General features: G+C 45.2%; 81 protein-coding genes, 1 tRNA gene, 1 pseudogene, 1 riboswitch and 2 other annotated features (1 of these 86 running past the window's edge). Of the genes and pseudogenes, 14 read left to right on the top strand and 69 right to left on the bottom strand.

Annotated elements, in window-relative coordinates:
• The 7 genes and pseudogenes from LNN34_RS01485 to hemA all read right to left on the bottom strand — a co-directional run.
• Positions 1-614, bottom strand: a pseudogene (locus LNN34_RS01485) (stage VI sporulation protein D); the annotation flags it as partial.
• A gap of 134 nt (positions 615-748) precedes the next feature.
• Positions 749-2041: a glutamate-1-semialdehyde 2,1-aminomutase gene (hemL, locus tag LNN34_RS01480; protein ID WP_059293481.1), complete on the bottom strand. Its 1293-nt coding sequence runs from the start codon at positions 2039-2041 to the stop codon at positions 749-751.
• A gap of 29 nt (positions 2042-2070) precedes the next feature.
• Positions 2071-3045 carry a porphobilinogen synthase gene (gene hemB, locus LNN34_RS01475; RefSeq protein WP_024122369.1) on the bottom strand — a complete coding sequence of 325 codons (975 nt, stop codon included), beginning with the start codon at positions 3043-3045 and terminating at the stop codon, positions 2071-2073.
• Positions 3042-3830: a uroporphyrinogen-III synthase gene (gene hemD, locus LNN34_RS01470; RefSeq protein WP_229042585.1), complete on the bottom strand. Its 789-nt coding sequence runs from the start codon at positions 3828-3830 to the stop codon at positions 3042-3044. The genes hemB and hemD overlap by 4 nt, the downstream gene beginning before the upstream one ends.
• Positions 3820-4761, bottom strand: a complete 942-nt coding sequence (hemC, locus tag LNN34_RS01465) for a hydroxymethylbilane synthase (protein ID WP_044154111.1) — start codon at positions 4759-4761, stop codon at positions 3820-3822. The genes hemD and hemC overlap by 11 nt, the downstream gene beginning before the upstream one ends.
• Before the next feature lie 36 nt (positions 4762-4797).
• The gene (locus LNN34_RS01460; protein WP_010335178.1) at positions 4798-5628 is read right to left on the bottom strand and encodes a cytochrome c biogenesis protein; all 831 of its coding nucleotides are present in this window, start codon (positions 5626-5628) and stop codon (positions 4798-4800) included.
• 7 nt (positions 5629-5635) lie between these two features.
• Positions 5636-7003 (bottom strand): glutamyl-tRNA reductase, encoded by a 1368-nt coding sequence (gene hemA, locus LNN34_RS01455; protein ID WP_229042584.1) that lies wholly within the window; start codon positions 7001-7003, stop codon positions 5636-5638.
• Positions 7004-7233: 230 nt separating this feature from the next.
• On the opposite strand from hemA, the gene LNN34_RS01450 reads away from it, so the two are divergent.
• On the top strand, positions 7234-7731 hold the full coding sequence (locus LNN34_RS01450) for a hypothetical protein (protein WP_229042583.1): 498 nt from the start codon (positions 7234-7236) through the stop codon (positions 7729-7731).
• Between the two features lie 23 nt (positions 7732-7754).
• Here the strand turns inward: LNN34_RS01450 and yihA are convergent, their stop codons facing one another.
• From yihA to ilvB, 13 genes are all read right to left on the bottom strand, one after another.
• Positions 7755-8342, bottom strand: a complete 588-nt coding sequence (gene yihA / locus LNN34_RS01445) for a ribosome biogenesis GTP-binding protein YihA/YsxC (RefSeq protein WP_024122374.1) — start codon at positions 8340-8342, stop codon at positions 7755-7757.
• On the bottom strand, positions 8339-10663 hold the full coding sequence (gene lon, locus LNN34_RS01440) for an endopeptidase La (RefSeq protein WP_024122375.1): 2325 nt from the start codon (positions 10661-10663) through the stop codon (positions 8339-8341). Before lon ends, yihA begins: the two co-directional genes overlap by 4 nt.
• Positions 10664-10842: 179 nt before the next feature.
• Positions 10843-12501 carry an ATP-dependent protease LonB gene (gene lonB, locus LNN34_RS01435; protein WP_229042582.1) on the bottom strand — a complete coding sequence of 553 codons (1659 nt, stop codon included), beginning with the start codon at positions 12499-12501 and terminating at the stop codon, positions 10843-10845.
• Between the two features lie 152 nt (positions 12502-12653).
• Complete coding sequence (clpX, locus tag LNN34_RS01430) at positions 12654-13916, bottom strand: ATP-dependent protease ATP-binding subunit ClpX (RefSeq protein ID WP_044154108.1); 1263 nt, start codon at positions 13914-13916, stop codon at positions 12654-12656.
• Positions 13917-14187: 271 nt separating this feature from the next.
• Positions 14188-15462, bottom strand: a complete 1275-nt coding sequence (gene tig / locus LNN34_RS01425; protein ID WP_044154100.1) for a trigger factor — start codon at positions 15460-15462, stop codon at positions 14188-14190.
• Positions 15463-15689: 227 nt separating this feature from the next.
• Positions 15690-16694, bottom strand: a complete 1005-nt coding sequence (ddcA, locus tag LNN34_RS01420) for a DNA damage checkpoint antagonist DdcA (protein ID WP_024122379.1) — start codon at positions 16692-16694, stop codon at positions 15690-15692.
• Positions 16695-16813: 119 nt separating this feature from the next.
• The gene (leuD, locus tag LNN34_RS01415) at positions 16814-17413 is read right to left on the bottom strand and encodes a 3-isopropylmalate dehydratase small subunit (protein WP_010335187.1); all 600 of its coding nucleotides are present in this window, start codon (positions 17411-17413) and stop codon (positions 16814-16816) included.
• Positions 17414-17425: 12 nt separating this feature from the next.
• Positions 17426-18844, bottom strand: coding sequence for a 3-isopropylmalate dehydratase large subunit (leuC, locus tag LNN34_RS01410; RefSeq protein WP_229042581.1), 1419 nt, complete (start codon positions 18842-18844; stop codon positions 17426-17428).
• Between the two features lie 51 nt (positions 18845-18895).
• Complete coding sequence (gene leuB, locus LNN34_RS01405) at positions 18896-19993, bottom strand: 3-isopropylmalate dehydrogenase (RefSeq protein WP_059352246.1); 1098 nt, start codon at positions 19991-19993, stop codon at positions 18896-18898.
• 20 nt (positions 19994-20013) lie between these two features.
• On the bottom strand, positions 20014-21570 hold the full coding sequence (locus LNN34_RS01400) for a 2-isopropylmalate synthase (protein ID WP_229042580.1): 1557 nt from the start codon (positions 21568-21570) through the stop codon (positions 20014-20016).
• The gene (gene ilvC, locus LNN34_RS01395) at positions 21557-22585 is read right to left on the bottom strand and encodes a ketol-acid reductoisomerase (RefSeq protein WP_024122384.1); all 1029 of its coding nucleotides are present in this window, start codon (positions 22583-22585) and stop codon (positions 21557-21559) included. The genes LNN34_RS01400 and ilvC overlap by 14 nt, the downstream gene beginning before the upstream one ends.
• A gap of 23 nt (positions 22586-22608) precedes the next feature.
• The gene (ilvN, locus tag LNN34_RS01390) at positions 22609-23127 is read right to left on the bottom strand and encodes an acetolactate synthase small subunit (RefSeq protein ID WP_044154082.1); all 519 of its coding nucleotides are present in this window, start codon (positions 23125-23127) and stop codon (positions 22609-22611) included.
• Positions 23124-24848, bottom strand: coding sequence for an acetolactate synthase large subunit (ilvB, locus tag LNN34_RS01385; protein ID WP_044154080.1), 1725 nt, complete (start codon positions 24846-24848; stop codon positions 23124-23126). Before ilvB ends, ilvN begins: the two co-directional genes overlap by 4 nt.
• Before the next feature lie 121 nt (positions 24849-24969).
• Positions 24970-25219: a binding site (T-box leader), on the bottom strand.
• Positions 25220-25670: 451 nt separating this feature from the next.
• Here ilvB and LNN34_RS01380 point away from each other — a divergent pair.
• From LNN34_RS01380 to LNN34_RS01370, 3 genes are all read left to right on the top strand, one after another.
• A complete protein-coding gene (locus LNN34_RS01380; RefSeq protein WP_069487095.1) occupies positions 25671-25994 on the top strand; it encodes a hypothetical protein in 324 nt (107 codons plus the stop codon).
• A gap of 170 nt (positions 25995-26164) precedes the next feature.
• A complete protein-coding gene (locus LNN34_RS01375; RefSeq protein ID WP_069487094.1) occupies positions 26165-26620 on the top strand; it encodes a GNAT family N-acetyltransferase in 456 nt (151 codons plus the stop codon).
• Between the two features lie 184 nt (positions 26621-26804).
• Positions 26805-27632, top strand: a complete 828-nt coding sequence (locus tag LNN34_RS01370; protein WP_044154068.1) for a YsnF/AvaK domain-containing protein — start codon at positions 26805-26807, stop codon at positions 27630-27632.
• 57 nt (positions 27633-27689) lie between these two features.
• On the opposite strand, the gene LNN34_RS01365 is transcribed toward LNN34_RS01370, so the two are convergent.
• The 12 genes from LNN34_RS01365 to sdhC all read right to left on the bottom strand — a co-directional run bounded on the left by LNN34_RS01365 (position 27690) and on the right by sdhC (position 36605).
• Positions 27690-27763, bottom strand: a tRNA-Arg gene (locus LNN34_RS01365).
• A 130-nt stretch (positions 27764-27893) separates the two neighbouring features.
• Positions 27894-28403, bottom strand: coding sequence for a YfcE family phosphodiesterase (locus LNN34_RS01360; RefSeq protein ID WP_044154061.1), 510 nt, complete (start codon positions 28401-28403; stop codon positions 27894-27896).
• A gap of 14 nt (positions 28404-28417) precedes the next feature.
• A complete protein-coding gene (locus LNN34_RS01355; RefSeq protein WP_101863450.1) occupies positions 28418-29014 on the bottom strand; it encodes an XTP/dITP diphosphatase in 597 nt (198 codons plus the stop codon).
• Positions 29015-29026: 12 nt separating this feature from the next.
• Positions 29027-29764, bottom strand: coding sequence for a ribonuclease PH (gene rph, locus LNN34_RS01350; protein ID WP_044154054.1), 738 nt, complete (start codon positions 29762-29764; stop codon positions 29027-29029).
• Between the two features lie 110 nt (positions 29765-29874).
• Positions 29875-30975 (bottom strand): GerMN domain-containing protein, encoded by a 1101-nt coding sequence (locus tag LNN34_RS01345; protein WP_229042578.1) that lies wholly within the window; start codon positions 30973-30975, stop codon positions 29875-29877.
• Between the two features lie 115 nt (positions 30976-31090).
• On the bottom strand, positions 31091-31909 hold the full coding sequence (gene racE, locus LNN34_RS01340; protein ID WP_217827897.1) for a glutamate racemase: 819 nt from the start codon (positions 31907-31909) through the stop codon (positions 31091-31093).
• Positions 31910-31916: 7 nt separating this feature from the next.
• Entirely contained in the window at positions 31917-32357 is a 441-nt protein-coding gene (locus tag LNN34_RS01335; protein WP_003222521.1) for a MarR family winged helix-turn-helix transcriptional regulator, read from the bottom strand.
• A 239-nt stretch (positions 32358-32596) separates the two neighbouring features.
• Complete coding sequence (gene gerE / locus LNN34_RS01330; protein WP_003184172.1) at positions 32597-32821, bottom strand: spore germination transcription factor GerE; 225 nt, start codon at positions 32819-32821, stop codon at positions 32597-32599.
• A gap of 115 nt (positions 32822-32936) precedes the next feature.
• On the bottom strand, positions 32937-33380 hold the full coding sequence (locus LNN34_RS01325; protein WP_229042576.1) for an acyl-CoA thioesterase: 444 nt from the start codon (positions 33378-33380) through the stop codon (positions 32937-32939).
• Between the two features lie 58 nt (positions 33381-33438).
• Complete coding sequence (gene sdhB / locus LNN34_RS01320) at positions 33439-34200, bottom strand: succinate dehydrogenase iron-sulfur subunit (protein WP_024122397.1); 762 nt, start codon at positions 34198-34200, stop codon at positions 33439-33441.
• A 2-nt stretch (positions 34201-34202) separates the two neighbouring features.
• Positions 34203-35963 (bottom strand): succinate dehydrogenase flavoprotein subunit, encoded by a 1761-nt coding sequence (gene sdhA, locus LNN34_RS01315; protein ID WP_229042574.1) that lies wholly within the window; start codon positions 35961-35963, stop codon positions 34203-34205.
• A gap of 33 nt (positions 35964-35996) precedes the next feature.
• Positions 35997-36605 (bottom strand): succinate dehydrogenase cytochrome B558, encoded by a 609-nt coding sequence (gene sdhC / locus LNN34_RS01310; protein ID WP_003237652.1) that lies wholly within the window; start codon positions 36603-36605, stop codon positions 35997-35999.
• A 292-nt stretch (positions 36606-36897) separates the two neighbouring features.
• Between sdhC and LNN34_RS01305 the strand changes: the two genes are divergently transcribed.
• Positions 36898-37344 (top strand): YslB family protein, encoded by a 447-nt coding sequence (locus tag LNN34_RS01305; protein ID WP_010335208.1) that lies wholly within the window; start codon positions 36898-36900, stop codon positions 37342-37344.
• Positions 37345-37388: 44 nt separating this feature from the next.
• Here LNN34_RS01305 and LNN34_RS01300 read toward each other — a convergent pair whose 3' ends face one another.
• The 14 genes from LNN34_RS01300 to zapA form a co-directional block, all read right to left on the bottom strand.
• Complete coding sequence (locus LNN34_RS01300; RefSeq protein WP_044154028.1) at positions 37389-38618, bottom strand: aspartate kinase; 1230 nt, start codon at positions 38616-38618, stop codon at positions 37389-37391.
• A gap of 125 nt (positions 38619-38743) precedes the next feature.
• Positions 38744-38923, bottom strand: a riboswitch (Lysine riboswitch).
• Positions 38924-38987: 64 nt separating this feature from the next.
• The gene (gene uvrC, locus LNN34_RS01290) at positions 38988-40760 is read right to left on the bottom strand and encodes an excinuclease ABC subunit UvrC (RefSeq protein WP_024122401.1); all 1773 of its coding nucleotides are present in this window, start codon (positions 40758-40760) and stop codon (positions 38988-38990) included.
• A 135-nt stretch (positions 40761-40895) separates the two neighbouring features.
• Positions 40896-41210, bottom strand: a complete 315-nt coding sequence (gene trxA / locus LNN34_RS01285) for a thioredoxin (protein WP_003222500.1) — start codon at positions 41208-41210, stop codon at positions 40896-40898.
• 305 nt (positions 41211-41515) lie between these two features.
• Positions 41516-43003 carry an alpha-N-arabinofuranosidase gene (locus LNN34_RS01280; protein WP_229042570.1) on the bottom strand — a complete coding sequence of 496 codons (1488 nt, stop codon included), beginning with the start codon at positions 43001-43003 and terminating at the stop codon, positions 41516-41518.
• Between the two features lie 204 nt (positions 43004-43207).
• Entirely contained in the window at positions 43208-44185 is a 978-nt protein-coding gene (locus LNN34_RS01275; RefSeq protein ID WP_229042568.1) for an electron transfer flavoprotein subunit alpha/FixB family protein, read from the bottom strand.
• 35 nt (positions 44186-44220) lie between these two features.
• A complete protein-coding gene (etfB, locus tag LNN34_RS01270; RefSeq protein WP_229042566.1) occupies positions 44221-44994 on the bottom strand; it encodes an electron transfer flavoprotein subunit beta/FixA family protein in 774 nt (257 codons plus the stop codon).
• 14 nt (positions 44995-45008) lie between these two features.
• Entirely contained in the window at positions 45009-45785 is a 777-nt protein-coding gene (locus LNN34_RS01265) for an enoyl-CoA hydratase (RefSeq protein WP_229042564.1), read from the bottom strand.
• Between the two features lie 14 nt (positions 45786-45799).
• The gene (gene fadR / locus LNN34_RS01260; RefSeq protein WP_014477593.1) at positions 45800-46384 is read right to left on the bottom strand and encodes a fatty acid metabolism transcriptional regulator FadR; all 585 of its coding nucleotides are present in this window, start codon (positions 46382-46384) and stop codon (positions 45800-45802) included.
• A 130-nt stretch (positions 46385-46514) separates the two neighbouring features.
• Positions 46515-48197: an AMP-binding protein gene (locus tag LNN34_RS01255; protein ID WP_229042562.1), complete on the bottom strand. Its 1683-nt coding sequence runs from the start codon at positions 48195-48197 to the stop codon at positions 46515-46517.
• A 187-nt stretch (positions 48198-48384) separates the two neighbouring features.
• On the bottom strand, positions 48385-48789 hold the full coding sequence (locus LNN34_RS01250) for a DUF350 domain-containing protein (RefSeq protein WP_010335217.1): 405 nt from the start codon (positions 48787-48789) through the stop codon (positions 48385-48387).
• A gap of 14 nt (positions 48790-48803) precedes the next feature.
• Positions 48804-51161 carry an endonuclease MutS2 gene (locus LNN34_RS01245; RefSeq protein ID WP_044154012.1) on the bottom strand — a complete coding sequence of 786 codons (2358 nt, stop codon included), beginning with the start codon at positions 51159-51161 and terminating at the stop codon, positions 48804-48806.
• A 20-nt stretch (positions 51162-51181) separates the two neighbouring features.
• Positions 51182-52894 (bottom strand): DNA polymerase/3'-5' exonuclease PolX, encoded by a 1713-nt coding sequence (gene polX, locus LNN34_RS01240; RefSeq protein WP_229042561.1) that lies wholly within the window; start codon positions 52892-52894, stop codon positions 51182-51184.
• A gap of 72 nt (positions 52895-52966) precedes the next feature.
• Complete coding sequence (locus tag LNN34_RS01235; protein ID WP_024122409.1) at positions 52967-53500, bottom strand: CvpA family protein; 534 nt, start codon at positions 53498-53500, stop codon at positions 52967-52969.
• Positions 53501-53506: 6 nt separating this feature from the next.
• Positions 53507-53764, bottom strand: a complete 258-nt coding sequence (gene zapA, locus LNN34_RS01230; RefSeq protein WP_024122410.1) for a cell division protein ZapA — start codon at positions 53762-53764, stop codon at positions 53507-53509.
• Positions 53765-53897: 133 nt separating this feature from the next.
• Between zapA and rnhC the strand changes: the two genes are divergently transcribed.
• On the top strand, positions 53898-54839 hold the full coding sequence (rnhC, locus tag LNN34_RS01225) for a ribonuclease HIII (protein ID WP_044154008.1): 942 nt from the start codon (positions 53898-53900) through the stop codon (positions 54837-54839).
• Between the two features lie 36 nt (positions 54840-54875).
• Here rnhC and pheT read toward each other — a convergent pair whose 3' ends face one another.
• Positions 54876-57290 carry a phenylalanine--tRNA ligase subunit beta gene (gene pheT, locus LNN34_RS01220; protein ID WP_202657557.1) on the bottom strand — a complete coding sequence of 805 codons (2415 nt, stop codon included), beginning with the start codon at positions 57288-57290 and terminating at the stop codon, positions 54876-54878.
• 15 nt (positions 57291-57305) lie between these two features.
• The gene (gene pheS / locus LNN34_RS01215; protein ID WP_059335559.1) at positions 57306-58340 is read right to left on the bottom strand and encodes a phenylalanine--tRNA ligase subunit alpha; all 1035 of its coding nucleotides are present in this window, start codon (positions 58338-58340) and stop codon (positions 57306-57308) included.
• Positions 58341-58423: 83 nt separating this feature from the next.
• Between pheS and LNN34_RS01210 the strand changes: the two genes are divergently transcribed.
• Entirely contained in the window at positions 58424-58672 is a 249-nt protein-coding gene (locus tag LNN34_RS01210) for a hypothetical protein (RefSeq protein ID WP_081638352.1), read from the top strand.
• Between the two features lie 24 nt (positions 58673-58696).
• On the opposite strand, the gene LNN34_RS01205 is transcribed toward LNN34_RS01210, so the two are convergent.
• A complete protein-coding gene (locus LNN34_RS01205; RefSeq protein WP_101863464.1) occupies positions 58697-59443 on the bottom strand; it encodes a TrmH family RNA methyltransferase in 747 nt (248 codons plus the stop codon).
• A gap of 120 nt (positions 59444-59563) precedes the next feature.
• Here LNN34_RS01205 and sspI point away from each other — a divergent pair, with 120 nt between their 5' ends.
• The 4 genes from sspI to LNN34_RS01185 all read left to right on the top strand — a co-directional run bounded on the left by sspI (position 59564) and on the right by LNN34_RS01185 (position 63801).
• Entirely contained in the window at positions 59564-59779 is a 216-nt protein-coding gene (sspI, locus tag LNN34_RS01200) for a small acid-soluble spore protein SspI (protein ID WP_010335228.1), read from the top strand.
• Positions 59780-59847: 68 nt separating this feature from the next.
• The gene (locus LNN34_RS01195) at positions 59848-60954 is read left to right on the top strand and encodes a CdaR family transcriptional regulator (RefSeq protein WP_229042560.1); all 1107 of its coding nucleotides are present in this window, start codon (positions 59848-59850) and stop codon (positions 60952-60954) included.
• A 103-nt stretch (positions 60955-61057) separates the two neighbouring features.
• Complete coding sequence (glcD, locus tag LNN34_RS01190) at positions 61058-62470, top strand: glycolate oxidase subunit GlcD (protein WP_106294214.1); 1413 nt, start codon at positions 61058-61060, stop codon at positions 62468-62470.
• Positions 62467-63801, top strand: a complete 1335-nt coding sequence (locus LNN34_RS01185; protein ID WP_229042559.1) for a (Fe-S)-binding protein — start codon at positions 62467-62469, stop codon at positions 63799-63801. The genes glcD and LNN34_RS01185 overlap by 4 nt, the downstream gene beginning before the upstream one ends.
• Positions 63802-63838: 37 nt before the next feature.
• Here LNN34_RS01185 and LNN34_RS01180 read toward each other — a convergent pair whose 3' ends face one another.
• The 16 genes from LNN34_RS01180 to LNN34_RS01105 all read right to left on the bottom strand — a co-directional run bounded on the left by LNN34_RS01180 (position 63839) and on the right by LNN34_RS01105 (position 81064).
• On the bottom strand, positions 63839-64222 hold the full coding sequence (locus LNN34_RS01180) for a VOC family protein (RefSeq protein ID WP_059352228.1): 384 nt from the start codon (positions 64220-64222) through the stop codon (positions 63839-63841).
• A gap of 33 nt (positions 64223-64255) precedes the next feature.
• Positions 64256-66052 (bottom strand): carbon starvation protein CstA, encoded by a 1797-nt coding sequence (cstA, locus tag LNN34_RS01175; protein WP_044153985.1) that lies wholly within the window; start codon positions 66050-66052, stop codon positions 64256-64258.
• Positions 66053-66163: 111 nt separating this feature from the next.
• Complete coding sequence (locus tag LNN34_RS01170) at positions 66164-67057, bottom strand: DUF4097 family beta strand repeat-containing protein (RefSeq protein ID WP_229042558.1); 894 nt, start codon at positions 67055-67057, stop codon at positions 66164-66166.
• Positions 67054-67608, bottom strand: coding sequence for an HAAS signaling domain-containing protein (locus LNN34_RS01165; RefSeq protein ID WP_059335565.1), 555 nt, complete (start codon positions 67606-67608; stop codon positions 67054-67056). Before LNN34_RS01165 ends, LNN34_RS01170 begins: the two co-directional genes overlap by 4 nt.
• A complete protein-coding gene (locus tag LNN34_RS01160) occupies positions 67605-67931 on the bottom strand; it encodes a PadR family transcriptional regulator (protein ID WP_044153976.1) in 327 nt (108 codons plus the stop codon). The genes LNN34_RS01165 and LNN34_RS01160 overlap by 4 nt, the downstream gene beginning before the upstream one ends.
• 151 nt (positions 67932-68082) lie before the next feature.
• Entirely contained in the window at positions 68083-69585 is a 1503-nt protein-coding gene (gene abfA / locus LNN34_RS01155) for an alpha-L-arabinofuranosidase AbfA (RefSeq protein ID WP_059352225.1), read from the bottom strand.
• An 18-nt stretch (positions 69586-69603) separates the two neighbouring features.
• Positions 69604-70449, bottom strand: a complete 846-nt coding sequence (araQ, locus tag LNN34_RS01150) for an arabinose ABC transporter permease AraQ (RefSeq protein WP_044153972.1) — start codon at positions 70447-70449, stop codon at positions 69604-69606.
• The gene (locus LNN34_RS01145) at positions 70450-71391 is read right to left on the bottom strand and encodes a carbohydrate ABC transporter permease (RefSeq protein ID WP_010335239.1); all 942 of its coding nucleotides are present in this window, start codon (positions 71389-71391) and stop codon (positions 70450-70452) included. It lies immediately after the preceding gene.
• A 35-nt stretch (positions 71392-71426) separates the two neighbouring features.
• Positions 71427-72728: an ABC transporter substrate-binding protein gene (locus tag LNN34_RS01140; protein ID WP_229042557.1), complete on the bottom strand. Its 1302-nt coding sequence runs from the start codon at positions 72726-72728 to the stop codon at positions 71427-71429.
• A 30-nt stretch (positions 72729-72758) separates the two neighbouring features.
• Positions 72759-73943 (bottom strand): sn-glycerol-1-phosphate dehydrogenase, encoded by a 1185-nt coding sequence (gene egsA / locus LNN34_RS01135; RefSeq protein ID WP_069487083.1) that lies wholly within the window; start codon positions 73941-73943, stop codon positions 72759-72761.
• Positions 73940-74758 carry an HAD-IIA family hydrolase gene (locus tag LNN34_RS01130; RefSeq protein ID WP_083504485.1) on the bottom strand — a complete coding sequence of 273 codons (819 nt, stop codon included), beginning with the start codon at positions 74756-74758 and terminating at the stop codon, positions 73940-73942. Before LNN34_RS01130 ends, egsA begins: the two co-directional genes overlap by 4 nt.
• Entirely contained in the window at positions 74736-75425 is a 690-nt protein-coding gene (gene araD / locus LNN34_RS01125) for an L-ribulose-5-phosphate 4-epimerase (RefSeq protein WP_059293449.1), read from the bottom strand. Before araD ends, LNN34_RS01130 begins: the two co-directional genes overlap by 23 nt.
• A 12-nt stretch (positions 75426-75437) precedes the next feature.
• Positions 75438-77123, bottom strand: a complete 1686-nt coding sequence (gene araB / locus LNN34_RS01120; RefSeq protein ID WP_069487081.1) for a ribulokinase — start codon at positions 77121-77123, stop codon at positions 75438-75440.
• A 15-nt stretch (positions 77124-77138) separates the two neighbouring features.
• Entirely contained in the window at positions 77139-78629 is a 1491-nt protein-coding gene (araA, locus tag LNN34_RS01115) for an L-arabinose isomerase (protein WP_069487080.1), read from the bottom strand.
• 180 nt (positions 78630-78809) lie between these two features.
• A complete protein-coding gene (locus tag LNN34_RS01110) occupies positions 78810-79781 on the bottom strand; it encodes a glycoside hydrolase family 43 protein (protein ID WP_229042556.1) in 972 nt (323 codons plus the stop codon).
• A 197-nt stretch (positions 79782-79978) separates the two neighbouring features.
• Positions 79979-81064, bottom strand: coding sequence for a M42 family metallopeptidase (locus LNN34_RS01105; protein WP_024122431.1), 1086 nt, complete (start codon positions 81062-81064; stop codon positions 79979-79981).
• Between the two features lie 187 nt (positions 81065-81251).
• Between LNN34_RS01105 and ysdB the strand changes: the two genes are divergently transcribed.
• Complete coding sequence (gene ysdB, locus LNN34_RS01100; protein ID WP_024122432.1) at positions 81252-81644, top strand: sigma W pathway protein YsdB; 393 nt, start codon at positions 81252-81254, stop codon at positions 81642-81644.
• Positions 81645-81660: 16 nt separating this feature from the next.
• On the opposite strand, the gene LNN34_RS01095 is transcribed toward ysdB, so the two are convergent.
• Genes LNN34_RS01095 through infC form a run of 4 tightly spaced genes read right to left on the bottom strand, consistent with a single transcriptional unit; the run spans position 81661 to position 83109 of the window.
• The gene (locus tag LNN34_RS01095) at positions 81661-81930 is read right to left on the bottom strand and encodes a DUF1294 domain-containing protein (RefSeq protein ID WP_059293445.1); all 270 of its coding nucleotides are present in this window, start codon (positions 81928-81930) and stop codon (positions 81661-81663) included.
• Between the two features lie 53 nt (positions 81931-81983).
• Positions 81984-82343 carry a 50S ribosomal protein L20 gene (gene rplT, locus LNN34_RS01090; protein ID WP_003222420.1) on the bottom strand — a complete coding sequence of 120 codons (360 nt, stop codon included), beginning with the start codon at positions 82341-82343 and terminating at the stop codon, positions 81984-81986.
• A gap of 31 nt (positions 82344-82374) precedes the next feature.
• A complete protein-coding gene (gene rpmI / locus LNN34_RS01085) occupies positions 82375-82575 on the bottom strand; it encodes a 50S ribosomal protein L35 (protein WP_003222418.1) in 201 nt (66 codons plus the stop codon).
• A gap of 12 nt (positions 82576-82587) precedes the next feature.
• Entirely contained in the window at positions 82588-83109 is a 522-nt protein-coding gene (infC, locus tag LNN34_RS01080) for a translation initiation factor IF-3 (protein ID WP_071543361.1), read from the bottom strand.
• 57 nt (positions 83110-83166) lie between these two features.
• Positions 83167-83297 (bottom strand) — a sequence feature (ribosomal protein L20 leader region).
• A gap of 167 nt (positions 83298-83464) precedes the next feature.
• Between infC and LNN34_RS01075 the strand changes: the two genes are divergently transcribed.
• Positions 83465-83809 (top strand): hypothetical protein, encoded by a 345-nt coding sequence (locus LNN34_RS01075; RefSeq protein WP_069487078.1) that lies wholly within the window; start codon positions 83465-83467, stop codon positions 83807-83809.
• A 218-nt stretch (positions 83810-84027) separates the two neighbouring features.
• Positions 84028-84154, top strand: partial view of a hypothetical protein gene (locus tag LNN34_RS01070; protein WP_069487077.1) — the start only. It continues 530 nt past the right edge of the window; 127 of the gene's 657 nt are visible here — the first part of the coding sequence; the start codon lies at positions 84028-84030; the stop codon falls past the right edge of the window.

The following is an 84154-nucleotide window of genomic DNA, read 5'->3' as shown; positions in this document are numbered from 1 at the left end:
GGCGCTGACCGCTCAGCTTCTTCCTCTTCATTTTCCTGCTCTTCACGAAGCCTCGTTTCCGAGACAACAAGCTCCGGCGGCTCGGCTGGCGCTTCTTCTTCGCTGTTCTCTGCTTCTAAAGCAAATAGCTCTGGCGGCTCAGAAAAACCTTCATCAGGAGCTTCATAGAGAGGAATGTCTTGCTCCCTGTCTGCTGTGTCATCAAGAAGGCCTTCTATTGCTAAATCAGCCTGGATCGTTAGGATGCGCGAGTCTGTTAGTTGATAGTCAAATGCATCAATAAACACAAAAACTTCATGTAGATGACTGACTTTATTTTTCGGGATGGTAATATCGACAGGGAAACAATGAGTCAGTTCCGCAGTTCCATCCTCTCTCGTTCTGACCTCTTCGACAAACCGCTTATCGGTATAAAACTCTTCAGTATTTTTGCTCTGATCTATGTTGTACTCACCTGTAAGTTCAAGCGATCCTCTGATTGAAACGTAATCATTTACTTCCTGAACCCTAATATCAGGATCTAATGAAATGGAAAGCAGTTCAGAAACTTCCTGTCCTTTTTGGAAACAGATCGATTCTTCTACAGAAAATTGCAATCGATGATTTTGCGGCAAGTTCATATCCTCCTTTCATCTAATCCTTAAAATTAGATGTCACTAAAGGTGTATGTATGAAATGGAGAAAATATGAATGGGGAAACATAGAAAAACCGGTACAAGGATGTCCTTGATACCGGTTTTTATCGTACTTATCCGCGGCTGATCTCTGCGAATACGTTCTCAGCTGCCTGAATTGTTTTTTCAATATCTTCATCAGTATGAGCCGTCGAGAGGAAAAGCCCTTCAAATTGAGACGGCGGAAGGAACACACCTTCGTTTGCCATTCCTTTATAATACTTGGCAAACAGCTTCAAATCCGATGCTTTGGCTGTTTCATAATTGATGACAGGTTCATTTGTAAAGAAGAAACCGATCATTGAACCTGCGCGGTTAAAGGTATGCGGAATACCGTGCGCCTCTGCCGCTTTTGAAATGCCTTCTTCCAGCCTGTCGCCTTTTTTCATAAAGGTCTTGTATGATTCAGGCGTGAGCTGCTTTAATGTTTCGAGTCCAGCCGTCATCGCAAGCGGGTTGCCTGACAGCGTACCTGCCTGATAAATCGGACCGCTCGGAGCGATCCGCTCCATAATTTCGGCTTTACCGCCATAAGCGCCGACAGGCAGTCCGCCCCCGATCACTTTTCCTAAGCAAGTCAGATCAGGCGTTACGCCGAAATAGCCTTGAGCGCATTTGTAATCGACCCGGAAGCCAGTCATGACTTCATCAAAAATCAGCAGCGTGCCGTACTGTTCAGTAATATCACGCAATCCTTGCAGGAAGCCTTCTTGCGGCGGAACTACTCCCATGTTTCCGGCAACCGGTTCTACGATGACGCCTGCAATATCTTCACCGAACTGTTGAAATGCAAGCTTTACACTTTCTAAATCATTGTACGGAACGGTGATGGTATTTTTCGCTATTCCTTCAGGTACGCCCGGGCTGTCAGGCAGACCGAGTGTTGCCACTCCTGAACCCGCTTTAATCAGCAGAGAATCTCCGTGTCCATGGTAGCAGCCCTCAAATTTTAAAATCTTATTGCGGCCTGTATATCCTCTTGCCAAACGAAGCGCACTCATGGTCGCCTCGGTTCCCGAGCTGACCATCCGTACAATTTCTACTGACGGCACTCGGTCAATGACGAGCTTCGCCAATTCATTTTCCACCTCAGTCGGAGCCCCGAAGCTTGTCCCGTATTCAGCCACTTTTTTGAGGCTCTCTACAACGCGGTCATTTGTGTGTCCTAAAATTAAAGGCCCCCATGACAAGACGTAATCAATATACTCATTTCCATCAATATCATAGATTTTAGAGCCTTTTCCTCGCTCCATAAAAATCGGGTCCATGTCTACCGATTTAAAGGCGCGAACGGGGCTGTTTACACCGCCCGGCATGAGTTTTTGTGCTTCTTTAAAAGCCGCTTTTGATTTTTCATAGCTTCTCATCTGCCTCAACTCCTGTCAACTGAATAAAATTACTCCGCAAGCCATTTTGCTGCGTCTTTTGCATGATACGTAATAATCAGGTCGGCACCCGCACGCTTCATGCTTGTCAAAATTTCTAAGACAATCTCTTTTTCCTTGATCCAGCCGTTCTGAGCTGCGGCCTTCACCATAGAGTACTCTCCGCTTACATTATAAGCCACCAGCGGCAATGTAAACTCATTTTTTACATCCCGCATGATATCCATATAAGAAAGTGAAGGTTTCACAATCAGGAAGTCCGCGCCTTCTTCAACATCTGATTGGGCTTCACGGAGTGCTTCCAGACGGTTGGCAGGGTCCATTTGATACGTTTTGCGGTCGCCAAATTGAGGCGTGCTGTTTGCTGCATCACGGAACGGACCGTAAAACTCACTTGAATATTTCACGGCGTAAGACATGATCGGAATATTGATGAAGCCTTCTTTATCTAACGCTTCTCTGATAACCGTCACAAATCCGTCCATCATGTTAGAAGGCGCAATGATATCCGCTCCGGCTTTTGCTTGGCTGACAGCTGTCTGTGCCAATAGCTCCAAGGATTCATCATTCAGGATCTGTCCGTCTTTGACCAGACCGCAATGTCCGTGATCTGTATATTCACATAGGCATGTATCAGCGACGACAACCATCTCAGGGAAGTGCTTTTTAATTTCGGCAATTGCTTCTTGCACAATCCCATGGTCATGGTAAGCTTGCGTTCCGCAATCATCTTTTTCTTCAGGTATGCCGAAAACAATGACGGATTGAATTCCGAGACTGACCAGCTCAGCCACTTCATCCTTTAATAGATCTAAAGATACATGATAAACATCAGGCATTGAAGGAACAGCTTTTTTTCCTTCTAAACCTTCAACGACAAAGATCGGATAAATAAAATCAGATGGATGCAGACGAGTTTCTTTCACCATCTCTCTCATTGCTTTTGATGACCGCAAACGGCGGTGTCTGTTAAATGATTGACTCATATTCTATCTTCCTTTCTAGACATGCGGCACATTAAATCAAGCATGCCGTCAATTGTAAATGTATCAGGCATATACGACGTGATTCCGTACGACAGCAGAGCGTCCCTCGTTAGCGGTCCGATGCTGATGCAGGCCGTCTGGTGCGCCGGCCATTTTTTTATTCCTTCTCCCAGAACATGCATAAATGTATGTACGGTTGATGAGCTTGTAAATGTCACATAATCAAATGAATACTGATTCGCGGCATTTTTTAATTCCTCAATGCCGTCTTCATCAGGAACAGTTTCATATACGACCCATTCCTTCACTTCAAAGCCAAGAGGCGTAAGCTCTTTTTTTATCACATCGCGAGATAAATTGCCTTTTATGACTGAAATCCGTTCTGACGGTTCGGCATGCTGCTTAAGAGCGTCCGCCAATTGTTCTGCAATATAGTCATGAGGCATTACATCAACCGATACGTTGTACGATTCTAAACGGCGTGCGGTTTTTTCACCAACAGCTGCAATTTTTTTATGACCGGGAACAATAAGCTGATTTTCTTTCAGATAAGAAAAAAAGAAATCTGCTCCATTTACACTCGTAAACACAAGCCACCCGGGTATGGCAAGATCTATTCGCACCTGTTCTGCCAGATCATTCGGCAGAGCTCGGTGAAACGTGATCAATGAGGCCAATACCGCTTTTCCGCCAAGCTGCTCCACTTTCTGCCAAAACGATTTTGCCTGCGTCTTATTTCGGGTGACAAGCACTGTTTTTCCTTTCAAAGGAAAATCATTTACCATCCTCATCAAGCTCCCGTTTTACGCGATCAATTAAATCTTTAGCGCCTTTATCAGTCATGAGAGCCGCACAGCGCTTACCGACTTCCTCCGGATCGTTTCCGGTGACGGTTTCTTTGAAAATGATTTTTCCATCAGGCGAAGCCACAAGCCCTGTCAGTTCAATTTCATCCTGGCCGTTTATCACCGAGTAGCCGGCGATCGGCACCTGACAGCCGCCCTCCATCGCGTTTAAGTAGGCACGTTCTGCCAGTACAGTCCGTTTTGTATACTCATCCGTAAACTGAGAAAATAACGTTAAAAGCTCTCGATCGGATTCGCGGCACTCAATTGCAAGAGCGCCTTGGCCAACAGCCGGAAGACAGCGCTCAGGCTCAAGAAATTCAGTTACGACTTCCTGCTTCCAGCCCATTCTGGAAAGCCCTGCCGCAGCTAAAATAATTGCGTCATAATCTTCGTTTTCCAGCTTTTGAAGTCTCGTATCTATATTACCTCTAATCCATTTAATTGTAATGTCAGGGCGCTCAATCAAAAGCTGCGCGCTTCTTCTTAAACTGCTTGTGCCGATTACAGCACCTTCCTTCAATTCAGAAAGCTTTACACGATTCTTTGAAATAAGAGCGTCACGAGGATCTTCCCGTTCAGGAATACAGCCGATCACAAGGCCTTCAGGCAAAACGGCAGGCATATCCTTCATGCTGTGAACCGCCATATCAATGTCTTCGTTTAAAAGCGCTTGTTCGATTTCTTTGACAAACAGCCCTTTCCCTCCCACTTTTGACAGGGTAACATCAACAATCCGGTCACCCTTTGTGACGATTTCTTTTATGTCAAAAGCAAAAGAAGGATTGATCTCCTTCAGTTTGCGAATCACCCATTTTGTTTGGGTCATAGCGAGTTTGCTCCGTCTGGAACCTACTTTTATCGTTCTCATTTTTTCTTTCCTCCCGAATCTGCTTGGGCACATTATTTAACTGAACCAATGGAATTGAGACAGGCTTCCGAGCAGGAAATAATTGATCATCAGCACGAGAAAACAAGCCGTATTCCACAGTGCGGCGACCTTCCCCTGAAGCTCTTTAATCAGCCTGATATAGAGATAATAGCTGTACAGAAGCAGGACGACAAACGAACCAAGCACTTTGGCGTCGAACCAATACAGCGTTTCTAGAGACACATACGCCCAAATGACGCCAAGAATCAAACTCAGCAAAAGCATCGGAACTCCGATGACATTCAGAACATACGCCATATAATCAAGCTTAGACAAATCTTCTATTCTCAACAGCCACTTTCCCCATTTTTTCTTTTTTAACAGATGATATTGAAACAAGTAGAGCACAGAGAATACAAAAGAAAGGGAAAAAGCGCCGTAAGAAAGAATCGCCATTGTAATATGAATCACTAACAGCTCCGATACGAGCTGACCCGAAAAAGCCGCTGACTGCTGCTCCGTCGGTGAAAATGTATGAATGGCGATCATAGCAAACCCTATTACATTTGTAAAAAACACAATAAAATCAACACGCAGCAGCTTTGTCAGTACAAGTGACAGTGTGACAAGCACCCAAGCATAAAAATAAAGCGCCTCCGTCACATTTAATACCGGAAACCGCCCCGTCACCCACATAAAGTAGGCTAAATACACGGTTTGCAGAGTCCAGACAATAGAAAGCAACCAGAAGGCCATTTTCCCAGCCTTCCGGTTGTGTTGAAGAAAATCTATAAAATAAAAGAGTACACTTAATGCGTAAATGACGATTGTCCCTTCATTAAGTCTTGCCATTGCAGTATCAATCATTCAGCTTTCACTCACTTACAAGTGGGGCAAACCCCGCTCTTGATTCAGCCTTCTTATAAGAATGGACCTTTTGGCTGCCTTCAACGCTTTTGATCATTTGCCGGCCCGCGGCTTCTTCTATATCAAAAATCTGCTTAAACAAAGCCAGCTTTTCTTCAGAATCAGCCTCTGCCGCTAGTTCTTTCACCTTTAATATCGGGTCGCGGAGCATTTGATTAATGATACTTTTCGTATGTTTATTCAAAAGTTTTTTCTCTCTTGTCGTCAAATGAGGCAGCTTCCGTTCGATGCTGTCCATCGTTTCAGACTGGATTGCCAGCGCCTTTTCACGCAATGCGGAAATGACGGGCACTACACCGAGTGTATTCAGCCATTGTTTAAATTCCACAATAGTTTCTTCGATTAACAGTTCAACCTTCTCAGCGGTTTCTCTCCGCTCTTTCAGGTTCGCTTCTACGATCCCTTCAAGATCGTCTATATCATAAAGGAAGACGCCTTCTAAATCGTTCAAAGCGGGATCCAAGTCTCTTGGCACGGCGATGTCCACCATAAATAAAGGGCGGCCCTTGCGAAGCTTATTCGCGTTTTCCATCATTTCTTTAGACACAACAAAATCACTCGCACCGGTAGAGCTGATTAAAATATCGGCTTCTGCAAGCGCGCTTTCAAGCTGATTTAAGCTTCGCGCTTCACCGGAGAAACGGTCTGCAAGTTCTTTCGCTTTCAAGTATGTTCTGTTAATGACGGTCACTTTTCCGATTCCCTGTCCGTGCAGATTTTCGGCTGCAAGCTCGCCCATCTTTCCTGCACCAAGGATCAATATATGCTTGCTTGAAAGGTTTCCGAAGATTTTTTTCGCAAGCTCAACGGCCGCATAGCTAACAGACACTGCATTAGAGCCAATGTCTGTTTCGGCGTGAGTCCGTTTACCCACTGTAACCGCCTGCTTAAACAACTCATTAAAAATCGTGCCGATCGTTTTTTCTTGCTGAGCTGTTTTGAAGCTGTCGCGCACCTGGCCAAGAATTTGCGTTTCACCGATCACCATAGAATCCAATCCGCAGGCTACACGGAACAAATGCTCAACAGCCGCATCGCTTTCGTAAAATCTTAAAAACGGCGACAGGTCTTCTTTGCTTAAGTGAAACCAGTCAGCTAAAAATTTCTTTATATAATAACGGCCGGTATGGAGCTGGTCCACTACCGCATAAATTTCAGTGCGGTTGCAGGTAGATACGATGATATTTTCGAGAATGCTTTTCTCTGCTTTTAGCTTCACCATCGCTTCTGCAAGCTCATTCGGCTGAAAACTTACTTTTTCACGTATCTCAATAGGGGCGGATTTATAATCTACTCCCACAACAAGTATATGCATCGCTTTAATTACACCCCCAACACCCAATCTTTTATTTATAATCATTCTAACATAGAACTCATTATTTATAATAATTATAACATAGTTTCTTTCACAAAATGTGAACAGATTTTAAAATTCTTATGCTATATTAGAAAAAGCTTCACGGAAAAGAAGCATTCCTATTGACAATACCAAAAACAGCAGAAATTTACTACACATCAGCTCTAAAAAACAAGAAGGTGATATGCATGAAACAAAAATCAATTTTATTCCCTTGTCTGCTGCTCGCTGCATCCGTTTACGCATGGTTTGAAAGCGGCCAAGCCGAACTGTTTTCAGGACAGGATCAATGGCCTGTTCTTCTTATGCTGTTAGGCGCAGCCTTTATATACCAAGGGAAAAAAGAAGCTGTCTCCCCCCATTTCTTTATCGGCTTGCTTCTCTTCGGAATCGGTTTGCACTTTTTCGCTAAGCCAAAGTGGACATGGTGGCCGGATGATTTTGAAACGCTTCTCTTCATGGTCGGCTTCTCACTGCTCGTTTCAACCGTTCAGAAAAAAGAATATGTATATGAAGCTGTTTCGATGATTTGTTTTTCCCTGTTTCTTTACTTTTCCAAACAGATTATGGCATGGCTCGAGTCTGCGCATATTCCCACGTCCCTGCTGAAAGAGTATTGGCCGTTTGTATTTATCGGAATCAGTTTATTGTTATTATTGATAAAACGAAAAAAATCTATACGATAAATAAAACCGGCAGAGAGTATTCTCTACCGGTTTATCATTTTTTTGATCACTCCCCAAGCTTCGTCTTTCCCCTTTTTCGTTTCTGAGGAGAAGAGAATCAGCTCGTCTTCCGGATCAATATTTAATGTCTGTCGGACAACCTTCGCATGTTTGTCCCATTTTCCTTTCGGGATCTTATCCGCTTTTGTAGCGATAATAATAACAGGAATGCCGTAATACTTTAAAAATTCATACATCTGCACATCATCATTAGACGGTGCATGCCGCAAATCAACGATCTGCACCACTGCTTTCAATTCCTCGCGTGTTGTAATGTAGGTTTCAATCATTCTGCCCCAAGCTTCACGCTCGGATTTTGACACTTTGGCAAAACCGTAACCCGGTACATCAACAAAATGCAATTCGTCATTAATAATGTAGAAATTTAATGTTTGTGTTTTTCCCGGTTTTGATGATGTTCTCGCAAGATTTTTACGATTAATCAATGAATTGATAAAAGATGACTTTCCAACGTTCGATCTTCCGGCCAGTGCAATTTCCGGAAGCCCCCCTTCAGGGTACTGTTCAGGTTTAACTGCACTGATTACGATTTCTGACTTTGTGACTTTCATTTCTTCTCTCCTACTAAGGCATGTTCCAAAACTTCGTCTAAGTGGGATGCCAATATAAAGGTGAGCCCCTCTCTGACGCTTTCTGGAATATCCTCTATATCTTTTTCATTATCTTTAGGCGCAATAATGGTCGTCAATCCCGCTCTATGTGCCCCGAGTGCTTTTTCTTTCAGTCCGCCGATCGGAAGCACGCGTCCGCGAAGCGTAATTTCGCCAGTCATTCCGACTTTACGCGATACAGCCCGTCCTGTTAAAGCAGAAACAAGCGCAGTCGCCATTGTGATACCGGCAGACGGACCATCTTTAGGCACCGCACCCTCAGGAACATGTATATGAATATCATACTTCTCATGAAAGTCAGGTTCAATGCCAAGTTCTTCTGTTTTTGAACGCACGTAGCTGAAAGCCGCCTGAGCAGACTCTCTCATGACATCTCCAAGCTTACCCGTCAGGATCAATTTTCCTTTCCCTGGAGAAAGCGATACTTCGATCGACAGCGTATCTCCGCCGACAGTTGTATAAGCCAGCCCCGTGACGACGCCCACCTGATCTTCCGTTTCTGCTTGTCCGTATCTGAAAATTCGTTTTCCGATAAAGTCATGAAGATTTTTCTCCGTAACTGTAATCCGTTTTCTATCTTCAGAAACAATGGCTTTTGCGGCCTTGCGGCAGATGGCAGCAAGCTGACGTTCGAGGTTTCTCACACCTGCTTCTCTCGTATAATAGCGAATAATATCAAGAATGGCCTGATCACGCAGCTGCAGGTTGCTCTTTTTGAGCCCATGCTCCTTGATCTGCTTCGGAAGAAGGTGATCTTTCACAATTTCAAGTTTTTCCACTTCCGTGTAGCCCGCAATATTAATGATTTCCATTCTGTCTCTAAGCGGTCCCGGGATTGTCGCTAAATTGTTAGCCGTAGCGATAAAGAGCACTTTTGACAGATCAAAGGTCTCCTCAATGTAGTGGTCGCTGAAGGTGCTGTTTTGCTCTGGATCAAGCACTTCAAGCATCGCGGATGACGGATCGCCTCTGAAATCAGAAGACATTTTGTCAATTTCGTCTAGTAAGAAGACCGGATTCAGCTTGCCGGCTTTTTTCATGCCTTGAATAATACGTCCCGGCATTGCCCCGACATATGTCCGTCTGTGCCCGCGAATTTCTGATTCGTCGCGCACCCCGCCAAGTGAAATTCTGACAAATTTCCGATCCATACTTTTAGCAATCGATTTGGCCAAGGACGTTTTTCCGACCCCTGGAGGTCCAGCCAAACAGAGAATCGGGCCTTTTAAGGATTTTGTCAGCTTCTGAACAGCCAAATACTCTAAAATACGCTCTTTCACTTTTTCAAGTCCGTGATGTTCTTTGTCCAAAAGATGTTCAGCCTCTTTTAAATCAAGCTTATCTTCTGTCTCATCCGTCCATGGGAGAGCGACCAGCCAGTCAATATAATTGCGGATAACAGAACTTTCGGCAGAACTGGATGGAATTTTTTCATATCTGTTTAATTCCTTAAGAGCCGTTTCCTTCACATGGTCAGGCATGCCCGCTTCTTCGATTTTTTCGGTCAGCGTTTGAACTTCACCTGTTTTGCCTTCTTTATCGCCAAGCTCTTTTTGGATCGCCTTCATCTGTTCGCGCAAATAGTATTCCTTTTGTGTACGCTCCATTGAACGTTTGACGCGCTGGCCGATTTTTTTCTCGATCTCAAGCACTTCTTTTTCATTGTTGATAAAATCAATGACCTTGTTCAGTCTGTCTTTGACATCAGCCGTTTCTAATATATCCTGCTTATCCTTTAGTTTAAGAGGCAGGTGAGAAGCAACAATGTCTGCCATTCTGCCCGGCTCTTCGATATCAGTAACCGCGGCGTACGTTTCGGCTGAGATTTTTTTAGAAATTTTTATGTACTGATCAAAGTGGTCCAACAAAGTCCGCATCAGCGCTTCGTCTTCTGTATCTTTTGAATCATCTTCATGGATCAGCTGAATGTCTACTGATGTATAATCTTCATGCTCATTGTATTCAATAATCTGAGCGCGCTGTATGCCCTCCACCAGCACACGAATCGTACCGTTCGGAAGCTTCAGCATTTGTTTAATTTTCGTATAGGTGCCGACAGTAAAAATTTCGTCTTCACCCGGTTCGTCTATCGAAATATCCTGCTGAGTGGCTAAAAATATCATATGATCATGCATCATTGCCTGTTCAAGGGCCTGAACCGACTTGTCACGTCCTACATCTAAGTGCAAAACCATTGTCGGGTACACTAATAAACCTCTTAAAGGGAGGAGCGGGATGCTGCGTTTTAATTCTTCTGCCATGTGACTGACACCTCCGTGACTTTAGTATGAACCATTATAATACAACTTTTTCATCCTTGTACAATAAACGGCATGGTTTCATTTTCTATAACACAGTCTCCTCGTAGTATACCCTTTCTTTCTGATCTGAAAAAGGAAAAGATGTCCTTCATGAAAAAAACCCTATTTTTAAAATAGGGTCAGACCGATTCTTTATTCATTTGCATGTTAAACGGTTTTTGTTCAGTAGGCGGGTTCACTAAAATTTCATCAAGCACTTCCTGGAACGTTTTCACCGCCACAATTTTGATTCCTTCAATCTGTTTTAAGATCGATTGCTGATTTTCATGCGGGATAATAACTTTTTTGGCACCGGACTGTTTTGCCGCTTTAATTTTCGGAATCACGCCTCCAATCGGTTTTACAAGTCCGTTTAGACTGATCTCGCCTGTCATGGCAACCGTGTTGTCAATCGGAATTTTATGAACGGCTGAAAAAATTCCCGCCGCCATGGTAATACCTGCCGACGGCCCGTCAATCGGAATGCCGCCGGGAAAATTAATGTGGATATCATAGTCTGAAGGCTTCATTCCCATTGTACGCAGTACGGTTAGCACATTCTCAACCGAGCCCTTTGCCATGCTTTTCCGGCGAATTGATTTTGATTGGCTGCCGATGCTTTCTTCTTCTGCTATTCCGGTAATGTTAATTGACCCTTTATCCTGAGCCGGTGTTACGTTCACTTCGATTTCCAGCAGCGAACCGCTGTTAGGGCCATACACTGCGAGCCCGTTTACGATGCCGATTTGCGGTGCAGTGCCAATTTTCTGCTCGTGCTTAGGGGTAAGCTGGCTGGAATGAATCACCCATTCTATATCCTCAATGGTGATGTCCTTCCGATCTTCAGTCACCGCCATTCCCGCCGCGATTTGAATCATATTAACTGCTTCACGGCCGTTCCGCGTATAGCTGGTCAGTAAATCAAGCCCCTCTTCAGAAATATTCTTTTCAATCTTATCCACTGCTGTTTTGGCAACTGATTTCAGCTCATCTTTCTCAAGCTCGCGGAAAAATACCTCTAAACAGCGGGATCGGATTGCAGGAGGGATTTCATTGGGCATTCTTGTTGTCGCACCGATCAGACGAAAATCAGCTGGAAGCCCATTTTGAAAAATATCGTGAATATGGTTCGGTATTTGTGTATTTTCTTCGTTGTAATAAGCGCTGTCTAAAAAGACTTTCCGGTCCTCAAGCACCTTCAGCATTTTATTCATTTGAATAGGATGCAGCTCCCCAATTTCATCAATAAACAATACACCGCCGTGGGCATGCGTGACAGCCCCCTGCTTCGGCTGCGGAATACCCGCCTGTCCCATCGCTCCGGCCCCTTGGTATATCGGATCATGTACAGATCCAATGAGCGGATCGGCAATTCCTCTTTCATCAAATCGAGCCGTTGTCGCATCGAGTTCCACAAAAACAGCCTGCTCTTTAAAAGGTGATTGCGTATGTTTTTTGGCTTCCTCTAACACAAGCCTTGCAGCAGCTGTTTTTCCGACTCCCGGCGGTCCATAGACAATGACGTGCTGGGGATTCGGTCCGCACAACGCCGCTTTTAACGCTTTAATCCCATCTTCCTGACCGACGATATCTTGAAAGCTTTTAGGGCGCACCTTTTCAGATAACGGTTCGGACAGGCTGATAGCCCGCATTTTGCGAAGCTGCTCCATTTCCTTCTTTGATTCCTTATCTATCGTGACTTTTTGTGTCCTTTGATTTTTAAGCAAATTCCAAAAATACAAACCAATGATAATCCCAAAAAACAGCTGAATAAATAAAGCGATCCCTGTCCAACTCATGGTGGTCCCTCCTGAAAAACAATTTATGTAGCCAATTCATTCCTCTGATTGCTAGTATCTCCCACAAAAGAGGGGAATAAACGTTTTCCGGAAGAGTTTACACAACAAAAAAACCTCCTGAATGTTACCACTCAGGAGGTTCATTTTCATTTTTAAGCAGACGTTTTGTCTTGGCTAACCTCAGTACCGTCCTTTAACAAAAGGCGAGGCGGTTCTCCATGCGTTACAGTCGCTCCAGTAATCACACATTTTTCAATGTCATCACGGGAAGGCAGGTCAAACATCACATCAAGCATAATGCCTTCAATGATGGAACGGAGTCCGCGTGCTCCTGTCTTACGCTCAATTGCTTTTTTAGCAATTTCAGACAGCGCTTCTTCTTCAAACTCAAGCTCAACATTATCAAGCTCAAGCATTTTTTTGAATTGCTTCACAAGAGCGTTTTTCGGTTTCGTTAAGATCGCAACCAACGCTTCTTCGTCAAGCTTTTCAAGACTTGCAATAACCGGAAGACGTCCGATAAATTCCGGAATTAATCCGAAACGGAGCAAGTCTTCTGGAAGCACTTTTGAAAGAAGGTCTTCTTTCTCCAGATCTGCAGCCTTATTATCTGAACCGAAGCCAATCACTTTTTGTCCTAAACGGCGTTTGATGATCGATTCGATACCATCGAAGGCACCGCCGCAAATGAACAAAATGTTTGTTGTATCAATTTGAATAAACTCTTGATGAGGGTGCTTACGTCCGCCTTGAGGCGGCACGCTCGCCACAGTTCCTTCAAGAATTTTCAGCAATGCCTGCTGCACGCCTTCACCTGACACATCACGTGTAATAGACGGGTTTTCAGACTTTCTTGCCACTTTATCGATTTCATCAATATAAATAATGCCTTTTTCCGCTTTTTCCACGTCATAGTCAGCAGCTTGGATGAGTTTCAAGAGAATATTCTCTACATCTTCACCTACATATCCAGCTTCTGTCAGGGACGTAGCGTCAGCAATCGCAAACGGCACATTTAAAATACGGGCTAAAGTTTGCGCAAGAAGGGTTTTACCGCTTCCTGTCGGGCCGATTAATGAAATGTTACTTTTCGAAAGCTCGACATCGTCCACTTTGCTGTTGGAGTTGATGCGTTTGTAGTGGTTATATACCGCAACAGCAAGTGATTTCTTCGCCTGATCCTGACCGATTACATATTCATTCAGAATTTCACGAATTTCCTGCGGCTTCGGCACATCTTTAAATTCTACTTCTTCTTCTGTTCCGAGTTCTTCCTCCACAATTTCAGTGCAGAGTTCGATACATTCGTCACATATATATACACCAGGTCCAGCTACAAGCTTACGAACCTGATCTTGTGTTTTTCCACAGAACGAGCATTTTAATTGTCCTTTTTCCTCGTTGAATTTAAACATTCTTTCACCCCTTAATCTTGTCTCACTTTTTCTTTTACCGGCAGAGCAAAAGAAAATGATTCTTGAAACGAAACGAGTATGTATTGCATTTTACCATACTTTCCAAAAAGACGGTAACATTGTGTTTCTGACTTGCACATTCTATATGTATGACAAAAAACAGCCTGCATTAACTATATTGCCCCAAGAAAAAGAGATATATCATAATTGTACAAAACAAGGCACGAATGATTCGCGCCCTGTTTTATTATTACTATTATTATGCACCATATTAACGGTTTTCTACAAGAAAATCAATTGCTTTGCGAACTTTTAAATCTTCTTTCATCGCGTCAGTAGAACCGATGGCTTGTTTGATATTTTCAACAGGCATGTTGTATGCTTCAGCCATTTTAGCAAGCTCAGCATCAACTTCCTCATCTGTTACTTCAAGGTTTTCCGCTTTCGCAATCGCCTCAAGAGTCAGGTTAGATTTTACGCGTTTTGCAGCATCTTCTTTCATTTGCTCTTTTAACGCAGCTTCGTCTTGGCCTGAGAATTGAGTGTAAAGCTCAAGGTTCATGCCTTGCATTTGAAGACGCTGTTCGAATTCTTTCAGCATGCGGTCAAGCTCAGTGTCGATCATCGCTTGTGGAACATCGATTTCAGCGTTTTCAGAAGCTTTCAGAACAAGCTCTTCACGCAATTTAGCGTCAGCTTCGTTTTCTTTTGCTTCTTCTAAACGTTTCTTCGTTTTTTCAGTCAATTCAGCAAGTGTTTCCACTTCTTCATCGATATCTTTTGCGAATTCATCATCAAGCTCAGGAAGCTCTTTCGCTTTGATTTCGTGAATTTTCACTTTGAAGACAGCTGGTTTGCCGGCAAGATCTTCAGCGTGGTACTCCTCAGGGAATGTTACTTCAACATCCTTCTCAGCACCTGCTTCAAGGCCAACTAACTGATCTTCGAAGCCAGGGATGAATGAACCTGAACCCACTTCAAGTGAATAGTTTTCAGCTTTTCCGCCTTCAAATGCTTCGCCGTCAACGAATCCTTCGAAGTCAAGAACAACTGTGTTTCCTTCTTCAACAGCGCCTTCTTCTTTTACAACAAGCTCAGCTTGACGCTCTTGAAGCGCTTTTAGTTCGTTTTGAACATCTTCGTCAGTTACAGCTGTGTCGTCTTTTTCGACGCCTAAGCCTTTGTATTCGCCAAGCTTCACTTCAGGTTTCACTGTTACTTTTGCAGTGAAGATTAAGCTTTCGCCTTTTTCGATTTTTTCAACATCGATTTCAGGACGGTCTACAGGCTCGATTCCAGCTTCTTCAACTGCTTTAGGATATTCTACAGGAAGAAGAATATCCAAAGCATCTTGGTAAAGAGCTTCTACGCCAAAGCGCTGTTCGAATAAACCGCGAGGAATTTTCCCTTTACGGAATCCAGGAATTGAAACTTGCTTAACTACTTTTTTAAATGCATCATCAAGTGCCGTTTTAAATGTTTCAGCATCAACTTCAACCGTTAAAACGCCTTCGTTGCCTTCTTGTTTTTCCCATTTTACAGACATGTGTTTCCCTCCAAAAATCTATTCAGGTTGTGTCGGTCTTCCATTCTAAAGCAATCATTCGGCTTCGTCCATCAAAAACGAAGCTGCCAAAGATCAGAATCATTATGTATCCATTTTAATAATGAACTGCAAAGCCTGTCCAACCGTATTTCTTATAACCCGTTATACACAAATACAACCATTATATTATAACATAACACATAACGCTTTCAACTATATGGCGTGATTTACAAATAAGAAATTTCTTCAATATCTTTAATCATTGTGCACGCTTCATCAAGTTCTCTGTCGGTAAACTCATACATCATATGCAGCTCTTCTCTTTCAATCTCAATCCCATGCATTTCATAACCGACTTTATGCAGGGCCGCCGCCCAAAGATCTGCAGACAGCAATTTTGGCTGAAATGGATATAAAACATACAAATGTCTTCTCCACAGTTCTTCTACCGCTGCATACAGGGTTGGATTTTCATTCCCCAGCGTTTCATCCAGCACACGGAGAACGCGGTGCAAAATCGGGGAGGCGTCAGGCGGGACAGTCTCGCTAGGCTCGATTGTCATGGAGTCGCCGAATTTTGTAATGTGGACCGGTTTGCTGTAGTCGTGTTCCGCCATTAACATCACGATCATCGTCTTGATAATCGGGTGAGCAGCGGGATCTTCAAGAATTGTTTTTAACAGCCCCGTATACTTCGCTACATTGCGGTCTTTCAATGAATGGATTAAATTCATTTGTTCCTCTGGGCTGGCTAACACTTTCTCCGTGTCGATCACATCTTCATACTCTTCGGCCCAAGCCTCGTCTTCTCGCTCTGGATCGGTCATTTTGCGGCTGAAATCAAGCAGCTTATAAAATTGCTCGGCACTTTCCGCAGGCAGCTGATTTTCCTCCAGGACGGCTTCAATCGTGCTTTTTACTTCTTCATATTTCTTAAGCTGAATTAAGATCGTCATGTATACTTGTAAAACCGTAAAATACTGACCGTATCCTTCTTTCAGCATCTTTTCGCATACACGTTTTGCCTCTTCCAATTCGCCCAGCTCCAAAAAGCAAATGGCCATGCCCAAGTGAAGATCTGATTCAGTATCATCATATTTCATTGCTTCTGAAAACAATTCCAGCGCCTCTTGATACTTTTTCTCCTTCAGCGAGGACATTCCTTTTTCCACCAGACGGTCTTTCAGATGAGGAAAAGGAATAATTTTTGCGTTTTTCTTGTCATGCGTCATACCTATATTCCTTTCAGGCATTTATTTTGTTCAAGTGTATCAACACCCGTACACAAAAACAAGAAAGGAAAGGTTCTGCCAGGCAAAAAAGCTGCCGACAAATTGCCGGGCAGCTTTTTTTAAGCTTGAAGCCAAGAGCTTCTCTGCGACTCAAATTGCTTGATTTCATCTTCAAGTAAAAGCGTTAATGAAATTTCATCATAGCCGTTGATCAGCATTTCTTTCCAATGCGGATCGACTTCGAATGAGATCTGATTGCCTTCGCTGTCGTGAATAAGCTGATTTTCAAGATCGACTGTCATTTGCAGTGACTGATTTTCGTATTGTCCGACAAGCTTTTTCCAATTGTCATACGGCATGCGAATCGGCAGCATACCGTTTTTAAAGCAGTTTTGGTGGAAAATATCAGCAAATGACGGTGCGATAATGATTTTAAAGCCGTAATCATCAAGCGCCCACGGAGCGTGTTCACGCGATGACCCGCACCCGAAGTTTTCTCCCGCTATTAAAATGGACGCCCCTTCATAAGCCGGCTGGTTCAGTTCAAATTCCGGGTTCGGTTCACCATTCGCATCGTATCTCCAGTCAAAGAATGCAAAACGGCCGTAGCCCGTTCTTTCAATTCTCTTCAGAAATTGTTTCGGAATGATCTGGTCTGTATCAACATTAATACGATTTAATACGGCCGCTTTCCCCGTATGTGTTTTCAAAGGTTCCATCTCGTGCACTCCTTACACAACTGTTTTTTCCTGATAAAACTTTCTGACATCCACGAAATGGCCGTGAATGGCGGCCATCGCAGCCATCGCAGGGCTGACGAGATGTGTTTTCGCGCCTTTTCCTTGTCTGCCCTCAAAGTTACGGTTAGAGGTTGACGCACAGCGCTCTCCTTCAGGAACAACGTCATTATTCATGCTCAAACACATGCTGCAGCCTGATTCTCTCCATTCAAATCCAGCGTCTAAGAAGATCTGATGAAGCCCTTCCTTTTCAGCCTGAAGTTTTACGCTCTGAGATCCAGGCACGACGATTGCTCTAACACTTTCAGCCACCTTTTTCCCTTTGATCATATCGGCAGCCTGGCGGAGGTCAGTCATGCGTGAATTTGTACAGGAACCGATAAATACGTGCTCCACTTTAATGTCTTCAATTTTCTGATGAGGAGTCAGCCCCATATATTCATAAGCGCGTATCGCTTCTTTTTTGTCGTCTTCCGCTGAAAAGCTTTCCGGCGCCGGAACTTCAGAATCGACAGGAAGAACCATCCCCGGGTTGATACCCCATGTCACCATAGGAGAAATTTCATTGCCGTCAAGCACAATTGATTTATCGTAAACAGCGCCTGGATCAGTGCGCAGCGCTTTCCATTCTGCTACGGCTTTAACAAATTCTTCTCCTTTCGGCGTATACTTGCGGTTTTTGCAATATTCAAATGTCACTTCGTCAGGCGCAATCAAACCTGCTCTTGCTCCGGCTTCAATTGACATGTTGCAAACGGTCATCCGCTCATCCATCGTCATGTTTCTGAATACTTCCCCAGTGTATTCAATAACGTAACCGGTGCCGAATTTCACGCCGTATTTACCGATAACAGCAAGAATGACATCCTTTGCCGTTACCCCTTTTTGCAGTGTCCCGTCTACACGCACCTCAAGCGTTTTCGGACGCTGCTGCCAGAGTGTCTGTGTAGAAAGAACATGCTCAACCTCACTCGTTCCGATTCCGAATGCCAGGGCGCCGAATGCACCGTGAGTTGAAGTATGGCTGTCGCCGCATACGATCGTTTTTCCCGGAAGCGTTAAGCCAAGCTCGGGCCCGACTACATGAACAATCCCCTGATCTACGCTGTGAAGATCGGCAAGGCGTACGCCAAACTCTTCGCAGTTCCGCTCAAGCGCTGTCACTTGGCGTTTCGCAACTTCATCCGTTATCTCAAAGCGATTGACGGTTGGAATGTTGTGATCCATCGTTGCGAATGTATTTTGCGGTCTTCTGACCTTTCTTCCCTTTTGTCTCAACCCTTCAAATGCCTGAGGGGATGTCACCTCATGGATAAGATGCAAATCAATATAGAGAAGATCCGGTTTTCCCTCACCATGTTTTACAATATGCTGATCCCAAATCTTTTCGATGATCGTTCGAGGCATCATCTTTATTTCCTCCCTCTACCTATGAACTAAGACCGCTTACACCATAAGCTGTCACACGTTAGAAATTGTATTTTCACTCATCAATGCCGTCTTTACTTCCTCTGTAATGGCCTGAGTGCTGCTGTATTCTGCGCCTCTTGCCAAGTCTCTTGTTCTTTTTCCGGACGTAAGAACCTGATTGACTGCATCTTCTACAGCCTTCGCTTCTTCTTCAAGCCCGAAAGATGTTCTCAAAAGCATTGCCGCTGATAATATCGCCGCGAATGGATTTGCCATCCCTTTCCCTGCTATGTCAGGTGCTGAGCCGTGTACAGGCTCGAACAGATGGAGTCCTGAGCTTGATAAGCTGGCTGACGGAAGCATTCCGAGAGAACCTGTTAGCATGGACGCTTCGTCACTTAAAATGTCACCAAACATATTTTCAGTCACCACGACATCAAATTGATTCGGTGCATAAATCAGCTGCATAGCCGCGTTATCAACGAGCATATGCTCAAGTTTCACATCAGGATAGTCTTTTGCGACGTCTTCAGCCACTTCCCGCCAGAGCCTGCTTGATTCAAGAACGTTCGCTTTATCAACAGAGGTAACCTTGCCTTTTCTGGCAGCCGCCATTTTAAAGCCCTCTCTAATCACGCGTTCAATTTCTTCCCTCTTATAAAACAGTGTGTCTACCGCTTCTTGCTCACCTTCACTGTTTACATAGCGTTTGCTCGGCTGGCCGAAATACAAACCGCCTGTCAGTTCACGAACGATAACGAAATCAACGTTATCAATATATTCTTTTTTCAAAGGCGAAGCGTCAGAAAGGCTTTCAAACACTTTCACAGGCCGTAAATTCGCAAACAGGTCAAGCTGTTTTCTAATGCTGAGCAGACCTTTTTCGGGTCTAAGCTCCGAAGGGTTTTGATCCCATTTCGGGCCGCCGACAGCACCAAGCAAAATAGCATCAGCCTTTTTACAAATCGCAATGGTTTCCTCTGGGAGAGGGTCGTTGTGTTCGTCAATTGCCGCTCCTCCAATAAGGGCGTATTCAAATTCAAATTCATGGCTGAAGCGTTCGGCAACACTTTTCAGCACGTCTGTCGCTGATTCTAATACTTCAGGGCCGATCCCGTCTCCGGGCAATAGAGCAATCCGTTTCTTCAAATTAACCGTTCTCCTTTCTTTTATGATCCGACAGCTGTATGGTTTTGCAGTCCGTTCATATTAGACTGGAAAACCAATTGACGGTTGACTGCGTTCAGATAGGCTTTCGCCGAAGCTTCTAATACGTCTTGCGCTATGCCCCGCCCTGCTGATTCTTTTCCGTTAACTACTACTCTTACATAAACCTGGGCAAATGCGTCTTCGCCTTTTCTATTGGACTGAATGCGGTAGTCTAAGAGCTCCACATCTTTATCGATACAGCGTTCAAGGGTATTGTATATCGCTTCCACGCTTCCGGCTCCTGTTGCCGCTTCCTGAATAAGCTGGGCGTTTTCTTGATTTTTCAAAGAAACCGTAGCCGTAGGAACCTGAGATGTTCCATAATGGACTTGCAGAGAAAGAAATTCATACCCAATCTTGCGGTCTGTTACTTTTTCTTCTAAAATAAGAGAGACAAGATCCTCATCAGTGATTTCTTTTTTCTTCTCAGTCAACTCTTTAAACATCGTAAAGAACTTATTAATCTCTTCACTATCAAATTGGAATCCCAATGCAATTAGCCGGTCTTTAAATGCATGGCGTCCTGAATGCTTGCCTAGGACAAGTGCATCTGCCGTTACACCGACAAGCTCTGGTGAAATAATTTCGTATGTTGATTTTTCTTTTAAGAAGCCGTCCTGATGGATGCCTGATTCATGAGCAAATGCATTGTCGCCCACTACCGCTTTATTTCGCGGAACAGCCATACCTGTGAACTTGCTTACTACATCACTAGTGCGTTTTATTTCATTTAGCGTAATGCCTGTTTCGACTTGATAGAAATCTTTTCTGGTATGAAGGGCAACTGCAATTTCCTCTAATGCAGCATTTCCGGCTCTTTCACCAATTCCGTTAATCGCACATTCAATTTGATCGGCGCCATTTTCGATCGCTGAGAGAGAATTGGCGACTGCCATTCCCAAATCATCGTGGCAATGGGCTGACAGCTTCGCTTGATGAATGTTTGGAACGTTCTCTTTCATATATTTAAAGATATTCCCGTATTCTGCCGGAGCCAAATAGCCGACTGTATCCGGAAGGTTGATGACACTAGCCCCTGCGTCAATCACTTTTTCTACGATTTCCGCTAAAAACGGCAGTTCAGTTCGGCAGGCATCTTCAGCAGACCATTGAACAATCGGGAAACGCTCTTTTGCGTATTTCACCATTTCAACCGCTCTTTCAATGACCTGTTCACGCGTCATTTTCAGCTTGTGTTTTAAATGAATGTCCGATGTGGCAATGAATACGTGAATTCTTGGCTGAGCACCGTCTTTTAACGCTTCCCATGCAGCATCAATATCACCTTTTACACAGCGGGCAAGACCTGTCACAGAACAATTTTTTATGGTTCTTGCGATTTCCTGCACAGCTAAAAAGTCACCTCGGGACGAAGCGGGAAATCCCGCTTCAATGATATCTGCCCCGAGTCTTTCGAGCTGCTTTGCTATGGCAAGTTTCTCCTGCGTATTTAAGTTTACTCCAGGGGATTGTTCACCATCACGAAGCGTCGTATCGAAAAAATTAATTTTGCGCAACGGAGACCACCGCTTCCTTCTTCTTGCCTTGTTTGACAAACGGCATCATTTCACGAAGCTTTCTTCCCACCACTTCGATTTGATGTTCGTTTTCGCTCGTATTGATTGCGTTGAAGCGAGGACGGTTTACTTGGTTTTCTACGATCCATTCTTTTGCAAATGTTCCGTCTTGGATGTCTTTTAAGACTTCTTTCATTGATTCTTTTACTTTTGCGTCTACAACACGCGGCCCGGATACGAAATCTCCCCATTGCGCAGTATCAGAAATAGAGTATCTCATGCCTTCCAAGCCTTCTTCATACATAAGGTCAACGATCAATTTCAGCTCATGAAGACATTCAAAGTATGCAAGTTCCGGCTGATAACCAGCTTCAGTTAATGTTTCGAATCCAGCTTTTACTAGGGAAGTTAATCCTCCGCAAAGTACAGCTTGCTCACCGAACAGATCCGTTTCTGTTTCTTCTTTAAATGTCGTTTCCAAAACGCCTGCTCTTGCTCCGCCGATTCCTTTTGCGTATGCCAAAGCTTTATCTTTCGCTTCACCTGTCACATCCTGATAGATCGCGAACAGCGCCGGTACGCCTGCTCCTTGCTCATAAGTTCTTCTGACCAAATGTCCAGGACCTTTAGGCGCTACCAAGAATACGTCAACATCTGCTGGTGGAACAATTTGGTGGAAATGAACGTTAAATCCGTGAGCGAAGACCAATGATTTGCCTGCAGTCAGCTCATCTTTGATTTCAGCTTCATATACTTTTTGCTGCTGTTCATCCGGAAGAAGAACCATAATGATCTCAGCTTGAGCCGCAGCTTCTTTTACTGAAAATACTCGATGTCCGTCTTCTTGCGCCTGAGTGAAAGATTTCCCTTGTCTGACACCGACAATCACGTCAATTCCGCTTTCTTTCAGGTTCAGCGCGTGGGCATGCCCTTGTGAGCCATAACCGATAATCGCTACTGTTTTCCCAGCCAATACGTTCTCTTTGATATCACCGTTATAATATACTTTTACCATTTTAATCTCTCCCTTGTTTTGTTTTATACAATAGATATTGTTTTATTGGATGACGTCTTTTGCTGAGTGCCCCTCGCAAAAGCCGTTGTACCTGTTCTCGCAATTTCTTTGATTCCATACGGTTTTAGCAATTCAATCAGCGCTTCAATTTTGTTAGATTCGCCAGTCACCTGTACAACGATGCTGTCTCTGCTGACATCAACGACAGAAGCTCTGAACGGCTCTATCATTCCGTGAATCTCTGTCCTCGTTGACGGTGCGGAAACGACCTTGATTAAGGCCAGCTCCCTTTGGACAATTGATTGATTTGTGATGTCAGTGACTTTCAGCACATCAATTTGTTTGTTAAGCTGTTTTGTCAGCTGTTCAACATCATTTTCTCCTTCAACGTGAACGACAAAGGTAATTCTGGAAACGCCGCTTGTTTCTGTGTGTCCAACTGTAATGCTTTCAATGTTGTAGTGTCTTTTTGTAAATAGACCGGTGATCCGGTTTAACACGCCGGAGCGGTTCACCACAGTCAATGTGATAATTCTTTTCAAGGTTTCACCCCCACCATTTCATGCAGCCCTTTCCCCGGAGCCACCATCGGGAATACTTTTTCTTCGCTGTCGACCCGAACGTCAATGACAACCGGTTCTTTTGATGTCAATGCCTCTTCCAGCTTTTCCTTCGCTTCTGCATCAGAGGAGATTCTGATGCCTTTAATGCCGTATGCTTCTGATAATTTGACAAAGTCCGGCTGTGAAGCGAATTTAGACTCTGAATAACGCTCTTCATAGAAAATTTCCTGCCACTGTCTTACCATTCCAAGACAAGCGTTATTCAAGATCACAACTTTAACCGGCAGATTCAATTCGCGAATAACATCAAGTTCTTGGAGCGTCATTTGAAAACCGCCGTCTCCAAGCACCGCCACCACGGTTGCATCTTTATCGGCCAGCTGTGCGCCGATCGCTGCTGGAAGGCCGAAACCCATTGTTCCAAGACCGCCTGATGTTACCCATTTATCTGCCTTTTGGAACGGATAAAATTGCGCTGACCACATTTGATGCTGGCCGACATCCGTTGCGACAATGGCTTCCCCCTTTGTAAATTGATGAATGTATTCAATCAGTTTTTGAGGTTTAAAGCCTTCTTCTTCATTGTCTACGTACCAGAGCGGATACTCTTCTTTCCACTCGGCAAGCTGTTTTTTCCATTCGCTTGAATCGCCTTGTTTGCCGTTTTGTTTGATCAGCTCTTGCAGGACAACTTTGCTGTCGCCGACAACCGGAATCTGTGTTTTCATGATTTTTCCGATTTCAGCCGGATCAATATCAATGTGGGCAATCTTTGCGTTTCTCGCAAAATGTTTCAGGTTTCCTGTGACGCGGTCATCAAAACGGGCGCCGATACTGATTAAAAGATCACAGTCATGAAGGGCCATGTTCGCTGTATAAGTGCCGTGCATACCCGCCATCCCCAAGAAAAGCGGATGGTCTGCCGGGAAACCCCCAAGTCCTAAAAGCGTGTGTACAACTGGAATTTGCTGCTGCTCGGCATAATTTTTTAATTCTTCTGACGCTTTTCCGTGCAATACGCCCGCACCCGCTAGGATAACCGGTTTCTTTGCGCTGCTTACGGCTTCCACAAGCTTGCGGATCTGCAAATAATTTGGCTCCGTTGTCGGCTGATATCCCGGGAGATTCATCTCGTGATCATAGCTGAATTCCCCTTCAATTGTTGCAACATCTTTCGGAATATCGATTAGTACAGGTCCCGGTCTTCCCGTTGTCGCAATATGGAATGCTTCTTTAATGATGCGCGGCAGATCTTCCGGCTGGCGGACCTGATAGCTGTGTTTTGTAATCGGCATTGTAATTCCTAAAATGTCCGCTTCCTGAAAAGCGTCGCTGCCGATAACGGAGGTTGCCACCTGCCCTGTAAAGACGACTAAAGGCAGTGAATCAATCATGGCATCCGCAAGTCCAGTAACAAGGTTTGTCGCTCCCGGGCCTGATGTCGCAATAACGACCCCTGGTTTTCCAGAAACTCTCGCGTATCCTTCTGCTGCATGAATGGCGCCTTGCTCGTGTCGGGGAAGGATATGTACCATTCCTGAATTGTACAGTTTATCGTAGATCGGAAGTACAGCCCCGCCCGGATAACCGAATATCATTTCTACTTTTTCTTTCTTTAATGATTCAATCAGCATTAACGCTCCGCTCATCGTCTGTGTACATTTGGCAGATGCTGAATCCACCTGTACATTAGTCCCCATTTTTAGTTCCTCCTTTTGGATTTTCATCCTCTAAAGATCATCAATTATTAGCTTTATAGCTGATTATTCAATAAAAAAAGCCCTTCCGCCCACAATCAGCCGCGCAGTGAATGCGATAGCCAAAAGGGGCGAAAAGGCTCTTCTTTCCGCGGTACCACCCTTGTTTACGGCCTTTGATACGGCCGTCTCATGGATATTCCTATCCGTTTTAATAACGAGTAAACATCATCGTTCACCCGGCCAAGTCCTACTGTGATTTCAGACTGGCACTCTGAGGCGAGTTCACCTTGTAAAGCTTCGCCGGTTCTCAGCTAATCCGGTTCTCTGTGGAAAGCTTTTTCAAGGCTACTTATCCTCATCTGCGCTTTTCATATTCAGTCTCTTGAACAGCTTTTCTGCCGTCCAAGAAGATTGGTTGTTTTTCATTTTTTTAGAATCCTATTGCAATCATTTGTGCTTGTGAAACTTGCGTTTATCTTTTGTTGAACTCATATTACGCCGCTTTGGACGCAGTGTCAACAGCCTTTTTTAAAATTATTAGACAATTTAGATTAATCAAACTATACTGTATACGCTTTCATTATTGGTATATAAGGAATTTCAAAAGATAAAAGTTTTTGTAATTTTTTTATTAATCTATCAAGTTTACACTCGAATTTTTCAATTTCATATAAACATGTCACATAATATGACGTGTTTTTGTTTCGATGAGACGTATATATGGAAGATCTTCTGGCAAAAAAACAATTTCAGTTCGGATAGGCTCTTTCATTATTTTTCGTCATACACTGGTGTTATCTTGCAAAGAAAAGGTGATACGAGATGAATAAATCATTAGCAGACATCCAATTCCCCGGGGGTTTTCCAAGCTTTCCCCAGCCATTTTATCCGGCAGCCCCTGGTTTTTATCAGCAAGGCCATCAGCCATTTGGAGGTTTTGGATACGGACAGCCGCACAGCCAGGCATACAGTCCGCTAAGCACCCCCTCTGCTATGTACTCCTCATTTCCATACGCTTCAGGATTTTACGGGCAGCAATTTTCAGGTGCCGGCTATAGCGGCCATGGCGGCGGTTTCAGTATTCCCGCAACGCACGCCGGAGGATTCAGCGGAGCATCTGGAGTACACGGAGGATTTCGATATTAAAATATCATGAGGTGCCGAACATCTATGTTCGGCACTTGTTAATTTATTCAGCTTTAATATAGTTAATAGACTGTGAGGTTTCCTATCTTACTATTTGGAAGCAGAAAGGATATATTTTAAGATAAATGATAAGTCTGTTCAGATTTACGGTTTTTGAGGAGGAATTCATTTTGCATATTAAAGTAGATGATTTGACCGGACATCAAGTGATCGAATTAGTGAGTGAGCATTTACATAGCATGACTCTCATGTCTCCGGCTGAAAGTATTCATGCCCTGGACATAGAAAGGCTGAAAAAACCTGAGATTACATTTTGGAGCGCTTGGGACGGCAATGAATTAGCCGGCTGCGGAGCACTTAAGGAACTGGACAGCCGGCATGGAGAAATTAAGTCGATGCGAACCTCTTCTTCCCATTTAAGAAAGGGCGTTGCCAGCAAGGTTCTTCAGCACATTATAGTAGAAGCCAAGCGGCGCGGCTATCAGCGATTGAGTTTGGAAACGGGGTCAATGACTTCTTTCGAACCGGCAAGAAAACTTTATGAAAGCTTCGGTTTCCGGTATTGCCAGCCGTTTGCAGACTATATGGAAGATCCGAACAGCGTGTTTATGACAAAGGAATTGTGAAATATGAAAGATAGATAAGCGGGACTATGTTTCTGTCTTATCTATCTTTTTTATTTCCTCCTGTCTTTCGCCTGAATGCTGTTGGCAGCACCAAGTGTTTTCGATTTTGTTTATTTTAAAACGTAACGGGAATTAAAGACGACAAGAACGATAAAATTTTATTTTTACAGAGGAGGAGATTAATATGACAAAAAGTGTAGTTGGTGTATACGAAACTCCGCAAGAGACCATTGCAGTAATTGAAGGCTTACTAACAAAGGGGTATGATTCTGACGATATTTCTGTTGTCACAAATCGCCGGGATACCGATTATCTCGAATCCCGTACAGGGACAGAAGTAAATCAAGCCCTCGAAGCAAATGATAGCGATTCTGAATCCTTTTTCGATAAACTGAAAGATTATTTCACAATGGATGATACTGGCGCGCACAGCAAAGCATTATCAGATCTGGATATCTCAAATGACGAAATAGACAAGTACCAAGAGGACCTGGATGACGGAAAGCTTCTCGTAGCCGTTGATACAGACGCAGACTTAGATACGCCTATTGATAACGGCAATACCCTTTCAGGCGGCTTTGCAAATCCAAATGAGACAGTGGATTATACAACAAAAGAAGAAAAGACCCTGCCGCTTCGAGAAGAACAGCTGAAAGTGGATAAAGAAGATATCCAAACCGGTGAAGTGGAAATCGGAAAAGAAGTCAAAACAGAACAAAGAGATATAGACGTTCCGGTAAGACATGATGAAATTTACGTTGAACGCCGTCCGGTGGATGAAAACACGGCAGACGCTTCTCCCGTAAATGACTCAGAAACGGTCAGAGTTCCTATCGTTGAGGAAAAGCTTGAAGTGACCAAAAAACCCGTTGTTACGGATGAAGTGGTTATCGGGAAACGGACTGTCGAAGAAAATGAGCATATTTCTGAAACTGTGAAAAAAGAAGAACCTCGTCTGAATAAAGAAGGAAATGTCCGCGACCTAGATGATGATACGTTAAATAACAAATAATAATTATCATAAACAAAAACCTCAAATCCTTAAAGGATTTGAGGTTTTTTCTTGGTACGTCCCAGGAGAGATTCGAACTCCCGACCGACGGCTTAGAAGGCCGTTGCTCTATCCAGCTGAGCTACTGGGACACGTTTTGTTTTTTTGTTTTTGCTTTAAGTATCAGCGACAAGATTTATTATATATGGGATGCAATGATAAGTCAACGGTTTTTTAGAATTTTTTTCATGAGGAAGAAAATTTTCTTCCTCATGTGATATTTCATAGGGTTACCCGGTGTTGCAAATCAATGATTTCATCGCCTGCTTGGTTATAAAAACGCACTGTTGCTGTATCATTTTCTAAAGACAGTATAGCATAGCTTTCTGTGCTGCGCACTCTTGGAAGGCGGATGCTTCCGGGATTAATCAGCAGTTTTCCGCGCAGCATTTCGCTTCCTGCGATGTGTGAATGCCCGAAGCAAATGATTTCCGCTCCGAGCTCCTCTGCACGATAGTATACGTTTAGTAAGGTCTGTTTAATACCATGAAGGTGTCCGTGCGTAACCAATATTTTTTTGGAACCGGCCGTCAGCAGGAGCTCGTCCTTAAAATCGCCGATAAAATCACAATTGCCTTTTACAACGGAATAAGGCTCTAACGCCGGATGGCCGGTTTCAAGCTCAGAGTCTCCGCAATGAATCATGAGATCAACATCCGCTTCATGACGTTTCGCTATGGTTTGAAGCTCCTCTTCAAGCCCATGGCTGTCACTGATAATCAGCACGTTCATATATAAGCTCCCCCTTATGCCTCCAACAGCTTCGACAGCTTTTTAAGCGCGTCAGCCCTGTGGCTGATTTTATTTTTTTCATCACTTGTCAGCTCGGCCATAGTTTTATCTTTATCTTTGACGATAAAGATCGGGTCATAGCCAAATCCGTATTCTCCTCTCGGCTCTTCGGCAATATACCCTTCAACATGACCTTCGACTGTTTTTGTTTCCTCTCCCGGAATACTTACGGCAAGCGCGCAGCGAAAACGTGCCGTACGCTGCTCTTTTTCAATGCCTCTCAGCTCGCTCAGCACTTTATCGATATTCGCCTGGTCATCTTTCTGTTCCCCTGCATAGCGTGCTGAATAGACGCCGGGGCGGCCTCCTAAATTATCAACGGACAAACCCGAGTCGTCTGCAATGACCATTTTGTTCACTGCTTTCGCCACCGCTTCCGCTTTTAGAATCGCATTTTCTTCAAACGTATGGCCTGTCTCTTCAATTTCATCTGTAAACCCGATTTCAGCCAATGATTTTACCTCGTACCCTTTCGGCTCAAGGATTTCTTTAAATTCCTTCACTTTTCCCGGATTGTGAGTCGCAATAATTGCTTCTTTCATGATGATCAAGCCTTTCTGTCATTATTTCAGTTCTGGAAGAGAATCGCCCAGTACTTCTTTTTGCTTGTCAATCAGTTCCTGAATGCCTTTTTCTGCAAGACCGAGAAGCCCATTCAGATCCTCACGTGAAAAGGTTGCCTCTTCCCCTGTTCCCTGAAGCTCCACAAAGCGGCCGCTGCCTGTCATGATGACATTCATATCAACTTCAGCAGCAGAATCTTCTTCATAATTTAAATCTAACAAAATTCCCTGCTCTTTATCAATTCCGACAGAGATCGCTGCCAGGTAATCAGTGAGCGGGTTTGTTTTAATCGTTCCTGCTTTGAGAAGCTTACCAACCGCAATCGCCATGGCAAGAAATGCTCCGGTAATGGAAGCCGTTCTCGTTCCTCCGTCCGCCTGAATGACGTCACAGTCAATCCAAATCGTCCGTTCGCCCAGTTTCTCTAAATCAACGACTGCCCGAAGCGCGCGGCCGATCAAACGCTGAATTTCCATCGTTCTGCCGGAAATTTTCCCTTTGGAAGATTCTCTGATCGTTCTTTGATTTGTAGCCCGCGGCAGCATGCTGTACTCAGCTGTAATCCAACCTTTGCCTCCGCCCCGCAAAAACGGCGGTACGCGATCCTCTACAGATGCGTTGCAGATTACTTTTGTATTTCCCGCTGTTATTAGAACAGACCCTTCCGGATGGCTGATAAAGTCCAAATCAAATGTAATTGGACGCAGCTCATCGTGTTGTCTTCCGTCATGTCTCATGTTTTACCTCCGATTGTATGTACATAAACCATTTTTGTCCCGGAATTGAATAAAGAAAGAGGCAGCCGGAACGCTAACCTCTTTCTTTCTAGTATATCAAAAATTCCAATTTAAAAACTACCTGTATTCACTTGAGACGGCCTGGATACCGATTCTGAAAGTTTTTCGCCTTTTTCGTTCACAAGCTCGGCTTTTCCGTTGACTTTAACGGATACGCTTTTTACATCCGGCTGCTCTGTTAACGTCAGCACAATGCTGTTGAGCACTTCTGAGGAAATCATTTTCGTCTTTTCATCGGCGCTTCCGAAAATGGATTGATTAAAATCTAACGTTACACGTCCATCTTTGATTTTCGGTTTACTGACCAGCTTCACATCTTCGCTGAAATCCGTTAACAGGCCGCTCGCCTTGCTCGGGCCCTCAGCCAGTTCATTAATAGCCGCTGTAATGTCGTCTGTTTTGGAATTGTCAATTCGTTTCGTTACCGGCACGTAATACTCACTGTCATCGGTTTCCGCCAAATAGTAGACTGTCAGCGGATGTGTAGCAGTGAGATCATTGACGCCTGCTGTTTCCAAATTAATCCCGTCCTTACGGCTTAAATCGTCCGAGATCGGCGTGCCGCCTACAGGCATCTCCTTAAGTTCGTGCCCGTTGATTCTCAGCTTCACTTTGTCTATTGAACTGAATTGAGTCAGCGTCCACGTCACCGATTGAACGATTTTCTGTTCATCTTCCTTCTTATAGTTTTTAAATTCCTTTGAGAAGTCCGCTATAGCAGTGCCATCTTTTTTGATGTCTACGTTAACAGTTGTGTCAGCCGGCAAAACGGCTCTGAAGCCATTCGGCAGAATCTCTGACACAGGCCCGCCCTGCACAAGGTATTCAAGCGCCTGCTTAGCCGTTCCTTCACTTTTCGGAAGAGGCATCGTTTGCGCAACGACATAACCGTTTTTATCAATGAGATAAAGCTCCCTCATCACTGTAGAAGAGTCCTGATTCGCTTTTTCGGTATCACTTTTTCCATTTTTTGTTTTTTCGGCTGCTGTTGTATTTGAATCGGTCCCCGCTTCATCATTTACGTATGTAACGTCTTGAGGCGGATCGATTTCCTCAGCTGTCTTATCGGATTGAAATAAACCGCACCCGGATAAAAGCAAGGCAGAGGTGAGACAAGTGGCACCAATGACTGCAGGTCCTTTTTTCAGCATACTTTTCCCTCCTAAGGCTGTTTGTACTACTATGTATACGAGCCTTTGCGGGAAATAGACCGATGAATTCCATTAAAAACAGAAAAAACCCGCAACACGCCGTTGCGGGGCAAAACTATCTTCTAATTGGTTCTCGCAAAGAGATGCACTCTACCTGACCTACTTCATGGCCAAACCAGTCATCTGCTATTTTCGCAAACTGCTCCCGTTCTCCTGTAGTCAGGAATTGATGATCTGGAGTAAACGGAGATTGATTCAGCAGTCCTTTATACGATAGAATCGTACTCACTTCCCGGGCTGTTTCATCACCTGACGAAATAATATTCACATGCTCTCCCATATATCTTTGAATCGCGTCTTTTAAAATAGGATAATGGGTGCAGCCTAAAATCAGCGAGTCAATCGATGTATCTTTTAACGGAGATAATGATGTTTTGACAATCTCGTCTGCTGTTTTGTCCAGAAACTTTCCGCTTTCCACAAACGGCACAAGCAGCGGACAGGCAAGATTTTCGACCTTCAGTTCGGCATTTAATGCCATAAGGGCTTCTTCATAAGCATTGCTCTTAATGGTGTTTTCTGTGCCGATGACACCGATATGCTGATTTTCCGTCACTTTTATCGCGGCCCGAGCACCTGGCTGGATCACCCCGACCACCGGAATATCAACGTCGCGCTGGATGTCTTCCAGTGCAATTGCTGTCGCGGTGTTGCAGGCGATCACCAGCATCTTAATGTGGTGGTTTTTCAGCAGATAATGTGTCAGCTCCCGCGTGTATTGAAGCACTTCTTCTTCAGGACGCGGCCCGTACGGACACCGTTTTGTATCTCCTACGTAGATTATATTTTCTTTTGGTAGCTGTCTCATGATTTCCTTTGCAACGGTTAACCCGCCAACCCCGGAATCAATGACTCCTATTGGTTGTTCCAACAAAATCGCCTCATTTTCTCTTCATTTCATGCTGCAGTTTCATCAATGATTTTTCGAAGATGGCTATTTCTTCATCTGTAAACGTTTCGAACATATCACGCAGGTATTCCTGCCTTTTTGTAATGACCTCTTGGATAATGCGTTCTCCTTCAGGCAGAAGGTGTATCCTGACGACACGTCTGTCCGCCGGATCCTTTACCCGCTCGACAAGCTCATTTTTTTGCATACGGTCGATGAGATCCGTCGTCGTGCTGCATGCCAGATACATTTTCCCCGATAGTTCGCCGATTGTCATGTCTCCTAATTCATAAAGCCATTGCAGACCGACAAATTGCGGCGGCGTGATCGCGTATTGGTTTAGGATTTCTCTTCCTTTTTGTTTAATGATCGCGGCAATGTGGCGGAGCGACTTTTCAATGTCCGCAACATGCTCCAAAGGTTTTGATGTCATTTGTCCATCCCTCACTCAAGGATCTCTTACGCACAAAAGCGTTCCGTGTCTATTTTCCTTCTTTTTTAAAGAAAATGCAAGACTCGCGGGACGAGAAATAGAGGGACATTAGGCAAATGAAAGCAAATTGAAAATCTCGTTTTATATCGTATCATTAAAGTTTAATATAGGAATTTGGAACTTTTCAAACAAACAGCAATAACCGGCTCCCTCCTGAAAAGAAGGAATACCGGCAAGGATTAAAGCTCTAGCTCACCCATTCTAAGAAGCTCAACAACGGCTTGCGAACGCCCTTTCACACCTAATTTCTGCATGGCATTTGAAATATGGTTTCGAACGGTTTTCTCACTGATAAATAGCTCGCTTGCAATCTCCTTTGTTGTCTTATCTTGAACGAGCAATTCGAACACTTCTCTTTCTCTTTTCGTTAGCAGCGGCTTCGATTGAAATTCTTTCTCCTTCAAGTATTGTAACCCTCCTTGCTAAGGTGAGAGCGAATCTGAAACGAATGGGTTTTGATATAGTCAAGATATCATATGTCAGGAGGGCGCAGGAGGTGACGTTTACAGAAGAATTAGTTTATGGTGTATGGAGAAGCTTTTCTTTCTCCTCATTCGTCCAGCTGACAGCCTTTCCGCTTTCCTTTGACACTTGAACCATGACAACGGCTCCGGTGAAGCAAGGCTCCCCTACGCTGTTTTCTCCGAGGTAATGCAAGGTGAGGGATGAACTGCCGACAGCGCTTGTTTTTACATAAATACGCAAGTCTTCATAAGGCATAACTTGGCGCATATAATCACATTGCTGACTGGCGACGACTGTCATGGTTTGCTTATGTTGTTTCATCATATTCAGATTTTTAAAATAAGATATCCTCGCTTCTTCAAAATAGATGAAAGGGATTACATTATTCATATGCCCAAACATATCTGTTTCAGAAAATCGTACAGATACTTCATTAAAAAAAGAAAAGGATTCTTTCCATTTTTGAAACGGCATGTCAATGTAAGCAGGAAGCTTCATTTCACTCATCTCCTTATTGTTAAAAAAACCTCTCCCATGCGGAAGAGGTTTTTTCATCTTATACTCTGTCGCTTCCGAAGAAATTGCGGAATGCTTGTAAGTTTGTATCCCTGTTTAGAGCAGCGATAGAAGTGGTAAGCGGAATGCCTTTCGGACAGGATTGAACGCAGTTTTGCGAGTTGCCGCAATCTGCAAGGCCTCCTTCATCCATCAGCGCTTCCAGCCGGTCGGATTTGTTCATGGCTCCTGTCGGATGGGCGTTAAACAGACGGACCTGAGACATCGGAGCAGGCCCCATGAATTTCGATTTGCTGTTTACATTCGGGCAGGCTTCCAGGCAGACACCGCACGTCATGCATTTTGATAATTCATATGCCCACTGGCGGCGTTTTTCCGGCATTCTCGGTCCCGGTCCTAAATCGTACGTGCCGTCGATCGGTATCCACGCTTTTACTTTTTTCAGAGAATTAAACATTCTGCTGCGGTCAACCTGCAGATCACGCACGACCGGAAATGTTTTCATCGGTTTTAAGCGGATCGGCTGTTCAAGCTGGTCAACAAGCGCCGTACAAGACTGGCGGGGCTTTCCGTTTATAACCATTGAACATGCGCCGCACACTTCTTCAAGACAGTTCATATCCCATGTGACAGGAGTTGTCTTTTCACCTTTCACGTTAACCGGATTCCGGCGGATTTCCATTAAAGCGGAAATGACGTTCAGGTTCGGGCGGTATGGTATTTCAAATTCTTCATCGTAAGGCGTGCTGTCGGGTGTATCTTGACGTGTGATAATAAATCGTATGGTCTTTTTCTCACTCATGATTATTTCGCCACCTTCTTCTTCGAGTAATCCCGTTTCCGAGGCGTTATCAGTGATACGTCGACATCCTGATACTCAAACTCAGGCGCTTCATATGGGCTTACATGTTTAGCCATTGTTGTTTTGAGCCATTCATCGTCATTACGCTCAGGGAAATCCGGTTTATAATGGGCGCCCCTGCTTTCATTACGGTTGTAAGCACCCAGTGTAATCACCCTGGCAAGCTGAAGCATGTTTGAAAGCTGGCGTGTAAACATAGCTCCCTGGTTGCTCCATTTTGTCGTGTCATTGATGTTAATCTTTTTATACCGCTCCATTAACTCCTGAATTTTGTCATCTGTTTTCAACAGCTTGTCGTTATGGCGGACAACCGTCACATTCGCCGTCATCCATTCCCCGAGCTCTCTATGGAGGACGTATGCATTTTCGTTTCCGTCCATATTCATGATCTCAGCCCATTTTTCTTCTTCTTTTTTCACGTGGGCATCGAATACCGATGAAGACATATCCTCTGCGGAAGATTCTAAGCCGTTTACATATTTAACCGCATTCGGTCCGGCTACCATTCCTCCGTAAATCGCGGAGAGCAGGGAGTTTGCTCCCAAGCGGTTGCCGCCGTGCATGGAGTAATCACATTCTCCAGCGGCAAACAGTCCCGGAATATTTGTCATTTGATCGTAGTCCACCCATAAGCCGCCCATTGAATAATGAACCGCAGGGAAGATTTTCATCGGAAGTTTGCGCGGGTCGTCTCCCATAAACTTCTCATAAATTTCAATGATGCCGCCGAGCTTAATGTCAAGCTCTTTTGGATCTTTATGAGACAGATCGAGATATACCATATTCTCGCCGTTGATGCCGAGTTTCTGATTCACACACACATCAAATATTTCGCGTGTCGCAATATCACGCGGCACCAAGTTTCCATATGCAGGATATTTCTCTTCAAGGAAATACCACGGCTTACCGTCTTTGTATGTCCATACACGTCCGCCTTCACCGCGTGCAGATTCACTCATCAACCTTAATTTATCATCCCCCGGTATGGCTGTCGGGTGGATCTGAATGAATTCTCCATTTGCATAATACGCTCCCTGCTGATAAACGATCGATGCAGCAGACCCTGTATTAATCATGGAGTTTGTGGATTTACCGAAAATGATTCCCGGTCCGCCTGTCGCCATAATGACAGCGTCAGAACGGAAGGATTCAATTTGCATGTTTGTCAGGTTTTGCGCGACAATTCCGCGGCAGGTTCTGTCATCATCTAATATAGCGCCAAGGAACTCCCAGCCTTCGTATTTTGTGACCAGACCGGCAACCTCGTATCTGCGCACTTGCTCGTCCAAAGCGTAAAGCAGCTGCTGGCCAGTCGTCGCACCTGCATAAGCTGTTCTGTGGTGCTGTGTACCCCCAAATCGGCGGAAATCAAGCAGCCCCTCAGGCGTCCGGTTAAACATGACGCCCATCCGGTCTAATAAGTGGATGATTGATGGCGCCGCTTCACACATCGCCTTAACCGGCGGCTGATTGGCAAGAAAGTCTCCCCCGTATACAGTATCGTCAAAATGTTCCCACGGAGAGTCGCCTTCCCCTTTTGTATTGACTGCTCCGTTGATGCCGCCTTGGGCACAAACCGAATGAGAACGTTTCACAGGAACGATGGAAAACAGCTTAACCGCCATTCCTGATTCCGCTGCTTTGATTGTCGCCATGAGGCCGGCAAGACCCCCGCCGACTACAATAATGCTTGTTTGACTCATGATAGCCCCTCTCCCTCTAGTAATCTAGTACTCTTATACAAATGCAAAAATCGCTTTTAAGCCTACGTATGACAGTGCAACAAAGATAATCAGCGTAACGTACGTCGAAATTCTTTGAGAACGTGGCGTTACAGTGATGCCCCACGTGACAGCAAAAGACCATAAACCGTTCGAGAAGTGGAAAATTGTCGATAAAACACCTACAATGTAAAAGCCCAGCATAGCCGGCGAGCTCAAGATATTCGCCATCATGTCGAAATTGACCTCAGCGCCCATCTGTGCAGCAATGCGGGTTTCCCACACATGCCAGCTCACAAAAATGAGAGTGATGATACCGGTTACACGCTGCAGGACGAAGAGCCAGTTTCGCATATAGCTATATTGTCCTGCGTTATTTTTCGCAGTAAACGCTATGTACACACCATAAACTGCATGATAAATTAAAGGTAAGAAGATAATAAAGATTTCTAGAGCATACCTGAAAGGCAGACTATCCATAAAATGAGCAGCATTATTGAATGCTTCCGCGCCCCTTGCGGCAAACTGGTTGACGACCAAATGCTGAATCAAAAAGATGCCGACCGGTATGACGCCAAGCAAGGAATGCAATCTTCGAAAATAAAACTCTCTGTTCCCAGACATTACTTTACCCCCTGTTTGATAAGTGCGAAATGTGCTAAATCTCTTCCCCCACTTCTTTCAATTGTAAGCACTTTATTAAGATTTATTGACAATTTCATTTTACTCCTACCACAAAAGGGCGTCAAGAAAACGCGTACATAAATTCTAATTTTCCGAATTGATTAGTTGATTCAAAAATTTTATTTTATCAATATATAATTCTTTCTTAATTTTTCATGAGAATTACAGGATCATTCTGTAATCCTCCCCCCTGTTTGGGCTATAATATACGAAGGAGAGAGGGGAGACAGATATGAAGTCTAAATATGAAGCATCAATACATAATCTAAAAGAAATTGAAATGAACGCCTATGCCTATGAACTGATACGAGAGATTGTTCTCCCAGACATGCTTGGCCAAGATTACTCTTCCATGATGTATTGGGCAGGGAAACATCTCGCCCGAAAGTTTCCTCTTGAATCATGGGAGGAATTTCCGGCTTTCTTTGAAGAAGCAGGCTGGGGAACCCTCACAAACGTTAGCGCAAAGAAACAGGAGCTGGAATTCGAGCTTGAAGGACAGATCATTTCCAATCGGCTCAAATATCAGAAAGAACCGTGCTTTCAGCTGGAAGCTGGCTTCATCGCCGAGCAAATTCAATTGATGAATGATCAGATTGCCGAATCATACGAACAAGTAAAAAAGAGAGCCGATAAAGTGGTTCTGACTGTCAAATGGGATATGAAAGACCCGGTGTAATGAAAAAGGCGGTGACTGCATGAGTCCCGCCTTTTTGGTTGTCATTACACAGCTGAAGGGTGTTTCGAGAGCTCGAATGCATCGTGCAGTGCTTCCACCGCTTTTACCATGTCATTTTCGCTCACTACTGTTGAAACTTTGATTTCAGATGTGCTGACCATTTTGATTAATATGTTTTTTTCCGCCAGTACAGCAAACATTTCAGCCGCTACACCAGGGTTTGATACCATGCCTGATCCGACAATGGATACTTTGGCCAATTTGCTTTCTGTCTCGATTTTTTCGAATTCCAGCGCATCTTTGTACTCTTCAAGTACGGCAACAGCCTGGTCCGCGTCTTCGGATTTAACTGAGAAGGAAATCCCGGTCTCATGGTCTCCCGCCTGCGTTTGGATAATGATATCCACGTTAATGTTTCTTTTTGCAAGAGTTGTAAAAATAGTAGACAAAGTGGTCAGGCCGCTTGTCAGCCCGTAGATGGTTACCCTTGTGATTTGATCTTCGAACGCGATGCCTCTGACGATAAGATTCTGCTCCATGGATGATTCCTCCTCAATTAATGTTCCCGCTTCTGTTTCTGTACTTGAACGCACTTCTAACGGCACTTGGTAATTTTTCGCAAATTCAACCGCTCTCGGATGAAGAACGCCGGCGCCTAAATTGGCAAGCTCCAGCATTTCATCGTAAGAGATGCCGGCAAGCTTTCTCGCTGATTTCACGTAGCGCGGATCGGTTGTAAACACGCCGGGCACGTCCGTATAAATATCACATTTATCCGCTTTTAATGCGGCAGCCAAAGCCACTGCTGTTGTGTCTGAACCGCCTCTGCCCAATGTCGTGATTTCACTGTCGTCTGTCATGCCTTGAAACCCTGCCACAACAACGACTTTTCCTTCCTGAAGCTGGCCTTCTAACACGGCTGTGTTCATCTCCGTAATTCTGGCGTTGCCATGGACGGCCTCCGTGCGGATCCCCGCCTGCCATCCTGTATAGGAAACGGCGTCATAGCCTTTTTCCTGCAGCGCCATGGAAAGCAAGGAAATGGTGACCTGCTCGCCTGTTGCCAGCAGCATATCCATTTCACGTTTGCTCGGCTGATCAGTGATGTCTTTTGCAAGGCTGACCAATGCGTCAGTGGATTTCCCCATAGCTGATACGACAACAACGACTTGATGGCCTTTCTGTTTTTCCGCAATGACGCGATTTGCTGCATTTTGAATTTTTTCGACTGAGCCGACGGAAGTACCTCCGAATTTTTGTACAATGAGACCCATGTATAACCACCCTTTACATTTTGGTTCGTGCGGGTGAGGAGAAAGAGTGCTTTGTCCACAATAAAAAAAGCAATGAGAGGAATTGCTCTCATTGCTTATCAATTAATCATCACGATGATTATGAACAACGAGATAGCCCTCCAAGAAAATGATTTCTTGACAGCCTTACATTTATTCAATGCACGGCCAGCAAATAATACCGATGGGGTTTTATTTACTTCGGCGACGCTCCCCTTTCAGCCTTTTTCTCAGAATCCATCTTTCTCCAAAGGCTTACTCTTGAAGTTCGCACCTCTATCTTCACCATATTACACGATCTAACTATGAAATTAGTTCACATTTTATCAGAACTTTTTCAAAAGGACAACATTATTTTTGCAATTTATCATAAAGCAGCTGTGCCGCCGCTGCGGGTACACCCGCTTTTTTGATGTCCTCGAGGCTTGCTTCCTTCATTTTTTTGACGGAACCGAAATGCTTTAACAGCATTTTCTTTCTTTTTTCTCCGATTCCGGGTATATCGTCTAGCACAGACTGGAACGCGCTTTTCCCGCGGATTTGCCTGTGGAAGCTGATCGCAAACCGGTGCACCTCATCCTGAATGCGCTGAAGCAGGTAAAATTCCTGGCTGTTTCGTTCAAGATAAACCGTCTCCAGCGGATCGCCGATTAATAAATTGGAGGTTCTGTGTTTATCATCCTTCGCCAAGCCGGCGATCGGGATATCCAAGCCCAGTTCGTTTTCTATGACGTCACGGGCCGCATTGATCTGGCCTTTCCCTCCGTCTATAATGATCAGGTCAGGCAGCGGCAGGTTTTCACGAAGCACTCTCGTATATCTTCGTCTGACAACCTCTCTCATTGAGCCGTAATCATCAGGCCCTGTGACAGTTTTGATTTTGTATTTGCGGTATTCCTTTTTGTATGGTTTGCCGTCGATGAACACAATCATCGCCGAAACCGGGTTTGTCCCTTGTATATTCGAGTTATCGAACGCCTCGATTCTGTGCGGGGTATAAATATTTAAGGCGTCTCCGAGTTTCTGCACAGCACCGATTGAACGCTCCTCGTCACGTTCGATTAAAGAGAATTTTTCTTTAAGCGCGATTTTTGCGTTTTTATGTGCCAGCATAAGCAATTCTTTCTTCGACCCTTTTTTCGGCTGATGGACGTTTGTTTCCAGCAGCTGCTCAATCATCGATTGATCGACGCTGTCCGGCACTAAAATCTCCTTCGGCAGAAAATGGTTGTTTTTTGAATAAAACTGCCCGATGAAGGTAAGGAACTCTTCATCTGCTTCCTGATAAAGCGGAAACATACTGACGTCACGTTCGATGAGCTTTCCTTGCCGTACAAAAAAGACCTGTACGCACATCCAGCCTTTATCATAAGCGTAAGCAAATACGTCACGGTCGACTAAGTCGTTCATCGTCATTTTTTGTTTTTCCATCGTTGATTCGATATGGGCAATTTGGTCACGAAGCTCCTTTGCCCGTTCAAATTCAAGGTTCTCAGCCGCCTCAAGCATTTTCTCTTCAAGCTCTTTTTTAACGTCGTTATAGCCGCCCTTTAAGAAACGGGTAATATTCTCAACCAGCTCTCTGTTTGTCTCTTCAGAAATGTCCTTTACACACGGAGCAAGACATTGTCCGAGGTGATAATAAAGACACACTCTGTCGGGGAGCTTTGAGCATTTTCTGAGAGGGTAGAGACGGTCGAGCAGCTTTTTCGTCTCCCTTGCGGCCTGCACATTCGGATAGGGTCCGAAATAGCGCCCTTTGTCTTTTTTGACATTGCGGGTGACAATCAGCCTTGGGTGGCGTTCATGGGTGAGTTTTATAAAAGGATAGGTTTTATCGTCTTTCAGCATGACGTTATATTTCGGATCATGCTTTTTGATCAAGTTCATTTCTAAAATGAGCGCTTCAAGATTGGAGGACGTCACGATATATTCAAAATCCTCGATTTCCGTCACAAGCCTCTGTGTTTTTGCGTCATGAGACCCGGTAAAGTAGGAGCGCACTCTGTTTTTCAGCACTTTTGCTTTTCCTACGTAGATCACTGTCTGCTGACGGTCCTTCATTAAATAACACCCGGGCTGATCGGGAAGGAGGGCGAGTTTTTCTTTCAGTTGTTTGTTCATATGTTACCCTTCCTTATATTTAGTCCTTTGTTTCCAGTTTAACACGAACAGGTGTTTTTCTCCATGGTTCACGATTGGCGAATAAAAAAAGCGATCCCTCAATTGGAATCGCTCTGGCATGTAAGCAGCCGAAAATTAAAGATGTTTGTTTACAAGCTCTTGAAGCGCTTCTTTCGGTTTGAAGCCTACAGATGTTTCAACAACTTCTCCATCTTTTAAAACAAGAAGTGTCGGGATGCTCATAACGCCGTATTTGCCTGCTGTTTCTTGGTTCTCATCTACATCAATTTTTACGATTTTCAGTTTGTCGCCCATTTCTTGATCTAATTCTTCAAGAACAGGTGCAATCATTTTACAAGGTCCGCACCAAGGAGCCCAGAAATCAGCAAGTACGACGCCTTCGCTTGTTTCAGCTGAGAAAGATTGATCAGTTGCTTTTACGATAGCCATTATTAAATTCCTCCAATTGTGAAATGATGATTTTTAGTATAGCATCTCCCATTCGTTCATGCTATTTAAATGCTTATTAATTATTTTTTCCTGATCACAATCGGTTTACTCATAGAATGGGTCATTAAAACACGAATCGGATAATCGCTCCGATCACCACGATTGCGCCGATGATCATTAAAATTGTACGAAGCATAGGACAACATCCCTTCTGTAACCGTCATATACTTTACCATGCCCTTTTGGAGCTGTTTCAAAACAAAAAAGAGCGCTGTCCTCTAGAGGATCGGCGCTCCTTTTTTTGGTTAAGAATCAGTCCGTAATGTGAGTAAGACAACTGCCATTGGCGGCAGCTTTGCTTTCAATTTGTTTTTATTTACAGAATAACGGCTGAACGATTCAGGTTTTACGTGCTCCGGATCATCAAACGTGTTATGGGCGTTCATCTTTTCAGCAGTCAGGATAGCACCGGAATGATCTACAGTCTTGTCAAGACCTCTCAGCTCGATCTCCACCTCTGCTTTATTTTGATGATCAATGTTACAGATGCTGACGTTTATATCGCCCTCAGCATTTCTTGATGCTGACACACTGATTTGAGGCAGCGTTTCTCCCTTCCATTCATAGTCAGCGGACGTTGTTTCAGTATCTAAAAGAGAGGCATCCTGATGTACCTTAAACATATCAAACACATGGTATGTCGGCGTTAATAGCATCCGTTCTCCCTCAGTCAGAATCATAGCTTGAAGAACGTTTACCGTCTGTGCGATGTTGGTCATTTGCACCCGGCGGCAATGCTGATGGAAAATGTGAAAGTGAGAAGCTGCGACCAGCGCGTCACGAATCGTGTTTTGCTGATATAAAAAGCCTGGGTTCGTTCCTGGCTCAGGGTCAAACCATGTGCCCCATTCGTCAATAATCAGTCCGACCCGCTGTTCCGGATCATATCGGTCCATAATTGTGCCGTGTTTTTCAATCAATTCATCAATGTATTTGGCCTTTTTCATCGTGATGAACCATTCGTCCTCTGTAAATTCTGTGGCCGATCCTTTGCCCTTCCAGAAATCTCCCGGAATCGTGTAGTAATGAAGGCTTAGCCCATCCATCAGGCCAGCGGCTTTTTTCATGAGCACGTCCGTCCAATGAAAATCATCGACGTTTGCACCGCCGGCAATTTTATAAATTTCATTGCCGCTGTAATTGCGGACATACGTTTGAAAACGGCGGTATAGATCGGCATAGTACTCAGGGTGCATGTTGCCGCCGCAGCCCCAATTTTCATTTCCCACTCCAAAATATTTCAGCTTCCAAGGCTCTTCTTTTCCGTTTTGTTTTCTCCAATCCGACATGGGCGTGCCTTCTTTAAAGGTCATATATTCGATCCAGTCGGCCATTTCCTGAACTGTTCCGCTTCCTACATTGCCGCAAATGTAAGGTTCGCACTCAAGCAGCTCGCACAGCATCATAAATTCATGTGTCCCGAATTCATTCGATTCAACTGTGCCGCCCCAGTGAGTATTGAGCATCGTCTTGCGGTCACCCACACCATTAGCCCAATGATATTCATCCGCAAAGCAGCCTCCCGGCCATCGGAGGACAGGAATACGCAGCTGTTTCAGCGCTTCTAACACATCTTTTCTTATACCGTTTATATGAGGAATGCTTGATTCCGTTCCGACCCAAATCCCTTCATAAATCCCTCTTCCTAAATGCTCAGCAAAATGACCGTATATATTTTTGTTGATCGTTCCTTTTACAATATCCGTTTGAATCACTGCTGTATGTTCAGACATGCTTGATCATTCCTTTCATACAAATATGAAAAGCACCACAGTCAAATACAGGATCTGTGTTTTGTCTGAGGAGCCAGCATGAATGTAAGCGCTTTTAAAGTAACCTTATTATATATGTCCGTACATGTCAACGACTTTTTTTATTAATAAATATTTGTACGTATGTATTCAAAAACCCCGAACTTTTGCAGTCCGGGGTTCCCTTTATGAGTGAATATTCAGCTGTTTGAATTCTTCAGTCAGTAATGGGACGACTTCAAATAAATCGCCTACAATACCGTAATCAGCTATTTTAAAAATATCGGCTTCAGGATCTTTATTGATGGCGACAATGACCTTGCTGTTGGACATACCCGCCAAATGCTGAATGGCACCGGAAATTCCGCAGGCGATATACAAATCGGGAGTGACAACTTTTCCGGTCTGTCCGATTTGAAGGGCATAGTCACAATAATCAGCGTCACACGCCCCGCGTGAAGCGCCGACTGCTGCGCCCAGCACCTCGGCAAGCTCCTGAAGCGGCTGAAAGCCTTCCTTGCTTTTTACACCGCGGCCGCCTGCAACAATGATTTTCGCTTCAGAGAGATCAACGCCGTCCGCTGTTTTTTTGACGATCTCTTGTATGACGGTACGGAGATCCGTAAGGGAAACTTCGATGCTTTCAATGCTGCCTGCCCGGCTGGCGTCTTTTTCTAACGCTTGAATGTTGTTTGGACGAATCGTCACAAGCGTCATCGGATCCGTTGAAATGACACGTTCAAATGCCTTCCCTGAGTAAATCGGTCTTGTGAAAACAATGTTCTCTCCGGTAACGCTTACATCTGTAGCGTCAGAAATCAATCCCGTTTGGAGCCGGGCTGCAAGCTTCGGTGACAGATCCTTCCCCATTGCAGTGTGTCCGCATACGACCGCATCAGGTTTTTCCTTTTCAATAATGGTTCGCATCACTTGGCTGTATCCGTCTGCCGTATATGCCTTGAGCTTTGGGTCCTCAGCTGTGAAAACTTTGTCTGCACCGTAGTGGATCAGCTCCTCTGTATGCTGTGATACGTTTTCTCCTATAAGAACACCGATCACTTCTCCATCACCTGAAATGGTTCTTCCAGCGGAGATTGCTTCAAAGGTGACATTTCGCAGTTCTCCGTCACGAATTTCTCCGAGTACGATCACTTTTTTTCCCATCCTAACATCCCCCTGTTTCTTTGAATGTGCAAACGCTAAATGACTTTCGCCTCGCTGCGGAGCAATGATACGAGCTCTTTTGCCTGTTCGGCAGGCTCACCCTGCAGAAGCTTCCCGGCTTCTTTTTTCGGCGGCAGAAAACGTTCAATTGTTTTCATTTTTGGTTCAGCATCTTCTTCATCCAAGTCCAGATCATCCAGTTCAAGCTCTTCAAGCGGTTTTTTCTTGGCTTTCATGATTCCCGGAAGCGATGGGTAGCGCGGTTCATTTAAGCCTTGCTGAGCTGTGACCAGCAAAGGAAGAGTCGTTTTGATTTTTTCAACATCCCCTTCAACGTCCCTTTCCGCTTCTGCGTCACTTCCATTGATGTCGAGTTTGGTGATCGTCGTAATGCACGGAATGTCCAAAAGCTCTGCCAGGCGAGGCGCCACTTGTCCTGAGCCTCCATCGATCGCGACATTTCCGCCGAGAATAAGGTCAAATTCCTGATCCTTCATATAGTGGTATAAAACTTGAGAAATGGAATACTGGTCGGGTTCTTCGAGATCATCTTCTATGTTGATTAAAACAGCTTGGTCACATCCCATGGCAAGCGCTGTACGCAGCTCCTTTTCCGCTTCTTCGCCGCCGACTGTAACAACGGTGATGGGGCCGCCGTGTTTTTCCTTCAGCTGAATGGCTTCTTCAATCGCGTATTCATCGTACGGATTGATAATCCATTCAGCCCCGTCATCCTGAATCTTCCCTGCGTCAATGACGATTTTTTCTTCTGTGTCAAACGTCCGTTTCATCAGTACAAATAGATTCATGATCATATCCCCTTTTATTCGCCTTTGAACTGAGGCTTTCTTTTTTCGAGAAATGCCTGAATGCCTTCCTTGGCGTCCTCCGACTCAAACGCTTCTCCAAAACGCTTTGCTTCAAGCTTTAAGCTGCCTTCATAGGAATACACCTTGTTTGTATAGAGAAGCTCAAGCAGAGACGCCATCGTTTGCGAACTTTTTTCTGCAAATTTACCAGCAAGCGTTTTCGCTTTTTCAAGCACTTCTGCTTCATCTTTTGCTCCGATTGTCACAAGTCCGAGGTCAAGCGCTTCTTTCCCCGATATCGGTTCTCCTGATCCAATGAGCTCCAATGCTTTTGCTGTACCAACATATCGCGGGAGCCGCTGTGTACCTGCAAAACCGGGAATAATGCCGAGGTTAAGCTCAGGAAGCCCCAGCTTGGCATCTTCTGCCGCAATTCTGATATGGCAGGCCATTGCAAGCTCCAGCCCGCCGCCGAGGGCAGCTCCGTGAATCGCTGCGATAATCGGTTTTGGAAAGCTCTCCATTCTCTCCATCAGCTGCTGGCCGCGTTCAGCCAGCATTGAGGAATCCTCACTGTTTCTCAGTGATGTAAATTCTTTGATATCAGCGCCTGCGGAGAAGAACCTTCCTTCCCCATGTATAATAATGCACCGCACGCCGGCATCTGTCTCACACTGATCAAGACAGGAGGACAGCTCTTCTAATATCCGGCTGGAAAGCGCGTTTGCCGGCGGATTGTGAATCGTCATAACTGCAACAAATTGATCAACTGCGAGTGATATTGCATTCATAGGACAGAACTCCTTTACTTATTGTGAATTCCGGATACCAGTAATTCTAAAACACTGTCTGACAAAGCTGCCAGATCATACTTTTGATCATTCATCACCCAGGTCGTCACGGTTTCGTCAATCGTTCCAAAAATCATTTGCCGGGCGAGGCGGACATCGAGGCCTTCTTTTAACTCGCCTGATTGTATTCCTTCCGTCAGAATGCCGTCTAAAATATTTAAGTAGCCTTTTAATATTTCATTAATTTTCTGCCGCAGCTCCAAATTGGATTGGCGGAGCTCAAGCTGAGTGACAATGGCAAGGTTATGGTCGCCCGCCAAAAGTGAGAAATGTTTTGAAATCACGAGCGCCAATTTCTCTTTTGCTGTTGCCTTTTCTTTTATGTCCTCTTCCATCCGCTCAATGAATTGGCCCATTTTTTCTTTAAACAGAGAAATTAAAATGTCTTCTTTATTTTTAAAATAAAGATAGATGGTGCCGTCCGCTACTCCGGCTTGTTTGGCGATTTTAGATACCTGTGACTGGTGGTAGCCGTTTTCCGCAATGACTTCAACTGCTGCATCAATAATCTGCATATACTTTGGCCGTTTTTGCTTCAATTTTCATCGTTCCTTCCTATAGAAATGAATGACTATTCATTCATATTTTTATGATAAGAAGGATTTTCCGGTTTGTCAAGTTTATTCATAAATGTTCTCTTTTTCTGGCTCTTTTTTCTGGCTCTATTTGTTACTTGATATGATGATTTTCGGTTTCTTCTTCAAGTAAACGCCTTCTTAAAATTTTCCCAACCGCTGTTTTCGGAAGCTCTTTTCTGAATTCATAAGCTCTCGGCACTTTATAGGGTGCGAGACGGGCTCTGGCGAAAGCGTCCAGTTCTGCTGCGTCGGCTTGTGCGCCTTTCTTTAACACGACAAACGCTTTTACCGTTTCCCCTCTGTACGAATCAGGCACGCCTGCAACGACAATTTCCTGAATCGCTTCATGTTCGTACAGCGCTTCTTCAACTTCACGCGGGTAAATATTATAGCCGCCTGCGATAATGATGTCCTTCTTCCTGTCGGCAATATAGAAAAACCCATCTTCATCCATATAGCCCATGTCTCCGGTGAAGAGCCATCCGTCCTTTAAGACAGCAGCCGTTTCCTCCGGCTTGTTCCAGTATCCCTTCATGACCTGCGGGCCTTTTACGACGATCTCACCATGCTCATACGGAGCGGCAAAATGGCCAGTCTCTTCAGAGTAAATGGCAGCGTCTGTATTAGGCCAGGGACAGCCAATACTGCCGGGTTTGTTTTTTCCCCAGATAAAATTTGCGTGTGTCACCGGAGATGCCTCGGATAAACCATATCCCTCCACAAGCTTTCCGCCAGTCACCTTTTCAAATTGCTGCTTCACCTCGACAGGGAGAGCCGCTGAGCCGCTGAGGCAGCTTTTAATAGATGACAGATCGTATTGCTGTAATTGGGGATGATGCAAGAGGCCAATGTAAATCGTCGGCGCGCCGGGAAACAGTGTCGGTTTTTGTTTATCGATGATTTTGAGCGTGTGCAGCGGATCGAACTTGGGAAGCAGGATCATTTCAAATCCCAGTTTAATCGAATAATTCATCACTGCTGTCAGCCCATAGACGTGAAAAAATGGGACAATGCCAAGCACTTTTTCATCGCCTTCCTTTACGTTGTACATCCAAGCCGCACACATTTCGGTATTGGCTAAAATATTTCTGTGCGTGAGCATGACTCCTTTGGGCGCTCCCGTCGTACCTCCAGTGTATTGCAGAACGGCGATATCATGCTCAGGGTCAATGTCCGGAATTGTGATCAGCTCTGTTTTTTCCCGCTTCATGCTCGAAGCAAAGGTATGAATATTGTCATTTTCATCATAGTCAATGTGCACTTTTTGTTTTTGCGTAAGCGGATAGAGAATATTTTTCGGAAACGGCAAATAGTCTTTTATACTCGTCACCAATATCTGATCTACAATTGATAACGTTTTCATTTTTATTGCCTTCGGGAAAAGCAAATCTAAGGTGATGATCATCCTGGCCTCTGCGTCTCTCAGCTGATATTCGAGCTCATGCTCGGTGTAGAGCGGGTTTGTCTGCACCACGATACCGCCGGCAAACAGCACCCCATAATAAGAAATGATGAATTGCGGACAGTTGGGCAGCATGACAGCCACTCTGTCTCCTTTTTGCAGGCCATTTTCCTGCAGAAAAGCTGCGAGTTTAAGAGCATCCGTCAACATGTCATGAAAGGTGAGTTTTTTTCCGAAAAAAGATACGGCTGTTTTGTCAGGGAATCGTGCGGCGGAGTCTGTCAGGATGGATTCCAGGGTTTGGTTCGGCAACGGAAGCTCATGCGGGATATCGTCGGGATACTCGGCAAGCCACGGCTTTTGAGACTGCATAAAACCTCCCCTTTCGATTTTAGCGTTCACCCTATTATTATAGCAGATGGACGGCAAAAAAAAGAAAAAGAAAGGAAAATCTTTCTTTTTCTCATCATACGAACAGATATATAAGACCAATCAACAAAAAGATTCCCGCCGCGGCGAGCAGTATTTTTGCAAGCTTTTCCATCTATTCTCCGTCCCCTTATATTCCGGCTGCCACAACAAATGAGAGCCCGACAGAAATGACAAATGAAATAAAGCCGACAGCCCGGTTATCATTTTCAATTTCTTGATCAATTTTAAACCGCGGTGTCAAAAACTCAAAAATGAAGTAGCTGATCAAAAGCATAACAAACCCGTACACACCCCAGCCGATCATTTGCAGCAGAGAATTGTGCTGAGAGATGGAGTGCTGGAACACATTTGCTATTCCTAAAATTTTCCCGCCGGTTGCCATTGCCACAGCGAGATTTCCATTTTGAATCTCTTCCCAGTTTTTATAAGCTGTCACCAGCTCAAACACAGTCAAAAAGAGGACGAGGCAGAGAACCGCGACACTGTAATACGCCGCGATTTCCACAAGCTCGTTTTCCCAAAAATCACTCATGGCCATACTCCCTTTTATTTTAATTCAACAATTGTAACGCCTGATCCTCCCTCACCAGCTTCACCGAAACGGGAGTTTTTAACGCTGCGGTGATTTTTCAGGAGATCCTGCACGCCTTTTCTTAAAGCGCCGGTACCTTTGCCGTGGATAATGGATACCCTTGGATATCCCGCTAACACCGCGTCATCCAAGTATTTTTCAACACGGCTGAGGGCATTTTCATAGCGCTCGCCGCGAAGATCAAGTTCAAGCGATACGTGGTAATCTTTGCCCTTAACCGCTGTAATGAGTTTTTCTTTTTTTGGTTCCGGAGCCGACTTGATAAATTCCAAGTCTTTTTCTTTCACTTTCATTTTTAAAATGCCGATTTGAACATTCCATTCATTGCCGCCGGTTTTTTCAAGCAATGTTCCTTTCTGCCCGAAAGTAAGGACTTTTACTTCATCCCCCGGCTTCAAGACGCGTTTTTGCGTTTTCGGTTTTTCCGGTTTATTGGACTTTTCAAAGGTCGGCATAGCGCCTTCTAACCGTTTCTTCGCGTTGATCAGCTCGTGATCCTTGAAGGATTTGTGTTCTTCTTTAATCGAGCGTAATTCGTGAATGATGTCTTCAGCTTCTTTTGTGGCCGCTTTAACTTTTTCAGCCGCCTGCTGTTCGGCCTCTTCCATCAATTTGTCTTTTTTGCTGTTGAGTTCAATGATTTGCTGCTGCAGCTCTTTATGCAGCTTTTCGGCTTCTTTTCTGAACGCCTCTGTTTCAGAAAGCTCTTCTTCCGCCCGTTTTTTGCTTCGTTCAAGAGACGCAATCATCGTATCGACCTCATTATGCTCGGCCGTCATTTCTGATTTCGCCTGCCCGATAATATGGTCCGGAAGACCGAGCCGTTTAGAAATTTCAAAGGCGTTGCTTCGTCCCGGCACACCGATTAAGAGCTTATAGGTTGGTGAAAGGGTCTCAATGTCAAATTCGACACTGGCGTTCATGACGCCTTCTCTGTTATAGCCATACGCCTTTAACTCCGGATAATGCGTCGTCGCTAATACTCTGGCATTGGTGCGGTGGACTTCATCCAGGATGCTCATGGCGAGTGCCGCGCCTTCTTGCGGGTCTGTACCTGCGCCCAGTTCATCAAAGAGCACCAGGCTGTTTTCGTTAACTTGTTTTAAAATGCCGACAATGTTCACCATATGGGAAGAAAATGTACTTAAGCTTTGCTCGATCGACTGTTCATCGCCGATATCAGCGAACACATGCTCAAATACAGCGGCTTCCGATCCTTCATCTGCCGGAATATGAAGACCCGATTGCGCCATTAAGGTCAACAGCCCCAGTGTTTTTAAAGTAACTGTTTTCCCCCCGGTATTCGGTCCTGTAATCACGATGGTTGAAAAATCGCCGCCCAGCTCGATGTCATTGGCGACCACCTGATCAGACGGAAGCAATGGATGGCGCGCTTTTTTCAGACGGACAAAGCCGCTGTCATTCATGGTCGGTTTTGTCGCTTTGACCGCTTTTGCGTATTTCGCTTTTGCAAAAATGAAGTCAAGCGTCTGCAGGACTTGCAAATCTTGAAAAAGCTCCTCTGTGTGCTCCGCCGTATGCTCTGTCAGCACGCGTAAAATCCGTTCAATTTCTTGTTTTTCTTTCACTTTCGCCTGCTGAAGCGAGTTGTTCATATCTACAATCGCCTGCGGTTCAATGAACAGGGTTGCGCCAGAAGAGGAGGTGTCATGCACAATGCCTCCGTAGCTTGATCTGTACTCTTGTTTGACCGGGATAACAAAGCGGTCATTTCGGATTGTAACAATCGTATCAGACAGCATTTTCGAAGCGGAGGAGGAACGCAGAATGGACTCTAACCGGTCTCTGATTCTCGATTCGAGCGTTCTGAGCTGCGTTCGGATTCCTCTTAACGTTTCTGACGCGTGATCAAGCACTTCGCCGTGATCATCTATGCAGGAATTCATTTCCCGTTCTAAATCGGGCAGTGTAATGAGCTGTTCAGTATATTGCTGCATCAGCGGAATGTCGACTCCGTCTTCAGCCATTTGTCCGAGAAAGTGTTTCATTTGTTTGACTGCGTAAAGCAGCCCTGATATTTCAGTGAATTCCGAGGGACTGAGAACGCTGCCGATTTCCGCCCGTCTTAATGCCCCTCTGATATCGGTAAGGCCGCCAAACGGCGCCTGGCCTCGCAGCCGGATGATCGCAGAGGCTTCATCTACCTCATCCAGCTGTTTTTTGATTTCGTCAATCGAAGCAGAAGGCTTTAGCTGGAGAAGCATTTCTTTTCCGAGCGATGAAGCGGCGTGCTCGATTACCTGTTCTTTCACTTTATGGAATTCAAGAGATGATAATACTTTTTGCTGCACGGTTGTGTGAGCCTCCTTACTTAATCGTTGCGCTTCAGGAATGCCTGTACGTCTTCAAGCGACCGGGCATTCAGGACGTTTTTCGTTTCCGTCCAGCCTTTGCGCGCGGCAGTGACGCCGGTTTTCATATCGTTTAACATCTCGATGTTATGGGCATCGGTATTAATGACCAATGCAACCCCTTGTTCATTTGCTTTAATTAAATGCTCTGTCCGCAGGTCGAGACGCGCAGGGTTAGAGTTGAGTTCAAGCGCCGTATTTGTTTTCTTCGCGAGCTCAATCAGTTTGTCGATATCGATTTCGTAACCGGCACGTCTGCCGATGAGGCGTCCGGTCGGATGGGCGATAATGTCAACATGTTTGTTGGTCAGTGCCGTCTCAAGCCGCTTCATAATGACGTGCTCCGGCTGATTAAAGCTTGAATGGATGGATGCAATGACCAGATCCATTTCCGCCAGCACATCGTCATCATAATCAAGTGTGCCGTCAGGAAGAATATCCATCTCAACGCCTTTAAAAATACGGAAGTTCTCAAACTCAGCATTCAGCGCGTCAATTTCTTTCGCCTGCTGCTTGAGCCTTTCAGCAGTCAGCCCGTTGGCGACCTTTAAATATTGCGAGTGATCAGTGATGGCCATGTACTGATAGCCTTTTTCCATGCATGCTTCAGCCATTTCCCTGATCGAAAAGGCGCCATCGCTCCATGTGGAGTGCATGTGAAGATCACCTTTGATTTGATCGTGCTCTATGAGTTCAATGCTGTCGCTGTAGGTTTCCACCTCTTGCCCGCTTTCACGGAGTTCCGGCGGGATCAGCGGCAAGCCGAAGTGTGCGTAAAATTCCCGTTCGCTCGGGAAGGTTTTGATTTCTCCTGTTTCAACCGTCTCGACGCCGTACTCACTGATCCGTTCACCGCGTTCTTTTGCAATTTGCCGCATTTTGATATTGTGGTCCTTTGATCCCGTAAAATGATGAAGAGTTGTCGGGAATTGTTCTTCCGTCACGAGACGGAAATCGACACTCATTTCATATTCAAAGGAAAGAATAACCGATACCTTCGTGTCCCCGCTGGCAATGACGCTTTTGATGTTTGGCAGCGCAAGCAGCTGCTCTCTTACTTCAGCGGGATGATCCGTCGCAATAATATAATCCAGATCTTTGACGGTTTCGCGTGCTCTGCGGAGACTTCCGGCACGGGAATATTTGATGATGTCTGTCAATTGAGAAAGATGCTCTTCAATTTCCCGCGCGACCCGGAGCGCATAGCCGATCGGAAAACGTTCAGGCTGTTTTCCGGCTTCTCCGAGCGCCTGTAATATTTTTTCTTCTGATTTCTTGCCGAATCCCGCAAGCCCTTGGACTTTCTGCTGTTCGCAGGCTTCCTTCAATGATTCTGCATCATATACGCCAAGCTCTTTATACAGCTTTGCGATTTTTTTGCCGCCGAGCCCCGGGAGCTTCAATAAAGGCACCAGCCCTTCCGGCACCTCCTGCTGCAGTGATTCGAGCGTACTTGACTTTCCTTCATCTATATATTCTTTTATGACGCTGTACGTGCCTTTTCCGATACCGGACAGTGACATCATGTCGTCCATTTCTGATAAACTGCGGTCGTCCTGTTCAAGGGCTGCCGCTGCTTTTCGGAATGCGGAAACTTTAAACGGGTTGTCCCCTTTCAGTTCCATGTAGACTGCAATGGTTTCCAGCAGCCGGATAATATCTTTTTTATGCATAGAATAACCCCCAGACGTTCACATATGTTTCCATCATACTTGAAAAAAACTTCTCCGGACAAGAGAAGTTTTTTATCCTCCGTATTGCGTCCAAAGCTCCTGTAAAAGCCCTGATAAATACGGTGTATGGTTGATCATGACATTTGCGAGAGACGATTGTCCCATCATTTGCTGTAAGCCGTCTATCGGAAGTACGGAAGCAACATACAGCAGCACAAATGTAAATAAATAGACTTCCAGAAAACCGAGAACGGCGCCAAGCATTTGGTTGATTTGTTTAATCACAGGAATGCCCGCTACAATACTTAGGAATGAGCCGATGATTCTCAGTAAGATTTTAGCGATAATAAATAGAACGACAAACGCAATCGCATTATAGTAGGCTGCTTCCAGATTTCCCGAGAAAAAAGAAAACGCCGGCTGTCCCGCTGAAAAATCGGGCGCGGGAATCCACTTCAAATGCGGTGCGACATTTTTATAGAATAAAGACGCAAACGCGATCGAAAGAATAAAGCTCGTCAAGCGGATAAACTGGAGGATAAAACCGCGTTTTAATCCCAGTAAAGTCCCCATCAGGAGCAAGATTAAGATGATGATATCTAGCATAGTTGTTCAATCCTTTTCTTTAAGCTGACGCTCCAGTTTTTCATATTGCTCTTTTAATTTCACATAGTCGTGCACCACATTTACCGCTGTCAGCACTGCAAGTTTATTTATATCAAGATATGGATTTTTTTGATTGATTTCTCTCATTTTATCATCAACAATTCCGGCCACATATCTCATATGGGCTCTGCTTTCTTCACCGATCATAGTGAAGTGCTGGCCGTAAATGTCAACGGTTGTTTTCGTTTTTTTGCCGTCAGACAACGTTTCTCCTCCATTCCGTGAGAATCCTAGTTCCTATCATAACACGTTTATTAAATGAATGGAAAGACGAGCCTCCCGCTGTTATGATACACTGGTAGATACAGCGAATCGTGTAAAAAAAGGAGATTATTACGTGTCCCATTCTGTGATAAAAGTACCAATGTCTGCTATTGACCAAATGAAAACAGCGTATAACAGTTCACTTACTGCATCTGTACCGCAGGGTGCCATTTTCCAGGCAAAACCGGCAGGCTGTACCATTACAGCTTATAAGTCAGGGAAGGTATTGTTTCAGGGCAAAAACGCAGAGGCAGAATCTGCCCGCTGGGGAACTGCTGAGCCGCAGGATAAGAAGAAAACGGCAAAAAAGCCGGCTGATTCACGCTACGCCCCTCCAACAGACATCGCAGGCATGTCTGTCATCGGCTCTGACGAGGTCGGAACCGGAGATTACTTTGGCCCAATGACGGTTGTGTGCGCATACGTTGACAAAACAAAGCTTCTTTTAATGAAGGAACTCGGTGTGAAGGATTCTAAGCACCTAAAGGATCCGCAAATCATTGAGATCGCCCGAAGCCTGATCAAAACCATTCCGTACAGCCTGCTCGTTTTAAAAAACGAAAAGTACAACAGCATGCAGGAACGAGGCATGAGTCAGGGAAAAATGAAAGCTCTCTTGCATAATCAGGCCATAACCCATCTTTTACGAAAAATGGACGGAGTAAAGCCTGAGGCGATTCTGATCGACCAATTCGCCGAGCCCGGCGTCTACTACAACCATTTAAAGGGAAGAGACATTGTGCAGGAGCGCACCTATTTCAGCACAAAAGCCGAAGGCATTCACCTGTCAGTGGCTGCTGCATCGATTATTGCGAGATATTCCTTTTTAATGGAAATGGATAAACTTTCGCGCGAAGCGGGAATGACACTGCCGAAAGGGGCCGGCCCTCATGTAGATGAAGCGGCCGCTAAACTGATCATCAAAAAAGGGGCATCCGCTCTCCGAACCTTTACAAAACTCCATTTTGCCAATACGCAGAAAGCACAGCGCCTGGCGGATAAAAAACGTTCATAGAAAAAAGCTTGCAGAGAATATCTGCAAGCTTTTTTATTAGCCTCTCAATACGGCCTGATAAGTGTTTTCTAACGCTTTCAGCACTTTGTCGTGCGCTTTTGCCACTTCTTCTTCAGTCAGCGTTTGCTCCGGGTTTACATATTGGAGTGAGAAAGCGACTGACTTTTTGCCTTCCTCCATATGCTCGCCTTCGTAGACGTCAAAGACGGTTACTTCTTTCAGAAGCTTGCCGCCCGCCTCTTTAATGACGCTCTCGAGCTGGCCGCTTGTCACTGATTGATCTGTCACAAGCGCGATATCACGTGTCACAGACGGATATTTCGGAATCGCCGTGTACACGAGCGGAGCCGTGTCTGCTGTGAGCAGCGTGTGAAGATCAAGTTCGAACACGTACGTTTCTTTTATATCCAGTTCTTTTTCCAGTGAAGGATGGACTTGGCCAATAAAGCCGATAAGAGAGCCGTTTAAAAGAATGTTCGCAGTTCTGCCCGGGTGCAGCTGTTTTCTTTCTGATTGCACAAATTCAATGCTGTCCAGGACGTTCAGTTTATCTAACAGCCCTTCAACAATTCCTTTTGCGACAAAGAAATCGACCGGCTTTTTCTCGCCCTGCCATAAATGCTTGCGCCATAAACCGGTTACCGCACCTGCCACGCGCTCCGTTTCAACAGGTTTTGTATCCTCTTCCTTCGTCAGGAAAACGGAACCGACTTCGTACAATGCGACCGAATCAGTTTGTCTTGCCAGATTGTAAGAAACGGACTCGAGCAGATTCGGAACAAGGCTGTGTCTGAGAATGCTTCTTTCTTCACTCATCGGAAGCGCAAGGACAGTGTTAAACGATTTTTCAATCGCAAATGCCGCCGCTTTTTTCTCGTTTGTTAATGAGTAGGTAATCGCTTGTGATAAGCCGGCTCCTTCAAGGAAACGTCTGACTTTACGGCGTTTTGCCTGGTAAGGCGTCAATCCGCCTGTTGTTCCCGCTGTTTTAGGAAGTGTGGACGGAATGTTGTCGTAGCCGTACAATCTTGCCGCTTCTTCAACCAAATCCTCTTCGATTCGAATGTCACCGCGGCGTGACGGAACAGTCACAACGAGCAAGTCATTTGCTTCTCCGACAGTAAAGCCAAGACGCTTATAAATGCTGATCAGTTCTTCTTTGCTGATCGTCATGCCGAGAACACTGTTCACCTTTTCAGCCGATACATGAACGTTGTTCGCTTCGATTGTGAGATGGTCTTCTTCAACAGTTCCGGCAAGCACTTCACCGCCGGCATACAGGTGGATCAGCTGTGCCGCGCGTTCTGCCGCAAGACGCACACGCGCAGGATCAATGCCTTTTTCGAATCTTGCACTCGATTCACTTCTCAAACCAAGATCTTTTGAAGCCTTGCGAACCGTCTGCCCGTTGAAGAACGCAGCTTCAAGCAAAATCGTAGTTGTGTCTTCCCGGACTTCTGATTCTGCTCCTCCCATAACACCAGCAACGGCTTGTGCTTTCGACCCGTTTGTAATGACAAGGTGATCTGCAGACAGTTTTCGTTCTTGATCGTCAAGTGTTAAGATTGTTTCATTTTCAACAGCTTTTCTGACTACGACTTCCTTAGAGCCGAATCTGTCATAATCAAACGCGTGGAGCGGCTGTCCATACTCCAATAAAACAAAGTTTGTAATATCCACGACGTTGTTGTGCGGGCGAATGCCTGCGTTCATCAGTTTCGTCTGCATCCAAAGCGGTGACGGAGCAATTTTTACGTTTTTAATGATTTTTGCCGCATACAGCGGATTTGCTTCCCGGTCTTCAACTTTGACAGAAATGTAGTCTGACGCTTGTTCTGAAGCGACTGGGTAATCCGTTTGCGGAAGCTTTACCTCTGTGTCTAAAATCGCTGCGACCTCATAAGCAACACCAAGCATGTTCATCGCATCGGCGCGGTTCGGTGTTAAACCGAGCTCTAAGACAGCATCGTCAAGCTGTAAAGCAGCTAACGCATCACTTCCTGCTTCAACCTCATTTGGGAAAACGAAAATGCCTTCCGCATATTCCTTCGCCACAAGCTTGCTCTCAATACCGAGCTCTTGTAAAGAACAAATCATGCCGTTTGATTCTTCACCGCGAAGCTTGGCTTTTTTGATTTTGAAATTGCCCGGCAGCACCGCTCCGACTGTAGCGACTGCAACTTTTTGCCCTTTATCCACGTTTGGCGCGCCGCAAATGATTTGTACGGGTGCCTCAGCTCCGATATCTACAAGGCACTTATTCAGCTTATCGGCGTTTGGATGCTGTTCGCGCTCCAGCACATGGCCGATGACAACGCCTTTAATGCCTTCTCCTTTATACTCAATTCCTTCAACTTCAATACCGGCTCTTGTTATTTTCTCAGCAAGAACAGCCGGATCCATGCCTTTTAAATCAACATAATCCTCTAACCATTTATAAGAAACAAACATTCTAGCATCCTCCTCTTACGCCTGTTTAAACTGCGAAATAAATCTGACATCGTTTGTGTAGAAGTGGCGGATATCATCGATGCCGTATTTCAGCATCGCGATGCGCTCAACACCCATTCCAAACGCAAAGCCCTGATATTCCTTCGGATCAAAGCCGGCCATTTCCAGCACATTCGGGTGAACCATGCCGGCGCCGAGGATTTCAATCCAGCCTGTTCCTTTACATACAGAGCAGCCGTTTCCTCCGCACTTAAAGCACGTTACGTCTACTTCCACTGAAGGCTCGGTAAACGGGAAGAAGCTTGGGCGAAGTCTGATTTCACGGTCTTGCCCGAACATTTTTTTCGCAACCAGTTCAAGGGTTCCTTTTAAATCACTCATGCTGATGTTTTTATCAACAACAAGCCCTTCAATCTGCATAAATTGGTGAGAGTGCGTCGCGTCATCATTATCGCGGCGGTATACTTTTCCAGGGCAAATGATTTTAACAGGCCCTTTGCCTTTGTGCTTTTCCATCGTCCGCGTCTGAACAGGAGAGGTTTGCGTTCTCATCAGCATTTCCTCTGTGATGTAAAAGCTGTCCTGCATATCGCGGGCAGGGTGTTCTTTCGGCAGATTAAGCGCTTCGAAGTTGTAGTAGTCCGTCTCGACCTCAGGGCCTTCTTCAACCGTATAACCCATGCCGATAAATAGATCTTCAATTTCTTCAATGACAACAGTGAGCGGATGGCGTCCGCCGATTGCGACAGGATTACCCGGGAGTGTGACGTCAATTGTCTGTCCCGCAAGCTTCTGTTTCATTTCTTCTTCCTCAAGCTTTTCGTTTTTAGCTGCAATCGCATTGGCGATTCGTTCTCTTACCTCATTGGCAAGAGCGCCCATTTTCGGACGCTCCTCCGCAGAAAGCTTGCCCATTCCGCGCAGCACTTCTGTGATCGGCCCTTTTTTTCCGAGATATTGAACCCGAATATCATTGACAACCTTCAATGAGCTTGCCGCTTCTACTTGATCTAAAGCTTCTTGTTCCAGCTGTTTTAGCTTTTCTTCCATTTTGCATCCTCCTTTTATGTAAACAAACCGTTATATGTCTTTGGAAAACAAAAAAACCCGCCCCTTATAGGACAAGGGACGAGTTGTGGCCGCGGTACCACCCTTATTTCAGACAGACTGATGCTGTCGTCAGCTTCATTGACATAACGGAATCAGATTCCGGTTCACCTTTACGCGCAAGGTGCGCGGTCCCGGTGACAACTCGAGAGGTGAAACCAATTTCCGGCTGCTTTAAAAATGCTCTCAGTCTGCGGCATTTTCTCCCTGGAAGGCAGTTGATCAGAAATCGAGATCCTCTGTCACGGTTTTTCAAATATTATGTTCTATTATAGTGAAATACTCTGCTCGGCGCAACACTATCCTCGCAAGTGGTACATCAGGATAGCCGCCGCAATTGCAACGTTCAGTGATTCAGCCTGCCCGTACAGCGGGACGTACAGGTTCAAATCTGTTTTTTCCAGCAATCCGGCATCCACTCCTGCCCCTTCATTGCCGACGATTAAAGCAAATGAACCCGATGGTGAAATGTCCTGGTAAGGCGCCCCGTTTTGCAGTGCTGTGCCGTACACTTTTACGCCCTCTGCTTTTAATTCATCCACGTATGATTGTAAATTTCTTCTCACAACAGGAATGTGAAAATGGGAGCCTTGCGCGGATCGCAGCGTTTTTCCGTTAAACGCATCCGCCGTGCCGTCACCGAGCACAACCGCATCCAAACCGGCTGCGTCCGCCGTGCGAATCATCGTGCCGAGATTCCCCGGATCTTGAACAGCGTCAATCAGCAGCACACGTTTAGGCGGCGCGAGATGTTCTTCCGGCATATGGCAAACAGCGGCGATCCGCTGCGGTGTTTCCGTTTCTGTAACAGCTGAAAACGCGTCTTCGCTCAGCACGTAGCACTGGATGCCCATATCAAGATTCGGCGGGATGTCCGCTTCATCCTTGACAAGAATTTCTTTCACCGCGCCCGGGCTCTTCAAGGCTTCTTCAACAAGATGTTCTCCTTCAATCAAATAGGTATTCGTTTTTGTTCGTTCTTTTTTTGTGTGAAGTTTTTTCCAATCCTTCACTTTTTGGTTTTTTGCCGATTCTATTTGTTTCACTGTCTGTGTGGCTCTCCTTTTTTTAACATGATGTTATTATATCGCAAGAACAGCACATAATAAACCGGGTGCAGGGTTAGAATATACGTATTACATTTTAGAAAAAAAGGAGCGCTTCATATGGATCTTAATTTACGTCATGCCGTCATTGCCAATGTAACCGGCAATGATCAGGAGCAGCTTGAGCACACAATTGTGGACGCGATTCAAAGCGGTGAAGAAAAAATGCTTCCGGGACTCGGCGTTTTGTTTGAAGTCATTTGGCAGCACGCATCTGAGAGTGAGAAACAAGAAATGTTAAAGACGCTGGAAGGCGGATTAAAACCTGCCCAATAGCACATCAAAACCGGGTGACAGCGCCCGGTTTTTTTCTTATATAATAAAAACATGAGGGGGATCGCCGCATGTTTTTACAACCGCTGTTAGCGAAAAAAATCATTGCCGAAGTGAAAAAAATGTACGAACGTGAAGTCATTATTGTCAGCACAGACGGCCTCATTATCGCAAGCACAAATGATGAGCGAGTCGGGCTATTTCATGAAGGAGCGCTTATCTGCGCGAAAGAGAAACGCAATGTGATCATTACAAAAGAAGATGAAAAGAGGCTCAAAGGGGTAAAGGCGGGGTTAAACCTCCCCGTATTTTCTGAGCGTGATGTCATCGCCGTGTTCGGACTGACGGGAGAACCTGCTGAGATTCAGCCGTACGGGGAGCTGCTCAGGAAAATGACAGAGCTGTTTATTAAAGAATCGTGGCATTTGGAGCAGACCCAGTGGCGCGAGAGAATGCTGGAATCCTTTATGATCGACTGGCTGCAATTAAAAGAATGGTCTCCGGGTTTTCTCGAAAAAGCGCAGCTTCTTGGCGTTGACCTTACCTCCCTCCGCCAGATGATCCTCATTCAAGGGCACGAATGGTCACCCGGCGATATTGATCAAATGACACGCGCCTGGAAATCAGTGTTTCCATCCGATCTATTCATCAGATGGGGAAATGAACGTATTCTGATTAATCACGAAGTGCCGAAACATGAACAAAAGGAGCAGCTTTTGCGGCAAATTCAGCTTATTTGTTCATTGGCTGAACGCCTCGGAAACAGCCGCGCAGCTGCCGGCGTTGGGAGGGCTGTCAGCGGCTCCGGCCTGCCGCAGTCATACGAACAGGCAGAAAAAGCGCTGGCCGTCAGCCTCAAACGCAAAACCGCCGTATGCGAGGAAGACCTGAAGCTTGACATGTGCCTGACTGAGATCAGCCCGGGTACACGACATGAATTTCCGCAAAGAGTGTTTCAGGAAGCGCTCCGAAACGAAGAGCTTATGAATACGATACGAACTCTCTTCCATTACGATTTGTCCCTGAAAAAAACAGCTGAAGAGATGCATATTCATATCAATACGCTCCGCTATCGCCTGTCAAAGGCTGAACAGCTGACAGGTTTAAGTTTTCAGCGTACAGAGGACATCGTCACGATGTATGTCGCACTTTACTTTTTAGATCAAGATACAAAATAGAGAGAGTTTCAGTTTCATATTTTGTATGTTTCTCCATAGAAAGCTTCTCTTTTTTTCTTTTACAATAGATTGAAAGCGTTTTTTGACAGGGGGATGGGTGAACATGATCACCAAAGACGTAAAAGAACAGCTGATCCAAATCGTCGGACCGGAAAACTATGATGACTCGAAAGCCGGCCGTCTCGTGTATTCATATGACGCGACACCGCAATTTCAGTCTATGCCGGATGCAGTGATTGCGCCGAGAGATACACATGAAGTATCACGTATTTTAAACATTTGCAGTGAGCACCGTGTACCGATTGTTCCGAGAGGATCGGGGACAAACCTGTGCGGGGGCACGTGCCCTACTGAAGGCGGGCTTGTTCTTCTCTTTAAGCATATGAATCAGATTCTTGAGATTGATGAAGAAAATTTGACGGCCACAGTCCAGCCTGGCGTTATTACCTTGGATATAATCCGTGCGGTTGAAAGCAAGGGGTTGTTCTATCCGCCTGATCCGAGTTCTATGAAAATATCAACCATCGGAGGAAACATCAACGAAAATTCCGGCGGTCTCCGCGGCTTAAAATACGGCGTCACCCGTGACTACGTCATCGGGCTGGAGGTTGTTTTGGCAAACGGAGATATGATCCGCACTGGTGGAAAACTTGCAAAGGATGTAGCCGGGTATGATCTCACGCGCCTTTTTGTCGGCTCAGAAGGGACACTCGGCATTGTGACAGAAGCGATTCTCAAACTCGTGCCAAAGCCAGAAACAAAGAAGACGCTGCTCGCCCTTTATGAAAATATTGATGCCGCTGCTCAAACAGTGTCAGCCATTATTGCCGAAAAAATTATACCGGCTACGCTTGAATTTCTCGATCAGCCTACCCTTTTGGTGATTGAGGATTATGCCAAGATCGGCCTTCCGACAAATGCGAAAGCGGTTCTTCTGATCGAACAGGACGGGACAGCTGAGACCGTGGCTCGTGACATGGAAAAAATTGAGGCAATTTGCAAAAAAGGCGCTGCCGTCTCCGTTCAAACTGCGCAAACAGATGAGGAAGCATTCGCCCTTACTGAAGCCCGGCGTTCAGCGCTTTCTGCACTTGCCCGTTTAAAGCCGACCACCATTTTGGAGGATGCGACTGTACCGCGGTCAGAAATCGCGAATATGGTAAAAGCCATTAATGACATTGCCGCAAAATACGATATTTCGATCTGCACCTTTGGCCATGCCGGGGATGGAAACCTTCACCCGACATGCACGACAGATATAAGAAATAAGGATGAAATGGAGCGAGTCGAACAGGCTTTTGCCGAGATTTTTGAAAAAGCGATTGAGCTTGGCGGCACGATTACCGGGGAGCACGGAGTCGGGGTCATGAAAGCGCCTTACTTGGAAATGAAGCTGAAAAAAGAAGGCATCGCCGCGATGAAAGCAATGAAAGCGGCATTTGATCCCAAAAATATCTTAAACCCGGGCAAAGTGTTTGCGAAAGATGCCAGAAAACGTGTGGTGACGGAAAGATGACAACAGAAAAAGAAATGAAACAGATCCAACATGAGTTTAAAAAGCGTATGGATGAAAGCGAGCTTTTGAATTGTATGCGCTGCGGTTTCTGTCTGCCTTCTTGTCCGACCTATATCGAATCCGGTTTTCAGGAATCTCATTCGCCGCGCGGGCGAATCGCCTTAATGAAAGCAGTCACCGACGGTGTGATTGAACCGGATGAAGATGTCGAGCGTTCACTGTCTCTTTGCCTCGGCTGCCGCGCGTGTGAACCGGTATGCCCATCAGGCGTTAAATACGGACAGCTGCTGGAGGAAGCAAGAGATATTATCCACCAAAATAAAAAGCACTCGTTCAGCGCGCGTGTTATGAGAAAAGCGGCTTTTCAGGAGCTCTTTCCGTATCAAAACCGAATGCGTTCGGCTGTGAGTCTCATTGGTTTGTACCAGCGGTCAGGGCTGCAGACGGCTGTGCGAAAAACCGGCATGCTCCGCATTCTGCCTGAGCATTTGCGCACAATGGAAGCCGTTCTTCCGGATGTGCCTAAACGTGAAGAAATGAAGCATCGGCCGCGTTTATTGCCGGCGGTCGGCCCAGCTAAAAAAAGGGTTGCCTTTTTTTCAGGCTGTTTAATGGATACGATGTTTTTGCCGACAAACAATGCTACGCTGAAACTGCTGCAGCTGGCAGGCTGTGAAATTGTCATTCCGCCTGAGCAGGCATGCTGCGGCGCACTGCATGGACACAGCGGCGAAAAAAATACGGGAAAAGAGCTTGCGAAACAAAACATCGCCGCGTTTGAAGCGCTAGACGCAGATGCTGTCATTACAAACGCGGGCGGATGCGGAGCCTTTCTCACTGAATACGGCCATTTGCTGAAGGATGATCCCGAGTGGTCGGAGCGGGCTGTTTCATTTGTGCAGAAGCTAAAAGATTTTTCATCCGTTTTGATTGAGCTTGATTTTCACCAAAAAGACTTGCAGCTTGAAACACCTAAGCTGATTACCTATCAAGATTCATGCCACTTGAGAAATGTAATGCATACATCTTCGGAGCCCCGAAAGCTTCTTCAAAGCATCAAGGGAGCTGAATTCAGAGAAATGGATAAAGCGGACAGCTGCTGCGGATCAGCGGGAATTTACAATATTGTTGAAGCAGACATGTCAATGAAAATACTGGACAGTAAAATGGCTGCTGTCAAAGCAACTGAAGCAGCGGTCATTGTAACCGCCAATCCAGGATGTCTTTTGCAGATGAAGCTCGGCATTGAACGAGAAGGATTAAACGGCAGGGTGCGAGCTGTTCACCTTGCTGACTTACTATTAGAAGCCGCTGGATCGCTAACATCATAAGAAAGCCCAAAACAATTTCTGTTTTGGGCTTTGTGCTTTATTCCATCGGACTGCAAATTTCAATATAATGTCCATCAGGATCGGCGATATAAGCGACCGTCTGTCCCCATGGCTTCACTTTAGGCTCCCCGATAATGGTTATGCCGTGTTCTCTTACTTTTTTGATGACCGCTTCTACACTATCAGTGACAAACCCGATTTCAAATGTTTGTGAAGAAACGGGTGTTTCCGGTATATCTAACGGCGTCATTTCCTTGACACTTTCTCGTGTATTGAGCGCCAAAATGGTGGAGCCGGTATCAAACTCTACATATGTGCCGTGTTCCGCGCGGATCGGCAGCCCCAAAATATGCTGATAAAAATGAATCGAGCGCTGGCTGTCCGATACATACAGGATGATATACTTCATTGATAAATTCATTTCTTTTCCTCCTTAAGGTTTCCATTTTTCCTTTTATCCCGGTATAGAGGCTTCCATTCTTAAGCTGGGATCTCTCCACATCTGCGCCCATTTTTTCACTGCCGCCACGATAATGATGAATCCTAACAGAAGCATGATGATAGATAAAACACCATTCAGGACACTGTAACCCGCAGCGTCTGGATTGAGATACACATAGCGCACCATCCAATAGCCCGCGTAATTCACAGTCACATATAAATAGGCGAGCGGAATGAGGCAGGTGAGGATGTAACGGCGTTTGTCGGCGATTTTCAGCACAATGGTTGCTCCGATAATCAGACCCACTGAAGCCATCAGCTGATTAGAAACACCAAACAGCGCCCAAATGGATCCGATATCACCTGAGTAAAGCAAATAGCCCCACATAAAGCAGGCAAGCGCACTGGCAAATACAGATCCGGGAATCCAGTCCGTTTTCTTCAGCGGCTTATACGCCTCTCCGAAAAAGTCCTGAATCAAATAGCGTGCCACACGCGTGCCGGCGTCGATCGCCGTTAAAATAAACACCGCTTCAAACATAATGACAAACTGGAAAAAGTATGAGGCCAGATGGCTGAAAAACGGAATTCCGGTAAAAATATAAGTCATTCCTACCGCAAGCGTGACGGCTCCCCCTGTTCTGCCTTCTAAGTTCAAACCGATTTCCCTGCTCAGTTCAGGCAAATGCACTACATCCATGCCGAGCGTACGGAAAACCTCAGGTGTGCTGTTGATCGCAAAGTAATCTGCAGGCTGCAAAGCAGTCGCCGCAATCAGCGCCATAATGCCGACAAGGCACTCAACAAGCATTGCACCGAAAGCAACCGGCTTCATATCACTCCATTTATTAAGCATTTTCGGCGTGGTGCCGGAACCGACAAAGGCATGGAACCCCGAGATCGCGCCGCAGGCTATCGTAATCGAGATGAATGGCCAGACAGGACCCGCAAGCACAGGCCCGCCGCCTTTTACAAACTCCGTAAAAGCCGGAAATGGAATGGACGGATTCACGACAAACACACCCGCAATTAAAGCGATAAACACACCGATTTTCATAAAACTGCTTAAATAATCGCGCGGTGCGAGAAGCAGCCAGACCGGCAGTGCCGCTGCAAAAAAAGCGTAAATTGGCAACGCGATTGCAAGCGTTTTCGTATCAAGGGTTAACAGATCACCAAATGCGGTAGTCTGCACCCAAGGGCCGATAAACACTCCGGCCATTAAAAATAGAAAACCGATAGAAGACGCCAGCTTTAAATTCCCTGTTTTCTTATAAAACAAGCCGACGCCCATCGCAATCGGAATCGTAATCCCTACAGCAAATGTCCCCCACGGATTCCGTTCAAGCGCGTGCAGCACAACCATCGACAGGCCCGCCATCGTAATGGTAATAATAAACAGCATGGACAGTCCCGTACAAAAGCCGGCAACAGGACCGAGCTCATCCTTCGCCACTTCCGACAGCGACTTTCCGTTTTGACGCATTGACGCGAACAGCACAACAATATCATGGACAGCTCCCCCTATCACCGCCCCGATTAACAGCCATAATAGTCCCGGCAAATAACCGAACTGCGCCGCGAGAATCGGTCCGACCAGCGGCCCGGCCGCCGCAATAGCCGCGAAATGATGACCGAATGAGACCCATTTATTCGTAGGCACATAGTCTTTTCCATCCTCAAGCGCATGTGCAGGCGTTGGCTTTTCATCATTCACTTTGAGAACCTTCACCATCATAAATGTTCCGTATAAACGGTAGGCGATAGCCAATATACACATTGACGCTATCACAATTGTAACCGCATTCATTTCTCCCCAACCCCTTTGCCGTTTTTCATAAATATATCATAATTTCAGAGCAAAAAGCGGTCATTTTTTCCTATTCAAAAAAGCCGGCTGGAATGGGCCGGCTTGAGGCAGTTAGTTTAGTTCAATGTCTCCAGAGGTGGTACGAACTTTTAAACGGTTAGAGGTCCCGCTATCACCTACATAACCTACAATACGGTGCTCTGATTTTTCTTTATACAGGATGTGATCGAGATTGGCCGCGGCATCACCTGAGTCAGCCTGAAAATCCACCGCCAAAGATGCAGGTTCTTTCTGATACTCTACTGACACACTTCCGCTCGTAGTGACGATGTCGATCTCTTCGTTCTGATGATCCTGAAGAAGATCAATATCCCCGGAAGTTGTCTTATAGTTCACCTTTTCAGCTGTTGTGTGGCTGCTTTTTATTGATCCGCTTGTTGTCTTTACCTCACCTTGGCCGAATGAATTTTGATCAGCTTGAACATCTCCGCTCGTTGTTTTTAGCATCAGCTCGTTTTCGATGCGTGTATGCTTCAGCTCAATATTTCCTGATGTAGAGTCAGCAGCTGATTGATCCGTTTGCGCATTTTCTATCAGAATATCGCCAGAGGTTGTCGTTACGGTTATCTCATCATACTTCTTTTTCGGAATCGTGATTGTGATTTTCATATCCTTTTCGCTGCCCCACGGTATAAAAGAGATGATATTCTCGCGTGCGATTTGATTGATTGTTAATGATTTTCCATTTTGGGTCACATCGAACAGCTTTTTGCTTTTATCACTGACTTGTCCTTCAGCAGCTACCTGAATATCATCCGTTTGCCCGCTTTTGACCTCTGCATTCATCGAACTCGTTGCTACCTCAATTTTTTTAATATCTGCAGGATCATAAGTTTCGGCAGCTTTCACCTCTTCTTTTGTAAAATCCGAGGCAGCTGCAGAAATGACAGCTCCGATTACCCCGACTGCAAATACTGCGATCAATCCTATTATGATTTTTTTCATGTCTGCGCCCCCGTCACCAGCTTTAAGTTGTATCTGATATATCGTAAACTCACGCTATACAGCAGCTTTCCTATATGCCACAGCCCTATACAAGATAGCAGTCCCAGACTGCCAAACATGAGTGATAAAAAGAACTCCAGCATCATGTGCGTATTCATTTGAAACATCACCATGCCGACAAACATAATTGGTGATACAGAGAGTGCAAGCGCTGCCCCGCAGAAACCTACGTACACTCCAAAAATGCCAATAGCTGGTCCCAGCACAAAAATCAAATTCAAGATGCTTATCGCTGCTGCTGAACATGCCATCTGGAAGAGGTTCTTCTTAGGCCGCTGCACTGCTGGAGCAGTTTCCGTCACATCTGGCACCAATTCCTTTGCAATTTGTTTTGGGGAGCCGAGTTCCCTGATAATGTTCGCTTCCGGCCTGCCTTCTTTCATCCCTTCGGTAATATGTTCCTCAAAATCAAATAAGATCTCATTCCGCTCTTCTTCAGAAAGCGGCTCTAACGCTTTACTTAACTCCTGTAAAAACTGTTCTTGATTCATCGTTCTCCTCCCCTTGCCGCATCAATGATTTGATTGACAGATGCTGTGAATTGATCCCATTCTGCCAGCAGCAGTTTCATTCGCATGAAACCAAGCTTTGACATCGTGTAATATTTTCTGGCAGGCCCTTCGGAAGACGGCGCCATATATGTTTCTAAATACTCCTCTTTCGTCAGTCTTCTTAGAAGAGGATATAAGGTGCCTTCAGCAATAGCCATATACCGGGAAATGTTTTGAGACAGCTCATATCCGTATTGGTCTTTTTCAGCAATACATACAAGCACACATAACTCTAATGCTCCCTTTTTAAATTGAGCATTCATGATCAAATCCTCCCTGCGGCCCGTAAATTTTGTTTATATTTTCCACCATCCCTCACATGGTAACATCCACTACTGAACATTACAAGGTACTGAATCATATTTACTAAGAATAAATAAAAAACCGGAGACAGATCTCCGGCTCATGTTGCTATTATGATTGTTTTTGCAGACGGATCACATTCCATGAAAGCGGCGTGAAATGTGCGGTTAAGCCGTTTTCGCTGACAGACGATGTTCCGTCGGAATGCGGGACGACATTTTTTCTGTTATGCTGGTTTGTCGCTTTAATATCCTGATGCTCAAGTACGATATGCTCTGCGATTTGATACGATTCAAAGCCTCTGAGCGAAATCTCCGTCTCCATCTGATCCTCAGCTTTGTTTACCGCAAAAATGGTGAGTGTTTCTTCCTCTTCAGCATATACGACAGCGGCGTCAACATACGGCACATCAGTAAAATCAGAGCAGTCATACTTCGGTGAAGAAATAAGCGGTTGCAGCGACTCTCCTCGGCCGTAGACAGAAGCATGCATGTACGGATAGAAAATCGGCTGTCTCCATGCTTCTCCGCCTTTTTCCGTCATGATTGGCGCGATGACATTTACAAGCTGTGCAAGACACGCGATTTTCACACGGTCTGCGTGCTGCAGCATCGTAATGAGCAGAGAGCCGACCAATAAGGCATCCTCAAAGTTATAAATATCTTCTAAAATAGGCCGCGCAGTAATCCACGGTTCTACTTTTTTATCAGCTTCATTTGAGTGATACCAAACGTTCCATTCGTCCAGAGAGAGATTGATTGTTTTCTTGCTGCGTGTTTTTGCTTTTACATAGTCACAGGTTGCAGCAACAGATTTAATAAAATGATCGAGATCCATGGAACGGGCCAAGTAGTTTGGCAGATTGTTATCCCGGTTTCCGTAATACGTATGGAGAGAAATATAGTCGACATGCTCGTACGTATGCTCCAGCACCTTTGCTTCCCAATCGATAAACGTCGGCATGCCGCTGTTTGAGCTGCCGCAGGCAACAAGTTCAATTGATGGGTCAACCCATTTCATGACCTTTGCCGTCTCCGCGGCAAGCCGTCCGTATTCGTCAGCTGTTTTGTGGCCGATCTGCCACGGGCCATCCATTTCGTTACCCAGGCACCACGTTTTGATGCCGTACGGTTGCTCATAGCCATGCGATCTTCTCAAATCACTCCAGTAAGAGCCTTTCGGATGGTTGCAGTATTCTACAAGATTGCGGGCAGCATCTATCCCTCTCGTGCCCAGGTTAACAGCCATATTGACTTCTGTGTTCACCTTTTTTGCCCAAGTTAAAAATTCATTCGTTCCCACTTCATTGGTTTCTGTCGTTTGCCACGCCAAGTCAAGGCGTCTCGGGCGGTTCTCGACAGGTCCGACGCCGTCCTCCCAATTATACCCTGATAAAAAGTTTCCGCCCGGATAGCGGATGATCGGAACCTGCAATTCCTTGATTAACGCCTGAACATCCTTGCGAAACCCGTTTTCATCAGCCTGAGGATGATCAGGTTCATATATGCCTTCGTATACAGCACGCCCCATGTGCTCGATGAACGACCCGTAAATCCGTTTGTCGACTTCACCAATTTTATATTCTTTGTCCACAATCACTCTCGCTTTTTTCATTACACGTTTCCTCCTTCATTATCCTTTGACTCCGCCTACTGTCAGGCCGGAGATAAAGTATTTTTGGAAAAACAAGAAAATGATAATCACCGGCAAAATGGCAAATACTGAGCCGGATATGAGCATGTCATAGTTGTTTCCGTAAGGGCTAAGCAAGCTGGACAGCCCGATTGGAAGCGTAAACATTTCTTTCGACCGAAGCACAATCAAGGGCCATAAGAAGTTGTTCCAGCTGTTTAAAGACTGGAGAATAATCATCGCTCCGAATGCCGGTTTCATCAGAGGCGCCATAATCCTGAAAAAAATGCCGAATTCCGTACATCCGTCCATCCTTGCTGAATCCAGCAGATCTTTCGGAAGGCCGAGTGCATATTGCCGGAAAAAGAAAACAGCTACCGGTGAAACGATAAACGGCAAAATGACACCCGTATACGAATCGATCAAATGCAGTCCGACTGTTAGCTTAAACAACGGGAGCATCATCACTTCCAGCGGAACCATCATAATAATCAGCACAAGAACAAAAATGATATTTCTGCCTTTAAATTCATAAACCGCTAGCCCGTATCCGATCATCGACGAGAAAAACAGGGTAAGCACTGTCGTTAATAGACCGAGCACAAGACTGTTAAAAAACCATTTAAAATAAATGCTGCCGCCGTTAAACAAAAATGTATAGTTATCAAGACTCATCACTTTTGGATCGATGTCAACATTCAGCCCCACCCGCAAAAGCTCAGATGACGGCTTTAATGATCCTAAAAGCAGACAGAAAATCGGGAAAATATACAACAGGCTCAGCATGATAAAAAATAAAGTAAGCGCGATTCTGTACACCCGAAACTGAGGACTGTGCTGCAACATTTACCCCTCCCCCTTAAACGAGCCTGACAGTTTTAATGAAATCAGACTGACAACAAGTATGACAATCAAAAGGACAATGCCGATGGCCGCCCCGTATCCCATTTCATTGTAAGCAAGGCCCTGCTGATACAAATATCCGACAAGCGTCAGGCCGATATTACCCGGGGAATTATTTTGCCAAAGGACGTAGCTTTCCTCAAACATCCTGAACCCGCCAATGATGCTGATGGTTAAAACATAGACGGATACAGGCTTCAGAAACGGCAGCGTAATGTGCATAAATTTTTTCATCGTATTTGCTCCGTCAATATCAGCGGCTTCGTACAGCTCTTTCGGCACATTTTGCAGTCCGGCCAAAAAGTAAAGGATGTTAATTCCCATCCATCTCCACGAAGCAAGCAGCACCATCAAAAACATGCCGGTATGTTCATTGTTCATCCAGTTCTGCGGTGAAAAGCCGAGTTTCAATAAAATCGAATTGGCTAAAGATGTTTCCATCTCTCCAAAAATCAGCCGGAAAATGATTCCAGCCACAATGGTAGAAGTCAGTGCAGGTATAAATAACGCTGATTTGAAAATGTTTCTGAATTTGACCAGTTTCGAATTCAAGAATATGGCTAACAGCAATGGAACTGGAATCAGCACAATCAGCGTCCAAAACGTATATTCCAGCGTATTAAAAAGGGCGGTATAAAACGTCGGGTTGTTAAGAGCGGTGTAATTGGACAATCCGACAAACGTCACCTCTCCAGGCAATATTCTTTGAAAGCTCATGATGAAGACACTAATGATGGGGTATAGAAAAAAAACAAGAAAGGATAAAACAAATGGCGCTGTAAAGAGATAAGGCGCCGCTTTTTTCGAATAAAAAATACCTCGCCAGCCTGATTCTTTCGCAGCCGAAGGAACGGGATGAGCCGTTCCCGTTTTCACAGGTTTCATGAGAACCTCCCCGCTTTCACTTTTTGAATGGGATTCTATTTCTGTTTCAGTTCACCTGCCGCTCTGTCCAAGGCTTGTTTTGGCGTCTTTTGCTGAGATTTGAGCGCGTCGAATAATACGCTTCTGTTGACAAGGTCTGAAGCCTTGGCAAAATCCTCATGTAAATAAATCGGATTGATTTCATCCTTGATATCGAGCAGCACAGAAAAAATGCCTGTTCCGTTTTGGAAGTAATCCGTGTATTTGTTTTTCTCTTTCAATTCCTTGGAGCTCCAGACATCCCAGCGAAGCGGATCGAACCCGAGCACACTCCAAAGCTTTTTGTTTCCTTCTTCAGAACCCTTCGCAAAGGCGAGAAACTCTTTCGCTAATTCGACATGTTTGGCCTGCTTTGGCACAACGGTGGCTGTGCCGCCCAAACCTGCTGAACGGTCGCCTCCTTCTTTCCATGCCGGAAGCGGCCGAATGGCAATCTTCCCTTTCAGATCAGGCATATAATCTATGAATCTTCCCATATACCAAATCGGCATCAGAACAGAAGCCGCTCCGCCTTGGTTCATAAAACCGTAATATTCTTCACTGTGATGCCCGCCGCCTGGTGCAGCGATCATGGTTTTATCATTAATCAGGTCTTTTAAATACTGAAGCGTTTTTACGTTGGTGTCATTATTCAAGATCAGCTTTCCGTTTTTATCAAAATACCCTGAGTTTTGCTGTGAAATCATTGATAAAAATGTTGCTGAATCATTTGTTTCCACCGTTCCCATTGGCTTTCCGGTCGCTTTGCGCACTTTCTGTCCGGCTTTGCGGTAATCATCCCATGTGTTAATATCAACCGGGTTGATGCCGGCTTTTTTCATAATATCCATGTTATAGAACATAACTGTCGTTCCTACATGAGTATCCAGTCCGTATAGCTTGCCGTTTTTGCTGTACAGCGTAAGACGCGCCTCTACGAATTTATCCCGGTCCTTTTCAATAAGCGGGGACAAATCGGCAAGCGGTACATCGGTGCCCTTCAGAAAGTTTGAAAACCGGGCCAATTCTACATCTGCAATGTCAGGCACACCTTCCCCGGCGATTAAGGAAATCGACAGATTATCGTGCATTTGGCCATACGGATAGACGACCGTATTCAGTTTAATTTGACGGTCAGGATATTTCTTGTTCCACTCTTTCACCATTTCCACATAAAACTGCTCATGAAGTCCGTTAAATGTCCAAAAAGTCAGCTCCGTTTCACCCGGTTTACCGGATGACCGTTCCACTGAACACCCAGCGATAAATAATGTCAAAACCATCATGAGCGCAAGAAAACAGACAGTCATCTTTTTCATCTATGTTACCCCTTCCATTCGAGGTGCGGGCTATTCATAAAGACCATGATTGACAAGCGTTTTGTTTTCATTGATGAGTCTTAATCCGGTGCAGCGGTCTCTTAAAGTGTGTGCGTGTCTGAAGGCATTTTTGACGGAATCCTGCCCGACACCGATTTCATCAAAATACGCAGGACCTCCGGCAGATTTCAACCAGCCGGCCAGCTTTTTTCCTTCCGGCAGCGTTTCATAAGCCGATTGAATGACTTCCCGCTGACGCGGAGAAAACTCGTTCAGCCCTACAGCCTGGATGAGCTTTCTGTACGTGTCAGTCAATAAAACAGCCGCACAGCCTACTTTTGCCCCATGGAGAATCTGAGGCCGTTTTTTCTCCATTAATTCCATCTCAATCCAATGGGAAATATGATGCTCCCCTCCTGAAGCAGGACGGGAATGATCCAAAGCCAGCATGACAAGTCCTGATACAATCAAGGACTCCATCAGGACCCGGATGCCGGTTTCCGTTTTCATCGCAATGTCTTCAGCGTGTTCGATACAGGCATCAAGTGCTAATTGTACGAGCTTTGCGCCTGTTGGTGAATATGGCTCACCAGCGAGCTGATGAGAAATGTTCCAATCAGCCAGAGACGTCATTTTGCCTAGCATATCCCCAAATCCAGCCGCCACCATAGGCTGCGGCGCCGATTTTAAGATGTCAAGATCAGCGAACAGCGCGGACGGGGCCTTCGTTTGGATGGTGGTTTTCGTACCGTATAAAATAATGGGCGCACCGGCTGATGTAAATCCGTCAACGGATGGGGCGGTCGGATAAGAAATAAACGGCAGACCCCTCTGGAAGGCGGCAAAACGCACGATATCATGGATAGTCCCCGAACCGACTGCGATCATGATATCTGTTGATTTTTTCGTATGGACCAGCACATGAATGAGTGACCGTTCATCTGCCGCCACATCTCCCGCTTCATTTTCCGGAATGATCAGACACTCCGCCTGAAACCCTTCCTTTATCAAGCGGTCTTCTAACTCGATCCCCGCTATACGGTGCGTATTCCGATCACAGACAAGGACGATACGCTGATCATTCTTTCTTTTTACATAATCCAACAACCGATCGGCTGCATGTTTTTCTAGAACAATTTCTTCTACTTCTACAGGAAATGTCATCTCCCCTGCGTGTTCAAAAGCACGCTGAACGTCAGCTGCGATATGATTCATAACAGAATCCCCTCCTCAGCCAGTTTGGTTACATCCTTAATGGACTCCAGTACATAATCCGGCGTATACAAACGCTGTTCTCCCTGTTTCGCTGAACCGGTCAGCACTAAAGCGCTCTTCATGCCATACAGCTTTCCCATTGCGATATCAGATTCAATGCTGTCCCCTATAATCATACATTCATGTGCAGAAAGCCCCAGCGCAGTACAGGCAGCCTCCGCCATCAGCCACGACGGCTTTCCGACGACAAGCTCCGTCTTCGCCTGAGCAGAAGCTTCTATCGCCCCAATCATTCCGGCGACGTCGATGGCATTCCCGTCCTCATTAGGAAAATAGCGGTCTTTGTTCGTGGCAATTATACGAGCGCCTGCGGCGGCCGCTTTAAAGGCTTGATTCAAGTCTTCGTAGGTGAGTGTCTCATGAAGCGAGATGACAAGCCAATCCGCCTCCTTCGGTTCATCTGCTGTCTGGACGCCCGCCAGTCTCAGTTCGTCAATCAAGCCCTGTTCACCAAGCACCCATACCTTTGAAAAACGATAGTTCCTTTTTAAAAAGGCTGCTGTCACGCTTGATGACAGGACAATTTCGTTTACTTCTGCATCTATTCCGGCACCAAGCAGTTTTTTTCTGCACATGGCACGGGAGATATTTCCCCGGTTGCTCAAAAAGACGATTTTCTTTCCCATATTTCGAAGTGTACTGATGGCTTCTCTTGCTCCATCGATCAGTTCGTTTCCTCTGAATACGGTACCGTCCAAGTCAATCAGAAAACCAGCCGGTGATACTGCGGGATTATGACTGGCCATAATACGCATTTGCTCCGTGTTTTCGATAAAAGTGCTTTTCGTGGAGAACAGTATTGATCGGGTTGACATTCTTGTTCAGCATCATAGAGTGATACGCCATTTCCGCAACTGTTTCTAACACCACCGCGTTATGAATGGCGTTTAAGGCATCTGTGCCCCAGCAGAACGGGCCGTGGTTATTAACGAGCACGCCCGGCACCTGCTCGTATTTATGATGCTGAAAGGTCTCCGCGATCACTTTGCCTGTATTCAGTTCGTAGTCATGAATGATTTCTTCATCGTACATTTCACGTGTACACGGAATAGCACTGTCGAAATAATCGGCATGTGTCGTGCCTAAAGGCGGTATGTCTCTTCCGGCTTGCGCCCAGCTTGTCGCCCATTGAGAATGGGTATGGACAATCCCGCCGATATTTGGAAACGCGTTATACAAATAAACATGAGTGGGTGTATCAGAAGAAGGTTTGAGCGAACCTTCTACGATCTCACCATCCAAATTCAAAACAACCAAGTCATCGGCTGTCAGCTCGCTGTATTCGACTCCGCTCGGTTTAATGACGATTAACTCTTTTTCACGGTCAATACCGCTCACATTTCCCCACGTAAAGGTCACCAGCTGATGCTCTTGAAGCTTCAGGTTGGCAGCCAGCACCTCTTTTTTTAACGTTTCAAGCATGCTCATCACCCTTTATGAATTCTTTTGTGCGGCAGATGAAAATTGAAGATTTTTTATCGTTTTCAGACGCTTCATGACATGATTCTCTTTTCCGAAATATTGAACCAGCTCTTTATATTCAGCGTATAGCTTTTCATATACGGCAGCATGTTCAGCGTTTGGCGTATAGGATATATCTTTCAGTTTCCCCATGTGCGCCGCTGCCTCTGTGACGTCATCATAGCCGCCGTTTTCTTTACCGGCCGCAAGCGCGCCGAAAATGGCAGATCCTAAGGCAGGGGCTTGCGGTGAACCTGAGATTTTAATATCCATGTTTGTGACATCCGCATAAATCTGCATGACAAACGGGTTTTTCTCAGCAATACCGCCAGCTGCGTAAAGCTCTTCAATTGGCACTCCGCTTTCTCTAAATGTTTCAATAATCATCCTTGTGCCGTATGCTGTTGCTTCAACTAACGCTCGGTAAAGCTCTTCGGGTTTCGTCAGCAGCGTCATGCCAAGCAGCATCCCCGTTAGATCAGCATCAACAAGGGTTGAACGGTTTCCATTCCACCAATCCAGGGCAAGGAGACCACTCTCACCCGGTGCTTGCATGTTTGCCTTCTCGCTCAGCAGCTCGTGAATGCTGACGTTTTTTTTCTCCGCTTCCTCTTTATAGGCTTGCGGGACACACGTTTTCACGAACCATTCAAAATGATCGCCCACACAGGACTGTCCGGCTTCATACCCCGCAAATCCCGGAAGAATGCCGTTGTCCACGACCCCGCACATGCCGGGCACAATGTTTACCTCGTCTCCTAAGAGAACGTGGCATGTTGAGGTTCCCATAATCATCAGCATTTTTCCTGGTTCTGTGATACCGACAGCAGGAACAGAAACATGAGCGTCAACATTCGCAACAGCAACCGCTGTTCCCGGAAGGAGACCGGTCAGCTGTGCCATTTTTTCCGTCAGCCCGCCTGCTTTTTCCCCTACTGAGTGAATCGATCCCGCTAACTTGTCTTTTGTAATCGTTTTCATTACAGGGTGAAGTTTTTCAAAGAAATTCTCTGAAGGATATCCCGCTTTTTCACTCCAAATCGCTTTATAACCGGCTGTGCAGTTGCTTCGCTTCAGCGAGCCGCACAGCTGATACACGATCCAGTCAGCTGCTTCGATTATCCGATCAGCTGCTTTATAAATGTGCGGCGCTTCTTCGGCAATCTGCATCACCTTCGGAATCATCCATTCTGATGAAATCTTTCCTCCGTAGCGCTGTAAAAAAGCTTCTCCTTCTTCTTCGGCGATTTGATTGAGCCGATCAGCATGCTTTTGGGCGGCGTGATGCTTCCAAAGCTTCACATAGCTGTGCGGCTCCTCTTCAAATTCCGGCAGCATACATAATGGCTGTCCTTCACTGTCGACAGGCAAGATCGTACATGCCGTAAAATCAATTCCGATCCCGATGATCTCTTTTGGATCAACACCAGTCTGTTCAAGTAATGACGGAATCGTTGTTTCCAAGACTTCCAGATAATCTGCCGGATGCTGAAGCGCCCAGTCCCGCGGCAGCTTTTGACCCGTTTTGGGAAGGACGGTATCAATGACGGCGTGTGGATATTCTTTGACAGCCGCCGCCAGCTCTTCTCCAGTTTTGACGTGAACGAGCACCGCTCTTCCTGATAATGTTCCGAAATCAACACCTATTGTGTAAGCCAAGTGACATCCTCCTCTCTACTTTTGAAGCCTGTAAAGCGCCTCGTTCCATTTCAATTCATGTTTCAGCTTGTGAATCGATGTATCGCGAGAAATCAAGATACTTTCAACCCCCGCCATTTCCGCCCAATCCATCAATTGCTCCGCTGTCAATTCGTAAGACAAGCAGGTATGGTGTGCGCCGCCGGCTAAAATCCATGCCTCCGCCGCTGTTTTTAATGAAGGCTCAGGCTTCCAGAGAACGCGGGCGACAGGCAGATTCGGCATATCTTTCTCAATTTCCTGTCCTTTTACCTCATTGAGCACGAGACGGAAACGCCCTCCGATATCAACCAGACTCGCTTGAATGGCTGATCCGCTGATGCCATTGAATACAAACCGCGCCGGGTCATCCTTGCCTCCGATAGACAGCGGATGAACTTCAATTTTCGGCTGATCCAAAGCAACTGTCGGGCACACCTCAAGCATGTGTGAGCCAAGAATCATTTCATTTCCAGGTTCAAAATGGTACGTATAGTCTTCCATGAAGGACGTTCTTTTACCTTCAGCCATGATTTTCATCATCCGGACGAGAGCAGCCGTCTTCCAATCACCTTCTCCGGCGAACCCGTAGCCTTTTTCCATCAGCCTCTGAACGGCCAGCCCAGGCAGCTGTTTCATTCCGTGCAGCACTTCAAATGAAGTCGTAAAAGCCGTGTATCCGCCTTGTTCAAGAAAAGCGGTTAGGCCAAGTTCAATTTTCGCCTGTTCTTTAATGGACGCTATCTTTGCTTCGTCTCGTTTCGTTTCCTCGCTGATGACATAAAGCTTGTCATACGCTGCATAGAGTGTTTCGACCTCATCGTCAGTAATTCCATTCATTACTTCGACAAGATCCCCGATGCCATAGCCGTCAACCTGCCAGCCGAACTGGATATGCGCTCCCACCTTGTCTCCGTCCGTTACTGCAACATGGCGCATGTTATCTCCGAATCTGGCAACCTTGATATGTCTGCTTTCATTTAGCGCAGCCGCCGTATTCATCCACTGAGACATTTCTTTCTTTACCTCTTCATCATCCCAATAGCCCGCGACAACTTTACGGCTCAGCCCCATACGGGAATTGATGTACCCGTACTCGCGGTCGCCATGTGCGGATTGGTTGCTGTTCATAAAATCCATATCAATCGTATTCCATGGAATATCCCGATTGTATTGAGTGTGCAGATGCATAAGCGGTTTTTGGTAAGAGGAAAGGCCTTCTATCCACATTTTTGCGGGAGAAAATGTGTGCATCCATGTAATGATTCCGGCGCATGTTTCACTATACTCCGCTTCTCTTAACAGCTGTCTGATGGTTTCCGAGGAAGTTACAACAGGTTTATGCTTAATTTTATATCTGGAAGAAATGCCGCTAAGCCCCTCACAAATGCTTTTTGCATGCTGGTCTACCAGCTGCAGCGTTTCTTCTCCGTATAGATGCTGGCTTCCTGTTACAAACCAGAATTCATAATCTCTTGTCTGAAGCATGTTAACTGCCCCTTTCTTATAAAATAAAACGCTTCCAATTCTAAATTGATAGATACGTACTAATAAACAAAAACTAGTTAATTATCATTAATTTGTACGAACAACTTCATTATAGTAATTCAGTAGGATACTGTCAATCTTTTCTTTTAAAAAAGCCAGGTGTTCACCCGGCTTATCAGTTTAATAGGAAGGCCAGCCCGAACTCCAATTCAAATCATTGATTAGTAGCTTGGGAATGCCTTTATCTTTCGCGTCATAGGCATGGCGCACAAGTATGTTTCCATTTACAATATCCTGGCCTCCAGGCCCTTTCCATTGATCATTGCCGGAATCTAAGATGGTGCCTCCTCCTTCCAGCATGCTTTTTCCGTTTTTATCAAGATAAGGCCCTGTTATGCTTTTAGATCTCCCATAAGCAATTTTGTACGTACTATTTACCCCGTCACAGCATTTATCAAATGAAACCATTAAATAGTAGTAACCATTTTGATACGTGAGGGTAGGAGCCTCCAGCGCTCCGCTATTACTCGGTCTCGACGCAATGGAATAAAGCGATCCGGTAGGCTTCATCGTGTTCTTATCCAGCTTGGTCAGCTTGATTCCGCTCCAAAATGAGCCGAACGCAAGCCACGGATTGCCATCCTTGTCAAAGGTGAGTTCCGGGTCGATGGCGTTATAATTATCGGAGCTCGTCGACCGGATCACCAGGCCTTCGTCTTTCCAGCTTCCCGAGCTGATGCTTGTTGAAGAAGCAAGGCCTATGGCAGAGACATTTTTTCCGAAAGAAGAAACTGAATAATACAGCCAGTACTTTCCGTTATAATATTGAATGTCCGGTGCCCACTGGTTTTGGCCGTAATTCGGCACATAAGTGGACCACCATGATAAAGGTGTGCTGAAAATCGATTTTTGCACGGTCCAATTTTTAGCATCCGACGATTTGAGAACCCGCAGCCCCCTTTCTTCCGTAAGGCCTGTTCCAAACGCGTACCACGAGCTTCCCTCTTTGATCATCGTTGGATCATGAAGCAGTTCATTAGATGCTCCCCAAAATGCAGCGGATGCCGGAGAAGCGGAAGTCAATAACAAACCCGCCGTCAAAGCAGCACTCGAAAAGTGAAAGAACCGTTTCCATGCTTTTTTCTTTTTCAATTTTTTCAAACCTCCCTTATTTTAGAAAGCGCTTACAAATTGTGAAATTGAATCCTCCTTTCCTTACAAATGAGCTGCATCTCGTACGTGATCAGATTCAGGAATTTTTCGGTATCTCCTTTATTGTAGTCACTCCACCAAAATTTGTACAGACAAAAAAATAGAATCCGCCTCACAAGGCGGATTCTTCCGTATCTTTATTGGTACGTAATATCGTCAACCGTTTGCCGGTCTAACTTCTTAATGACTTCGGTGATTAATTTTACCGCGTTTTCATAATCGTCACGATGCAGCATGGCAGCGTGCGTATGAATGTATCGTGTTGCAATGGTAATGGACAGCGCAGGAACACCGTTTGCCGTCAAATGAATGGACCCGGAATCAGTTCCTCCGCCGGCGATCGCATCAAATTGATATGGAATGCCTGCTTCTTCTGCTGTATTGACAACTAAGTCACGAAGTCCTTTGTGGGAGACCATGGATGCATCGTACAGAATAATCTGCGGCCCTTCTCCCATTTTGCTTTGCGCTTCCTTCTCAGAAATCCCTGGCGTATCTCCGGCTATCCCTACATCAACACCGAAAGCAATATCAGGCTGTATCGTGTGCGCAGAGGTCTTCGCTCCTCTTAGGCCGACCTCTTCCTGTACAGTTCCAACACCATACACAACGTTTGGATGATCTGTGTCTTTTAAATTCCTCAAAACATCAATGGCGATCGCACAGCCGATACGGTTGTCCCACGCCTTTGCTAAAAGAAATTTTTCATTGTTCATGACCGTGAATTCAAAATGCGGAACGATCATATCACCTGGGAGTACGCCCCATTCCAATGCTTCCTCACGGCTTGAAGCTCCGATATCAACGAACATCTCTTTGATATCGACCGGTTTTTTTCTCGCTTCAGCAGATAAAATGTGCGGCGGCTTAGATCCGATAACACCTGTGACCTCTCCCTTTTTCGTCACGATGGTGACACGCTGAGCCAGCATGACTTGAGACCACCAGCCGCCGACAGTTTGAAAACGGATAAAGCCTTTATCGGTGATTTGTGTCACCATAAAGCCGACTTCGTCCAAATGCCCGGCAATCATAATTTTCGGGCCGTTTTCCGCACCTGTTTTTTTCGCAATTAAACTGCCAAGCCGGTCAGTTGTCACTTCATCAGCAAATGGTTCTATGTATGATTTCATCACTTGCCTTACTTCTCTTTCATTTCCCGGAATGCCTTTTGCATCAGTTAATTCCTTCAGCATGGTTAACGTTTCATCCAATTTTGCCATGATTCCAAAAACCTCCTTCATCTGTCCTGCATTATTATTATACAAAACCTGACGGTAACCATACGACTATTTCACTTAAAAAGCGGGTATATCTTTTTTAACAAACTTCTTTTAGAAAAAGTGAAACCTTTTTCTATGCTCTACGTATTACATCAGATCATCACAATGAGGGAGGTGCCTTCACACAATGTTTATCATGGTTCTCCGGATTTTATTGCTTGCTCTATTTGCTTACTGTATTTACGCCTTGGTCAAATATGTCGCAAATCCAAAGAGAAGATTGAAACTGGCCCAATCAAAAGAACTTTTTTATATTATCGATGAACAGAACAATACCCGAAAGAACTTTCAATTGACGTATAAAGGCGTGCTTTTTGAAGGAGAAAAGCATATTCCTTCCAAGGATCATCCGCTGTTCATCCACACCATCTTTGTATGGACGGAGTCTCCTGAGAAGCTAAAAAACTTTTCCGCAAAAGATTTTGAGAATATTGAAGAAAAAGTACTGGAGCGATATCCGGATTGTAAAATTGACTGGGATCTGCCCATTAAACTTGCAAAAAAAGCAGAAGAGCGGTAAACGCTTTTCTGCTTTTTTATAAATCAAACGGACTGTAATAGATGCCGATCAGCACCGCTTCAATCACCAAAAGAAACGGCACACCGTATTGAAAGGATGCGTGCTTCGTTTTATGTCTGAAGGTCTGCATGCCGAGCCAGACACCAAGCGCTCCAAACACGATGGCGATCAGCCACAGCCGGTCTTCAGAAATTCTCCACTTGTGGCGCTGCGCTCTTCGTTTATCTGCGCCCATCACCCAAAAACCGCACAGATTGATCAGAACTAGATATACAGCAATTATCATGTTGCCTCATCCTTTATATAAAAAAGCCGCTCTCTAAGAGCGGCTCTATATCATTATTTGTTTAATTGAGCTTTAGCAGCATCAGCAAGCTGATTGAATGCAGTAAGATCGTTTACAGCAAGATCAGCAAGCATTTTACGGTTTACTTCGATACCAGAAAGCTTAAGACCGTGCATTAAACGGCTGTAAGAAAGACCGTTCATGCGAGCAGCTGCGTTGATACGAGTGATCCAAAGCTTACGGAAATCACGTTTTTTCTGACGACGGTCACGGAAAGCATAGTTTCCAGATTTCATGACCTGCTGGTTAGCTACTTTGTATAATGTATGTTTTGAACCGAAATAACCTTTTGCTAATTTAAGAACCTTTTTACGACGCTTACGTGTAACAGTTCCGCCTTTTACTCTTGGCATTAAATTTCCCTCCTAATTGTTCCTTGTCCGATTACTTGATGTTAGCAAGCATTTGTTTGATACGTTTGAAGTCTCCTGCGCTTACAACAGCACTCTTGCGAAGCTTACGCTTTTGCTTTTGAGATTTGTTGGCGAATAAGTGACTTGTGTATGCATGAGAACGTTTTAACTTCCCAGAACCTGTCTTTTTAAAACGTTTAGCAGATCCGCGGTGAGTTTTCATTTTTGGCATGGGATTTCCTCCTTATTGCTTTTCGTTTTTCGGCGCGAGCATTAAGAACATGCTGCGGCCGTCCATTTTTGGTTTTGTTTCGACTGTCGCAACCTCAGCACATGCTTCAGAAAAACGGTCTAGTACACGCTGGCCGATTTCTTTATGAGTGATTGCGCGTCCTTTAAAGCGGATAGAAGCTTTCACTTTATCGCCTTTTTCAAGGAATTTAATCGCATTGCGCAACTTCGTGTTAAAGTCGTGCTCATCGATTGTCGGGCTTAATCTAACTTCTTTTAAGTTAATGATTTTTTGATTTTTGCGTGCTTCTTTGTCCTTTTTCTGCTGCTCGAATCTGAACTTTCCGTAGTCCATGATGCGGCAGACAGGCGGTTTTGCATTTGCTGCAACTAACACAAGGTCAAGATTTGCGCGGCCGGCTATTTCAAGTGCTTCCTGACGGGACTTGATTCCAAGCTGGTCGCCATTTTGTCCGATTAAGCGGACCTCACGTGCACGGATACCCTCATTAACCAATTGATCTTTGCTAATAATGAGCCACCTCCATAGTTTCTTCGAATTGATTCACAACTCTTTTGACTGCATTCTGCAGGCAAACAAAAAGTGCGGGCATTATAAAACACCCACACTACGAACATCTGTATCAATAAAAATGTACGGTCAACCTGCCAACTACATGAATGTGTCAATCAGGTGAGAAGCGGGTGCTTCTGCTTGTGATTTATATTCAATTCAATAACTATTCTACACAATGCCGGATGTTTAGTCAAGGATGACTTATCCGGAACAACTTTCTCATTGTAACATGGGTTATTTATGAGTGCAAGAGAGAAAAAGAAAATCTTTTATTCTTATCCAGAATGCAAGGTTCTGAACCCTCCAGCCAATCATGAAGGATTTTGTTAAACAGCATCGGCTGAGCCAGCGGCGCTCCATGCCGATCACTGGAAACATAACGGTTCTTGAATTTTCATTCATCTTTGCGATTTCAGCTGCCGATGCTTTCATCACTTTTCTTTCTTTTTCCCCGACTGTCACCAGCAGGCTGGTACTGGTTTGCCTGAGCGAATCGGGTATCGTGCAAGTCACATTAGTATTTGATAAAGCGTATCTGCACTCATTTGACTGCTTTCTTTATAGTATGTTTCGACGAATTGGCTGGCATGAAGATAAAGCATTTTTGTCTGAGCCTGGAAAAGATCAAAACGGCGCCACAAATGTTGAAAATGGCTGATTTGCTCTTCCCCATCAAGCCGCTGACACCCACGCCATGAATAAAAATCAGAAGTTGCTGATGCTCTGCACCAGATTCTGTTATATGAAGATCAATATACTACCTCATCCTTCTCCTTATTTCGCAGTTTACCAAAAACCACATATAGGAAAAAATACAAAACAAAGTGAATCTCACACTAAAAAAGCCGATATTAGAACGAGAAGGGAGTCTGACATATGAACAAACTGATACAGCTTACTCTATTTTTAACATTGATAGTAACCGGCTGCTCCAATAGCAACAGCATATCTTCAGAGCCAAAAGAAGAGACCGTTATCACAGCCGTAGCGTTTCATGAAAACA

Source organism: Bacillus sp. AF23 (assembly GCF_020861455.1).
Classification (GTDB): Bacteria; Bacillota; Bacilli; order Bacillales; family Bacillaceae; genus Bacillus; species Bacillus halotolerans.
Note: the sequence above shows the minus strand (reverse complement) of the source record. Positions and strands in the feature narration are given on the sequence as shown.

What these genes read in the sequence shown, in the direction of transcription:
- hemL (WP_059293481.1), bottom strand. Translation starts at nt 2,041, where the DNA reads ATGAGAAGCTATGAAAAATCAAAAGCGGCTTTTAAAGAAGCACAAAAA.
- hemB (WP_024122369.1), bottom strand. Translation starts at nt 3,045, where the DNA reads ATGAGTCAATCATTTAACAGACACCGCCGTTTGCGGTCATCAAAAGCA.
- hemD (WP_229042585.1), bottom strand. Translation starts at nt 3,830, where the DNA reads ATGGTAAATGATTTTCCTTTGAAAGGAAAAACAGTGCTTGTCACCCGA.
- hemC (WP_044154111.1), bottom strand. Translation starts at nt 4,761, where the DNA reads ATGAGAACGATAAAAGTAGGTTCCAGACGGAGCAAACTCGCTATGACC.
- LNN34_RS01460 (WP_010335178.1), bottom strand. Translation starts at nt 5,628, where the DNA reads ATGATTGATACTGCAATGGCAAGACTTAATGAAGGGACAATCGTCATT.
- hemA (WP_229042584.1), bottom strand. Translation starts at nt 7,003, where the DNA reads ATGCATATACTTGTTGTGGGAGTAGATTATAAATCCGCCCCTATTGAG.
- LNN34_RS01450 (WP_229042583.1), top strand. Translation starts at nt 7,234, where the DNA reads ATGAAACAAAAATCAATTTTATTCCCTTGTCTGCTGCTCGCTGCATCC.
- yihA (WP_024122374.1), bottom strand. Translation starts at nt 8,342, where the DNA reads ATGAAAGTCACAAAGTCAGAAATCGTAATCAGTGCAGTTAAACCTGAA.
- lon (WP_024122375.1), bottom strand. Translation starts at nt 10,663, where the DNA reads ATGGCAGAAGAATTAAAACGCAGCATCCCGCTCCTCCCTTTAAGAGGT.
- lonB (WP_229042582.1), bottom strand. Translation starts at nt 12,501, where the DNA reads ATGAGTTGGACAGGGATCGCTTTATTTATTCAGCTGTTTTTTGGGATT.
- clpX (WP_044154108.1), bottom strand. Translation starts at nt 13,916, where the DNA reads ATGTTTAAATTCAACGAGGAAAAAGGACAATTAAAATGCTCGTTCTGT.
- tig (WP_044154100.1), bottom strand. Translation starts at nt 15,462, where the DNA reads ATGTCTGTAAAATGGGAAAAACAAGAAGGCAACGAAGGCGTTTTAACG.
- ddcA (WP_024122379.1), bottom strand. Translation starts at nt 16,694, where the DNA reads ATGACGCATGACAAGAAAAACGCAAAAATTATTCCTTTTCCTCATCTG.
- leuD (WP_010335187.1), bottom strand. Translation starts at nt 17,413, where the DNA reads ATGGAACCTTTGAAAACACATACGGGGAAAGCGGCCGTATTAAATCGT.
- leuC (WP_229042581.1), bottom strand. Translation starts at nt 18,844, where the DNA reads ATGATGCCTCGAACGATCATCGAAAAGATTTGGGATCAGCATATTGTA.
- ilvC (WP_024122384.1), bottom strand. Translation starts at nt 22,585, where the DNA reads ATGGTAAAAGTATATTATAACGGTGATATCAAAGAGAACGTATTGGCT.
- ilvB (WP_044154080.1), bottom strand. Translation starts at nt 24,848, where the DNA reads ATGGGGACTAATGTACAGGTGGATTCAGCATCTGCCAAATGTACACAG.
- LNN34_RS01380 (WP_069487095.1), top strand. Translation starts at nt 25,671, where the DNA reads ATGAATAAATCATTAGCAGACATCCAATTCCCCGGGGGTTTTCCAAGC.
- LNN34_RS01370 (WP_044154068.1), top strand. Translation starts at nt 26,805, where the DNA reads ATGACAAAAAGTGTAGTTGGTGTATACGAAACTCCGCAAGAGACCATT.
- LNN34_RS01360 (WP_044154061.1), bottom strand. Translation starts at nt 28,403, where the DNA reads ATGAACGTGCTGATTATCAGTGACAGCCATGGGCTTGAAGAGGAGCTT.
- rph (WP_044154054.1), bottom strand. Translation starts at nt 29,764, where the DNA reads ATGAGACATGACGGAAGACAACACGATGAGCTGCGTCCAATTACATTT.
- LNN34_RS01345 (WP_229042578.1), bottom strand. Translation starts at nt 30,975, where the DNA reads ATGCTGAAAAAAGGACCTGCAGTCATTGGTGCCACTTGTCTCACCTCT.
- LNN34_RS01335 (WP_003222521.1), bottom strand. Translation starts at nt 32,357, where the DNA reads ATGACATCAAAACCTTTGGAGCATGTTGCGGACATTGAAAAGTCGCTC.
- LNN34_RS01325 (WP_229042576.1), bottom strand. Translation starts at nt 33,380, where the DNA reads ATGAAGCTTCCTGCTTACATTGACATGCCGTTTCAAAAATGGAAAGAA.
- sdhB (WP_024122397.1), bottom strand. Translation starts at nt 34,200, where the DNA reads ATGAGTGAGAAAAAGACCATACGATTTATTATCACACGTCAAGATACA.
- sdhA (WP_229042574.1), bottom strand. Translation starts at nt 35,963, where the DNA reads ATGAGTCAAACAAGCATTATTGTAGTCGGCGGGGGTCTTGCCGGCCTC.
- sdhC (WP_003237652.1), bottom strand. Translation starts at nt 36,605, where the DNA reads ATGTCTGGGAACAGAGAGTTTTATTTTCGAAGATTGCATTCCTTGCTT.
- LNN34_RS01305 (WP_010335208.1), top strand. Translation starts at nt 36,898, where the DNA reads ATGAAGTCTAAATATGAAGCATCAATACATAATCTAAAAGAAATTGAA.
- LNN34_RS01300 (WP_044154028.1), bottom strand. Translation starts at nt 38,618, where the DNA reads ATGGGTCTCATTGTACAAAAATTCGGAGGTACTTCCGTCGGCTCAGTC.
- uvrC (WP_024122401.1), bottom strand. Translation starts at nt 40,760, where the DNA reads ATGAACAAACAACTGAAAGAAAAACTCGCCCTCCTTCCCGATCAGCCC.
- trxA (WP_003222500.1), bottom strand. Translation starts at nt 41,210, where the DNA reads ATGGCTATCGTAAAAGCAACTGATCAATCTTTCTCAGCTGAAACAAGC.
- LNN34_RS01280 (WP_229042570.1), bottom strand. Translation starts at nt 43,003, where the DNA reads ATGTCTGAACATACAGCAGTGATTCAAACGGATATTGTAAAAGGAACG.
- LNN34_RS01275 (WP_229042568.1), bottom strand. Translation starts at nt 44,185, where the DNA reads ATGGGAAAAAAAGTGATCGTACTCGGAGAAATTCGTGACGGAGAACTG.
- etfB (WP_229042566.1), bottom strand. Translation starts at nt 44,994, where the DNA reads ATGAATCTATTTGTACTGATGAAACGGACGTTTGACACAGAAGAAAAA.
- LNN34_RS01265 (WP_229042564.1), bottom strand. Translation starts at nt 45,785, where the DNA reads ATGAATGCAATATCACTCGCAGTTGATCAATTTGTTGCAGTTATGACG.
- LNN34_RS01255 (WP_229042562.1), bottom strand. Translation starts at nt 48,197, where the DNA reads ATGCAGTCTCAAAAGCCGTGGCTTGCCGAGTATCCCGACGATATCCCG.
- LNN34_RS01250 (WP_010335217.1), bottom strand. Translation starts at nt 48,789, where the DNA reads ATGAGTGATTTTTGGGAAAACGAGCTTGTGGAAATCGCGGCGTATTAC.
- polX (WP_229042561.1), bottom strand. Translation starts at nt 52,894, where the DNA reads ATGCATAAAAAAGATATTATCCGGCTGCTGGAAACCATTGCAGTCTAC.
- LNN34_RS01235 (WP_024122409.1), bottom strand. Translation starts at nt 53,500, where the DNA reads ATGCTAGATATCATCATCTTAATCTTGCTCCTGATGGGGACTTTACTG.
- pheT (WP_202657557.1), bottom strand. Translation starts at nt 57,290, where the DNA reads ATGTTTGTTTCTTATAAATGGTTAGAGGATTATGTTGATTTAAAAGGC.
- pheS (WP_059335559.1), bottom strand. Translation starts at nt 58,340, where the DNA reads ATGGAAGAAAAGCTAAAACAGCTGGAACAAGAAGCTTTAGATCAAGTA.
- sspI (WP_010335228.1), top strand. Translation starts at nt 59,564, where the DNA reads ATGGATCTTAATTTACGTCATGCCGTCATTGCCAATGTAACCGGCAAT.
- LNN34_RS01195 (WP_229042560.1), top strand. Translation starts at nt 59,848, where the DNA reads ATGTTTTTACAACCGCTGTTAGCGAAAAAAATCATTGCCGAAGTGAAA.
- glcD (WP_106294214.1), top strand. Translation starts at nt 61,058, where the DNA reads ATGATCACCAAAGACGTAAAAGAACAGCTGATCCAAATCGTCGGACCG.
- LNN34_RS01185 (WP_229042559.1), top strand. Translation starts at nt 62,467, where the DNA reads ATGACAACAGAAAAAGAAATGAAACAGATCCAACATGAGTTTAAAAAG.
- LNN34_RS01180 (WP_059352228.1), bottom strand. Translation starts at nt 64,222, where the DNA reads ATGAATTTATCAATGAAGTATATCATCCTGTATGTATCGGACAGCCAG.
- cstA (WP_044153985.1), bottom strand. Translation starts at nt 66,052, where the DNA reads ATGAATGCGGTTACAATTGTGATAGCGTCAATGTGTATATTGGCTATC.
- LNN34_RS01170 (WP_229042558.1), bottom strand. Translation starts at nt 67,057, where the DNA reads ATGAAAAAAATCATAATAGGATTGATCGCAGTATTTGCAGTCGGGGTA.
- LNN34_RS01165 (WP_059335565.1), bottom strand. Translation starts at nt 67,608, where the DNA reads ATGAATCAAGAACAGTTTTTACAGGAGTTAAGTAAAGCGTTAGAGCCG.
- LNN34_RS01160 (WP_044153976.1), bottom strand. Translation starts at nt 67,931, where the DNA reads ATGAATGCTCAATTTAAAAAGGGAGCATTAGAGTTATGTGTGCTTGTA.
- abfA (WP_059352225.1), bottom strand. Translation starts at nt 69,585, where the DNA reads ATGAAAAAAGCGAGAGTGATTGTGGACAAAGAATATAAAATTGGTGAA.
- araQ (WP_044153972.1), bottom strand. Translation starts at nt 70,449, where the DNA reads ATGTTGCAGCACAGTCCTCAGTTTCGGGTGTACAGAATCGCGCTTACT.
- LNN34_RS01145 (WP_010335239.1), bottom strand. Translation starts at nt 71,391, where the DNA reads ATGAAACCTGTGAAAACGGGAACGGCTCATCCCGTTCCTTCGGCTGCG.
- LNN34_RS01140 (WP_229042557.1), bottom strand. Translation starts at nt 72,728, where the DNA reads ATGAAAAAGATGACTGTCTGTTTTCTTGCGCTCATGATGGTTTTGACA.
- egsA (WP_069487083.1), bottom strand. Translation starts at nt 73,943, where the DNA reads ATGAATCATATCGCAGCTGACGTTCAGCGTGCTTTTGAACACGCAGGG.
- LNN34_RS01130 (WP_083504485.1), bottom strand. Translation starts at nt 74,758, where the DNA reads ATGCGTATTATGGCCAGTCATAATCCCGCAGTATCACCGGCTGGTTTT.
- araD (WP_059293449.1), bottom strand. Translation starts at nt 75,425, where the DNA reads ATGCTTGAAACGTTAAAAAAAGAGGTGCTGGCTGCCAACCTGAAGCTT.
- araA (WP_069487080.1), bottom strand. Translation starts at nt 78,629, where the DNA reads ATGCTTCAGACAAGAGATTATGAATTCTGGTTTGTAACAGGAAGCCAG.
- LNN34_RS01105 (WP_024122431.1), bottom strand. Translation starts at nt 81,064, where the DNA reads ATGGCAAAATTGGATGAAACGTTAACCATGCTGAAGGAATTAACTGAT.
- ysdB (WP_024122432.1), top strand. Translation starts at nt 81,252, where the DNA reads ATGTTTATCATGGTTCTCCGGATTTTATTGCTTGCTCTATTTGCTTAC.
- LNN34_RS01095 (WP_059293445.1), bottom strand. Translation starts at nt 81,930, where the DNA reads ATGATAATTGCTGTATATCTAGTTCTGATCAATCTGTGCGGTTTTTGG.
- rplT (WP_003222420.1), bottom strand. Translation starts at nt 82,343, where the DNA reads ATGCCAAGAGTAAAAGGCGGAACTGTTACACGTAAGCGTCGTAAAAAG.
- rpmI (WP_003222418.1), bottom strand. Translation starts at nt 82,575, where the DNA reads ATGCCAAAAATGAAAACTCACCGCGGATCTGCTAAACGTTTTAAAAAG.
- LNN34_RS01075 (WP_069487078.1), top strand. Translation starts at nt 83,465, where the DNA reads ATGAAGGATTTTGTTAAACAGCATCGGCTGAGCCAGCGGCGCTCCATG.